At 61.9% G+C, this 115343-nt stretch carries 101 protein-coding genes and 1 tRNA gene (1 of these 102 running past the window's edge); 25 read left to right on the forward strand and 77 right to left on the reverse strand.

Going from position 1 to position 115343, the window contains the following annotated elements; translation table 11 throughout:
• The 3 genes from AB4Z19_RS24700 to AB4Z19_RS24710 all read left to right on the forward strand — a co-directional run.
• On the forward strand, positions 1–395 hold a 395-nt coding region (locus AB4Z19_RS24700), incomplete at its 5' end, for a hypothetical protein (protein ID WP_442036337.1).
• Positions 396–404: 9 nt separating this feature from the next.
• Complete coding sequence (locus AB4Z19_RS24705; RefSeq protein WP_442028564.1) at positions 405–1757, forward strand: sensor histidine kinase; 1353 nt, start codon at positions 405–407, stop codon at positions 1755–1757.
• A gap of 62 nt (positions 1758–1819) precedes the next feature.
• The gene (locus AB4Z19_RS24710) at positions 1820–2587 is read left to right on the forward strand and encodes a LytR/AlgR family response regulator transcription factor (protein WP_442036339.1); all 768 of its coding nucleotides are present in this window, start codon (positions 1820–1822) and stop codon (positions 2585–2587) included.
• A gap of 150 nt (positions 2588–2737) precedes the next feature.
• Here AB4Z19_RS24710 and AB4Z19_RS24715 read toward each other — a convergent pair whose 3' ends face one another.
• The 3 genes from AB4Z19_RS24715 to AB4Z19_RS24725 form a co-directional block, all read right to left on the reverse strand.
• Positions 2738–3820 carry a porin gene (locus AB4Z19_RS24715; protein ID WP_442028562.1) on the reverse strand — a complete coding sequence of 361 codons (1083 nt, stop codon included), beginning with the start codon at positions 3818–3820 and terminating at the stop codon, positions 2738–2740.
• Between the two features lie 82 nt (positions 3821–3902).
• A complete protein-coding gene (locus AB4Z19_RS24720) occupies positions 3903–4391 on the reverse strand; it encodes a class I SAM-dependent methyltransferase (RefSeq protein WP_442036341.1) in 489 nt (162 codons plus the stop codon).
• The gene (locus AB4Z19_RS24725) at positions 4388–5329 is read right to left on the reverse strand and encodes a CysB family HTH-type transcriptional regulator (protein WP_442036343.1); all 942 of its coding nucleotides are present in this window, start codon (positions 5327–5329) and stop codon (positions 4388–4390) included. Before AB4Z19_RS24725 ends, AB4Z19_RS24720 begins: the two co-directional genes overlap by 4 nt.
• A 149-nt stretch (positions 5330–5478) precedes the next feature.
• On the opposite strand from AB4Z19_RS24725, the gene AB4Z19_RS24730 reads away from it, so the two are divergent.
• The 9 genes from AB4Z19_RS24730 to AB4Z19_RS24770 all read left to right on the forward strand — a co-directional run bounded on the left by AB4Z19_RS24730 (position 5479) and on the right by AB4Z19_RS24770 (position 15152).
• Positions 5479–7173, forward strand: a complete 1695-nt coding sequence (locus AB4Z19_RS24730; protein WP_442036345.1) for a nitrite/sulfite reductase — start codon at positions 5479–5481, stop codon at positions 7171–7173.
• On the forward strand, positions 7166–7714 hold the full coding sequence (locus AB4Z19_RS24735) for a DUF934 domain-containing protein (RefSeq protein WP_442025702.1): 549 nt from the start codon (positions 7166–7168) through the stop codon (positions 7712–7714). Before AB4Z19_RS24730 ends, AB4Z19_RS24735 begins: the two co-directional genes overlap by 8 nt.
• Before the next feature lie 2 nt (positions 7715–7716).
• Positions 7717–8430 (forward strand): phosphoadenylyl-sulfate reductase, encoded by a 714-nt coding sequence (locus tag AB4Z19_RS24740; protein ID WP_442025703.1) that lies wholly within the window; start codon positions 7717–7719, stop codon positions 8428–8430.
• Positions 8431–9357 (forward strand): sulfate adenylyltransferase subunit CysD, encoded by a 927-nt coding sequence (gene cysD / locus AB4Z19_RS24745; RefSeq protein WP_442036347.1) that lies wholly within the window; start codon positions 8431–8433, stop codon positions 9355–9357. It begins immediately after the preceding gene.
• Positions 9357–10664 (forward strand): sulfate adenylyltransferase subunit 1, encoded by a 1308-nt coding sequence (locus AB4Z19_RS24750; protein ID WP_442036349.1) that lies wholly within the window; start codon positions 9357–9359, stop codon positions 10662–10664. Before cysD ends, AB4Z19_RS24750 begins: the two co-directional genes overlap by 1 nt.
• Before the next feature lie 77 nt (positions 10665–10741).
• Positions 10742–11509, forward strand: a complete 768-nt coding sequence (cobA, locus tag AB4Z19_RS24755) for a uroporphyrinogen-III C-methyltransferase (RefSeq protein ID WP_442025706.1) — start codon at positions 10742–10744, stop codon at positions 11507–11509.
• A 47-nt stretch (positions 11510–11556) separates the two neighbouring features.
• Complete coding sequence (locus tag AB4Z19_RS24760) at positions 11557–13605, forward strand: M13 family metallopeptidase (RefSeq protein ID WP_442036351.1); 2049 nt, start codon at positions 11557–11559, stop codon at positions 13603–13605.
• Positions 13606–13665: 60 nt separating this feature from the next.
• Complete coding sequence (locus AB4Z19_RS24765; protein WP_442036353.1) at positions 13666–14424, forward strand: hypothetical protein; 759 nt, start codon at positions 13666–13668, stop codon at positions 14422–14424.
• Positions 14421–15152, forward strand: a complete 732-nt coding sequence (locus tag AB4Z19_RS24770; RefSeq protein WP_442029921.1) for a hypothetical protein — start codon at positions 14421–14423, stop codon at positions 15150–15152. Before AB4Z19_RS24765 ends, AB4Z19_RS24770 begins: the two co-directional genes overlap by 4 nt.
• Here the strand turns inward: AB4Z19_RS24770 and AB4Z19_RS24775 are convergent.
• From AB4Z19_RS24775 to lptF, 3 genes are read right to left on the reverse strand one after another with little or no spacing between them, the layout of a single operon-like run.
• Entirely contained in the window at positions 15122–15499 is a 378-nt protein-coding gene (locus AB4Z19_RS24775) for a sirohydrochlorin chelatase (RefSeq protein ID WP_442029922.1), read from the reverse strand. The two genes, AB4Z19_RS24770 and AB4Z19_RS24775, sit on opposite strands and share 31 nt — an antisense overlap.
• Before the next feature lies 1 nt (position 15500).
• A complete protein-coding gene (gene lptG, locus AB4Z19_RS24780) occupies positions 15501–16670 on the reverse strand; it encodes an LPS export ABC transporter permease LptG (protein ID WP_442036355.1) in 1170 nt (389 codons plus the stop codon).
• Entirely contained in the window at positions 16667–17788 is a 1122-nt protein-coding gene (gene lptF, locus AB4Z19_RS24785; protein ID WP_442036357.1) for an LPS export ABC transporter permease LptF, read from the reverse strand. Before lptF ends, lptG begins: the two co-directional genes overlap by 4 nt.
• A gap of 69 nt (positions 17789–17857) precedes the next feature.
• On the opposite strand from lptF, the gene AB4Z19_RS24790 reads away from it, so the two are divergent.
• Positions 17858–19354 carry a leucyl aminopeptidase gene (locus AB4Z19_RS24790; protein ID WP_442028397.1) on the forward strand — a complete coding sequence of 499 codons (1497 nt, stop codon included), beginning with the start codon at positions 17858–17860 and terminating at the stop codon, positions 19352–19354.
• A gap of 32 nt (positions 19355–19386) precedes the next feature.
• Here AB4Z19_RS24790 and AB4Z19_RS24795 read toward each other — a convergent pair whose 3' ends face one another.
• Entirely contained in the window at positions 19387–19866 is a 480-nt protein-coding gene (locus AB4Z19_RS24795) for a hypothetical protein (protein ID WP_442028399.1), read from the reverse strand.
• Positions 19867–19876: 10 nt separating this feature from the next.
• Complete coding sequence (locus AB4Z19_RS24800; protein ID WP_442036359.1) at positions 19877–20245, reverse strand: hypothetical protein; 369 nt, start codon at positions 20243–20245, stop codon at positions 19877–19879.
• A gap of 401 nt (positions 20246–20646) precedes the next feature.
• On the opposite strand from AB4Z19_RS24800, the gene xth reads away from it, so the two are divergent.
• The gene (gene xth / locus AB4Z19_RS24805) at positions 20647–21411 is read left to right on the forward strand and encodes an exodeoxyribonuclease III (RefSeq protein WP_442029213.1); all 765 of its coding nucleotides are present in this window, start codon (positions 20647–20649) and stop codon (positions 21409–21411) included.
• Here xth and AB4Z19_RS24810 read toward each other — a convergent pair.
• The 5 genes from AB4Z19_RS24810 to prpB all read right to left on the reverse strand — a co-directional run bounded on the left by AB4Z19_RS24810 (position 21381) and on the right by prpB (position 30604).
• On the reverse strand, positions 21381–24668 hold the full coding sequence (locus tag AB4Z19_RS24810) for an EAL domain-containing protein (protein ID WP_442036361.1): 3288 nt from the start codon (positions 24666–24668) through the stop codon (positions 21381–21383). The genes xth and AB4Z19_RS24810 overlap by 31 nt on opposite strands.
• Before the next feature lie 88 nt (positions 24669–24756).
• The gene (prpF, locus tag AB4Z19_RS24815; protein ID WP_442028351.1) at positions 24757–25947 is read right to left on the reverse strand and encodes a 2-methylaconitate cis-trans isomerase PrpF; all 1191 of its coding nucleotides are present in this window, start codon (positions 25945–25947) and stop codon (positions 24757–24759) included.
• Complete coding sequence (gene acnD / locus AB4Z19_RS24820) at positions 25947–28544, reverse strand: Fe/S-dependent 2-methylisocitrate dehydratase AcnD (RefSeq protein WP_442036363.1); 2598 nt, start codon at positions 28542–28544, stop codon at positions 25947–25949. Before acnD ends, prpF begins: the two co-directional genes overlap by 1 nt.
• Positions 28544–29692 carry a bifunctional 2-methylcitrate synthase/citrate synthase gene (prpC, locus tag AB4Z19_RS24825; RefSeq protein WP_442027637.1) on the reverse strand — a complete coding sequence of 383 codons (1149 nt, stop codon included), beginning with the start codon at positions 29690–29692 and terminating at the stop codon, positions 28544–28546. The genes acnD and prpC overlap by 1 nt, the downstream gene beginning before the upstream one ends.
• A gap of 24 nt (positions 29693–29716) precedes the next feature.
• Positions 29717–30604: a methylisocitrate lyase gene (gene prpB / locus AB4Z19_RS24830; RefSeq protein WP_442036365.1), complete on the reverse strand. Its 888-nt coding sequence runs from the start codon at positions 30602–30604 to the stop codon at positions 29717–29719.
• Between the two features lie 143 nt (positions 30605–30747).
• Here prpB and prpR point away from each other — a divergent pair, with 143 nt between their 5' ends.
• Genes prpR through AB4Z19_RS24850 form a run of 4 tightly spaced genes read left to right on the forward strand, consistent with a single transcriptional unit; the run spans position 30748 to position 34755 of the window.
• Complete coding sequence (gene prpR, locus AB4Z19_RS24835) at positions 30748–32433, forward strand: propionate catabolism operon regulatory protein PrpR (RefSeq protein WP_442036367.1); 1686 nt, start codon at positions 30748–30750, stop codon at positions 32431–32433.
• Positions 32434–32485: 52 nt separating this feature from the next.
• A complete protein-coding gene (locus tag AB4Z19_RS24840; protein WP_442036369.1) occupies positions 32486–32959 on the forward strand; it encodes a DUF6328 family protein in 474 nt (157 codons plus the stop codon).
• A gap of 54 nt (positions 32960–33013) precedes the next feature.
• On the forward strand, positions 33014–34048 hold the full coding sequence (locus tag AB4Z19_RS24845) for a sensor histidine kinase (RefSeq protein WP_442028165.1): 1035 nt from the start codon (positions 33014–33016) through the stop codon (positions 34046–34048).
• Entirely contained in the window at positions 34045–34755 is a 711-nt protein-coding gene (locus AB4Z19_RS24850) for a LytR/AlgR family response regulator transcription factor (protein WP_442028166.1), read from the forward strand. The genes AB4Z19_RS24845 and AB4Z19_RS24850 overlap by 4 nt, the downstream gene beginning before the upstream one ends.
• Before the next feature lie 20 nt (positions 34756–34775).
• Here the strand turns inward: AB4Z19_RS24850 and AB4Z19_RS24855 are convergent, their stop codons facing one another.
• The 3 genes from AB4Z19_RS24855 to clpS form a co-directional block, all read right to left on the reverse strand.
• Positions 34776–36566 carry a hypothetical protein gene (locus tag AB4Z19_RS24855; protein WP_442028167.1) on the reverse strand — a complete coding sequence of 597 codons (1791 nt, stop codon included), beginning with the start codon at positions 36564–36566 and terminating at the stop codon, positions 34776–34778.
• Between the two features lie 61 nt (positions 36567–36627).
• A complete protein-coding gene (gene clpA, locus AB4Z19_RS24860; RefSeq protein WP_442036371.1) occupies positions 36628–38928 on the reverse strand; it encodes an ATP-dependent Clp protease ATP-binding subunit ClpA in 2301 nt (766 codons plus the stop codon).
• On the reverse strand, positions 38925–39227 hold the full coding sequence (gene clpS, locus AB4Z19_RS24865) for an ATP-dependent Clp protease adapter ClpS (RefSeq protein WP_442027144.1): 303 nt from the start codon (positions 39225–39227) through the stop codon (positions 38925–38927). The genes clpA and clpS overlap by 4 nt, the downstream gene beginning before the upstream one ends.
• Before the next feature lie 322 nt (positions 39228–39549).
• Between clpS and cspE the strand changes: the two genes are divergently transcribed.
• Positions 39550–39753, forward strand: a complete 204-nt coding sequence (gene cspE / locus AB4Z19_RS24870; RefSeq protein WP_107141363.1) for a transcription antiterminator/RNA stability regulator CspE — start codon at positions 39550–39552, stop codon at positions 39751–39753.
• 72 nt (positions 39754–39825) lie between these two features.
• Positions 39826–40086 (forward strand): hypothetical protein, encoded by a 261-nt coding sequence (locus AB4Z19_RS24875; protein WP_442027135.1) that lies wholly within the window; start codon positions 39826–39828, stop codon positions 40084–40086.
• A gap of 54 nt (positions 40087–40140) precedes the next feature.
• On the opposite strand, the gene icd is transcribed toward AB4Z19_RS24875, so the two are convergent.
• The gene (gene icd / locus AB4Z19_RS24880) at positions 40141–41394 is read right to left on the reverse strand and encodes an NADP-dependent isocitrate dehydrogenase (RefSeq protein ID WP_442027137.1); all 1254 of its coding nucleotides are present in this window, start codon (positions 41392–41394) and stop codon (positions 40141–40143) included.
• A 105-nt stretch (positions 41395–41499) separates the two neighbouring features.
• On the opposite strand from icd, the gene AB4Z19_RS24885 reads away from it, so the two are divergent.
• The gene (locus tag AB4Z19_RS24885) at positions 41500–42063 is read left to right on the forward strand and encodes a pseudouridine synthase (protein ID WP_442027139.1); all 564 of its coding nucleotides are present in this window, start codon (positions 41500–41502) and stop codon (positions 42061–42063) included.
• 84 nt (positions 42064–42147) lie between these two features.
• Here the strand turns inward: AB4Z19_RS24885 and rpsT are convergent, their stop codons facing one another.
• Positions 42148–42414, reverse strand: coding sequence for a 30S ribosomal protein S20 (gene rpsT, locus AB4Z19_RS24890; protein WP_442027140.1), 267 nt, complete (start codon positions 42412–42414; stop codon positions 42148–42150).
• Positions 42415–42600: 186 nt separating this feature from the next.
• On the opposite strand from rpsT, the gene murJ reads away from it, so the two are divergent.
• Positions 42601–44148 carry a murein biosynthesis integral membrane protein MurJ gene (gene murJ, locus AB4Z19_RS24895; RefSeq protein WP_442036373.1) on the forward strand — a complete coding sequence of 516 codons (1548 nt, stop codon included), beginning with the start codon at positions 42601–42603 and terminating at the stop codon, positions 44146–44148.
• Here the strand turns inward: murJ and AB4Z19_RS24900 are convergent.
• The 44 genes from AB4Z19_RS24900 to abc-f all read right to left on the reverse strand — a co-directional run bounded on the left by AB4Z19_RS24900 (position 44129) and on the right by abc-f (position 96413).
• The gene (locus tag AB4Z19_RS24900; RefSeq protein ID WP_442036375.1) at positions 44129–44629 is read right to left on the reverse strand and encodes an FxDxF family PEP-CTERM protein; all 501 of its coding nucleotides are present in this window, start codon (positions 44627–44629) and stop codon (positions 44129–44131) included. The two genes, murJ and AB4Z19_RS24900, sit on opposite strands and share 20 nt — an antisense overlap.
• Before the next feature lie 128 nt (positions 44630–44757).
• A complete protein-coding gene (locus AB4Z19_RS24905) occupies positions 44758–45648 on the reverse strand; it encodes a type II secretion system protein (protein ID WP_442036377.1) in 891 nt (296 codons plus the stop codon).
• The gene (locus AB4Z19_RS24910) at positions 45614–45988 is read right to left on the reverse strand and encodes a type II secretion system protein (RefSeq protein ID WP_442036379.1); all 375 of its coding nucleotides are present in this window, start codon (positions 45986–45988) and stop codon (positions 45614–45616) included. Before AB4Z19_RS24910 ends, AB4Z19_RS24905 begins: the two co-directional genes overlap by 35 nt.
• Entirely contained in the window at positions 45982–46452 is a 471-nt protein-coding gene (locus tag AB4Z19_RS24915) for a type II secretion system protein (protein WP_442024336.1), read from the reverse strand. The genes AB4Z19_RS24910 and AB4Z19_RS24915 overlap by 7 nt, the downstream gene beginning before the upstream one ends.
• Before the next feature lie 4 nt (positions 46453–46456).
• Positions 46457–48472 carry a secretin N-terminal domain-containing protein gene (locus AB4Z19_RS24920; RefSeq protein WP_442024338.1) on the reverse strand — a complete coding sequence of 672 codons (2016 nt, stop codon included), beginning with the start codon at positions 48470–48472 and terminating at the stop codon, positions 46457–46459.
• Positions 48472–49119 (reverse strand): hypothetical protein, encoded by a 648-nt coding sequence (locus tag AB4Z19_RS24925; RefSeq protein ID WP_442024340.1) that lies wholly within the window; start codon positions 49117–49119, stop codon positions 48472–48474. Before AB4Z19_RS24925 ends, AB4Z19_RS24920 begins: the two co-directional genes overlap by 1 nt.
• Positions 49116–49664, reverse strand: coding sequence for a hypothetical protein (locus tag AB4Z19_RS24930; protein ID WP_442024342.1), 549 nt, complete (start codon positions 49662–49664; stop codon positions 49116–49118). The genes AB4Z19_RS24925 and AB4Z19_RS24930 overlap by 4 nt, the downstream gene beginning before the upstream one ends.
• A complete protein-coding gene (locus AB4Z19_RS24935) occupies positions 49661–50200 on the reverse strand; it encodes a PilN domain-containing protein (protein WP_442024344.1) in 540 nt (179 codons plus the stop codon). Before AB4Z19_RS24935 ends, AB4Z19_RS24930 begins: the two co-directional genes overlap by 4 nt.
• On the reverse strand, positions 50197–51021 hold the full coding sequence (locus AB4Z19_RS24940) for a hypothetical protein (protein WP_442024346.1): 825 nt from the start codon (positions 51019–51021) through the stop codon (positions 50197–50199). Before AB4Z19_RS24940 ends, AB4Z19_RS24935 begins: the two co-directional genes overlap by 4 nt.
• The gene (locus tag AB4Z19_RS24945; RefSeq protein ID WP_442024348.1) at positions 51014–52699 is read right to left on the reverse strand and encodes a GspE/PulE family protein; all 1686 of its coding nucleotides are present in this window, start codon (positions 52697–52699) and stop codon (positions 51014–51016) included. The genes AB4Z19_RS24940 and AB4Z19_RS24945 overlap by 8 nt, the downstream gene beginning before the upstream one ends.
• Positions 52696–53880 carry a type II secretion system F family protein gene (locus AB4Z19_RS24950; protein WP_442024350.1) on the reverse strand — a complete coding sequence of 395 codons (1185 nt, stop codon included), beginning with the start codon at positions 53878–53880 and terminating at the stop codon, positions 52696–52698. Before AB4Z19_RS24950 ends, AB4Z19_RS24945 begins: the two co-directional genes overlap by 4 nt.
• Before the next feature lie 15 nt (positions 53881–53895).
• On the reverse strand, positions 53896–54342 hold the full coding sequence (gspG, locus tag AB4Z19_RS24955) for a type II secretion system major pseudopilin GspG (RefSeq protein ID WP_442024352.1): 447 nt from the start codon (positions 54340–54342) through the stop codon (positions 53896–53898).
• A gap of 163 nt (positions 54343–54505) precedes the next feature.
• A complete protein-coding gene (locus AB4Z19_RS24960) occupies positions 54506–57691 on the reverse strand; it encodes a S8 family serine peptidase (protein WP_442036381.1) in 3186 nt (1061 codons plus the stop codon).
• Between the two features lie 39 nt (positions 57692–57730).
• Complete coding sequence (locus tag AB4Z19_RS24965; protein WP_442036383.1) at positions 57731–58402, reverse strand: NF038120 family PEP-CTERM protein; 672 nt, start codon at positions 58400–58402, stop codon at positions 57731–57733.
• Positions 58403–58716: 314 nt separating this feature from the next.
• The gene (locus AB4Z19_RS24970) at positions 58717–59139 is read right to left on the reverse strand and encodes a hypothetical protein (RefSeq protein WP_442030075.1); all 423 of its coding nucleotides are present in this window, start codon (positions 59137–59139) and stop codon (positions 58717–58719) included.
• A gap of 31 nt (positions 59140–59170) precedes the next feature.
• The gene (gene epsA, locus AB4Z19_RS24975; protein WP_442036385.1) at positions 59171–59941 is read right to left on the reverse strand and encodes an XrtB/PEP-CTERM-associated transcriptional regulator EpsA; all 771 of its coding nucleotides are present in this window, start codon (positions 59939–59941) and stop codon (positions 59171–59173) included.
• A 2-nt stretch (positions 59942–59943) separates the two neighbouring features.
• Positions 59944–60624, reverse strand: a complete 681-nt coding sequence (locus tag AB4Z19_RS24980) for a winged helix-turn-helix domain-containing protein (protein ID WP_442036387.1) — start codon at positions 60622–60624, stop codon at positions 59944–59946.
• A gap of 194 nt (positions 60625–60818) precedes the next feature.
• Positions 60819–61442 carry an NF038129 family PEP-CTERM protein gene (locus AB4Z19_RS24985; RefSeq protein ID WP_442036389.1) on the reverse strand — a complete coding sequence of 208 codons (624 nt, stop codon included), beginning with the start codon at positions 61440–61442 and terminating at the stop codon, positions 60819–60821.
• 11 nt (positions 61443–61453) lie between these two features.
• Positions 61454–64444, reverse strand: coding sequence for an ExeM/NucH family extracellular endonuclease (locus tag AB4Z19_RS24990; protein WP_442036390.1), 2991 nt, complete (start codon positions 64442–64444; stop codon positions 61454–61456).
• 193 nt (positions 64445–64637) lie between these two features.
• Positions 64638–65642: a TIGR03790 family protein gene (locus AB4Z19_RS24995; RefSeq protein ID WP_442036392.1), complete on the reverse strand. Its 1005-nt coding sequence runs from the start codon at positions 65640–65642 to the stop codon at positions 64638–64640.
• Positions 65639–67057, reverse strand: a complete 1419-nt coding sequence (locus tag AB4Z19_RS25000; protein WP_442036394.1) for a mannose-1-phosphate guanylyltransferase/mannose-6-phosphate isomerase — start codon at positions 67055–67057, stop codon at positions 65639–65641. Before AB4Z19_RS25000 ends, AB4Z19_RS24995 begins: the two co-directional genes overlap by 4 nt.
• Before the next feature lie 24 nt (positions 67058–67081).
• Positions 67082–68233, reverse strand: coding sequence for a sugar phosphate nucleotidyltransferase (locus AB4Z19_RS25005; RefSeq protein WP_442036396.1), 1152 nt, complete (start codon positions 68231–68233; stop codon positions 67082–67084).
• 15 nt (positions 68234–68248) lie between these two features.
• Complete coding sequence (gene galE, locus AB4Z19_RS25010; RefSeq protein ID WP_442027263.1) at positions 68249–69247, reverse strand: UDP-glucose 4-epimerase GalE; 999 nt, start codon at positions 69245–69247, stop codon at positions 68249–68251.
• Positions 69244–70491 carry a glycosyltransferase family 4 protein gene (locus AB4Z19_RS25015; protein WP_442027265.1) on the reverse strand — a complete coding sequence of 416 codons (1248 nt, stop codon included), beginning with the start codon at positions 70489–70491 and terminating at the stop codon, positions 69244–69246. The genes galE and AB4Z19_RS25015 overlap by 4 nt, the downstream gene beginning before the upstream one ends.
• Positions 70475–71785 carry a nucleotide sugar dehydrogenase gene (locus AB4Z19_RS25020; RefSeq protein WP_442027267.1) on the reverse strand — a complete coding sequence of 437 codons (1311 nt, stop codon included), beginning with the start codon at positions 71783–71785 and terminating at the stop codon, positions 70475–70477. The genes AB4Z19_RS25015 and AB4Z19_RS25020 overlap by 17 nt, the downstream gene beginning before the upstream one ends.
• Before the next feature lie 27 nt (positions 71786–71812).
• A complete protein-coding gene (locus AB4Z19_RS25025; RefSeq protein ID WP_442036398.1) occupies positions 71813–73777 on the reverse strand; it encodes an alginate lyase family protein in 1965 nt (654 codons plus the stop codon).
• On the reverse strand, positions 73774–74841 hold the full coding sequence (locus AB4Z19_RS25030) for a glycosyltransferase family 4 protein (protein WP_442023110.1): 1068 nt from the start codon (positions 74839–74841) through the stop codon (positions 73774–73776). Before AB4Z19_RS25030 ends, AB4Z19_RS25025 begins: the two co-directional genes overlap by 4 nt.
• Complete coding sequence (locus AB4Z19_RS25035; protein WP_442023109.1) at positions 74838–76175, reverse strand: phenylacetate--CoA ligase family protein; 1338 nt, start codon at positions 76173–76175, stop codon at positions 74838–74840. The genes AB4Z19_RS25030 and AB4Z19_RS25035 overlap by 4 nt, the downstream gene beginning before the upstream one ends.
• Entirely contained in the window at positions 76165–77394 is a 1230-nt protein-coding gene (locus AB4Z19_RS25040) for a glycosyltransferase (RefSeq protein WP_442023108.1), read from the reverse strand. The genes AB4Z19_RS25035 and AB4Z19_RS25040 overlap by 11 nt, the downstream gene beginning before the upstream one ends.
• Before the next feature lie 2 nt (positions 77395–77396).
• Complete coding sequence (locus tag AB4Z19_RS25045) at positions 77397–78374, reverse strand: glycosyltransferase (protein WP_442036400.1); 978 nt, start codon at positions 78372–78374, stop codon at positions 77397–77399.
• Positions 78371–79495, reverse strand: a complete 1125-nt coding sequence (locus tag AB4Z19_RS25050; RefSeq protein ID WP_442023106.1) for a glycosyltransferase — start codon at positions 79493–79495, stop codon at positions 78371–78373. Before AB4Z19_RS25050 ends, AB4Z19_RS25045 begins: the two co-directional genes overlap by 4 nt.
• Entirely contained in the window at positions 79492–81009 is a 1518-nt protein-coding gene (locus tag AB4Z19_RS25055) for a lipopolysaccharide biosynthesis protein (RefSeq protein ID WP_442023105.1), read from the reverse strand. Before AB4Z19_RS25055 ends, AB4Z19_RS25050 begins: the two co-directional genes overlap by 4 nt.
• 145 nt (positions 81010–81154) lie before the next feature.
• The gene (locus tag AB4Z19_RS25060; protein ID WP_442023104.1) at positions 81155–83530 is read right to left on the reverse strand and encodes a heparinase II/III domain-containing protein; all 2376 of its coding nucleotides are present in this window, start codon (positions 83528–83530) and stop codon (positions 81155–81157) included.
• Between the two features lie 169 nt (positions 83531–83699).
• Positions 83700–85280 (reverse strand): hypothetical protein, encoded by a 1581-nt coding sequence (locus AB4Z19_RS25065; RefSeq protein ID WP_442036402.1) that lies wholly within the window; start codon positions 85278–85280, stop codon positions 83700–83702.
• On the reverse strand, positions 85277–85963 hold the full coding sequence (gene epsI / locus AB4Z19_RS25070) for an exosortase-associated protein EpsI, B-type (RefSeq protein ID WP_442023102.1): 687 nt from the start codon (positions 85961–85963) through the stop codon (positions 85277–85279). Before epsI ends, AB4Z19_RS25065 begins: the two co-directional genes overlap by 4 nt.
• Positions 85960–86838 (reverse strand): exosortase B, encoded by an 879-nt coding sequence (xrtB, locus tag AB4Z19_RS25075; RefSeq protein WP_442036404.1) that lies wholly within the window; start codon positions 86836–86838, stop codon positions 85960–85962. Before xrtB ends, epsI begins: the two co-directional genes overlap by 4 nt.
• Positions 86839–86840: 2 nt before the next feature.
• Positions 86841–87713, reverse strand: a complete 873-nt coding sequence (gene epsG / locus AB4Z19_RS25080; protein WP_442023100.1) for a chain length determinant protein tyrosine kinase EpsG — start codon at positions 87711–87713, stop codon at positions 86841–86843.
• A gap of 13 nt (positions 87714–87726) precedes the next feature.
• Positions 87727–89136, reverse strand: a complete 1410-nt coding sequence (gene epsF, locus AB4Z19_RS25085) for a chain length determinant protein EpsF (RefSeq protein ID WP_442023099.1) — start codon at positions 89134–89136, stop codon at positions 87727–87729.
• Between the two features lie 16 nt (positions 89137–89152).
• Positions 89153–89944 (reverse strand): polysaccharide export protein EpsE, encoded by a 792-nt coding sequence (gene epsE, locus AB4Z19_RS25090; protein WP_442036406.1) that lies wholly within the window; start codon positions 89942–89944, stop codon positions 89153–89155.
• 36 nt (positions 89945–89980) lie between these two features.
• Positions 89981–90943 (reverse strand): EpsD family peptidyl-prolyl cis-trans isomerase, encoded by a 963-nt coding sequence (locus AB4Z19_RS25095; RefSeq protein ID WP_442036408.1) that lies wholly within the window; start codon positions 90941–90943, stop codon positions 89981–89983.
• Positions 90944–91042: 99 nt separating this feature from the next.
• Entirely contained in the window at positions 91043–92425 is a 1383-nt protein-coding gene (locus AB4Z19_RS25100) for an undecaprenyl-phosphate glucose phosphotransferase (RefSeq protein WP_442036410.1), read from the reverse strand.
• A 22-nt stretch (positions 92426–92447) separates the two neighbouring features.
• The gene (epsL, locus tag AB4Z19_RS25105; protein ID WP_442036412.1) at positions 92448–93647 is read right to left on the reverse strand and encodes an XrtB/PEP-CTERM-associated polysaccharide biosynthesis outer membrane protein EpsL; all 1200 of its coding nucleotides are present in this window, start codon (positions 93645–93647) and stop codon (positions 92448–92450) included.
• Between the two features lie 18 nt (positions 93648–93665).
• Complete coding sequence (locus tag AB4Z19_RS25110) at positions 93666–94394, reverse strand: CAAX prenyl protease-related protein (RefSeq protein ID WP_442028744.1); 729 nt, start codon at positions 94392–94394, stop codon at positions 93666–93668.
• 108 nt (positions 94395–94502) lie between these two features.
• Positions 94503–96413: a ribosomal protection-like ABC-F family protein gene (gene abc-f, locus AB4Z19_RS25115; protein ID WP_442036414.1), complete on the reverse strand. Its 1911-nt coding sequence runs from the start codon at positions 96411–96413 to the stop codon at positions 94503–94505.
• Positions 96414–96493: 80 nt separating this feature from the next.
• Between abc-f and AB4Z19_RS25120 the strand changes: the two genes are divergently transcribed.
• Positions 96494–96568, forward strand: a tRNA-Arg gene (locus AB4Z19_RS25120).
• 106 nt (positions 96569–96674) lie between these two features.
• Entirely contained in the window at positions 96675–96989 is a 315-nt protein-coding gene (locus tag AB4Z19_RS25125) for a hypothetical protein (protein WP_442036416.1), read from the forward strand.
• Positions 96990–97040: 51 nt separating this feature from the next.
• Here AB4Z19_RS25125 and AB4Z19_RS25130 read toward each other — a convergent pair whose 3' ends face one another.
• The gene (locus tag AB4Z19_RS25130) at positions 97041–97451 is read right to left on the reverse strand and encodes an SRPBCC family protein (RefSeq protein WP_442036418.1); all 411 of its coding nucleotides are present in this window, start codon (positions 97449–97451) and stop codon (positions 97041–97043) included.
• A gap of 8 nt (positions 97452–97459) precedes the next feature.
• The gene (locus tag AB4Z19_RS25135; protein ID WP_442030128.1) at positions 97460–98473 is read right to left on the reverse strand and encodes an aldo/keto reductase; all 1014 of its coding nucleotides are present in this window, start codon (positions 98471–98473) and stop codon (positions 97460–97462) included.
• Between the two features lie 104 nt (positions 98474–98577).
• On the opposite strand from AB4Z19_RS25135, the gene AB4Z19_RS25140 reads away from it, so the two are divergent.
• On the forward strand, positions 98578–99474 hold the full coding sequence (locus AB4Z19_RS25140) for a LysR substrate-binding domain-containing protein (RefSeq protein ID WP_442036420.1): 897 nt from the start codon (positions 98578–98580) through the stop codon (positions 99472–99474).
• A 96-nt stretch (positions 99475–99570) separates the two neighbouring features.
• Here AB4Z19_RS25140 and AB4Z19_RS25145 read toward each other — a convergent pair whose 3' ends face one another.
• The 13 genes from AB4Z19_RS25145 to ggt form a co-directional block, all read right to left on the reverse strand.
• Entirely contained in the window at positions 99571–99960 is a 390-nt protein-coding gene (locus tag AB4Z19_RS25145) for a PEP-CTERM sorting domain-containing protein (protein ID WP_442028208.1), read from the reverse strand.
• Positions 99961–100176: 216 nt separating this feature from the next.
• The gene (locus AB4Z19_RS25150; RefSeq protein WP_442028207.1) at positions 100177–100902 is read right to left on the reverse strand and encodes a PEP_CTERM-anchored TLD domain-containing protein; all 726 of its coding nucleotides are present in this window, start codon (positions 100900–100902) and stop codon (positions 100177–100179) included.
• Positions 100903–100959: 57 nt separating this feature from the next.
• Entirely contained in the window at positions 100960–101352 is a 393-nt protein-coding gene (locus tag AB4Z19_RS25155; protein WP_442028206.1) for a RidA family protein, read from the reverse strand.
• 10 nt (positions 101353–101362) lie between these two features.
• The gene (locus AB4Z19_RS25160; RefSeq protein ID WP_442028205.1) at positions 101363–102517 is read right to left on the reverse strand and encodes an acyl-CoA dehydrogenase family protein; all 1155 of its coding nucleotides are present in this window, start codon (positions 102515–102517) and stop codon (positions 101363–101365) included.
• On the reverse strand, positions 102518–103372 hold the full coding sequence (locus tag AB4Z19_RS25165; protein ID WP_442036422.1) for an enoyl-CoA hydratase family protein: 855 nt from the start codon (positions 103370–103372) through the stop codon (positions 102518–102520).
• The gene (locus tag AB4Z19_RS25170) at positions 103369–103845 is read right to left on the reverse strand and encodes a MarR family winged helix-turn-helix transcriptional regulator (protein WP_442024360.1); all 477 of its coding nucleotides are present in this window, start codon (positions 103843–103845) and stop codon (positions 103369–103371) included. Before AB4Z19_RS25170 ends, AB4Z19_RS25165 begins: the two co-directional genes overlap by 4 nt.
• A gap of 7 nt (positions 103846–103852) precedes the next feature.
• The gene (locus tag AB4Z19_RS25175; RefSeq protein WP_442024362.1) at positions 103853–104704 is read right to left on the reverse strand and encodes an SDR family NAD(P)-dependent oxidoreductase; all 852 of its coding nucleotides are present in this window, start codon (positions 104702–104704) and stop codon (positions 103853–103855) included.
• 3 nt (positions 104705–104707) lie between these two features.
• Positions 104708–107152 (reverse strand): bifunctional salicylyl-CoA 5-hydroxylase/oxidoreductase, encoded by a 2445-nt coding sequence (locus AB4Z19_RS25180; RefSeq protein WP_442036424.1) that lies wholly within the window; start codon positions 107150–107152, stop codon positions 104708–104710.
• Positions 107152–108774 (reverse strand): AMP-binding protein, encoded by a 1623-nt coding sequence (locus tag AB4Z19_RS25185; RefSeq protein WP_442036426.1) that lies wholly within the window; start codon positions 108772–108774, stop codon positions 107152–107154. The genes AB4Z19_RS25180 and AB4Z19_RS25185 overlap by 1 nt, the downstream gene beginning before the upstream one ends.
• A 104-nt stretch (positions 108775–108878) precedes the next feature.
• A complete protein-coding gene (locus AB4Z19_RS25190) occupies positions 108879–109589 on the reverse strand; it encodes a response regulator (protein WP_442024368.1) in 711 nt (236 codons plus the stop codon).
• Between the two features lie 45 nt (positions 109590–109634).
• The gene (locus tag AB4Z19_RS25195; protein WP_442036428.1) at positions 109635–113813 is read right to left on the reverse strand and encodes a two-component regulator propeller domain-containing protein; all 4179 of its coding nucleotides are present in this window, start codon (positions 113811–113813) and stop codon (positions 109635–109637) included.
• Positions 113814–113893: 80 nt separating this feature from the next.
• Complete coding sequence (locus AB4Z19_RS25200; RefSeq protein ID WP_442024372.1) at positions 113894–115063, reverse strand: patatin-like phospholipase family protein; 1170 nt, start codon at positions 115061–115063, stop codon at positions 113894–113896.
• A gap of 86 nt (positions 115064–115149) precedes the next feature.
• Positions 115150–115343, reverse strand: partial view of a gamma-glutamyltransferase gene (gene ggt, locus AB4Z19_RS25205; RefSeq protein WP_442036430.1) — the 3' end only. Its footprint extends 1576 nt past the window's final position; 194 of the gene's 1770 nt are visible here — the last part of the coding sequence; the start codon falls outside the window, past its right edge — the gene reads right to left on this strand; its stop codon occupies positions 115150–115152.

A 115343-nucleotide genomic window follows, 5' to 3' on the forward strand; every position in this document is an offset into this window, starting at 1 on the left:
ATTTTGTGCATTTTGTGCGAGCATTTGAAGCATATTATTTGAGCATCGCGCCATTCGGCGCGTTGGCCATCTTCAAACGCCCACACTTATCGACTGTTGATTTTTTAAAGATCGCTGCGTTTAGCGACAAATCGTTGTGTTTGTCAGCAGCAGAGAAGCGAGATTATGCGGTACAGCGTGCAACTCGTCAACCCCTTCGTTTTCAGCGTCTTGCGCTTCAAACTTCTCGCTTCGTTTCGCGCTGTTTGCTGCGTTGCGTTGCGAGGGACAGAACTATAGCAAACGAATCGCGCGTCCGCAAGGGCTTCCTTCCATTCCCCTTTTTCTGCATCCTGTCGCACTCCCATAGACAGGTTTGCGCCAGGTTATCTACACTTGCACCATACTTAAGATGAAAGCCATGAATGTTCCCTCAGCCAAAAGTGCAAGATACCGCGAAGACTGTCCTGGCCTGGTTGCATGCCGGCTTCGACAAGACCGCCAACTGGGTGACCCAGCTGTCGTGGTGGAAGTTCTTCCTGTTTGCCGCACTCTCGCTCATCGCCGCGTCCATCCTGCAGGAGGAGCTGTTCTCGCCGCGCCAGGAAGATGAAATGGTCATGAAGTCGCATAAGCGGCCGAAAGCAGGCGCGGACACCAATATCACCATCGACGACAGCGGCATCCACTTCAACCCGCGCGCCGGCAAGATCAAGAAAGAACAGCCTAAGGACGACGACTCCACCGATTCCAGCGAAGCCAGCGCTAGCGCCGAGGCCCCCGCCCCGGCAGAGCCGGCGGCCGAGCCAGCCGAGCCTGCAGTGCCAGCCCCACCAGCACCGCCCGCTCCAATGACAGGCAAAATGAGCAAAGGCAAAGGCTTGAAAGCCCCTGCCCCACCGGCCGCGCCGATGCCGGGCGAAGAAGTCCACATCGAACTGCCGCCTCAAATCGGCGAAGAGCTGTCCAATGCGCTCGAACAAGCCGTCGACAATGCCGCCGAAGAAAAAGTCTCCCGCTATCACAAGCAGGCATCGACCTGGTTCACCAGCTTCGTAACCCTGGCGCTGCTGGCTCTGTTCGCCACCAAGGCCCTGGTTGGCGGCAAAAAGAAAGCGGAAGCCGAAGCCCAGACCGCAACCGCCGCTGCCGAGCGCGAATCCATGCAGCGCCAGCTGAGCGAAGCCAAGATGCAGATGATGCAGGCCCAGGTGGAGCCGCACTTCCTGTTCAACACGCTGGCTTCGGTGGAACACCTGATCGAAACCGACCCGCCGCGCGCCTCCGCCATGCAGCGCAGCCTCATCAAATATCTGCGCGCGGTGCTGCCGCAAATGCGCGAATCCTCGCTGATGTCCAACCTCGGCCAGGAAGCGGACATGGTCGCCGCCTACCTCGCCCTGCTGAAAATGCGCATGGAAGAACGCCTCACCGTCGATTTCGACATCCCCGAAGGCCTGCGCACCGCTTGTTTCCCACCGATGATGCTGCAATCCACGGTGGAGAACGCCATCAAGCACGGTCTGGAAGCGAAGCCGGAAGGCGGCACGCTGAAAGTGCGCGGCGACATCGCCCACAACAAGCTGCGCGTCACTGTCACCGACGACGGCCTGGGCTTTGGCGCCAAGCCCAGCACCGGCACCGGCCTGGGCCTGACCAATATCCGCGAGCGCCTCAAGCTCCTGCACGGCGACAAGGCGTCGCTGAGCATTGAACCGAACTTCCCCAGCGGCGTCATCGCCATCATCGAAGTGCCATATGTACTGGCGAAGCAATAGCGATTGCACGGAAGTGCAAATCGTTGAATAATTGATACCTGTTTTTCAACCACTGAGAGACCATGCCAACTGCAATCATTGCTGACGACGAACGTTTAATGCGCGACCAACTGCGCATGCGCCTGGGCCAGGTTTGGCCTGAACTGGAAATCGTTGGCGAAGCCAAGAACGGAGACGAAGCCATCGAGCTGGTGGATGAGCTGAACCCGGACTTCACATTCCTCGACATCCGCATGCCCGGCAAGACCGGCATGGAGGCCGCTGCCGAAATCGGCAACAAGAGCCAGGTGGTGTTCGTGACTGCCTACGACGCTTACGCAGTTGAAGCGTTCGAACGCGGCGCCGTCGATTACGTGCTGAAGCCGCCTGAGCCGGAGCGCCTGAAGATTACGGTCGAGCGCTTGAAGTCACGTGCGGACAAGCCCGCCGCTTCCACCGATGCGAATGCCAATATCACGGCAATTCTGTCCCAGCTGACCGAGAAGATCGCCCAGCCAAAACAGAAATACCTGCAATGGATTCAGGCCAGCATCGGCCAGGACATCCGCATGATTCCGGTCGAAGAAATCCTGTTCTTCCGCTCGGATGAAAAGTACACCTGCGTGCAGACTGAAAAGTTCGAAGCCTTGATCCGCAAACCGGTGCGCGATCTGGCCGATGAACTCGACCCGTCGCTGTTCTGGCAAATCCACCGCGCCACGCTGGTGAACGTGAACGCCATCGAAGGCGTGACGCGTGACATCCGCGGCCGCCACCTGGTCATGATCAAGGGCCGTCCAGACAAGCTGGAAGTCAGCCGGAGTTTCCTGCACCTGTTCAAGCAGATGTAAAAACCCACGGCGTAACCCGAGTGCCAGCCACGATGTGGCTGGCACTTGTTTTTTGCCGTGGGTTCTTAAAAAAATGGCGGGCACGCGGCCCGCAAAAAAGATCATGAATCACCTCGAGAGTTGCGGGCCTTTCAGCCCGCGGTGCAGCAATTAGAACGTGTGCTTCACGCCCAGATTGAATGCCTTGTCGCCAGAACCCGGCTCGGTGTTGTTGCCAACGGTGTAGCCGGCGCCGTTCTTGTTCTTGATTTTCGCGTAGGTCAGGTATGCAGTGGTACGCTTGGACAGGCTGTGCAGGTAGCCCAGACCCCACTGATTTGCGTCCTGGTTGTTTTGCTTGTCGTTCTTCTTGATGTAAGAAGCGACGATGTTGCCCGAGCCAACTGGCACGGTGGTGCCGATCAGCCATTCGTCGGAGTCGTTCGACGAAATTGGCGCCACTTTGAAGCCGTAGGCGTTAGCGACTGGGATCGGAGCGGAGCCCGCGCCCTTGTCACGCTCGTAACCGAAGAAGGCCTTGGCAACGCCGAAGTCGTAGTTCACAGCCAGCAGGGTGTTCTTGGCGGTCGGCTTGTCAACGGCAGGGGTGGTGCCAACAGCAGCAACGTCGTTGTTCTTGTTGTTGTACACCAGGCGCGCGTTCAGCGGGCCGTTGGCGTAGTTCAGGCCCAGGCCGAACTGGCGGCCAGCGCTGTTGTCGCCGGACTGTTCGCCCAGAGCGTACATACCGTCAACGCTGAAACCTTCCATCGATGGGGAGTTATACACGATGGCGTTGGAGGTACGGGTGTTCACGCCGCCGGTTGGGAACAGGTTCTTGGCGGTACCAGCGTAGCCGGCGCCGAACGGGTCCATCACTTGGGACAGAGCGTTATACAGCATGGTGTACTGACGGCCCAGGGTTACGGAACCCAGGTCTTTGCTCTTCAGGCCAACATAAGCCTGGCGCTGAGCGAACACACCTGCGGTGTCTTGCTCACCGGTGTCGATCTTCACGCCGGATTCGATGACGAAGATTGCGGATGCGCCGCCACCCAGATCTTCAGTGCCGCGGAAGCCCAGACGGGATGCGGAGCCAACACCACTGGTCACCTTGTTGACGCTACCGTTCACGCCGCCACGCTCGGCAACGAAACCTGCATCAACGATACCGTAGATGGTTACGTTGGATTGAGCTTGGGCTTGTGCTGCCAAGCCGCCAATGATCAGTGCTGCCAGAGTCAGTTTTTTCACTTGTTGTCCTACTAGTTGAGGTTAATGACGGGGCGTATCTTGCATGCCAAACATTTCAAGATTATGACAAAGGAAAAATTGTTTATTTCAGACGACAGTTTAGCAACCAATAATATTTTAGGCGTTCTATCCTGATTTCGCGTACAAATGCAGCTAATTTCTTACGTAAATAGCTGTCTGCAGGGTAGTTTTTGACGACTTCGACACGTTGTTCGCCTGCAACACTGTGAAATTGATACGTGTTTCCCACAATATCCGTACGCGCCACAGGTGTGCTTTGACCATCGACATAATTGTCATCAAGCAGGATTAATAAGGCATCTTTGCCAACGCGCTGGCGCAATTGCTTCAAGAAGGACTCCTGGTCCTCGCGCTTGACGGCAGACCATTGGCCGGCGACGAACACCGCAGTGCAGCCCTCCGCCTCGCTCTCGGAGTGCACCGAAGCGGCGGAACCTTCGATGACAGGTGTCCAGGACGTGTCACCCAGCTGTAATACTTTATGGCCCCGCACCAGCTCGGCCACCTTCGCCTGCATCAATTGCAGGTCGGCATTTTTCTCGTTGTTCATAATTCGTAGTTGTCCTGCTCGCCCTTCATCGCCTGCTCGATGAGCTTGCGGTTCAGCGTCGGGGCCAGCAATTCGATAAATGTATATATATAGGAGCGCAGGTAAGCTCCCTGCTTCACCGCGACGCGCGAGACATTCATGCCGAACAGGTGTCCGGCCGGGATGGCGCGCAGGTTGCGGTCGCGTTCGGGGTCGAAAGCCATGCCGGCGATGATGCCGATACCCATGCCCAGTTCCACATAGGTCTTGATCACATCGGCGTCGATGGCTTCCAGCAGCACGTCCGGCTTCAAACCACGCAGGGAAAAGGCGTGGTCGATCTTGGAGCGGCCGGCGAAGGCGGCATCATACGTGATGACCGGGAAGGCGGCCACCTCTTCCAGGGTGATCGGCTTGGATTTCAGCAGCGGATGCTCCTGCGGCACCACCACCACGTGCTCCCACTGGTAGCACGGCAGGGTAATCAGGCCGTCGATCGCGGCAATCGACTCGGTGGCAATGGCCAGGTCGGCCTGGTCGCGCTGCACCATCTCCGCGATCTGGCGAGGATTTCCTTGCAGCAATGACAAACGCACTTTGGGATACTTCTGCATGAAGGCCTGCACCACTTTCGGGAGCGTATAGCGCGCCTGGGTATGGGTGGTGGCGATGGTAAAGCTGCCGGAATCCTGGGCCGCATACTCCTTGCCGATGCGTTTCAGGCTGTCGATCTCCTGCATGATCAGTTCCACCGACTGCAACACCAGCCGGCCCGGCTCGGTCAGGCCGCGGATACGCTTGCCGTGGCGGGTGAAGATGTCGACGCCCAGCTCTTCTTCCAGCTCGATAATGGCCTTGGAAACCCCCGGCTGAGAGGTGAACAGCGCCTTGGCGGCATCGGTCAGGTTGTAGTTCTGGCGGACGGCTTCTCGTACGAATCGCAGTTGATGAAGGTTCATTGTCAGTCTCTAAAGCTTTCCCAGCCCATATTTTACGCTGATGCTTATACCCAAACTGCATATAAGCAAATAAAGACTAAGTCGTTTGGAATAAAGCTCCAGTTTATTACCATTGAAGCTACTTTGGGCCATGCCTTACTGGGAAAGCTATGTATCAATACGATCAATACGACCATCTCATCGTGCGGGAACGCATTGCGCAGTACCGCGACCAGGTGCGCCGCCGCCTGAGCGATGAGCTGACCGAAGCCGAATTCCTGCCGCTGCGCTTGCAAAACGGCTTGTACATGCAGCGTCACGCCTACATGCTGCGTATCGCCGTTCCCTACGGCCTGCTGGCCTCCAAGCAAATGCGCATGTTTGCCCATATCGCCCGCAAGTACGACCGCGGCTATGGCCACTTCACCACCCGCCAGAACATCCAGTTCAACTGGGTCAACCTGGAAGACACGCCGGACATCCTGACCGACCTGGCTTCGGTGGAGATGCACGCCATCCAGACTTCCGGCAATTGCATCCGCAACGTGACCTCCGACGAACTGGCCGGCGTGGCGGCGGACGAAATCATCGATCCGCGCCCTTATGCTGAGGTGCTGCGCCAGTGGTCCACCTTCCACCCCGAGTTCATCGCCCTGCCGCGTAAATTCAAGGTTGCCATCAACGGCGCCGTGGAAGACCGCGCCGCGATTGCCGTGCACGATATCGGCCTCACCGTGGTGAAAAACGAAGCAGGCGAAATCGGCTTCAAGGTGATGGTTGGCGGCGGTCTGGGCCGCACGCCGATCATCGGCACCACCATCCGCGAATTCCTGCCGCGCGAGCACCTGCTGACTTATATTGAAGCGATCATGCGCGTGTATAACCTGCACGGCCGCCGCGACAACAAGTACAAGGCCCGCATCAAGATCCTGCTGAAAGCCATCGGCGCGGAAGAATTCGCGCGCCAGGTGGAAGCCGAGTGGGAAGACCTGAAAGGCACCGAACAGACCCTGACGCTGGAAGAAATGGAGCGCGTGATCGCCTACTTCCAGCCGCACGACTATGCCACCCTGCCGAACGTGAATCCGGCAGCCGGCCACGAAGACAACAAGGCCTTCGCCAACTGGCTGAAGCGCAATGTGAAGCCGCACAAGGTCGCCGGCTATGCCGCCGTGATCCTGTCGCTGAAGAAGACCGGCGTGCCGCCGGGCGACGCGACCGCCGAGCAGATGGATTTCATGGCCGACCTGTCCGACCGCTACAGCTTCGGCGAACTGCGCGTGACTCACGAACAGAACATCGTGCTGGCCGACGTTGAGCAGTCCAAGCTGTTCACGCTGTGGCAGGAAGTCAAAGCCAAAGGCCTGGCAACGCCGAATATCGGCCTGCTGACCGACATGATCTGCTGCCCTGGCGGCGACTTCTGCTCGCTGGCCAATGCCAAGTCGATCCCGATCGCCGCTTCCATCGCAGAGCGCTTCGACCACATCGACTTCCTGCACGATATCGGCGAGATCGAGCTGAATATCTCCGGCTGCATCAACGCCTGCGGCCACCACCACGTCGGCTCCATCGGCGTCCTGGGCGTGGATAAGGATGGCAGCGAATGGTATCAAGTGTCGATCGGCGGCGCGCAAGGCAATCACGCCGCGATCGGCAAGATCATTGGCCCGTCCTTCTCGGCCTTGCAAATGCCGGAAGTGATCGACCGCCTGCTGCAGGTCTATCTGCGCGAACGTACCTCGCCGGAAGAACACTTTGCTGACACCGTAACACGCATTGGCGTCGCCCCGTTCAAGGACTTTGTATACGCCACGCCGATTCATGAACAGGGCCGCCTGATTGGAGAAGATGAATATGCCTAAGCAGATTATCAAGGGCCGCGAAATCGTGGCGGACGACTGGATCGAGCTGCGCCTCGCCGAAGGTGAGGAAGCGGCGTCGGTCGCCGTCCCCGAGGGCAAAGTCATTGTTCCCCTGAGCGTGTGGAACGCCCAGCGCGAAGTCCTGGCCGCGCGCGCAGAAGTTGGCGTGTGGCTGGCACCGGACGACGATCCCTTCGCGCTGAAGGACGATCTGTCGAAATTTGCCGTTGTGGCAGTGGACTTCCCGAAATTCACCGATGGCCGCGGCTACTCCATCGCCTACAACCTGCGCGTACGCCTCGGCTACAAAGGCGAGCTGCGCGCGATTGGCGACGTGCTGCGCGACCAGCTGTTCTCCATGCACCGCGTGGGCTTCGACGCTTACGCCACCCGTCCGGACCGCAGCATCGAAGATGCGTTGAAAGGCCTGACCGTCTTCAGCGAAACCTACCAGGCTTCAGTGGACGTACGTAATCCCCTGTTCCGCCGCCATCTGCGCAGCGGTCCGGTGGAAACCACTGACGTCGGCTACGGGATCTGATCATGAGCGAGCTCGCCAACCGCGTCGCCGCGACGCGCGAAACGCTTGAGCGCATCGCGCGCGACTTCACGCCTGCTGTCTTCGCATCCAGCCTGGCTGCGGAGGACATGGTGCTGACGGATCTGATCTTGAAGAACAAGCTTGGCATCGGCATCTTCTCGCTGGAGACGGGCCGCCTGCACAAGGAAACGCTGGCGATGGTGGACCGCGTGAAGGAACACTACGATTACGACATCGCCCTGTTCCGCCCGCAGCCGGAAGCCGTCGACGCATACGTGTCGCAGAATGGTCTGAACGCCTTCTACGACAGCATCGAGCTGCGCAAGGAATGCTGCCGCATCCGCAAGGTGGAGCCGCTGGGCCGGGCGCTGAAGGACAAGAAATCCTGGGTAACCGGCCAGCGCCGCGCCCAGTCCAGCACCCGCGCCGAACTGGCGGTGCAGGAAGACGACGCAGCCCACGGCATGGTGAAGTTCAATCCGCTAGCCGATTGGTCAGAGGAAGAAGTGTGGGAATACCTGCGCGCCAATGGGGTGCCCTACAATGAATTACACGATCAGGGCTATCCATCGATCGGCTGCGAACCCTGCACCCGCGCCATCCAGCCGGGCGAGGATGTGCGCGCCGGACGCTGGTGGTGGGAGAACCCGGACTCCAAGGAATGCGGCCTGCACATGGTCGACGGCAAACTGATTCGCATCAAGAAGGTAAGCTAAATGAACGCACTAGTAGAACAACATGTAGTCAATTCGCGCCACCTGGACGCGCTGGAATCCGAAGCGATTCACATCTTGCGCGAAGTGGCTGCCGAGTGCTCCAATCCCGCCCTGCTCTTCTCGGGCGGTAAGGACTCCGTGGTGCTGCTGCGCCTTGCGGAGAAGGCTTTCCGTCCCGGCAAATTCCCCTTCCCGCTGGTGCACATCGACACCGGCCACAATTTCCCGGAAGTGATCGAGTTCCGCGACCGCCGCGTCGCCGAACTGGGCGAGCGCCTGATCGTGGGTTCGGTGGAAGACTCGATCAAGAAAGGCACCGTGCGCCTGCGCAATCCGCAGACCGACTCGCGCAATGCCGCGCAGGCCGTGACTCTGCTGGAAACCATCGCCGAACACGGCTTCGACGCCTGCATCGGCGGCGCGCGCCGCGATGAAGAGAAGGCTCGCGCCAAAGAACGCATCTTCTCCTTCCGCGACGAATTCGGCCAGTGGGACCCGAAGGCGCAGCGCCCGGAACTGTGGGACCTGTATAACACCCGCGTCCATCCGGGCGAGAACATGCGCGTGTTCCCGATCTCGAACTGGACCGAACTGGATGTGTGGCAGTACATCGCCCGCGAAAACCTGGCCCTGCCGTCGATCTACTTCGCGCACGAGCGCCAGGTGATCCCGCGTAACGGCTTGCTGGTGCCGCTGACTGACATCACACCGCCACGCGAAGGCGAAACGGTGGAGACGCAAGTCGTGCGCTTCCGTACCGTGGGCGATATCTCCTGCACCTGCCCTGTGTCTTCCGATGCAGCGGACGTGGACGCGATCATCGCCGAAACCGCAGTCACCCAGATCACTGAGCGCGGCGCGACCCGCATGGACGACCAGACGTCCGAAGCCTCGATGGAAAAACGCAAGAAGCAAGGATACTTCTGATGAACGCCCGTAACGAAAACCTGAGCGAACGCGGACTGCTTCGCTTCATCACCGCCGGTTCCGTCGACGACGGCAAAAGCACCCTGATCGGCCGCCTGCTGTTCGACAGCAAGGGCATCTTCGCCGACCAGCTGGCCGCCGTGTCGCGCGCCAAGCATAAGCGCACCGTGGGCGATACCATCGACCTGTCCCTGCTGACCGATGGCCTGGAAGCCGAGCGCGAACAGGGCATCACCATCGACGTGGCCTACCGCTACTTCGCAACGCCGAAGCGCAAGTTCATCATCGCCGATACGCCTGGCCACGAGCAGTACACCCGCAATATGGTGACTGGCGCGTCAACGGCCGACGCGGTGATCATTCTGATCGACGTGTCGAAAGTGAAGCTGCGCGAAGACGGTGGCGTGGACCTGCTGATCCAGACCAAGCGCCACTCCACCATCGCCCATCTGCTGCAGATCGAACACGTGGTCGTCGCCGTGAACAAGATGGACCTGGTGAACTACGACCAGGACGTGTACGACCGCATCGTCAAGGCTTACCGCGAGTTCGCCGCGACGCTGGGCATCAAGGACATCACCACCATTCCACTGTCCGCTCTGACCGGCGACAACGTGGTGGAAACGAGCGAAAAGATGGATTGGTACAAAGGCCCGACCCTGATCGAGCTGCTGGAAAACCTGTCCGTGTACGACGAATCGCACAATGACGCCTTCCGCTTCCCGGTGCAGCTGGTGGCCCGCCACAACGGCCACGAAGCCAACGACTTCCGCGGCTATATGGGCCGCATCGAAGCGGGCAGCGTATCGGTTGGCGACAAGCTGACGGTGCAGCCTTCGGGCCAGTCGGCCACTGTGAAAGACATCGTCACCTTCGACGGTTCGCTGACCACCGCATCCGCGGGCCAGTCGGTGACCATCGTGCTGAACGAATATGTGGACGTGTCGCGCGGCGATATGCTGGTATGCAGCAATCAGCCGGCTACCCTGCTGAAGCAGGTGAATGCCGATGTGTGCTGGCTGTCCGAAGAGCCGCTGGACCTGCGCCGCAAATACTGGCTGAAGCACGGCACCAAGCAGACCGCCGCCAAGATCACCAAAATCGATTCGATCCTTGACATCAACACGCAGCAGCGTCACGATGCAGAGGCGTTGAAGCTGAACGATGTGGCCCGTATCGGCATCACCGTGCAGCAGCCGCTGGCCGCCGATGCCTATGCAGACATCCGTGCCACCGGCGCCTTCATCCTGATCGACGAAGTCACGCACCAGACGGTTGCCGCAGGCATGATTCGCCTCGGCGAATAACACCACCGCAGCGCGATGTAGGGCGGATCATCCGATCCGCCGTGCTGCGCCAATGAATGCCAGGGAAAGCGAGCAGCATGCCAGCGTATGGAAAAGTTTATCTGATCGGGGCCGGTCCCGGAGCTCAGGATCTGATCACCATGCGCGGCGCACGCCTGCTGGCTGCCGCCGACGTCGTTCTCTACGATGCCCTCGTCACCCCGGAAATGCTGGAACTCTGTCCGCAGGCGGAAAAAATCTCGGTCGGCAAGCGCGCCGGGCAGCGCTCCGCCGCGCAGGAGTTCATCAACCAGCAATTGCTTGAATGCGCCGCGCGCGCCACGCTGGTGGTACGCCTCAAGGGGGGCGATCCCATGCTGTTCGGCCGCGCCGATGAAGAACTGCGCGCGCTGGAAGAACACGGCATCGAATGCGAAGTCGTACCAGGCATCACGACTGCCGTTGCTGCCGCTGCCGCCGCCAAGCAGCCGCTGACCAAGCGCGGCGTGGCCCGCAACGTCGCCTTCTTCACCTCTTCCACCGCGCCCGGCCATCCGGACGAAGTAGCCATTCCCTCCACCGACACGCTGGTGCAATACATGGGCGGCCGCGAAGCCATCGCCACCGCCCAGCGCCTGCTGGACCAGGGCCGTTCCGGCGACACGCCGGTGCTGGTACTGGAAAACGTCAGCCGCAGCGACCAGCGCATCGAACGCATCACGCTCGACCAGCTGGCGCATGGCCTGCACATGGCGCATGGCCCCGTGCTGGTAATGCTGGGCGACGCCATGGCCACGCGCCCCCACCAGCCAGCGGATGCCGATCACGGCAGCGATCTCCCCGCCCTGACCCGCAAACCGGTCTGACACCGGCGACAGTGTAAAATTGCCATCTCTTTATCGGGGAGATGACAATGCGATTTGCGGGACTGTTATTCCTGGCCCTGGCGGCCGGTCCAAGCCTTGCGCAGAACAGCGCTAATACGCCACTGACTGCCCTGCCCTATACGCCGGGACTTGACGTGGAAGCCATGGACCGCAGCGCCGATCCCTGCGCGGATTTCTACCAGTACGCCTGCGGCGGCTGGATGAAGAACAATCCGATCCCGGCTGACCAGAGCATCTGGAACGTCTACCGCAAACTGACCAACGACAACCAGCGCTACCTGTGGGGCATCCTGGACACGCTGGCGCAAGGCGGCGCCGAGCGTAATGCCGCTCAACAAAAGGCCGGCGACTACTTCGCCGCCTGCATGGATGAGAAAGCCGTCGACCAGCTGGGCGCCAAGCCGCTGAACGACTACTTCGCCCTCATCGATGGCATGCATGACAAGAAGGACTTGCCGCGCGTGCTGGGCCGCCTGCACATTGAAATCGCGAGCAGCATGCTGTTCGACTTCGGCTCCAACCAGGACTTCGCCGACTCCAACCAGGTGATCGCTTTCGCCAATGCGGCCGACCTCGGCCTGCCCGACCGCGACTACTACCTGAAGACGGACCAGAAATCGAAAGACATGCTGGCTAAGTACCGCGCCCACATCGCCCGCACGTTCGAGCTGCTGGGCGACTCCGCCGCGGCCGCCGGCGCGGCAGCCGACAAGGTGGTCAGCTTCGAACGCGTGCTGGCGCAAGCCTCGCTGTCGAAAGTGGACAAGCGCGATCCGTATAAGCTGTTCCACAAGGCGAAGCTGTCGGAGCTGCAGGCCATGACGCCAGCCTTCGCATGGAACGAGTATCTCGACGCGATCGGCGTGGCCGGCGTAAGCGAATTCAATGTGTCGGAGCCCATGTTCTATAAGGCGCTGAACGCTTCGCTGAAACGCATGCCGCTGGCCGACATCAAAACCTATCTGCGCTGGCACGTGGCGCGCGCCATGTCACCCTACCTGTCGAACGCCTTCGTCAACGAGAACTTCGGTTTCTACCAGAAGACCCTGCGCGGTGTGCCGGAGCTTCAGCCACGCTGGAAACGCTGCGTGCGCCTCGTTGACACCCAGCTGGGCGAAGCGCTGGGCCAGGAATTCGTCAGCCGCGCTTTCAGCCCGCAACTGAAGGAACAGACCCAGCACCTGACGCACCAGATCGAAGTCGCCATGAAGGAGGACATCGACTCGCTGAACTGGATGAGTGATGAAACCAAGCGCAAGGCACAGGAAAAGCTGGCCGCCGTCGCCAACAAGATCGGCTATCCGGACAAATGGCGCGACTACAGCAGCTATTCCGTGTCGCGCACCGATTTCGCCGGGAATCTGACGCGCGGCGTGGCGTTTGAAACGAAGCGCCAGCTGGCGAAGATCGGCAAGCCGCTCGATCGCAGCGAGTGGGGCATGACGCCGCCGACGGTCAACGCCTACTACAACCCGCAGATGAATGACATCAACTTCCCTGCGGGCGTGCTGCAGCCACCGCTTTACGACGCAAAAATGGACGCAGCGCCGAACTACGGCAACACCGGCGGCACCATCGGCCACGAACTGACCCACGGCTTCGACGATGAAGGCCGCCAGTTCGACGCCAAGGGCAATCTGAAAGACTGGTGGACCAAGAAGGACGCCAAGGCCTTCACCGACCGTGCCCAGTGCATCGTCGACCAGTACGCGCAGTACACCATCGTCGACGACATCAAGATCAACAGCAAGCTGACCCTGGGTGAAGACGTGGCCGACCTCGGCGGCCTGATTCTGGCCTGGATGGCGTGGAAATCCGAGATCGCCAATGCGCCGCAACAGGCGCGCGATGGCCTGTCGCCGGAACAGCGCTTCTTCGTTGGCTACGCGCAGTGGGCCTGCGAGAACGACCGTCCGGAGAACGCACGGGTGAACGCTCTGACCAATCCACACTCGCCGGGCCGCTATCGCGTCAATGGCCTGGTAGTGAATATGCCGGAGTTTGCGAAGGCCTTCTCCTGCAAGGCGGGGCAAGCGATGTACAGGGAGCCGGCCAAGATGTGCCGCGTATGGTGATGGGCGTGCGCCCGTGAATAAGCGGGTAAAATACCGGCCTCGTATTTTTAGAGGATGAAGATGAGCCAAGCACATGAAATTCTGGAGCGCGCCCGCAATGCGCGCCTGGCGGGCAAGTATGAGGACGCCCTGCGTGACCACCTGTGGTTCCACGAACATGCGCTGGACGAAGATCCATCGCTGGCGGGCGTGCGTCTGTCCTTCGCGCTACGCGACTGGATTTACCTGGCCGAGCAATTCCCGCTGGCGCGCCGCGCCCTGCAAGCCATCCGCGACCGCGACACCCAGCGCCTGCTCAACGGCGGCGCGACGCTGCAGCGCTTCATGGACATCAACGCCATCAACAGCGCGCTGGGCGAGGATCGTGCAACCCATGAGCTGTTCTCGCAGATCGACGCACAGATTCCGGAGCTGGCAAGGCAATGCGCCGAGCTGGCCATGCCGTCGCTGGTGGCCGTGGAAGATTTCGCCCTCGCCCGCCGCTATCTGCCGGCGCCGCTGGAACGCATTGCCGGACTGGCGCAACGCCTGAACGATTTCGCGCAGGAGATGGCCTCGCGCGGCAGCACCTCGTCTGCCCCGGCCCTGCTGTCCTATGTGCTGAACTACACCAAGGAAGTTCGCCTGATTACCGAAGTCCTGCGCCGCAGCGGCGAGGATGAATTGGTCGAGCAAGTCGCCAGCGCCGCGCTGGAACAGCTGAAGTCCGACGCCCTGCGCGACGCCGTGCAGCGCGAGTTCGAAACTCCCGGCGCGACGATCGCCGCCATGGTGGCCCACGCCAAGGCCGGCGAACAGCCGCCAGCCGGCAAGCAATGAGCGATCTATTCGCCGCCATTGGGCAAGTCCAGCGGGCTCGCGCAGGCGGCGAATTTGCTCTAGCCTTGTTGCTGCATCAAGCCATTCAGATTGCGCCACCGTCCGAAACTCCGGAGGAACGCAGCATTCGGCTATTCGCTCTCAGCGAGTGGGGTCTGCTGGCGGCCGCTTACGCGCCCGCGCGGCAGGCCTTGCAAGCGCTGCGCGACAAGGAAGCAGCACAACTTGCGTCCGACACCGAGCCGCGCATGCAGGTCATTGTAGAGATCAACCGGCACATCAGCGATCCGCAGCACACGCTTGCGCTGTTTCGCCAGCTGGACACGCAGCAGCCCGATATCGCCCGCCGCCTATTCCATGCTCTGGCCGACGTGTTGCTGGAATGTGAGGCCGTCGACATTCTGCAGCGTTACTTGCCCGAACCACAGGAAGGCATGCGCTATCGGGCGCAGTACCTGAATTCCATGGCCAATGAGCGCATCCCGCGGCGATGGGGTGAAGCGCAAGCCTTCGTCAACGATCTCCGCCTGCAATGCGGCGTGCTGGCACTGCTTGGCAAGACCGCTGAGGCGGACGCATTGAAGACCATGGCGGTTGCGCTGATTCAGAGCGACGAAGCGCGTCAGCTGGTGGAAACAGAGCTGGAAGAACCCGGTGAGATTGGTATGCTCATCGCCGAGTGGCAGGCCAGGCAGGATCAGACCGGGCCGAGCGATTTGAGGCAGTAGTCGGTCATTGCGCGCAGCACAGCGGGATCTTCGCCCACGGCATCCACAGCGCGCACCGAAACGCCGGGATGCGCCGCGCGCAGTTCGTCCAGCAGCAGCGGCAGGTCGCGCAGCACATGGCCGCCCTGGCCGAGGAAGACCGGCACCACGGTTACATCATCCACCCCTGTAGCGGCCAGCTCGGCCACCCGCTCCGGCAGGCGGGGCGACATCAATTCCAGGAAGGCCAGCGACACATCGGTGTCCGGCGTCTGCGCGCGCACCAGATTGCGCAGGCGCTCGAACGGCGCGGCCCAGCTGGCGGCACGCGCGCCGTGCGCGAACAGGATCAGTGCGCGCTTGCCCATCTCAGTGCCGCTCCACCCAATACAGCGCGCCCACTGCCAGCAGCAGGAACAGCAGGCTAGGCATCATGGCCGTGACGAAGGCCGGCACCGTTGACAGCAAGCCGATATGCGAGAACAGCGTATTCACCAGCAGGAAGCTGACGCCGATCATGATGCCGATGAAGATCTTCAGCGACACGCCACCGGAGCGCGTGTGCAGATAGGCGAAAGGCAGCGCCAGCGCCATCAGCACGAAGATTGCCAGCGGATCGATCAGCTTTTTCCAGAAAGCGATTTTGAAGCGCTCCGTGCCCTGCTTGTTCTCCTGAAGGTGGCGCGTATAGACGGCCAGTTCGTTGGCCGACATGCGTTCCGGGTCGGAGGATGCCACCGACAGGATCTTCGGCGTGATTTCCGAAATCAGGTCCTTGCTATCGTAATGCTTGATCTCAACCGCACTGGTCTCTTGCGCGAAATTGTTTTGCGCAGTTGCCTGGCCGCCGGAAGCCAGCAAGGCCGGATTGGTGAAGATGCTCTCGGTCACATCATTCAGGCGCCACACGTTATTGCCCTGGAAGACGCCGGATTTAGCCACGATCAGTGAACGCAGACGGAAGCTGTTATCGAACTCATAGAGTTTCACATCGCGCAGCTCGCCGTCCGGCCGCACTTCACGGGTATTGAAGAAGCGCGTGCCCAGCACCTCGCCCTTGGTGCCCTGGCTCTTGATGATGTCCTTGGTCCACAGGCCGGAACGGAATTCGGCCGACACCGTCGTGCCACGGCCAGTCAGCCGGATCTTCTCCGCCCACGGCGCGGCGCGCGGCGCGATCAGCTCGCCGAAGATGAAAGTGATCACCACCAGCACGATGCCGATCTTGAACAGCATGCCGGCCGCCATACGGGTGGACATGCTGGAGGCACGCATGATCGTGAATTCGGAGGTCGACGCAAACTGCGCCATCGTATAAATCGTACCGATCAGGGATGCCACCGGCATCACTTCATACACGTGCTGCGGAATCATGGCCAGCACGTACAGCGCAGCGTGCTGAAGGCCGTAGCCGTTCTTGCCGACCGTCGGCAGCTCGCCCGTCAGGTCCATGAAGGCCAGCAGGCCAAGGAAGGCGGCCAGCACGAAGGCCACTGCCTGGAAAATCGATACGGCGAAATAGCGTTGCAGGATCTTCATTTAGCAGCCACCTTGCCGCGCTTCAGGGACGCCAGCAAGGCGCGAGGATGATAACGGTGATTCACGTTGAGGCGCCATGCGAACAGGATCAGCACCACGACGATGGCGCCCAGGTGCAGCGGCCACCATGCCATGCCGAAGGAGAACTTGCCCTGCTTGACGCTGGCCTCGAACACCTTCACTGCATTGTTATAGGTGAAGAAGATCAGCAGCGCGATAATCAGATTGGTCGAACTGCCAGCGCGCGGATTGACGAAGCCGAGCGGAATCGCCAGCAGCATCAGCACCAGGCAGGTGATCGGCAGCGACAAGCGCCACAGCAGCTCGGCGCGCGCCGGATTGGTCGGAATCGCCATCAGTTGCAAGGTCGGCGTGGCCGGCGCTTCCAGTTCGGCGCCCAGCACCGGCGCTTGCTGCCCCACGCGCACGCTGTAGCGCTCGAACTCCATGGTCTGGAAGTCCGCCTGGCCCGGCGTGCCCTGATAGCGGCGGCCATTCTTCAGCACCAGATAGCGGTCGCCGTTTTCGGCTTGCGTGACCACGCCTTCGCTGGCCACGATCACGGCAGTGCCGCGTTCATCGACCGAGTTCACGAACACGTTCTGCACCACGGAAGACTGGCCGCTCACGGCTTCCACAAAGAAGATGCGGTTGCTGGACGCGGACTCGCGGAACTGGCCCGGCGCCACCTTCTGCAGGTCTTCGCGCTTGGCGAAGCGGTCCACGTATTCGGCGCTCTTCTGCTTGGCCCATGGCGTAGCGTAGAAAGCCAGGCCGCCGGTCATCAGGATAATCGGAAGGCCAAACACCAGCACCGGTTTGATGAAGCGCGTGAGGCTCAGGCCCGAGGCAAACCACACCACCATTTCCGAGTCCTTATAGGTCCGCGTGATCACCATCAGCACGGAAATAAAGCTGGTGAGAATGAGGATAGTTGGCAGATAATTCAGGGCTGCGAAGGCGATCAGCGCAAGCACATCACTGGACGCGACCTTGCCGCCTGCGGCCCGGCCGAGGATTGTGATCAGGGTCCACGTCAGGATGATGGTGAACAGCACCGTGAAGGTGGCCCCGGCGGAGCTAATGAGCTCCCGGCGGAGGGCGCGTTGAAAAATCATTCGACGTTTATAATTCGGTTAGCAAATCAAGTCACTGCGTAAAAAATACGCAAACCTACGGAGAATCAAATGGACTTTAGCATAAAAGCATTCGACACTAAGAACACCATCGCGTCGGCCAAGACCGGCTGTGTCGCAGTTGCCGTGTTCGAAAACAAGAAGCTCTCGCAAGCTGCCAAGTCCCTCGATAGCGCCGGCGAAATCACCGCTGCGCTGAAGTCCGGCGACATCACCGGCAAGGCCGGCACCACCCTGCTGCTGCGCGGCCTGAAAGGCGCCGCCGCCGAGCGCGTGCTGCTGGTAGGCCTGGGCAAGGAAGATGACGTCGGCGAGAAGGCCATCGGCTCCGCTATCGGCGCCACCATCAAGGCTTTCTCCACCCTGGGCAACGCGGACGCCATTATCGCACTGCCACTGGAAGAAGTGAAAGGCCGCGACGCAGCATGGGCCATCCGCGCCGTGGTGCTGGCTGGCCGCGACAGCTTCTACCGCAGCGACGCACAGAAGTCGAAGAAAGACCCGGCACCGGCCGGCGTGAAGAAGCTGGCCCTGGCAGTCGCCAGCAATGCCGCCAACAAACTGGCGCTGCAGCAGGCCGTCGCCATCGCCAACGGCATGGAGCTGACCAAGGATCTGGGCAATCTGTCCGCCAACGTCTGCACCCCGACCTACCTGGCGAACACCGCCAAGAAGCTGGCCAAGGACTACAAGTTCAATGTTGAAGTCCTGGACCGCAAGCAGATGGAAGCCCTGAAGATGGGCAGCCTGCTGTCCGTCACCAACGGCACCGAAGAGCCGCCGAAGTTCATCGTACTGAAGCACATGGGCGGCAAGGCCAAGGACGCGCCGATCGTCCTGGTGGGCAAAGGCATCACCTTCGATACCGGCGGCATCTCGATCAAGGCCGGTCCTGGCATGGACGAGATGAAATACGATATGTGCGGCGCCGGCTCCGTGCTGGGCACCTTCCGCGCCATCGGTGAACTGGGCCTGAAGGCCAACGTGATCGGCATCATCGCCGCCACCGAGAACATGCCTTCCGGCCGCGCCACCAAGCCGGGCGACATCGTGACCTCGATGAACGGCCTGACCATCGAGATTCTGAACACCGACGCCGAAGGCCGTCTGGTCCTGTGCGACGCCCTGACCTACGCCGAGCGCTTCAACCCGGCCGCCGTGGTGGATGTGGCGACCCTGACCGGCGCCTGCATCGTGGCTCTGGGCCATCACAACAGCGGCGTGTTCGCGCGTGACGACGAAGGCGGCAACAAGCTGGCCGAAGAACTGATGGCTTCCGGCCGCGCTACCGGCGACACCGCTTGGCGCCTGCCGATCGGCGAACAGTACAACGAGCAGCTGAAGTCGAACTTCGCCGACCTGGCGAACATCGGCTCCCCGGGCGGCGCATCCTGCACCGCGGCAGCCTTCCTGGAAAACTTCACCCGCAAGTACAACTGGGCGCACGTCGACATCGCCGGCACCGCCTGGAAATCGGGCGCAGCGAAAGGCGCCACCGGCCGTCCGGTACCGCTGCTGACCAACTTCCTGATCGGCCGCGCAGGCTGATAATAAAAAAGCCGGGCTAGCCCGGCTTTTTTTCAATATACGGTCGTCCCGGCTGGTGGCGCAGGCCTTGGCGCCTCGCCATGCTGCAGGACCATCGTCAGCGTATCAGGATAATCAAAGCCCGCGCCCGTATTCTTGTCCACGTACTGCCCTGCCCCAGCCGTCAGAATATAGTTCGCCCAGCGCGAGCTGTTCTGCTTGGGCGCGACCTGGTCGAAGGCCCACACGTCGGCCTGGCGGCAATCGACGATCAGCGGCTGGGTACTCTTGCGGATGGCCACGCGGCCCGGCGTGGTGACGAACCAGCGGCCCACATCATTACTGAGCATGCAGCCGATGCCGGAAACGGGCTGGTGATCCAGAATCGTCTGCACCAGGACGTACTGGTCGGTGGATTCGGTTAACGTGGCGCAGCCTGCGGCCGCCGTCCCGATCAGGGCAGCGGCGAGCAGGCTGGCAGTGCGGCGCGTGAACAGCGCCGCGCCGACCGGGCGGGTCAGCCGAGCAGGCATGCAGGCAGCATCAGAAGCCCGAGGAGGCTTTCTGTTTCTGCTTCAGGCCCTGGATGACACCCAGGATGTCTTCCATGCCGCTGTTGCCGTCCATCCCCTGGAAGGCATCCAGAACTTCGTTCAGGACCTGGACACGCATTGCGGCATCATCCCCCGCCATGGCTTGCGGACGCTGCAAGCTCGAACGAGCAGCAGTCGCGACGCCGCCGTCTTTGGCAGCCGACTTGCGGCCACTTGGCGTTTTGCCATGTTCCAACGCCGCTTGCCAGATCAACCAACGGCGTTGCGTTTCATAAACCAGATACTCTTCTGGCTTGTCTTCGCGGCGACGGACAATTTGTCCTTCCTTTTGCGCCCATGCTTCGAATGCAGATCGCATGTTTTTCCTTTAGTTGTGCAGTGCCGAATTAATTTCCATATAGTACCACTTATTGATGTAGAACAACACTTATCCTACAAAAAATACAACGGTACGGAAAATTCGAGATCAACCAAGATAAGTATAGTGCCAATCCGGTTGCCGATAATCTGATTTTAGTACCATTCTGATAACTCTGAGGCACTATTGGAAATTATTTTTCAGGCTGTTACATTTTGAGACAGAAAAGCGTTGCGGAAAACCGAATTTCGGGACTTTCGGTATCCTGCAAGCATAATTTGCAAGCAGAAAACCAACAGACGGTCGTATCAAAATTGAAGCTAGTGGTTCCTCACGCCAACCAGATACTACCTGTTCAGGTAAGATCACGCCCACGCGATTGAAATTAGGAAAAATCTGGTATGAAATTAGCCACCTGGAACGTCAATTCCCTGAACGTCCGCCTGCCCCACGTGCTGAAATGGCTGGGTGAAAACCCGGTCGACGTGCTGTGCATTCAGGAAACCAAACTGACGGACGACAAATTCCCGCAAAAGGAAATTGAAGAGGCCGGCTACCAGGTCGTGTTCAGCGGACAGAAGACTTATAACGGCGTTGCCATTCTGTCCAAACTGCCGATGACGGACATCGTCAAGAACAACCCGAAGTACCCGGACGAGCAGCAGCGCATCCTGGCCGCGACCATCGACGGCATCCGCATCGTCTGCGCCTATGTGCCGAACGGCCAGGCGGTGGACAGCGACAAGTACACCTACAAGATGGGCTGGCTGCAATCCTTCCGCGAATGGCTGGCCGAGGAGCTGGCGCGCAATGAACATCTGGCGGTGCTGGGCGACTACAACATCGCCCCGGAAGACCGCGACGTGCACGACCCGGCCGCATGGGAAGGCATGGTGCATGTGTCGCCGAAAGAACGCGCAGCGCTGCAGGAGCTGCTGGGCATCGGCCTGCACGATTCCTTCCGCCTGTTCGAACAGCCGGAAAAGAGCTTCAGCTGGTGGGATTACCGCATGCTGGGCTTCCAGAAGAACAAAGGCCTGCGCATCGATCACGTGCTGCTGTCTGCGCCGCTGGTCAAGCGCTGCTCCGCCTGTGTGGTGGACCGCGTGCCGCGCAAATGGCAGCAGCCTTCCGATCACGCTCCGGTGATCGCGACCCTCGACTGACCGGCCGCGCGCTCCAGCATCAACTGGGCGCGCACACCCAGTACGGGCTTGCTGAACAAATAGCCTTGCGCATATTGGCAGCCCTGCTTGCGCAGCAACTCGTACTGCTCTTCCGTTTCCACACCTTCCGCCACAATCGACAGCTGCAGGCTGTCCGATAATGCCGTAATCGCCGCGACGATCGCGCGGTCTTCGGCACTCTCTTCCAGATCCTTGATGAAGGCGCGGTCGATCTTGATCTTCCGTACCGGGAAGCGCTTCAGATAAGCCAGCGAAGAATAGCCCGTACCGAAATCGTCAATCGACAGGCGGATGCCCATCGCATTGATCTGCCCCAGCACGTCCATGGTGTGTTCGCCGTGCTGCATCAGGGCCGTTTCCGTGATCTCGAATTCGATCAGCGCCGGATCGATGCCCGTTTCGTCGAGAATCCGGCGGATCGAGTCGACCAGGCCTTTGTGCATGAACTGGCGCGGCGACAGGTTGATCGCCAGCGGCACCGGCTGCAATCCCATGCGCTGCCATTCCATGCTTTGTTCGCAGGCGCGGCGCAGCACCCATTCGCCGACCGGCACGATCAGGCCATTCTCTTCGATGATGGAAATGAACTGGTCCGGCATCACCAGCCCGGACGCGGGACGGCGCCAGCGCAGCAGCACTTCCAGCGTAGCCAGGCGGCGCGTGGCGATGTCCATGATCGGCTGGTAGTGCAGCTCGAACTGGCCCAGCGCCAGCGCGCTGCGCAAGCTGCTTTCCATTTCGAAGTGCTGGGCCGCCGCCAGATTCATGGTCTGGGTGAAGTATTGATAATTGTTGCGGCCCGACGCCTTGGCGTGATACATGGCCGCATCGGCATTGCGCATCAGGGTCGCCACGTCTTCGCCATCGTCCGGATACATGCAGATGCCGATCGACGGTGAAATGTGCAGCATGCGTCCTTCCAGCGGGAACGGCGCGGCCAGCGAATCGATGATCTTCTGCGCCACGTGGCTCGATTCGTCGGCGTTGCGGATACCTGGCAGCAGCACTACAAATTCGTCGCCGCCAAGACGGGCTACGGTATCGCTGGCGCGCACCGCGCCGCACAGGCGGTTGGCCACTTCCTTCAGCAGCTGGTCGCCCGTCATATGGCCCAGCGAGTCGTTGATGGTCTTGAAGCGATCCAGGTCGATAAACATGACGGCCAGGCCGCGCTCCGAGCGCTGGGCGGCCAGCATGGCGCGGTCCAGACGATCAGCCAGCAGCGCGCGGTTCGGCAAGCCAGTCAGACTGTCGTGGTAGGCCATGTGATGGACGCGCGCCTCGGCCTGGCGTCGCTCCACAATCTCGGCCTGCAATTGCGTGTTGGCGCCCGCCAGTTCGGCGGTACGTTCCAGCACGCGCACTTCCAGCTCGTCACGCGCACGGCGCACGGCGTCGGCGGCTTCGCGGCGCGCGGTCACATCGTCCACCATCCAGACCGAACGGCCCTTGGGCTGGCGCGGGTCGAAAGGACGGCCGGACAGGCGTGCCCAGAAAGTGCTGCCGTCCTTGCGCACCAGCTGATATTCGTAGGAGCTGACGCGGCCAGCAAGGAAGTCTTCCGCCGTTTCCTTGCGGGCGGTATTCCAGTCGTCCAGATTTGGATAGAAGGACTGCACGCTGACACCCATCATGCCGCCCGGCGGATAACCGAACAGCTCTTCCATCTTGGCGTTGCAGCGCAGATTGCGGCCGTTCTCGCAGACCGAGATGCCCAGCACGGCGGAATCGAGAATCGCCTGGTTTTCCAGCAGCGCATTACGCAGCGATTCCTCGTCGCGCTTTTGCTCGGTGCGGTCTTCGATAATCCAGATCGTGCCTTGCGATGGCTCCTCGGGATTCACCACGTACCCAATCAGCTGCGCCCAGAAGGTGCTGCCATCCTTGCGGCACATGGTCACTTCGGTGCGAAATGGCTTGGCGGCGCTGAGCAGAGGCGAAGCCAATGCGCCCACATGGTTGTAGGTTTCGTCGTCCGGATACAGGCTGCGACCGGGGATGCCCAGGCCTTCCTCGCCATCGTAGCGGAACATGTCGCGGAAGCCCTTGTTGTAGCGGGTGATCAGGCGGTTCTTGGTGAACAGGATGGTGACCGAGGCATTGGTCATAATGGCTTCGACCTCCATCTTGGTCTGGCGCGACAAGGTCACGTCTTCCAGAATCCAGATGGTGCCGCCGTCATTGTGTTCCGTATCGACGGCCTTGGCGCGCACACTGCACCACACCGGGCTGCCGTTCTTGTGCCGGAACTCGCTCTCCTTCGATTCGAATAACTCGCCCGCGCCCAGCAGCGGCGTGGCGCGGTTGCCGAATTCGCGGTAGGCGTCCTGCGACATGAACATTTCGCCGGCGTTGCGGCCGACGATTTCCGCGCGCGTGTAACCGAACATGCCCGCCATCAGCGGATTACAGCTCAACATCACGCCGTTCTTGGTGAACAGGATGCCGACCGAGGCGTTATCCAGAATCGCCTTCTGCTCCAGCAGCAGCTTGCGCGTGGCTTCCGTCGCTGCGCGCTGCTCGCTGATGTCTTCCAAGATCCACACCGTGCCTTCGCGTGTGTCGGTTGGATCAATGGCGCGTCCGTGCGTGCGGCACCAGAACAGGCTTCCGTCGCGCCGGCGCAGGGGCAGCTCCAGCGAGTGCGCCATGCCCTGCTTCAGAATCGGCCGGCCTTCAACGCGGCGGCGCTCGCCCTCTTCCGGCGACGGATAAACGATGATGCTGGGCGCGCCTTCCATCTCGTCGCGCTCGTAGCCGAACATCTCCGCCGCGCGCATATTGCACTCGACGATCACACCGCCCTTGCTGAAGATGATGCCGACCGCTGCGTTTTCGAGAATGGCCTGCTGCTCCAGCATGGCCTTGCGCAGCGCGCGCTGGTCACGCTGCGAGCTGCTGATGTCGTTGAAAATGATGGTGGCGCCGCCGCTTTCCATCCCTACCGGGAAGGGCTTCACCCTCAGCTGGACGGCAATGTAGGCGCCGTTGGCATCGGCCAGGCAGCTGTCCCAGGATTCGTTGTGCACCGATTGCAGCTGCCCCGCCGCTTCGGCGCGCACATGGGGCGCAAAGAATTCCTTGATATTGCGGCCACGAGAATCGGTTTGCAGGAGCGCGTCCAGCTCCGGATTCGCGGCAATGACAATCCCTTCCGCGTCGCAGCCGCAAGCGGGCATGCCGATTAATTGCAGTGCATCGGCGACAACATCCAGGTTGGCTGAGACTCGGTTCATGTATGCCGGATCATAGCCTACAACCTTGATTCAACAAAGAAAAAGCCCGGCGAGGCCGGGCTCTAATACAACAAAAACGCTTCTGCGATCAGAAGGAATCGCCAGGAACGCGTACCCAGCCTTCCATCAGTATGCGGGCGCTGCGGCTCATGATGGCCTTGGTCACGCTCCACTCGCCATTCACTTGCTGCGCTGCCGCACCGACGCGCAGCGTGCCGGACGGATGGCCGAAACGCACCGCCTCACGTTCACCGCCACCGGCAGCCAGATTGACCAGCGTGCCCGGAATGGCAGCCGCCGTGCCGATTGCCACCGCGGCCGTGCCCATCATGGCGTGGTGCAGTTTGCCCATCGAGAGCGCACGCACCAGCAGGTCGATGTCGCCGGCCTGCACCTGTTTGCCGCTGGATGCGGTGTAACCTGCCGGCGCTGCGACAAAAGCGACTTTCGGTGTGTGCTGGCGCGTGGCCGCTTCCGATACGTCCTTGATCAGTCCCATACGCACGGCACCGTGCGCGCGGATGGTTTCGAACATGGCCAGCGCTTTCGGATCGCTGTTGATGGCGTCCTGCAGTTCCGTGCCCTTGTAGCCGATCGCTTCCGCTTCCACGAAGATGGTCGGAATGCCGGCGTTGATCATGGTCGCGCGCAGCGTACCGACGCCCGGAACTTCCAGATCATCGATCAGGTGCCCGGTCGGGAACATGGAACCACCGCCTCCCTCTTCGTCCGCAGCCGGGTCCATGAATTCCAGCTGCACTTCGGCGGCCGGGAAGGTCACGCCATCCAGCTCGAAGTCGCCGGTCTCCTGCACTTCACCGTTCGTGACCGGCACGTGGGCGATGATGGTCTTGCTGATGTTAGCCTGCCAGATGCGCACCACGGCCACGCCGTTTTGCGGCACGCGGCTGGCGTCCACCATGCCGGAGCTGATCGCGAACGGGCCGACCGCTGCGGACAAGTTGCCGCAGTTGCCGCTCCAGTCCACGAAGGCGCTGTCAATCGATACCTGGCCGAACAGGTAGTCCACATCATGATCGGGACGGGTGGATGGCGACACGATCACCGTCTTGCTGGTGCTCGACGTGGCGCCGCCCATGCCGTCGATCTGCTTGGCGTACGGGTCCGGGCTGCCGATCACGCGCAGCAGCAAGGCATCGCGTGCCTTGCCTGGAACACGAGCGGCTTCCGGCAGGTCCTGCAGCCGGAAGAACACGCCCTTGCTGGTGCCGCCACGGATATAGGTGGCGGGGACTTTGATTTGCGGTACGTGGCTCATTAAGCTGCCTTTGCGGATTCGAGGAAGTCCTGAGCGAAGCGCTGCAGCACGCCGCCTGCTTCGTAGATCGACACGTCTTCCGACGAATCGAGACGGCAGGTCACCGGCACTTCAACACGTTCGCCATTCTTGCGATGGATGACCAGGGTCAGCGTGGCGCGTGGCGCGCGCTCGCCGATCACATCGAACGATTCGGTGCCGTCGATGCCCAGCGTCAGGCGGTTGGTGCCCGGCTTGAACTCCAGCGGCAGCACGCCCATGCCCACCAGGTTGGTGCGGTGGATGCGTTCGAAGCCTTCGGCCACGATCGCTTCCACACCAGCCAGGCGCACGCCTTTTGCGGCCCAGTCACGCGACGAACCCTGGCCGTAGTCGGCGCCGGCGATCACGATCAGCGGCTGCTTGCGGTCCATATAAGTTTCGATGGCTTCCCACATGCGTGTGACTTTGCCTTCCGGCTCGATACGGGCCAGGGAACCGGCCTTCACATTGCCATCCGCATCGCGCACCATTTCGTTCTTCAGGGTCGGATTCGCGAAGGTGGCGCGCTGCGCGGTCAGGTGGTCGCCGCGGTGCGTGGCGTAAGAGTTGAAGTCCTCTTCCGGCAAGCCCATTTTGTGCAGGTATTCGCCCGCCGCCGAATTCATCATGATCGCGTTGGATGGCGACAGGTGGTCGGTGGTGATGTTATCGCCCAGCACAGCCAGCGGGCGCATGCCCTTCAGCGAGCGCTCGCCAGCCAGCGCGCCTTCCCAGTACGGCGGACGACGGATGTAGGTCGACTGCGGACGCCAGTCGTACAGCGGCTCGGCGCGTTCGGCAGCTTCTTCGCTGCGCGCAAACATCGGGATGTAGACCTTGCGGAAGTGGTCCGGCTTCACGGAGGTAGCGATGATCGCATCGATTTCCTCGTCCGTCGGCCACAGGTCTTTCAACGTGATGGCCTTGCCGTTGGCATCGTGGCCCAGCACATCCTTCTCGATGTCGAAGCGGATGGTGCCGGCAATGGCGTAGGCCACCACCAGCGGCGGCGAAGCCAGGAAAGCCTGCTTGGCGTACGGGTGGATACGGCCGTCGAAGTTGCGATTGCCCGACAGGACGGCGGTCGCGTACAGATCGCGGTCCACGACTTCCTTCTGGATCACCGGGTCCAGCGCGCCGGACATGCCGTTGCAGGAGGTGCAGGCGTAAGCGACCACGCCGAAGCCCAGCTGCTCCAGTTCCGGCAGCAGGCCCGCTTCTTCCAGGTACAGCGTCACGGCTTTCGAGCCCGGCGCCAGCGAAGACTTGACCCACGGCTTGCGCAGCAGGCCGGCCTGGTTTGCGTTGCGCGCCAGCAGGCCGGCAGCGATCATATTGCGCGGATTGTTGGTGTTGGTGCAGCTGGTGATGGCGGCAATGATCACCGCGCCATCCGGCATCTTGCCAGGCTCGTTCTCTACCACGCCAGCGATGCCGCGCGCCGCCAGGTCGGTCGTCGCCACGCGCTTGTGCGGGTTGGACGGGCCGGCGATATTGCGCACCACGGTGGACAGGTCGAACTTCAGCACGCGCTCGTATTCGGCGTTCTTCAGCGAATCCGACCACAGGCCGGTGTGCCTGGCGTAGTGTTCCACCAGCTTGACCAGATCGTCGTCGCGGCCGGTCAGCTTCAGGTACTTGATGGTCTGCTCGTCGATGGAGAACATCGCGGCCGTGGCGCCGAATTCAGGCGCCATGTTCGAGATGGTGGCGCGGTCGCCCAGCGTCAGCGCGGTGGCGCCTTCGCCGTAGAACTCCAGATAAGCCGACACGACTTTTTCCTTGCGCAGGAATTCGGTCAGCGCCAGCACCGTGTCGGTGGCGGTGATGCCTGGCTGTGGTTTGCCGGTCAGCTCAACGCCGACGATGTCCGGCAGGCGCATCCAGGATGCGCGGCCCAGCATCACGGTTTCGGCTTCCAGGCCGCCCACGCCGATGGCGATCACGCCCAGTGCGTCCACCATCGGGGTGTGGGAGTCAGTGCCAACCAGCGTGTCCGGATAGGCCACGTTGTCGCTCACCTGGATCACCGGCGACATGCGCTCCAGATTGATCTGGTGCAGGATGCCGTTACCCGGCGGGATCACGTCCACGTTCTGGAAGGCTTTCTTGGTCCAGTCGATGAAGTGGAAGCGGTCTTCGTTACGGCGGTCTTCAATGGCGCGGTTCTTTTCGAACGCGTCCGGATCGAAGCCGCCGCATTCGACGGCCAGCGAGTGGTCAACCACCAGCTGGGTCGGCACAACAGGATTCACCAGCGACGGATCACCGCCCTGGTCGGCGATGGCGTCGCGCAGGCCGGCCAGGTCCACCAGCGCGGTCTGGCCCAGAATGTCGTGGCAAACCACGCGGGCCGGGAACCACGGGAAGTCCAGGTCCCGTTTGCGTTCGATCAGCTGTTCCAGGGACGCGTTCAGCGTGGATGGGTCGCAGCGGCGCACCAGGTTCTCTGCCAGCACACGCGAGGTGTAAGGCAGCTTGTCGTAAGCGCCTGGCTTGATCGCATCGACGGCTTCACGCGCGTCGAAGTAATCGAGCTGGGTGCCCGGCAGCTTTTTGCGGAATGTGGAGTTCATTATTTGCGGTCCTTGATCGGTACGAATTGCAGGTCCTCAGGGCCTACGTAGTTTGCGCTTGGGCGAATGATCTTGTTGTCGATGCGCTGCTCGATGATGTGCGCGGACCAGCCGGAGGTACGGGAGATCACGAACAATGGCGTGAACATGGCGGTCGGCACGCCCATCATGTGGTACGACACGGCGGAGAACCAGTCCAGGTTCGGGAACATCTTCTTGATCTCCCACATCACGGATTCCAGGCGCTCGGCGATGTCGAACATCTTGGTGGAACCGGCTTCTTCGGACAGCTGGCGCGCCACGTCCTTGATCACCACGTTACGCGGGTCGGAGATGGTGTACACAGGGTGTCCAAATCCGATCACCACTTCCTTGTTTTCCACGCGCTTGCGGATGTCGGCTTCGGCTTCGTCCGGGTTCTCGTAGCGCTTCTGGATTTCGAAGGCGAATTCGTTGGCGCCGCCGTGTTTCGGGCCGCGCAGCGCGCCGATAGCGCCGGTCACTGCGGAGTAGATGTCGGAGCCGGTACCAGCGATCACGCGGCTGGTGAAGGTGGAAGCGTTGAACTCGTGTTCCGCGTACAGGATCAGCGAGGTGTGCATCGCACGCACCCAGCTTTCGCTTGGCTTCTCGCCGTGCAGCAGGTGCAGGAAGTGGCCGCCGATGGAGTCGTCGTCGGTTTCCACTTCGATGCGCTTGCCATTGTGGCTGAAGTGGTACCAGTACAACAGCATGGAGCCGAAGGATGCCATCAGGCGGTCGGCGATGTCGCGTGCGCCGGCGATGTTGTGGTCATCCTTTTCCGGCAGGGTGCAGCCCAGCACTGAGCAGCCGGTACGCATCACGTCCATCGGGTGAGCGGATGCTGGCAGCGCTTCTAGTGCCGACTTCACGGATTGCGGCAGGCCGCGCAGCGCTTTCAGCTTGGTCTTGTAGCCCTTCAGTTCGGCTGCGGTTGGCAGCTTGCCGTGTACCAGCAGGAAGGCGATTTCTTCGAATTCGCAGACGTTGGCCACGTCCAGGATGTCGTAGCCGCGGTAGTGCAGGTCGTTACCCGTTTTGCCCACGGAGCACAGCGCGGTGTTACCCGCTGCAACGCCGGACAGGGCGACGGATTTTTTTGGCTTGAAGGTTGGTGCGTCGGTCATTTCAAATCTCCTCGGATTACTTGATTATTTTTTCTGTGCTGCGAACAGTGCATCCAGCTTCTGCTCGAAATCGTGATAGTTGATGCGTTCATACAGTTCGGCACGGGTCTGCATGGTGTCGACCACATTCTGCTGCGTACCGTCGCGGCGAATCGCGCCGTACACGTTTTCAGCCGCCTTGTTCATGGCACGGAAAGCGGACAGCGGATACAGCACCAGGCCCACATCAGCGGACTTCAGTTCTTCAACGGTGAACAGCGGGGTCGAGCCGAACTCGGTGATGTTGGCCAGGATCGGCACCTTCACCGCCTTGGCGAACTGCTTGTACATGTCCAGCGTGATCATCGCCTCAGGGAAGATCATGTCGGCGCCCGCTTCAACGCAGGCCACGGCGCGTTCGATGGCGGCATCGAGGCCTTCCACGGCCAGCGCATCGGTGCGGGCCATGATCACGAAGTTTTCATCGGTACGCGCGTCAACGGCGGCCTTGATACGGTCCACCATTTCGCCCTGCGACACGATTTCCTTGCCCGGACGGTGACCGCAGCGCTTCGCGCCAACCTGGTCTTCGATGTGCATGGCGGCGGCGCCGAACTTGATCATGGACTTCACAGTGCGCGCCACGTTGAAGGCGGAGGCGCCAAAGCCGGTATCGACGTCGACCAGCAGCGGCAGGTCGCACACGTCGGTGATGCGGCGCACGTCGGTCAGCACGTCGTCCAGGTTCGAGATGCCGAGATCCGGCAGGCCCAGGGAACCGGCTGCCACGCCGCCGCCGGACAGGTAAATCGCGCGGAAGCCGGCGCGCTTTGCCAGCAGAGCGTGGTTGGCGTTGATCGCGCCCACCACCTGCAGCGGGGATTCTTCTTTGACGGCCTGGCGGAAGGCGGCGCCTGCGGAATATTGGCTCATGATGTCCTTTCAGCGGTTTAGTTTGCGCACTTATCTGCAAGTGCCGTGCCAGCTACCCACCTCCAGCAAAATCAAGGACTTGCAACATTTCGCTCATAGTGCGACGTTTCACATTGAAACAATGAAACAGCTATAATTGAAACATGCGACATTCCACGCCACTGCCCTTCGATCCCGCCGACAAGCCAGTCATCTGGACCGTGGCCGTTTCACGGCTGTCCGAACTGTTCCGCGACATCACGCCGGAATACGACGCGCTGGCCACCATCGAGCCGATCAACCTCGGTTTCGATGAAGCGGCGCGCCACATCCGCGAACGCCTCGCCACGGAACGTTGCGACGCGGTGATCGCGGCCGGCTCCAACGCGGCTTATCTGAAAGGCCGTTTGTCGGTGCCGCTGGTGATAGCACGGGCCAGCGGTTTCGACTTCATGCAGGCGCTGGCGCGGGCGCGCAAGGTGTCATCGCGCATTGGCGTGATCACCTACCAGGACGAACTGCCTGCGCTGGCCGAATTCGCCGCCACCTTCGGCGTCGACATCGAACGCCGCACCTATACTGCCGAAGAAGATGCACGCGCCCAGATCAACGACCTGAAGGCGTCAGGCATCAAAGCCATCGTCGGCGGCGGACGCATCACCGACCTCGCGGAAGAAGCCGGACTGACGGGCGTCTTTGTGTACTCCTCCACCTCGATCCGCCAGGCCTTTGACGACGCGCTGGAAATCGCCCGCCTGGCGCAACTGGAATCGAATCGCGGCCATCGTACCGTGGTGGCCGACACGCTGCGCGCCAAGCACGGGCTGGCCGACCTGCGCGGCGAATCGGAGGCGATGGAGCGCGTGCGGCAAGCCGTGGTGCTGTACGCGAAGTCGCCGGCCACGGTGCTGATTCAGGGCGAAACGGGCGCGGGCAAGGAGCTGGTGGCGCAGGCCATCCACCGCGAAAGTCCGCGTGCGCTGGGCGTGAACCGTCCCTTTGTCGCGGTGAATTGCGGCGCGATTGCGGAATCGCTGCTGGAGTCCGAATTGTTCGGCCACGAAGAAGGGGCCTTCACCGGCGCGCGTCGCGGCGGTCACGCAGGCTTGTTCGAAGCGGCCAATCGCGGCACGCTCTTCCTCGACGAAATCGGCGAGATGCCGCTGGCCCTGCAAACGCGCTTGCTGCGCGTACTGGAAGAGCGCGAAGTCGTGCGCGTGGGTGGCACCCGTCCTATTCCCGTCAACGTGCGCATCATCAGCGCCACGCACTGTGATCTCGAACAGCGCGTGCGCGAAGGCCGCTTCCGTGCGGACCTGTTCTATCGCCTCGCTGTGCTGCGTTTGACATTACCGTCACTGCGCGAGCGGCCGACCGACATTCTGCCGCTGGTTGAATGGTCGCTGCGCAATGCGCTGGCAGCGCTGGGCGCACGGCCGCATCCAAATCTCAGTGCGGAGATTGCGGCCTGCGCGCCGCTGTTCATGCGCTACGATTGGCCGGGCAATGTGCGCGAATTGCGCAATATGACGGAGCGGCTGGCGTTGTTCCTTGCCGCCGAACCGCTGCAAGCGCTGACGCCGAGCTTCGTGATATCGGTTGCTCCCGAGCTGGCCACCAGCCCCACCGCAGGTCAGGCCGCGGCGCTGCCGTGGCCCGGAGCAGACGCGGCGCCCGCCACGACACCTGGCGCTCCACGGGCCGCTGCGCCAGGTGGTGGTCGGCAGCGTGCCGAGTCGGCGTCGGAAGTCCTTGCACGCTTTGGCGGACGGCGCGACGCGGCAGCCGACTATCTCGGCATCAGCCGCACCACGCTGTGGCGGCGCCTGCGCGAAGAGACAGGCGGCTGAGCGGCCAGCATCTGCGCGCCACCCCGTCAGACGCGTCGCTACAATGGGCTGCATGGAACCCGCAGCCGAAAGGGAATCGCTGAAAGACCAGATGAGCCGCGTTATCGAAGAGGCCCGTATGGTGCTGCCTGGTATTCAGGCCTTGTTCGGCTTTCAGACGATTGCCGTATTCAACAACCGCTTCGAGCGCCTGCCCATGCACGTGCAGGACTGCCATCTCGGCGCGCTGGCCTTTGTGGTGATTGCCATGGCGCTGGTCATGCTGCCCGCCGCTTATCACCGGCTCACCCAGCCGGGCATCGTGTCGCGCCATACCATCGAGGTTTCATCGATCTCGATCTGCTGCGCGCTCGCGCCGCTGGCGGCGGGTGTTTCGCTGGACGTCTACGTCGTTCTGCAGATGGTGACCAGCCAGGAGGGGTTCAGCGTTGCCGGCGGCGCTGCGTCCTTTGTGCTGCTGATTGGCTTATGGTTCATCTACCCATTCATATCGCGCAGGCGCCACGCCACTCATCACAGCATTTAACCGTTCGTCATAGCCCTTGATTACAGCGGGAGCGGAATGCGCTATGCTCCCCTTATGGAAAATGCAACTCGCCCGCTGCTCGCGCGCCTGAACTGGTACTGGATACTCCAGGTGCTGGGATGGACTTTCGTCACCTTGTTCGTGGTGCTCGCTAACGCCCCTTATCTCGACAAACCCGGCACGCTTGTTTTGTGCGTCTACGAAGGCGTCGCCGGCCTGCTGTTGACGGACATCTGGCACCGCTTCGTCAAATCGCGCCGCTGGAACGCCCGCCGCGCGGACTGGCGCACGGTGTGGATTGGTGTCGCGCTGCTGGGTCCCGCGCAACTCGTGAACACGGGCGTGGCCAGCTACGTCTTCGTGCACAAGGCCGACAGCTTCAAGTGGGTGCCAATGCTGCTGCTGTTCTGGGGCGGCATCATGCTGGCCTGGAACGTGTGCTACATGACCGCGATCACGCTGCGCCGCGCCAACCGTTTTGAGTCGGAAGCGCTGCGCCTCGATGTGCTGGCCAAGGAGGCCGAGTTGCGCGCCCTGCAATCGCAGGTGAATCCGCATTTCTTCTTCAATAGTCTGAACAGCGTGCGCGCCCTGATTTTCGAAAGCCCGGAATCGGCCGCACAAATGATCGACCAGTTGGCGACGCTGATGCGCTATACGTTGCAAGCCAGTTACGCGGAAACCGTACCGCTCAAGATGGAGCTGGAAGCCGTGCTGTCCTACCTCGCCATCGAGAAGATCCGCTTCGAGGAAAGATTGAGCGTGACGCTGGACATCGAAGCCGGTATGGAAGACGTGACTATTCCGCCGATGTCCCTGCAGACCCTGGTGGAAAACGCCGTCAAATATGGCGTGGAGCTGAGTTCCACCGGCAGCGAGATTCGCATCAGCGCCCGTCGCGAGTCAGGCTGTGCGCGGATTGAAGTGGCAAACCTGGGCGCCATACTACCCTTCGCAAACTCGACGCGCGTGGGGCTGACCAATGCCCGCAAACGCCTCGCGCTGGCGAAAGGCGAGTCGGCCAGTCTGGATCTGACCGAGAACAGTGGCTGGGTACGCGCCACCCTGCAATTTCCGGTGGCCGCATGATTCGTACCCTGATCGTGGACGACGAGCGCCTGGCACGCTCCGAGCTGCGCCGCCTGCTGGCTGCGCACCCTGAAGTGGAGATTGTCGGCGAAGCGGCGAACGCGGAAGACGCGGTTCAGCAGATCACCGCACTGCAACCGGACTTGCTGCTACTCGATGTGCAAATGCCCGGCGGCAGCGGCTTCGATCTACTGCAGGCGCTGGACGCCGCGCCTGACGTGATTTTTACCACCGCGTTCGATCAATACGCCCTGCGCGCTTTCGAGGTCAATGCGCTCGATTATTTGCAGAAGCCGATCCAGGCGCATCGCCTGGCCAGCGCGCTGCAGCGCGCCGTGCAGCGTTTGGGCGGGCCCGCCGCGCCGCAACTGGCATCGCGCCCGCAAAAGCTGTTCATCAAGGATGGCGACCATTGCTGGTTCGTGGGACTGGATCAGATTCGGCTGTTCGAATCGGAAGGCAATTACACGCGTGTGCACTTCAGTGCCCATCAGCCGCTGATGCTGCGCTCCCTGAACCAGCTGGAGCAGCGGCTCGACCCGGCGCGCTTCTTTCGCGCCAGCCGCCGTCACATCGTCAATCTGGATTACGTCACGCAGATGGCGCCATCCGAAAGCGGCGGCCTGTCGCTGACGCTGGAGGATGGCCACAGCGTCGATGTGTCGCGCCGCCGCGCGGTGCTGCTGAAGGAGCTGGCGGCGCGGTGACTGCGGATCAATGATCCGCCCTACGTCTGGCGCGGAGCGATTTCCAGCGTGGGGCGCGGGTTTGGGCTGTCTTTGCTCAGGTCCACCGGCTGCGGCAAGCTGGCGGTGGCCGCCAGCGCATTCCACCACGCGTCGCCATCGATGCGCTGGCCATTGGAGAGTCCATACGACACCGTCTGCTGCAACGCTGCGTCCTGCCACATGCTCGCATAGCCGGCCTTCCATGCCTGCGCCATCTGATCCAGCTTTGGCTGCAGCACGGCGGCGGCAACGCGCATGCGCACCTGCTGGTGATTGAGCCAGCCGTCACCATCGAGGAAGCGGTCGATGATGGCTTGCGCCGCATCTGCGCCGCTCTGGCTCATCGAAGCAATCGCTTCAGCAGGCATGTTCAGATTCAGCCCGCCCTCCCTGGCCGTATGACGAATCTGCACCACGCGGTCCCGGAAGCCCGGCGTGCGCTTCAGCGCTTCGTGGCGCCAGGTGCGGATCGTCAGCAGCAGCGCACTGAAGAACGACGACGGCGATGGAAAACCAGCGCTGTTCTGGATGCTCACGTAAGGCGGCGTCCAGCCTTCGTTATTATTTTGCGGCAGATACACGCGGTCGCGGCCTGGCGCATCGTCGGCCAGTGTGGACTGCAGCGTGACGCCAAACGTCGGGCGTTCAGGAAGCAGGCTGTCGAAGAAATGGATGGGGAAATTGCTGGTCAAGCCGCCATCGCTCATCCACAGCGGCTTGACGCTGACATCGTCTTCGCCTTCCGTATAACGCAGGCGGTACAGCGGCACGGCCTGCATCAGGATGGGGAAGCTGAGACTCAGACGGGCGCCCACCAGCACCGGCAGTTCGTCCGCAGGTGGCAGGAAGTGCAGATCGCGTTCTGGCGTATCGAAGAGAGGATCGGCTTCGCGCAGCATCGCCAGCGTGCGAGGGCGCGAAGGATGGCGCCACAGCGTCGATTCCACCATTGCGTCGACAATCGCAGCGGGGAATAGCTTATACCATTCCGATGCGCGGAACAGCAGGTCGCCGCTGCTGTGCGGCAGGCGATGGCAACCCAGCTCGCTCAGTCCCGTCGTAATGAAGGCCAGCTCGATCGGTGGCGATACCTTGCCCAGCATGCCGAAAGTCAGCGGCGTGTTATCGGGCTGCCCTGCAATCTCCTGCACCAGGCCATGCAGCCATTCCGTCAGCGCAGGCGCTTTGCTGCCAGAGGCACGCATGCCCGCGCAAATGCCGCAGCGGTTGCGCTGCAGGCCCCGCCATCCGGTGACCAGAAAATTCAGACTCGCGCCAAGCAGCGCCACCAGCAGCAGCGTCACGCCAAAGCCGACCCACTGCAGGCCGTTTGCGGGCAGCGAATCTGCGGCCCAACGCCAGCCCGCGAGAAAGGCCATCGCAATCCATGCGCCGACCGGAAAGTGCTGCACCATGCCGGACAGGATGGCGGCCACGCGTGTGAAGCCGCCCTGCCGGTTCAGGCCCTCTTCGAGGACCAGAAAGTGCGGACGCAAATCCGCGCAGGGCTGAAACAATGAAAACAGTTTGGATTTTCCATCAGCAGCGGTAGCGGACAATTCCTCCGGTAGCTGGTGCAGTCGCTCGAAGCCGGCCTCGCCGCCACCCACGTTGCGGCGATACTGGGCCGCCGCTGCCGCCACCGCTGCCACCGCACCAACACTGGTGCCGCCGATGCTGCGCAAGTTGAAGCGGCCCGCAAGGCCGGTGATGAAGCGGGGATAGACGACGCCGGAAGTGACGCCCCCCTCCATGACGATATCGCATTCTGGCTTGCTGTTCTCGGCCACAGACATCCTTTCAGGGCATAAAAAAACCGCTCCCGTAGGAGCGGCGTTTTGACGCGAAGCCTTATTCGACTTCGACGGTTTCCGGTGGCGGCGTTGGCGCCGCATCCGGTTCCGGGAATTCCAGCTTGATCTGCTCGTCGTCGTCCAGATCCACGATGACCTTGCCGCCGGTGACCAGGCGGCCGAACAGCAGTTCGTCGGCCAGGGCCTTGCGGATCATGTCCTGGATCAGGCGCGACATCGGACGTGCGCCCATCAGAGGATCGAAGCCCTTCTTCGCCAGGAACTTGCGCAGTTTCTCGCTGAAGATCGCTTCCACCTTCTTCTCGTGCAGCTGCTCTTCCAGCTGCATCAGGAACTTGTCCACCACGCGCAGGATGATGTCTTCGTCCAGCGCGCGGAAGCTGATGATCGAGTCCAGACGGTTACGGAACTCCGGCGTGAACATACGCTTGATGTCCGCCATCTCGTCGCCCGCTTCCTTGCTGTCGGTGAAGCCGATCGAACGCTTCTGCAGGCTTTCCGCACCCGCGTTGGTGGTCATGATGATGATCACGTTGCGGAAGTCAGCCTTGCGGCCGTTGTTGTCGGTCAGCGTGCCATGGTCCATCACCTGCAGCAGGATATTGAAGATATCCGGATGCGCTTTTTCGATCTCGTCCAGCAGCAGCACGGAGTGCGGCTTCTTGGTGATCGCCTCGGTCAGCAGACCGCCCTGGTCGAAGCCTACATAGCCCGGCGGCGCGCCAATCAGGCGGCTTACGGCGTGGCGTTCCATGTACTCGGACATGTCGAAGCGGATCAGTTCGATGCCGAGGATGAAGGCCAGCTGCTTCGCCACTTCGGTCTTGCCGACGCCGGTCGGACCGGAGAACAGGAAGGAGCCGATTGGCTTGTCCTGCTTGCCCAGGCCTGCACGCGACATCTTGATGGCCGATGCCAGCGCTTCGATCGCAGGGTCCTGGCCGAACACCACGTTGCGCAGGTCGCGGTCGATGGTCTGCAGCTTGCTGCGGTCGTCCTGGTTGACGGTCTGCGGCGGAATACGCGCGATCTTGGAGATGATTTCCTCGATCTCGGTCTTGCCGATGGTTTTCTTCTGCTTGGACTTCGGCAGGATGCGCTGGGCGGCGCCAGCTTCGTCGATCACGTCGATGGCCTTGTCCGGCAGATGGCGGTCATTGATGAAGCGCGCTGCCAGCTCTGCCGCGGTGGACAGGGCGGACGACGAATACTTCACGCCATGGTGCTCTTCGAAACGCGACTTCAGGCCGCGCAGAATCTGCACGGTCTGTTCCACGGTCGGCTCGTTCACGTCGACCTTCTGGAAGCGGCGGCTCAGCGCATGGTCTTTCTCGAACACGCCACGGAATTCCGTGAAGGTGGTCGCGCCGATGCACTTCAGCTGGCCGTTGGCCAGGGCCGGTTTCAGCAGGTTGGACGCGTCCAGCGTACCGCCCGACGCCGAACCGGCGCCGATGATGGTGTGGATCTCGTCGATGAACAGGATGCCGTTCGGATTATCTTTCAGCTGCTTCAGCACTGCCTTCAGGCGCTGCTCGAAGTCGCCGCGGTATTTGGTACCGGCCAGCAGCGCGCCCATGTCCAGCGAATACACGACAGCATTCGACAGCACTTCCGGCACATCGCCCTGGGTGATGCGCCATGCCAGGCCTTCCGCGATGGCGGTCTTGCCCACGCCGGCTTCGCCCACCAGCAGCGGGTTGTTTTTGCGGCGGCGGCACAGGACCTGGATCACGCGATCCACTTCGTCTTCGCGGCCGATCAGCGGGTCGATCTTGCCTTCGGCGGCGGACTTGTTCAGGTTCTGGGTGAACTGGTCCAGCGGCGATTCTTTCTGGCTACCTTCGCTCGGTGCGCCCTCTTCCACGCCCTCGGAGGCCTTGGTCGAGTCGACTTGCTGGTCCTTGCGAACGCCGTGGGAAATGAAGTTCACCACGTCCAGGCGGGTGACGCCCTGCTGGTGCAGGTAGTAAACAGCGTGCGAATCCTTTTCGCCAAAGATGGCGACCAGCACGTTCGCGCCCGTAACCTCTTTTTTACCGTTCGAGGCAGACTGTACGTGCATGATGGCGCGCTGGATCACGCGCTGGAATCCGAGCGTTGGCTGGGTATCCACCTCGCCAGTGCCGGGCACGGTCGGGGTGTTATCGCCGATAAAGTTGGTCAGAGTCTTGCGCAGGTCCTCAATATTGACCGCGCAGGCACGCAGCACTTCAGCGGCCGACGGATTGTCCAACAGCGCCAGCAGCAGGTGTTCCACCGTAATGAATTCGTGCCGTGCCTGCCGGGCCTCGACAAACGCCATGTGCAAACTTACTTCCAATTCCTGCGCAATCATACTTCCTCCATCACACATTGCAGGGGATGCCCCGCCTTGCGTGCATGCGTTAAAACAAACTCCACTTTGGTTGAAGCTATATCTTTAGAGAAAACGCCGCACACACCTTTGCCATAGCGATGGACACTCAGCATAATTTGCGTGGCCGTTTCACGGTCCTTATTGAAATACTCCTGGATGATCGCCACCACAAATTCCATGGGGGTGTAGTCGTCATTCAGCAACGCCACCTGGTACATTGGGGGCGGTTTTAGCGCTTGGCGCTCCAGGACGGTTTCTGTGTCTTGCTTGGTTGCCATACGCTTATATTCTAATGCTTTCAGGGTAGATGCAACGCCCATTTAGCAGCGCGTTTCCGTTTCTACTCATCTTACGCGCTTTCGGGTTTTGACGCAGATGGTGTCTTGCTCGCCAAAATCAAGAGTTGCGAAAATAGCTGTTGCAAAAATCTTACGATGTGCTAGTGAAACCGCTTGACATTAAAAATTGTTACGCCAACAATGCGATATCGACTTTGTGCAGAAATGTACACGTTGGTAAGAAGTGAGTTGTCGAGGAGGGGGCAGGAAGCTTCTTGCTTTTATGGCTCGTGTGATTCGTTTTTAATTGAAAGTTTTTTTTATGGCAACTGGTACCGTTAAGTGGTTCAATGACTCCAAGGGTTTCGGCTTCATCACTCCTGATGATGGCGGCGAGGATTTGTTCGCACACTTTTCCGCGATCAACATGAACGGCTTCAAGACCCTGAAAGAAGGTCAGAAAGTGCAGTTCGAAGTCACGCAAGGCCCTAAAGGCAAGCAAGCTTCCAACATCCAGGCTTCCTGATCTCAGCCTCGGACTCAAAAAGCCCCGCCCTGCGGGGTTTTTTTTCGTCCGCAGCGGGAACCGGAGCGCACCATGCCACACGACCCGCTTGAACGCCCCTCCTCGCCTCCCGAGGACAGCATCGAACAGCTTTCCTGCCAGCCCCAGCTCCAGCTGCGGCAGCGCATGGACGAAGGCTTCGCCGCCCAACGCGAACGCCATGATGCGCTCGCAGTTCAACACCAGACACTTGCAACGCGCCTCGAAAGGCTTGAGCCCGCTTTCCGATGGCAGATCGGATTGCTGATGTCGGTTCTGGTGGCAGTCCTGGGCGTCATAGCCAGGCAGATGTAAAAAGCCCCGCGTCCTTGCGGAGCGCGGGGCTGGCGGCGCGCTAAGCGCGGCTCATTACATATTCTCGATCATCACCTGGCCAAAGCCCGAGCACGACACCTGGGTGGCGCCTTCCATCAGGCGCGCGAAGTCGTAGGTGACCTTCTTCGAGGTGATGGACTTCTCCATGGAAGAAATGATCAGATCAGCCGCCTCGGTCCAGCCCATATGGCGCAGCATCATTTCCGCGGACAGGATCAGCGAACCCGGGTTCACGTAATCCTTGCCGGCATACTTCGGCGCGGTGCCGTGAGTGGCTTCGAACATGGCCACGGAATCGGACATATTGGCGCCCGGCGCAATGCCGATACCGCCCACCTGGGCCGCCAGTGCGTCGGAGATATAGTCGCCGTTCAGGTTCAGGGTGGCGATCACGGAGTATTCCGCCGGACGCAGCAGGATCTGCTGCAGGAAGGCGTCCGCGATCGAATCCTTGATGGTGATCTCGCGGCCGGTCTTCGGATTCTTGAACTTGCACCATGGGCCGCCGTCGATCAGCTCGGCGCCGAATTCCTTCTGTGCCAGCGCGTAAGCCCAGTCACGGAAGCCGCCTTCGGTGTACTTCATGATATTGCCCTTGTGGACAATGGTCACCGACGGCTTGTCGTTGTCGATCGCGTACTGGATCGCCTTGCGCACCAGGCGCTCGGTGCCTTCGCGCGAAACCGGCTTCACGCCGATGCCCGAAGTTTCAGGGAAGCGGATCTTCTTCACGCCCATTTCCTTGACCAGGAAATCGATCACTTTCTTGGCGCCATCGGAGCCTTCGGCCCACTCGATACCCGCGTAGATGTCTTCCGAGTTCTCGCGGAAAATGACCATATCGGTCTTCTCCGGCTCGCGTACCGGCGAAGGCACGCCCTTGAAGTAGCGCACCGGACGCAGACAGACATACAGGTCCAGCTCCTGGCGCAGGGCCACGTTCAGGGAACGAATGCCGCCGCCGACCGGAGTGGTCAGAGGACCTTTGATGGAGACCACATAATCCTTCAGTACCTGCAGCGTCTCTTCCGGCAGCCACACATCCGGGCCGTACACGGTAGTCGACTTCTCGCCCGCGAAGATTTCCATCCAGCTGATCTTGCGCTTGCCGCCGTAAGCCTTGGCCACGGCTGCATCCACCACCTTGATCATCACCGGCGTGATGTCAACACCAGTACCGTCACCTTCCAGGTAAGGAATAATCGGGGCATCCGGCACATTCAGGGTGAAGTCGGCGTTGACGGTGATCTTCTGGCCGTCGGCGGGTACTTTGATATGTTGGTACATCGTGTTCTCCGGGTTGGGGTTCTTCGCCTCAAGTCTTCTATAAAACATAAGACACTAGCTTGCCACATTATGCACGAGTATTTTGGTTGGCGCTACAATCGCGCCATGCCACTCATATTATTCAATAAACCATTCAACGTGTTGTGCCAGTTCTCCCCATCCGGCGAGAAGGAAACCCTGGCGAACTACATCGATATCCCGAAGATTTACCCCGCAGGCCGCCTCGACTATGACAGCGAAGGCCTGATGCTGCTCACCGATGACGGCAAGCTCCAGCACAGGATTGCCCACCCGGACCGCAAGGAAGCCAAGACCTATTTAGTGCAGGTGGACGGCATTCCCACGCCGGAAGCATTAGCCAGACTGCAAGCCCCACTGGACCTGGGCGACTTCACCACCCTGCCCTGCAAGGCGGTGCGCATCGCCGATCCGGAATGGCTGTGGCCGCGCAATCCGCCGATCCGCGTGCGCGCCGACAAGCCGACCACCTGGCTGGCGATCACTTTGCAGGAAGGCAAGAATCGCCAGGTGCGGCGCATGACGGCCGCCGTCGGCCTGCCGACCCTGCGCCTGGTGCGCGCCTCCATCGGCGGCATCTCGCTGTCCAGCCATCCCTTGCTGCCGGGCGAATGGCGCGAAGTGTCCCCGGACGACCTGAAACCAAATTGATCAAAGCGAAAAACCCGCTATGGCGCAACGCCATGCGGGTTATTCGGTACACCAGTTTGGCAGCTATCGCTGCCGCACACGAACTTAGGCGGACAGTGCCTTCAGGGCAGCTGCCAGACGGCTCTTGTGACGAGCAGCCTTGTTCTTGTGGATGATTTTCTTGTCAGCGATCGAGTCGATGGTCGACACGGAGGACTGGAAGATTTGGGTAGCAGCGGCTTTGTCGCCAGCCTGGATTGCCTTACGCACAGCCTTGATAGCGGTGCGCAGAGTGGAACGCTGCGAAGAGTTGTGAGCGTTTGCCTTAACAGCTTGACGAGCACGTTTGCGTGCTTGTGCGGTATTTGCCATGAGAAATCCTAATTCGTTGTCAAAGTTCGTTCGCAAACAATAGTTTGCCAAACCGGTGTTTTCAGAGCCGGCGGAACCTCTTGCCTGCCTTACTGAATTCTGTACAGCCTTAAATTATAGCGGGAATTTGCCGCCAGGGCAATTCCAAATGTCGAGTCGTTGCAGGTTTCGCTATAATCGCAGCCCATGAATCTGCTAAAGACCCTCGCCGCCATCTCCAGCATGACGATGCTGTCCCGTATCACCGGCCTGCTGCGCGACACGCTGTTCGCCCGCGCTTATGGCGCCGGCGCCTATACGGATGCGTTCAACGTTGCATTCCGCATTCCGAACCTGCTGCGGCGGCTGTTTGCCGAGGGCGCGTTCTCGCAAGCCTTCGTGCCTATTTTAGCCGAATATAAAAATGTTAAAGGCCAGGAGGCGGCCAAGACCCTGGTCGACCACGTCGCCAACTCCCTGGTATGGGCAACGGTGATCGTCAGCGCCATCGGCGTGATTGGCGCGCCGGTCTTTGTGTTCCTGATCGCGTCCGGCCTGTCCAAGGGCACGGCCTTCGATGATGCGGTGTGGATGACGCGCATTATGTTCCCGTACATTGCCTGCATGTCCTTCGTGGCGCTGGCGGGCGGCGTGCTGAATACCTGGCGCGAGTTCAAGATTCCTGCCTTTACGCCCGTGCTGCTGAATATCGCGCTGATCGCAGGCATCCTGTTCCTGGCGCCTTTCATGGAGCAGCCGGTGTACGCGCAGGCGATCGCCGTGATGGTGGGCGGCATTTTGCAGGTGGCAATCCAGTTCCCGGCCCTGGTGCGCGTGGGCATGCTGCCCAAGCTGTCCTGGAATCCGGCATGGGGGCTGAGCGATCCGGGCGTGCGCCGCGTGCTGAAGAAAATGGGACCGGCCGTGTTTGCCGTGTCGGCGGCGCAGATCAGCCTGATGATCAATACCACCATCGCGTCGTATCTGCCAGAGGGCAGCATCTCCTGGCTGACTTATGCCGACCGCCTGATGGAATTCCCTAACGCCCTGCTGGGCGTGGCGCTCGGCACTATCCTGCTGCCAAGCCTGTCGAAAGCCAATGTGGAAGGCGACCATGCGGAATACTCGTCCCTGCTGGACTGGGGCTTGCGCCTGACCTTCCTGCTGGTGCTGCCTGCCGCCGTTGGCATGGCGGTGATCGCCCTGCCGCTGATCGCCACCCTCTTCCACTACGGCCAGTTCAGCGATGAAGCGGCCCGCATGTCGGCCCAGCCGCTGATGGCGTATGCCGCCGGGCTGACCGGCATCATCCTGGTGAAGACGCTGGCGCCGGCCTTCTACGCCCAGCAGAACATCCGTACGCCGGTGCGCATTGCGATTGGCGTGCTGATTGCGACGCAGCTGATGAACGCGATCTTTGTCCCCTTCATCAAGGTGGCAGGACTGGCGCTGTCGATTGGCCTGGGCGCCACGCTGAATGCGATCTTCCTCTATCGCGGCCTGCGCAAACGCGACATCTACAAGCCCGCGCCGGGCTGGCCGAAGTTCTTTATGAAGCTGCTGTTCGCGGTAGCGGTGATGGGCTTGGTCGCCTGGCTCGGCGCGTCCCAATTTGACTGGATCGCCATGCGCGCACATCCCTTTTTACGCGCTGGCGCCTTGGTATTAGTGATTGCCGTAAGTGGCTTAGTCTATTTCAGTATTCTGTTTATGCTTGGCTTCCGCCTGCGCGATTTTAAGCGCCGCGCGAAGTAGATTTACGACGGCGGGCCACTGCGCCCACCAGGCCCAGACCGGCCAGCAGCATGCCATAGGTTGCTGGTTCCGGTACAGGCGACACCGTCACTTCACCGCTATAGGTTGCACCCGAGAATGCGGTGCCATGCAGCTCCAGCGTGAACGGGGACGCGCCGGTATATTCCACACCAAAGAAGCGATACTTGCCGAACGAGTAGGCAGAACCGGTCTGGCCGTTCAGGTTGGTCAGAGCGCCGTCGAAGCTGACGTTCTGGCCGCTCAGGGTCAGTACGAAATCATAAGTACCCGGATTCAGACCGGTGAACGTAATCACGTCCATACCGCCCGACAGGATGCCGTCACTGCCGCTGGTGACGCCGATAAAGTGGTTATCGGTATCCAGGACTGGCGTGGTGGTGATTGCCACACTCTGGTCAGCAGCAAATGCACCAAACGAAGCAGCGGCCAGCATGCCCGCGATTGCGAGTTTCAGTTTCATGATGCCATTCCTTTATGAGAGAGTTGTCGTCGCTGGTCGGTACTCTTCTTTTAAGGATGAGTTAACAATATCATTTTTTTATTTTTTTAAACTCGCGCACGATTGCCGAGTTAACAATTTCAGACACTTTAGCGTCCGGACTCGGATTTGCCCTCTTCGGGCTCCGACGGTGGCGGGGTTGGCTCGGCCTTTTCGGGCGGCGGTTCCTGCTGCTGCGGCTCTTGCGGCGGCGTTTCCGGCTGCGCGGCAGGCTCCTGCTGCTCAGGCTTGGGCGGCTGCGAGGTCATCGGCGAGGCCGGCACCAGCGGTGGCGTGCCAGGCTGCTGCGGAGGCGGCGGCACGACAGGCCCCGGTTTGCCGGCAGCCGTTGCCGGCAGTTGCGCCGTTTCGACCGTGAACTTCCAGTCCGACACGCTGGCCTTGCCCTCGAAGGACACGAAGCGCTGCGGGAAATTGCCGATCTTGATCGGCTGCGCGGTGGAGAGGCTGTAGATGCCGATGATGCCGCCCTCCGACGCATTCAGCGCGCTGCTGGCCGGCGGAGCACCAAGTGGCGACGCCCCCGCGCCAGGCGTGCCGTTCTGCGTGCCAAAAGCGCCTGCTTGCATACCCGGCGCTGCGCCCGGCGCTCCTGGCGTACCGGGGGCGCCCGGCGTACCCGGCTTGTTGATCCCGGCGCGAATCAGTCCCCACTCCGCTTTGCCCGTCATGGGATCGATATAGATGCGGCGCAGATGGCGGCGCACTTGCGGGAAACGCGGGTCCTTCAGCAGCTCCTTGAGCGATGGCGGATAGGTCGGCTGGCCCGGCGGCGTCGCCGCGGCGTAACTGGCCAGTGCATCGCTATACTCGGCGCCGATGCGCAGCAACTCCTCCTCCGCCTGCACGCGCTGGATCGCCACGCCAAGGCGCAGCGTGGCCGCCGACACCAGGCCGATGATGGCAACCAGGATCACCACACTCAGGTAGGTGAACCCGCCTTGCCTACCACTCCGAATAAGGCTTGCCGCTGCGGTCATTGCCGGGGGCTCCGCTCTTCACATCGGACACACCGCCCTTGGTCACATCTTCAGGCGGCACAATCACCCAGCTATCCGACTTTTCCGTGATGGGATCAAGCGGCACCGAGCGCAGGTATTTTTTCTCGACCAGTTGCTCCAGGCTGTCCGGATAGCGGCCCGTGTCGCCGTAATACTGGTCGATTACGGCGCGCATATTGCGCAGGTTATCGCCGAGGATGGTTTCCTTGGCCTTGTCCACGCTGGGGAAATAGCGCGGTACTGCCAGCGTAAGCAGCAGCGCAATGATGCCCAGCACCACCAGCAGTTCGATCAGCGTGAAGCCTTTTTTTCTTACCATTTGCGGTACGGGATGCCGTTCAGGCCCACCGCCTCCGATGTCGAAAATACGTCATACACATCCTCGCCTTCGCGCGGATCTTCCGCCTCGCTGGCGTAGCTGCGCTTGCCCCAGGTCTGGGCATCGGTCAAGTTCGTATCGCTGTTAAAGGGATCGCGCGGCACGCGGCGCAGGAAGAAGATCTTGGCGCGCTTGGCGCTCTTCTGATCCGGCACGCCTTCCACCAGCGTCTCCAGACTCTTCGGATAGCCATTGCCCACAATGCTCTTGGCAATGCGTCCTTCGTCGTATGCGACCTTGTAAGCGTCGATGGCTTTGCGGATCTCGTGCAGGTCGCGGCGCAAGTCCTGCTCATTGCGGCGCTGGACCACGGTCTGCCCAACCGGGATCGCGAGCGTCGCCAGCAGGCCGAGAATGGCCAGCGTTACCAGCAGTTCGATCAGCGTAAAGCCGCGTGCGTGCATCGGCTTACTGCTGCTGGTTCTGCGCAGGCTGCACCTGCTGCGTGGACGCCGGCGGCTGCACCACGGACGGTGTTTGCGGCGGCGGTGGCGGCGGCTGCGTCACGCTGGTCGCAGGACCCGGCTGCGTGTTCGACAACGGCACACCGCTCGGCGCCGACAAGTCCGGCGCACCCTGGATTTGCTGCGGCACAGCGCCCGCTGCCGGAGCTGCCGGCGCCGGTGCCGGCGTTGCACCCTGACGCGGCGGCAGCGTCACCAAGGCGCGCGGCGCCACATCAGGCTTGCGGCGGAAGTTCGCGTCCGTACCAGCAGAGAATTCAGCGGCCGAAATTTCAGGACGCTGCAGATTGCGCACCAGATGCGGCGTAATCGACAAAACGATTTCCGTCTTCTGGTTATCGTCCGTCTGCACGCCAAACAGGCGGCCGACGATCGGCAGATCGCCCAGGCCCGGCACGCGGTTGGCCGACATGCGCTCTTCGTTGTTGATCAGACCAGCCAGCACTTGGTTCTCGCCATCCTTCAGCTGCAGGAAGGTCGACGCCTGGCGCGTGCCGATCTGGTAAGCCGTGGTGCCAGTCTTGGTTTCGACCTTGTTGACGATGTTGCTGACCTCCAGCGAAATGCGGATGCCCACTTCATTGTTCAGGTAGATGGTCGGTTCGGCATTCAGCGTCAGGCCAACGTCGACGTAGCTGACGGATTCGGACGCGAAGCCCGCAGTACCGGGCGACACGGTGGTGGTAATCACCGGCACCTTGTCGCCGATCAGCACCTTGGCCTTTTCCTTGTTGCGCACACGGATGCGCGGACTGGCCAGCAGATTGGAATCGCCATCGGTGCGGTTTGCCTTCACCGTTGCGCTCAGGGCGCTGATGCCAAGCGTGCGGCGGTTCAGATTATCCAGGTCATACAAAGTCAGCGAGTCGCCACCGGAAATCGACAGCGGCGTCAGCGTGGCGCTGGTCGGAATGTTCACGCCCAGGTCCATCAGGCGGCCACGCTTGATCTCGAGGATCTCCACATCCAGCATCACCTCTGGCTCGGGCTGGTCCTGGGTCGCGATGATCTTTTCCGCGAGGCGGATCGCGTCGGCGCTGTCGCGGATGATCACGAGGTTCAGTTTTTCGTCCGCCACCACGTCGCGCGATTTCAGGATGGTCTTCAGCGTATTGGTGACTGCCTTCGCATCCGCGTTCGCGAGATAGAAGGTGCGCACTACGGTTTCCTGGTATTCCTTCAATTTGGCCGCGGTGTTCGGATAAATCAGGATGGTGTTCGCATCCATCGCCTGCTGTTCCAGCTGGTTGGTCATCAGCAGATAGTAGATCGCCGATTCCACGGTGCTGTTCTTCAGCATGATGGTGGTGCGGGTATCGGTCTTCACATCCTTGTCGAACACGAAGTTCAGGCCCGAGCGGCGCGCGATGATGTCAAACACCTGCTTCAGCGGCGCTTCGCGGAACTCGATGGTGATCGGCTGCTTGTAGGCTTTGGACAGGCCATTGTCCGCAGTCGCTTGCGGTGCCTTGTCATTGATCTCGCGCAGCAGCGCACGCGCTTGCGCGTGGTCCGGCTTCTCGGACAGCACAGCGTTGACCTTGATCCTGGCGGTGTCGAAGTCCTTTTGTTCAATCGCCAGCGAGGCGCCAGCCAGCAGCTTGTCGTAGCGGTTTGCCGCTTCCAGCGCGCGCAAACCGGCGCGGGCACGCTCGTTCTGCGGATTCAGCGCCAGCACGCGTTGAAGTTCCTGCGCCGCGAGATCGTACTTGCCTTCGTTGGTGTAGCGGTCCGCCTGCTCGATATAGCGCACCGTGGCTTTATCGCGCGCCCGCAGATAGGTGGCGCGGTATTGCGCATTGCCTGGATCGGCTTTGATCGCTTCCTGGTACTTCAGCAAACCCGCTTCGATCTGGTCGCTCTCAACCAGATTATTAGCATCGCGGTAGGCCATCTGACCCGCACAGCCGCTCAACGCCAGCACCAGCGCCGACAGCGTCAGTATTTTCTGACTTGGCATCACTCGATTACTCCAATATTTAGCTGCTGCACCTGGTTCATGGGCAGGTAGGTCATGGTCATGGTTGGCGGTGCGATGTTGTCGACCCGGTACATGCCATCGATAACAGTGCTTTTTCGCACCACATAGGTTTGGTCGGCGCCGCGCGAGAGGTAGACCTCCCACTGGCCATCAGCAACCGCCTTGCCGATTACCGCGAACGGCAGCGGCGGGGCAGTCGGCGGTGGCGGCGGCGGTGCCTGCACTGGCGGCGGCGGTGGCGGTGGTGGCGGATTCCAGGTCTGGCCGCCAAACACACCATCAGCGCTCTTGAACGAACCGTCGCCCGCTTCGCCGATCAACTGCGCACGCGGGATGAGCGGCAGAATGGCAACCGGCTGCTTGTCGGCGCCGCCCGTCGCGCGCGCCAGGGTTGGCGCAGAAGCCGGTCCAGCTGGGGACGCCGCCGCAGCGGACGCGCCGGCGCCCGCAGTGGCCGCGGTGGCTGCAGCGCCCTGCCCTGATGCAGCCGATGTCGGCCCGGTGTGCTTGGCCGGCGCGCGGTCCGCAGATTCGACAACGCTGCTGGACGGCGTCTTGTCGCCGAACAGCACGAGTCCCGCAGCAACCAGCAGGGCCGCGCCCATCGCGATATGGCGCGGCTTCATGGCTGCACTCCCGTGTCTTTCAGATACAGCGTAAAGCGCAGGCGCGCTTCCACCACAGGATCGGTGATGGTATCGCGACGGAAGTTGACTTCATCCAGCGAGGCAAACGGCATGGCAGCCAGCGCCTGCATGCTGAATTGCCAGATATTCGCGTATGGCCCGCGCACCGGCAGATTGATCTGATAGGTACTGACCCGGCTCGCCTTGTCGTAGCCGAATTTGTACTCGCCCTGGTCCAGCGACAAGTTGGTTTTGGCGGCGATGCCGAACAGAGTCCTGATCTGCTGCTCCGCATAGCGCTTCTCACCCAGCGCTTCGTAAAAGGCGGCCAGGTTTTCATTGGCATTGCGCGGCGGCGCTGCCTCCACCAATTGCGCTGGCGCCGCCGGCAGCGTGGCAGGAGCAGCCTGCAAGGCCGAACGCGCGAACAGCGCCCAGGCCATGCCGGCCGCACCGACGATCAGCAGCGCGGCAGCCACGCAGGCCGCCGCGCCGGCGCGCTGCGTCAACAGCTGCAATCGCAGCAGGAAAGCGGATGCGTTCATCGTGCCCTCCACTGCGCTTCGATCTGGAAGCGGATCGGCCGGTTCGGATCGCCCGCATTGATTTCGTGGCGCACCAGTCCAGCGCCGGTAAAGAACTCTTCCTGCTTCAGCTGCTCAATGTAGGCCACCATGTCGTCCGCATTGCGTGCCTCGGCGGTGATCTTGAGGATCTGCTTGCGCGCATCCGGTTCCAGCGCCACCAGCGCAATGGCCGGAGGCGTGGCCGACGCGACGGCGTCCTGCAGCGCGCGCCATGGCAGGTTCAGTTGCAGCACGGCGGTGTTGACGGCATTAGCCTGCGCTTCCGGGATCGCCGTTTCAGGCAGCCGCGCAGGCGCGCTGGCAATCGCCTTCTTGCGGGCCGCGCTCAGTTGCTGCTCGCGTGCTTCGCGCTCTTTTGCGTTTTGCAGTGAGAGCGCAGCGGCAGCAACGCACAGCAGCAAGCCCACCGCGCCAGCCACCATCACGGCCGGATGGGTGCGATACAAAGTGCGGCGCCAGCCCGGAGCGGCGAAATCGATCTGCATTGGCTTCATGCCGCACCTCCGGCGCAGGCCAGCAGGCTGGCGTTGGACAAGCCTTCGCTCCGCCCTGCGCCCAGCTGCATGGTGGTGACGTGTCCATCCTGCGTAGCCGGTTTCGCCAGCGCTGCGGGCACCGCACCAGCCAGCTGGATCAGCTGCGGCGTTTGCATATCGAACAGCAGCGCCTCACGCTGCGCCATCTGCGTCAGCCAGTAATGATCGGCGCCATGCGGCACCGGCACCGTGCGCACGGCGCGTAATTTTCGCTCTTCAATGGCAGCCAGCATCATCACACTGCCATGCATCACGCCGAACCAGGCATTCGGCTTGAGCGACTTGTGCCAGCGGTTCCACACGCTGATGAAATGCGGCACGATGCCGGTCACCGCCAGACGGCGCTCGGCGGCCACTTTCTCCAGCAGCGCCTTCAGCGCGCGCGGCATGGCGGCGGCAAAGAAAGGCTGGTCGGCATCCCAGTCGGCAGTAACATGCCAGGCGGCAGGCGTCTCACCGAACAAAGCATGGAAGCGCAGCATGGCCGCCGCTTCCAGGTCGGCCACACGCGCGGCTTGTGCGGGCGGATTGACTTGCCACAGGCGGGTCAATTCGTCGCCCAGCACGAAGCTGACCGGCCAGCCGCCCACGTCCTGCGCGGACAACAGCTCCCGCAACGCAGCGCCCAGCGATTCCAGCGCAGCAGCGCCGGAACCGGATGCGAAGCTTTGCTCGGCCAGCACTTCCGGTGCGGCTTTGCTCCAGCGCGAAACGCGCAACAGGCTGACGGCACCGGGCTCGATGCCGATGCAAAGGGACTGCCCGAGTTTTCTACGCATGAAGGGTCACCCTCTTGATCTCGGACAGCGTGGTTCCCCCGCGGCGCACCAGCTCCAGCGCGGCCTGCCGCAAGCTGCGTGTGCCGCTGGCGTAGGCCGCGGCCTTGATCTGGCGGATCGGGCGCTTCTCCACGATCAGTTCGCGGATCTCGTCGTTCAGCACCAGGATTTCCGCAATCGAGCGGCGTCCCTTGTAGCCGGTGCCGCGGCAATCGCCACAGCCCTTGCCTTCCTTGAATTCGTAATCGAAAACATCGGCGCGCGTCATGTTCACGCTGGCCAGTTCTTCGTCGCTCGGCGTGTACTCCGCGGCGCAGTGCGGGCAGTTGATGCGCACCAGGCGCTGCGCCCAGATTCCGTTCAGCGCCGACACGAAGGCATAGGGGTCGATGCCCATGTGCGTAAAGCGGCCGAACACGTCGAACACATTATTGGCGTGGACCGTGGTCAGCACCAAGTGGCCCGTCAGCGCGGACTGCACGGCGATTTCGGCGGTTTCACGGTCACGGATTTCGCCCACCATGATCTTGTCCGGGTCGTGACGCAGAATCGAGCGCAGGCCTTTGGCAAAGGTCAGGCCCTTTTTCTCATTGACCGGAATCTGCAGTATGCCCGGCAGCTGATATTCCACCGGGTCCTCAATCGTGATGATTTTTTCGCGGCCGTTATGAATCTCGGTCAGCGCCGCATACAGCGTGGTGGTTTTGCCGGAACCCGTGGGACCGGTCACCAGCAGCATGCCATAGGCTTCTTCGGCCAGGGTGCGCAGCGTGGCCAGCGACGGCGCATCGAAGCCCAGTGCTTCCAGGGTCAGCGCGCCGTAGGATTCGATCATGGCGCGCTTGTCCAGAATACGGATCACCGCATCCTCGCCGTGAATCGACGGCATGATGGACACGCGCAGGTCGATCTCGCGGTTGTTCGATTCGACGCGGAAGCTGCCGTCCTGCGGCACGCGGCGCTCGGCGATGTCCAGTTCCGCCAGCACCTTCAGGCGCGAGATAATCTGTTCCGCGATATCGACGCCGTTGACGGCCGTGGCGTGATCCAGCACGCCGTCCACACGGTATTTGACCGCCAGGCCGCCGGACGTGCTTTCAAGGTGAATATCGGAGGCCCCTGCTTTCAGCGCGTCGTACAGCGTGGAGTTCACCAGGCGCACCGCCGGGCTGGCGGCTTCGGACACCGAGGCAAACGACAGCACGGCTGCCGTCTTGCCATCGCGGCGGGAATTATCACCATCCGTCAGCAGCGTATCGACAGCACGCGCCGACTCCTCCTGCTTGGACAAATAGGCCTGGATATCCGATTGCAGCGCAAGCCGCATCTGCAGCGGCGCCTGCGGCGAGCAGCGCGACAGCGTGGACAGCCAGGTCTGCAAATCGATATCAAACGGGTCGGCAATCACCCCAAGCACCACGCCGTCATGCGCGCGCAGCAGCACGCAATGGCGCGCCATGGCTTGCGACAGCGGCAGCAAATCGAAAGCCGGCTCGAAAGCCAGCATTTCCACCGTTTCCAGCACGGCCAACCCGAAAGGCTGGGCCAGCGCACGCACGGCGACGCGCGGCTCGATGCCGGAAATGGCTTCCAGTTCTTCCACCAGGCTGCGCTTGGTCTGCGCGCGCTGGCTCCGGGCGCGGGACAGCAGTGCCGCGTCGATAGCCGGAATGGTCATGACATCTCTCCGGCAAGATCAAAAATAGGCATGTACAGCAGCACCACGATGGCGCCGACCACCAGGCCGATACAGGCCATCAGCAGCGGTTCGAAGGTGCGGGTAAAACGGTCGATCCAGCGGCTGATTTCGCCGTCGTAGAAAGCAGCGGATTGCGTCAGCATCGGCCCCATATCGCCAGTGCGCTCGCCCACGCGCAGCATGCGCAGCGAGATCGGCGTGGTCAGGCCGTTGGCATCAAAGGCGGTGGACAGCGGCAAGCCGGATTCGATCATGCCGCGTGCGCCTTGCAGGCCCTGGCGCACATTGGCCGACACCATGCCTTGCACGGTGTCGATGGCATTCAGAATGGTGATCCCGCCCTCGCTCAGCATGCCCATGGTCAGGTAGAGCCGCGACAGCTCGTAAATGCGCACGCGTTCGCCAATACCCGGCAAGCGCGCAACCAGCCGCATCAAGCTGCCGCTGGCCAGCATGCGGCGCACGGCAAACACAATGGCGCCCAGCACCGAGAACACACCGGCCAGCAGCGGCGCCGTGTGCGCAGCGGCGAACTGGCCCCAGGTCAGCATCACTTGCGACATCCACGGCAGATTGCCGCCCGCGCCCTGATACACCTCGGCGAAGCGCGGCACCACATAACCGATCAGGAACATGGAGACGCCGCCGCCCACCAGCAGCAGGATGCATGGGTAAATGGCGGCGCTGACGATCTTGCCGCGCACCAGATCGATGCGCTGCTGGTAGTCGATGTAGCGCGCCAGAGAGCGCGGCAGATCGCTGGTACCCTCCGCCGCTTTCACGATGCCCACATACAGCGGCGGGAACAACTGCGGCTGCTCCGCCAGCACGGTGGAAAAGCGCTGGCCTTCACGCAGGCCACCCAGCAGGCGTTCCAGCACGCTGCGCGTGGCGGGAGCGGCTTCCTTTTCCAGCAAGGCTTCCAGCGCTTCAACGATGCCGAGTCCCGCGTTCAGCAGCGCCAGCAGCTCCTGGCTGAACAGCACCAGCGACAACGCCTTGGCCTTGCCTGCGCGCAGGCCACCACGCTTGGGCGTAATCGCGCTGACGAATAATCCGCGCGCCTCCACCTGGCGGCGTGCGTCGGCCTCGTCGCGGCCATCGACCACGATGTGGCCGATCACCATTTCCGGCGACAGGGTGCGGACGTCAAACTGCATGACTGAAAAGGAAGCTTATGGGGCGCTGGTGATGTCGGCGTTTTCGCCTTCGCCGCCCGGCTGGCCGTCTTTGCCCAGCGAGACGATTTCGTACTCGGCTTTGGCGCCCGGCGCTTTGTAAATGTAAGCGTGGCCCCATGGATCGGGAGGCACGCCCTTCTTCAGGTAAGGTCCGTTCCACTTGGCGCCTGCGGTCGGCGGCGCCGTCAGCAGCGCGGCCAGACCTTCTTCGGTGGTGGGATAGCGCCCCACATCCAGGCGGTAGGTATCCAGCGATTTTTCGAAGGCTTCGATCTGGGCCTTGGCGATGGTGACCTCGGATTTGCCCAGTTGCGAGAAATATTTAGGACCGACGTAGGCGGCCAGCAGGCCGATGATGACGATCACCACCAGCAATTCCAGCAGCGTGAAACCGGTGGCGCGGCGTACCGCGTGATGACTGTGAAACTTTGCTGCTTGCATCCGAACGACTCCTTGTAGTGCTGCGCGGCAGGAACGCGCTAGCGTATCACGCAGTTTAAGTAATTAACAACGTTTTCGGCAAGGACTGTGACCGATTCCAAACACCCAAATAAAAACAGCCGCACAGGCTGCAAAACCTGTGCGGCTGTTGAGACAGATGTTATCAGTCTTGCAGCTTGGCTTGCGCACGATCCTGTTCTGCGGTCGGCACGGTAGCGGTGCCGGTGTCCACGCGCAGGACGGTGGTCGCCTGGTTCACGCCATTCTGATCCAGGAACTGTGCGCCACCGAGGTAGGTCTGGTTGTTGTCCAGGCCGGACCAGCTCACGCCAACGGTCATGTTGTTACCTGCGGTGACCTTGCTTGGCAGGCCCCAGGTCAGCTTGGCGCCAACGTCGGCCGAGGTCACGATCCAGGAGTTCAGCTTGTGCACCATGTTGTTGGTGTCCGGACCGTCGTAGGCATCAACGCAGACCAGGTAGTTACCAGCAGCCGGCGATGCGATCTGCACGGACTCGTTGCTGCCACCGTTGCCGGAATACAGGAACGCACCGCTTGGGGTTACTACTGCCAGATCGTTGTCATCATCCGGAGAACCGGTGTCACGCTGGCTCAAAGCGAAGCGCGCCACAATGGTACCTGCCGGAACAGACACGTTGTACACCTTCACGCCCTGCGAATCCACACCGGCTTTGCAGGCGGTCTGGAAGTTCGCCGACGACAGCGGCTTGGCGACCAGGGTTACGGCGTCACCAACGGTGGCCGCCTTCAGGCCGCCCTTGATGGCGCTCATGGTGCCGGTGTAGCCGGTCTTGACTGCGAACAGGCGATTGCCGGCTACGCGGTCAGCCGTCAGGTTGTCCTGAGCGGTGATGGCCTTGCCTGCACGTGCCTGTACCGGAATGCGCACATTGTGGTTGTTGCCATCACTCCAGAGCAGGCTACCGAACTGCCACACGTTCTGAGCTGCGCCAGCGGCGCTCAGCTTGACGGTGAAGGTGCCGGTCTGGCCCGGCGCCAGGTTCAGCTGGCTAGGGGTGACGACGGTAGTGAAGCCCGGCACATTGGCTTGTGCGTTGTAGGTAGCCGAAGCGCCGCCCACATTCTTCACACTACGCCTTACCGTTACCGAACCCTGAACCGAGGATACGGTGATCGATGGCAGGTTCAGGTTGTAGGTTTCGTCCAGCGTGCCATACAGGTTGCAGTCGGATGCCGGCGTAACGGCAGCCTTGTTCACCTTGCACTGGTAAGCAACCCAGTCTGGCTTGCCGGCGTCGTACACCAGGCCCGGATCGACCGCCTTGTTCGGATCAACGTGACCAGCGCCCTGTGCCCATGGCAGCAGGCCATTCTGCTGGCCTGGCAGATTGTCGTTCAGGGTGGTATAGCCGGTGGTCATCAGTGCCGATTTGATGGCGGCTGGCGACCAGTCAGGGTGCGCCTGGCGCAGCAGCAGTGCCAGACCGGCCACGTGCGGGCTGGACATGGAAGTGCCCTGGTAGGAGGCATAGGAAGCCGAAGGTACCAGCGTTCCTGCCGCTACTGCGTTGTGCTCGGCAGGGGTCAATGCCGGGGTCACGCTCGCAATCACGTCCACGCCTGGTGCAGTCAGGTCCGGCTTCAGGATGTTGCTGTCGCCCATGTTCGGGCCACGCGAGGAGAAGTTCGCCATGATCGGCGCCGGCTGGATGCCTGCGTAGAACTTGCTGATCGCTGCGTTCGCGGCGGCGCCTTGTGCTACGGCATAGGATTTGATGGCTGCGCCGTCGGTTGCAGTCACGTGCACGGTCGGCACCGAGTGGATTTCCGCCACCAGGCCAGCACCGTTATCGGCCATCACCATGCCGACGCCACCGGCGTTCAGCACGGCCAGGCTCTTGTCCACGCGGGCGTTGGTACCGCGGGTGCAGATCACGACCTTACCGGCGACCTTGGCCGGGTCCAGCAGTACCTGGCCCGGGGCCGGGCTGGAGCTGAAGCACAGGCTGGCGTTACCGCCGCCAACACCGGCGTCCTCTGCGCGGATCAGCGGGCTGGAAGCCAGCGGCACGTTGTTCATCGAAGCGCCGGTGTATTTGGCACCGTTGCCCAGATTCACGTCGCCCGAGAGCGCGCGGTCGTGGGTCGAAGCTGCGACGGTCGTCAGCCACGGGCTGATGTGGGCAACAGCGTTGGCTGGACCGCTATTACCGGCAGAAGCGGCAACAAAGACGCCTGCCAGCGAAGCGCGGTAGAAGGCTTGCTCAACCGCGTCGTTGACCGAAGTCTGTGAGCCGCTGATGGAGAAGTTGATGACGTTCACGCCATCCTTCACAGCATCGTCGATCGCCTTGACGGAGTCGGAGTTGTAGCAGGTGTTGGTGGCGTTGGAGCCGTCGTCCGCAGACGGGTCATCAAAGGTCCAGCATACCTTGTACGCTGCCACGCGGGCGCGCGGGGCGATGCCGGAGGCGGCGCCCATATCGAGACCGGAGATCGAGACTGGCACATTGCTGTTACCAGCCGAAGTGGAAGCGGTGTGGTCGCCGTGGCCGCCATGGCCGGTCGACACGCCGTTGCTGCCGATGTTCGAATCACGCGGCGAATAGAATTCGCTCCAGTTCTTCTTGGCGCCGTTGCCCGAAGCCAGGAAGCCGGCGTTGTAGAACTTCGCGCCGACCAGCTTGTTATTGCAATGGGTCGCCGGGTCGAAGCCCTCGCCCGCCACGCAACCACCGGTAAAGCTCGCCGGAGCGGAGCCGTACACCTGGGTCCCCGAAGGATCGAAGGTCGGTACCTGGTTGTTGTCTACGCGGTCAGCGAAAGCTGGGTTTTCCGGCCAGATACCGCCGTCAACCACGCCGATCACCAGGTTTTCGCCCTTGGTCAGGGTACCGCCGGCAAACTGCGACCACAGGCCGCCAGGTGCGGTCAGTCCCAGGAAGCGCGGGGTGGAGATGGTGTCCATATGGCGCACGGCGTCGGCCTGCACGTCGGCCACCGCCGGATTGGCTTTCAGCGACAGCACTTCCGCGTCGGTCAGCATGGCGGCAAAGCCGTTCAGCACCACGTCGTATTGCGCCAGCACGGTCGGATTGCCAACGGATGCCAGCACATCGATCTGACGGGAACCAAGATAGTTCACGTAGTTGCGCACTTTTTCAGCGCGGTAGTCAAAGGTTTCGCCTGGTGCAGGCTTGGTCGCATCCAGGCCGCTGATGCCGCCGGTGTAGGTTGCGGCAGGCTGGTCTTGCAGCTGCACGATGTATGGACGGCGCTGTTCGTCAGCGGAGGCAGCCAGCGACAGGCTGGTCAACACGGCCAGAACGGCCAGCGATACTGGACGCAAGTTCAGATTCAGTTTCATGTGGTTTCCCCGAATTAGGTTAGCAAGATTGGCGCAGGCTTAAACTGCGCGGCGACGGCGAATTGCGCCGAGGCCAGCCAAACCCAGTCCGAACAAACCAATGCTGACTGGTTCAGGGACGGTGACGATGTCGTCCACCGCAAAGTTTGCAATGCCGCCACCGCGGGAGCAGTTGCCGGAAGCGTCGCAGGTGTAGGCGTAGAGCAGGACGTTGGTGAAGGTGTCCGTGATCGAGCTCAGGTTGTAGTTCGCAAAGCTGAATGCACCGTTTGTTGGGCCGTAGAGCGGAATCTGGTATGAGCCGCCGACGAAATTGAAATCGTTATCGAGACCCTGCACCAGCAGAATGGCGGAAATGTTGGCAAAGGTCTGGCCAGCGCCAACCAGGCTGGCTGCCATGCTACCCAGTTTGAAGGCCGCGCCGCTCTTCAGGCCGAAGACCATGAAGCCGTCATCCACGCTAGCGAAATATTTGCTGTTATTGTTGCCCGGGCAAACGATCGGGCTGGTGCAAGAACCTAAATCGCTACCATCGACGATCGCGCCGGCAAGGCCGCCAGGGCTGCCGCTGAAAGTCTGGTACCAATACGCGCCGTCCTCGTTATAGCTGTTGTCGAACATGAGGTTCGGGTCGGAATTATTGAAATTGAGTACACCTGCCTGTGCCATGCTGCCAGCAGCCAGCGCTGCCGCACAAATGAGGTGCTTCACGATCTTGCTTGCACTTGGTGCTTTATAAGAAATTTTAGCCACGGAATCCCCTGGATAGTTGAACTCGTTAAATCGAGCAGCCCCACCTTTTGGATGAAGTTGCTGCCTACCAACTTACCTGCCGGCCACTCCCATTACCGACGGTCGAGTTGTCTAAGCATTAACCGTGCCTATGAAATATTTTCAAAAAAATCAGTAAGTTGTTACCACATCACTTTTGCAATGTAATCAAACTGTAAAGAAAACCGACAATTTTATGACTGAAATATGACAAATAGCGCAGGCAGACGCCTGCGTTTAAGAGGAAAAACGACTTAATCGACGCGGCCGCCGGGGCCGGTGGGGAGGATGCGGCAGTAGCCATTCACACAGCCGACCGCAGGTTCAGGAAGGTATTCGCAGGTGCCCGCCACGCCTTCGGCGGCGGCTTTTTGATTGGCGATCTTGCGCAAGGCAGTGAAACGTTCCGCCAACTGCTTCGCCTCGGGCAAATTTGCACCGGACATGGCCAGCCAGGCGGACGGGCCGCCGCACATGCGCTCGCCGACCGGCAGCGCGTGGCAGTCGGCAGCCGCCTTGCAGGTGGATGAAGCTTCCAGCGCGCGCAGCTTTTGCATCAGGCTCTCGGCGCTTTCATCTTTAGACGGCATCGTGGCAGGTCCGTTGGCGCACGCCGTAATCGCCAGGCCCAGCAAGGCTCCGGCGGCAGTCAGTGCGAGGATGAGTGGAAGTCGCATGAGCCCATCATCGGCCTGCGGCGGCGTGCCGTCAAGCGTGCGGATGTGTAGCGTCGAGCAGGCGCAACGCCGTGCCGCGCGCAACGGCCTGCGTGCGGTTGCGGACGCCAAGCGTTTTGTAGATGCGCTGTAAGTGGTTCTTCACGGTCAGTCCGCTGATACCAAGGATCTGTCCGACTTCATCATTGCTTTTACCTTCGCGTACCCAGTGCAGGATTTCCATTTCACGCCGGCTGACAGGACGGGCATTCTCCCCCCGCGCAGGCGCCGCACCACTCCCCTGTCCGATCCTCAGCATGGCCAGGTGCAGTTGCGGCAGCAGCAATTCCAGGAAGTAGGCGTGGCGCGCGTGCGGGCGTTGCGGCATGCCGAACAAGGCAAAGAAGGTCGCGCCACCCGCCAGTTTTTCCGTGCCGTGCAGGAGGACGTTATCCAGTCCCTGTGCGCGCAACTCAGGCTCGAACATCGCCAGCGCCGCCGGCTGTGCGCCGGCTTCCAGCGAGACCGGCAAAGTCGCCTCATTGCGGCAATGGCGCGCCATGCGCACCGCAAGTCCGTGGCAAGGATGCGCCAGCAGCTGCATCGCGTCCCGGCCCAGTACATTGCTGTGCAGGCACTCGACATGGTCCAGCTGATCGTCGGCGCCGAATTGCAGGCACACCAGGATGCGGTGCGGCAGCACGGCTTGCAGCGGCCCTTGCGTCCACAGGAAGCAACTGCGCGCGTCCCGCACATGCAGCGAAGCTTCAATGGCGGTCAGCAGATATTCCTGCTCGACCCGGGTCGGGATGACAGTTTCCATGGTCAACGGAACCGGTAGCCGCTGCCGCGAACTGTTTCGATATGATCGTGATGTCCGCTCGGCTGCAGCGCACTGCGCAAGCGGCCCACGTGGGCATCGACTGTGCGCTCGTCGAGATAGGTCGCATGGCCCCAGACATGATCCAGCAGCTGCGCGCGGGAATGAACGCGGCCCGGATGATGCATCAGGAAATTCAACAGGCGGAATTCAATACGGCCAAGACTGATCTGGCAGCTGCCTGCCGTGACTCGCAGGGTCGCCGGATCGAGGCGCAGGCCTGCCATTTGAACCGCCTCCGCTTCAGTCGAGCGGTGATGGCGGCGCAGCAGCGCATGCAGCCGGGCGATGGTTTCGCGCGGACCGAAGGGCTTGCTGATGAAATCGTCGGCGCCCGCTTCGAGGGCCAGTACCTTGTCCTGCTCCGTGCTGCGCGCACTTAACATGATGATGGGCAGGTCGCGGCTGCGCTGCGAGGCACGCAGAGTCCGGATCAGGGACAACCCGGACTGGCCCGGCAAATCCCACTCCAGCATCAGCACATCGGGCAGCATGCACGCCAGCTGCGGCAAGGCGCTCTCGGCATCGGGCACGGCGCGCGCCTCGAAGCCCGCCTGGCCGAGGTTCAGCGCCAGTAGTTGCTGGGCGCCGGGATCGCTGTCGATGATGAGAATATGAATGGACATAGCTGCATCTGCGCAGTGAGTTGGCGCAAATATGCCCGATATTGCAATGTTCGCACTAATACAATTTTGTTTAAGTATTAATATCGAATCCAAATAAATGGCCGGTATCGCTCTGCCCGCCACAAAAGAAAAAGCACCTGAACCGCTTTCGCAGCTCAGGTGCCCTTGAGCGCCTGTGGCGCAGATGCGTCAGATCAGGCGCGCTTGCGGCGTACGAAGCCCAGCATGCCCAGACCCAGCATCGCCATCGCGATGGACGATGGTTCCGGCACGGCAGCGGAAGGCGCGTCCGTAACGGATGCGCTGTCGTCCAGCACATTGCCCACCACGCCAGCTGCGGCGTTCGGGTCGATCTTGGTCCAGTCCAGGGTCAGCAGCACCGTATCAGCCAGACTGCCAACCGGGTTGCCCAACGAGTCCATGGCCTGCACCGAGAAGCGCGAAGTTGCAGTGTCGATGGCATCGCCGGCGAAAGTCAGGTTGAAGCTGAACATGCCGCCAAAGGTCGCCGCATACAGCAAGTCGTTCAAGCCCGCCGTGTTGACGAACTTGAAGTCGTTGCCGATCTGGGTCACGTCGCCCATTGGCGAGAACTGGCTCATATCGAAGCCGTTCAGCTGGCTCATGGTGGCGGTCGCCACGGGTTCGCCCATCCCGGCGCCGTTGAACTGGAAGTCCAGGTAGCCATCGGTGCCAAAGGAAGCGGTGTTGACCTTGACGGTCAGCATCACGTCCGCCATGGCGGCGTTAGCACTCAGTACCAGGCTCAGGGCCAGGGCCGCGCGGCCCAGCAGTTGTTTGAAAGTCGTTGCGAACATGTTTTATTCCCTTAGAAGTTACCGCTGAAAACTTTGAGCGTATAGCTGATGGCGCCCAGCGATGGATCGTTGAATTGCAGTGGAACGGTCACAGTGCCGCCGGCGGATACCAGGCCGTTAGGCACGGTGATCACAGGGTTGCCGTTGTCGGTGCCGGTCGCATTCGCCAGGGTCACGCCTGGGGTCAGGGACTGGAACTCCAGCTGCAGTGGGCCGGCCACGGCTGCGTCGCCATTGTTCGTCAGCTGCACGCTGCTGGTTGCTTTCTTGGTGATGCGGTTGAACACATAGCCGGTGGTGACAGTCTTCAGCTGGCCGGTCACGTCGGTGTACGGCGCTTGCAGGTCCAGGCTCACTACCACAGGATCGTGGTCGGAAGCGCGGTAAGGCAGCGGGGTGTACAAGTCTTGCGGCTTGCCATCCAGGTTGTAGTCGATCACGGTCGGCTCGTCTGCGTTCAGGTGCCATTCCGCGGCGCCCACCACTTGCGACTTCAGTGCGCCACTGGCCAGTGCGTGGTCCAGATAGCCGCTGGTGCCGTCGAAGATGAAGGAGTGCGGGATTTCAACCGGACGCACGAAGCGCTCCAGTTGGTTCTCGAAGCCCTGGTTGGTGATGATGGCGATTGGATCTTCCATGCCGTAGGCGTTGAAGTCACCGATCAGCAGTACATCAGGATCGCTGGCAGCGGCCACCACTTGCGGCACGAAGCTGCTTACCAAGCGGGTAGCCTGCTGCATACGGGTGGCGTTCCAGCAGCTCTGGTAGTCGCCGTTATCCGCATCCGCACCGCTGCCGCTTGGGCAGGAGCCCTTGGACTTCAGGTGATTCACCACCAGGGAGAACTTGGCGCCGTTGGCAGCCTGGAAGGTCTGCGCCATTGGCGGACGGTTGTTGATCGCGTCAGCATCGGACATCGAGCTGCCCACCAGGGTCAGCTTGGATGGCTTGTAGATCATCGCCACGCGGATCGCGTCAGTGCCTGTTGCAGCCGGCTTCGGTACTACCTGATAGACCGGTGCGCCGATGGCCACGTTCAGGCTGTCGACCAGATACTGCACGGTGGTGTCGCCGTTGTTCTGGATTTCCATCAGGCCGTAGACGTCGGCGTCGATGGCCTTCAGTTCAGCCACGATCTTGTCGCGCTGGCGGGTGAACTCGGCGAGGCTGTCCGCGCCGCGGCAGTTGCTCTTCGAGTTGGATGCGCCCAGCTGGCAGCCCTGGCCGGTCTGGCCAAACACGTTGTTACCGTTGGTGAAGGTGGTGAAGAAGTTCAGCACGTTGGCGCTTGCCACTTTCACATTACCCTGTGGCAGAACCGGTGCGCCTTCACGTGGGTTATCACGCGAGAACATTGGTGCTTCGGTCGGCTGGATCTTGAATGCGGCACCGCCGCCGCCGATCGCGCCGTAGTCCACCACGCCGGTCAGACCCTGGATCGAATCGCCCACACGCACGGTGTTGTCCTGACCGATGTAAGGAATCACGGTCGGGGTGACGAAGATGCCGTCATCCAGCACGATGGTGTCGGCTTCGTTGGCAGCATTCAGCGCAGTCGCTTGTGCGCTGCGTGCCGGGAAGCGGTTGGTCGGCTGTTCGTGACGGCTGGAGCCCAGCGTCAGTTCGCCGCGCGTGCCCAGGAATTCGGACTGGTTCACCACCAGCGGATTCACGAAGTGCACCAGCATCCCTTCCAGCGCCGGCAGGTTGGCGCCCTGCAGGGTGATGTTGGTCGCTGCCACGCTGTTACCGCTGCTCAGGCTAACGATAGTGGTCGCGTCTTTCAGTTCGGTGTAGGAACGGTTTGCGCCGCTTGGGGTGAACTCGCTCACGGTGGCGGTGATGCGCACCTGGTCGCCCACGTTCACGCTGCTTGGGGTGCTGCCCATGTAGACGAAGACCGCGTCGGACGTGCTCGGATCGTTGTCGCCGTTCTTATCCTGCAGGAAGAAGCCGGTGCCCACTTTGGCAGTCACGATACCTTCGGTGGTCTGCACGGTATTGGCGAACGGGCTGGTTGCGCCGGAGCCCTGGATCTGCGGGATGCTCTGGGTGACGCCAGCCAGCGGCGACACGGTCACATTGACGGTGCAGCTGCTGTTCTGCGACTGGTTATTCGCCCACTGCACGGTGACTGGATAGCTGCCCGGTGCCACGGCCGAGGAGAAGCTCACATTGGCGCTGGCAGTGCCGCCTTCAGCGCCGGCCGCGGTGAAGTTGGTCAGAGTCACGCCTGGCACGGTTGCGGAAGTAATGGCCGCGCCATTCACGATGCCGTCTTCATCAGTCGCGCTCAGCGGAATATTCATCGCGAAGCCCTGCGCCACGCCCATCGACGCCGGGCAAGTGGTCACGATCGGCTTGACGACCGGTGCGCCGCACACGTTCAGCGGCGCGCTGGTGTTGCGCGGAGCCGGGCTGCCGATGGTGAAGTCGGCGGCGTTGTTGTCGCTGTCGTCGCAACCGTTGTTGTTGCGGATTGCGCCGGTCGTGTTGGACGCAGCCGCGGCTGCGCCGGTACCTTCAAAGCCGGTGGTCGAAGTGCCGCCCCATCCGACCAGGTCAACCACCGCGCCACCGGAAGGATTGGTCACTGCAGGCAGCTTGGCGGTAGTGTTGGTCAGCGCAACTTTGCCTGAACCAGCACCCATAGCAATGCCAGTGCCTGGCAGACTGAAATCCGGGCTGATCGCGACGCTACCGCCGCTGCCATCCGAGGCACGGACCAGGTAATACTGGCCGGCCTGCAAGGTGATGTTAGGAAGGCTGCCGACCGTCCAGCTAGTACCGGCGGCAGACGCATACTGCACAGCCCAGCCATTCAGCGTGACCGCGCTGCTGCTGCGGTTGAACAGCTCAATGAAATCGGACTTGATGGTCGCGCCGCTGTTGCCGCCGCCGCCATACACCTGGCTGATCACGATATCGGAGGACGCCGAAGCGCTAAAGCTGGCCAGCAGGCCAGCCAGCACCGTCAGGCGCAGTGACTGTTTTTTGTTCATGTTGACCCCGGAAATATTTACAGAAAGGAATTTTTTGTTGTTTTCCGTATATTATCGGGATGTTATGACTACTTAATGACAGTTCATTAGTCCGATCGGACTAATCCTTCGCAAACTTGCGCGGTACGCAGGGCAACCTCGCGGCCCAGTCCGACGGCGGGCGCCGCTGGCGAGGGCATCACAATCGCATCGCTTAGTGCGGATATGGCGCGGCGAGCGGTTCGCCGATGAAGACGCCTTGCGCCGGCCAGGCGACGCTGCGCCAGTAGGCTTCGATGGCGCTGGTGCCGCGCAGGTAAGCGCGCAGGAGGATTTCGGGATGGGGGAATTTCTGCCAGTGGTTGCAGGGTTCGGCCACGGTGCCGTAGCTGGCCGTGGCGCCGGCTTCCAGCCAGCGCAGGCTGCTCATTTGATGATCCGCCAGCAGATCACCGCCAAACGAGGTCAGATGATCAGCCAACGCGCCGGGCAGGAACTTGAGCGTTTCGAGCTTGTCGACCCGCGCCATCCCTGTTTCGTAAATCATCACATCGCTGGCGTTTTCCAGCGTGTCCTGTTTCAGGCTGTGGATCGTCAGCTTGCGCTGGGCCACGATGCCGTCGCGCGGGAAGAAATGGGCGCGGCTGTTGCGTGCCACTTCGCTCGTGGTCAGATAGTAGGCGCCGGCACGAGGCGTGCTGAAACCCGCCGCCATACCGCGCGAAATCACGGACTTTGCCAGATCGACGGAAGTTGTTGGCAGCAGCATTGCCAGCCGCAAGCCATTGGCCGATGGCGGCGCGCCGGGCGGCAGATTAAATAAGGGATTGCGTTTGCCCGGCCCGCAAGGCTTGGCGCACTGGCCGGCATCGAAGCCCAAAGTGTAGGCCGAGGTGATGCCGTTGCACTCGACGGCATACGGAGCGGTCCAGACCATCAATACGGCCTGCACGCCGGATGGCATGTGCGCATCGATCTCGGACTTCAGGTGGGAAAATTCGGCGGCATCCAGCTTGCGCGGACTGCCAGGGATACGAACGTGAATCACGTTGGCGGCGGGCACACCGCGCTGCTTGCGGTATTCCTCGCCGATCGTCACGCTGTTCGGCTCCTCGTCATTGATCACGAGGGCCAGCTGGGACGGCGCAAGCTGCGCGTGCGCTGCACCGGCAAAAGTCAGCGCAGTCAACAACGCAGCATTGCGCAGTGTCCGGATCACGTGCGGGAGTAGACGTCCTCGAAGCGCACGATATCGTCCTCGCCCAGGTAAGAGCCCGACTGCACCTCGATCAGATGCAGCGGCACCTTGCCAGGATTCTCCAGGCGGTGGTTCATGCCGATCGGGATGTAGGTGGACTCGTTCTCTGTCAGCAGCTTCACGGAATCGCCGCAGGTCACGCGCGCGGTGCCGCTCACCACCACCCAGTGCTCAGCGCGATGGTGGTGCATCTGCAGCGACAGCTTGCCGCCCGGGTTCACGGTAATGCGCTTGACCTGGAAGCGCTCGCCCATGTCGATGCCTTCGTAGCAGCCCCAAGGACGATATACCTTGGTGTGATAAATGTGCTCGGTGCGGTCCTTGTCCTTCAAGTGATCGACCACCTGCTTGACGCGCTGCACCTGGTCGCGATGCGCCACCAGCACGGCGTCGGCGGTTTCGACCACGACCACATCCTTCACGCCCACCAGAGCCACGATGCGGCCTTCGGCGCGCACCAGCGAGTTCTGAACGTTATCCAGGTACACGTCGCCACGGGTCACGTTGCCCGCTTCGTCCTTCGGCTGCACCTCGTGCAGTGCGGACCAGGAACCCACGTCGCTCCAGCCAATGGAAGCCGGCACCACAACGGCATGCCTGGTATGCTCCATCACGGCGTAGTCGATGGAATCGGATGGGCAGGCGGTGAACGCCGTCTCGTCGAGGCGGCAGAAATCCAGGTCGCGGTAGCCCTTGGTCACCGCTTCGGCGGACGACTTGGCGATTTCAGGCGCGTACTGGTCCAGCTCCTTCAGGAAGGCGTCGGCGCGGAACAGGAACATGCCGCTGTTCCAGGAGAAGTTGCCGGCAGCGATAAAGCCCTGCGCGGTTTCGCGGTCCGGCTTCTCGACGAACTTCGCCACCTTGTAGCACTTCTCGCCGTTGGCCAGCGAATCGCCGCTCTGGATATAGCCATAGCCGGTTTCCGGGCCGGTCGGCACGATGCCGAAGGTCGCCAGCGCGCCCTCTTTCACCAGGCCAGACGCACGCTGGATAGCGGCGTGGAAGGCTTCCACATCGGTGATCACGTGATCGGCCGGCAGGACCAGCATCACGGCTTCCGGATCGATGGCTTTCAAATAGTTTGCGGCGGCAGCCACGGCAGGCGCGGTATTGCGGCCCACCGGCTCCAGCAGGATGCCCAGCGGATTGACCTTGATTTCGCGCAGCTGCTCGGCCACCAGGAAACGGTGCTCGTTGCCGCAAACGATCAGGGGCTGCATCATCTCCGCACGGCCAGCCGTGCGGAGGGCCGTGTCCTGCAGCATGGTCTTCTCGGAGACCAGGGGCAGCAATTGCTTCGGCAAAGCCGCGCGCGACAGGGGCCACAGGCGGGTGCCGGCGCCGCCGGACAGGATAACGGGATAAATTTTCATGCTTTTATTATGTTCTAAAATGAACTAAGTTATTGAATTTGCTTCGGTTTCCATGCGTCGGCGGCTGGCGCGGCGGTCCCTTGCGTTGGACCATTCGCCCAATTCATATTGTGAAATATGCTTCATTTCGCCAATTCGGTCGACACTATAATCCTTAAATACGATTAATTCGTCCAGCGTAACGTCTGGTAACACACGAGTATATTCGAACAAGACGCTGCGGACTACCTTGGCACCGGCGCAAATATGGCTGCCGTGGCCGATCCAGGTTGGTCCTATGATAGTAGCACCGGCATCGACTTTCGAGCCCGAACCGATATATACCGGCCCGATGATGCGCGTGCCGTCGTCCCAGTCGATGCTGGTGTTCAGGCCCACCCACAGGCCATCGGCCACCTGCACGCCCGGCACGTTCATATTGGTCACCTCGCCCATCAGCACACCCTGCAGCACTTCCCAGTAATCCTTCACGCTGCCGATATCGATCCAGTTGAACTTGCGGGTCTGGCTGTAGAAGGCCATGCCTTTCGACGCCAGCAGCGGGAACAGCTCCGAGCCGATGTCGAACACGCGGCCGGATGGAATCATGTCGATCACTTCCGGCTCGAACAGATAGATGCCGGTGCTGGCGCAGTTGGATTTGGCCGCCGCGCGCGATGGCTTTTCCTGGAATTCGCTGATGCGGCCATCTTCATCGCTGACCACCACGCCGTAGCTGCTCACCTTCTCCCACGGTACTTCGTGCGTGATGACGGTAGCGAGCGCGCCTTTGCGGCGATGCTCGTGCAAGGCCGATTTCAGATCGAGGTCGATCATGGCGTCGCCGCACAGCACCAGCGTCGTCTCGTCGAAGAAACCGCCGAATTCCTGGATTTTCTTGATACCGCCGGCCGAACCCAGAGGCTCCGGCACGACTTCCCCGTCATCGTTGGTATAGCCTTCGAAGGAATAGCCGATCTGCACGCCGAACTGGTGTCCCTCGCCGAAATACTCCTCGATTTTCTCGTGCAGGTAGCTGACGTTGACCATGATGTCCGTCACACCGTACTTGGCCAGATGCTCCACCAGATAAGCCATCACCGGCTTGCCGAGGATGGGAATCATCGGTTTTGGCAATTCATAAGTCAAAGGGCGTACCCGCGTTCCTTTGCCGGCCGCCAGAATCATCGCTTTCATAATCGTTCCTTTCGGCTATTTGGATGAGGACTGCCAGCGCCAGGCATCCTGGCACATGCGCGCCACATCGTATTGAGCCTTCCAGCCAAGCTCACGCTCGGCGAGGCCAGTATCTGCATAACATTCGGCGATGTCTCCGGGTCGCCTTGCGACAATCTTGTAGGGGACCGGCTTGCCGCTGGCCGTTTCGAAGGCGCGCACCATCTCCAGCACACTGCTGCCGCGCCCTGTTCCCAGGTTGTAGGTATGTAAGCCTGGCGTGGCCGCCAGTTTGTCCAGTGCTTTGACGTGGCCCACCGCCAGATCGACCACGTGGATGTAATCGCGCACGCCGGTGCCGTCCGGCGTCGGCCAGTCGCTGCCGAATACGTTCAGATGATCGCGCCGCCCTTCCGCCACCTGGGCGATATAAGGCAGCAGATTGTTCGGGATGCCGCTCGGCGCTTCGCCAATCAGGCCGCTGGCATGCGCTCCGATCGGATTGAAGTAGCGCAGCAGCGCAATGCGCCAGCTGGCGTCGGCCTGCGCGGTATCGCGCAGGATTTCTTCGATCATCAGCTTGCTGTGGCCATAAGGATTGGTGGCCTGCAGCGGGAAGTCTTCCGTGATCGGCACGCGCGCCGGATCGCCGTACACCGTGGCGGAAGAGCTGAACACCAGCGTCTTCACGCCTGCCGCCGCCATGGTTTCGAACAGCACCACGCTGCCGCCGACATTGTTGTCGTAGTAGCGCAAGGGCTGCTCGGTCGATTCACCCACTGCCTTCAGGCCCGCGAAGTGCACCACCGCGTCGAACTTGTGCACGCTGAACAGTGCCTCCATCGCCTGGCGATTGCGGATATCCGCTTGCTGGAAGGAGAATTCGCGGCCGGTGATGCGGGCCACTCGATGGCGCACCGAGATGTCGGCATTGGTCAGGTTATCGACCACCACCACGTCATGGCCGGCCTGCATCAGCTCAACGACCGTGTGAGAGCCGATATAACCCATGCCGCCAGTAACGAGGATGTTCATTCCGCTTCCTTATTGCTCAATTGGCGCAGCGCACTGGGACGCGGGGCCGTATCCGAATACAGGCGCTCGTACGCTGCCAGCAGCTTGGGCGCTTCGTACTTCCATTCCAGCTCGTTGACCACGCGGTTGCGGCCGTACTCGCCCATGCGCGCGCGGCGCTCGGGATCGTCCAGCAGCTCGGCGATCTTTTTCGCCATGTCCACCGGATCGTTCTTTTTCGCATACAGCGAGGCATCCTGGGCCGACACACGGCCTTCCACCAGATCGAATTGCACGATGGGCTTGGCCAGCGCCATGTACTCCATGATCTTGTTCATGGTGGATTTGTCGTTCATGTCGTTGGCCACGTCCGGATTCACGCAGACATCGGCCGTGTTCAGCATTTCCAGCAGCTGCTGGTCGGGCACGCGGCCAGTGAAGGTGACGTAGTCCGCCACGCCCAGTTCCTGCGCCAGCGCCTGCATCTGCTCCAGCGACGTACCGCCGCCGACCAGACCGAATTGCACATCGGTGCGGCCCATGTCGTGCACCATGTGGCGTACGGATGCCAGCAGCAGGTCGATGCCCTCCTGCGCGCCCATCACGCCGACATAGCCGACCAGGTATTTGCGGCCCTTCTTCAGCGCCTCCACCGGCGGCAGCACGCGCAGGCGGTCCAGCTTGGGTCCGGAGCGCACCACGTAGACCTTGTCCGGGTCCATGCCGCCGCGTTCGATGGCGATCTTCTTGTACGAATCGTTGGTGGCGATCGACACGTCGGCCGTGTTGAACGACCAGCGCTCGAACAGCACCATCAGCTTGTAGAAGAAATCGCGCCGCCCGAATTTGGCTTCATACAGTTCCGGATTGATGTCGTGGTGATCGAACAGGAACCTCTTGCCCATGGTGAGCTTGAAGAAGCCGCCGATCAGGAACAGCAGGTCGGGTGGATTGCAGGCATGGATGATGTCGAAACCGCGCTGGAACAGCACCTTCAGCGCCAGGCGGAAGGTGTGGAACAGCGCCAGTGAATACTCGATCGCATAGCCCTTGGCGCCCTCCGCTTCAAGCGGCAGCTTGTAGCGGTAGATATGGATGCCTTCCAGTTCTTCGTAGCGCTTCTCGTAGCCCTTCCCAGTCGGACAAATGATGGACACCTCGTAACCGTGCGCCCGCAGCGTGGTCGCCTCCTGCCACACGCGCCGGTCGAACGGCGACGGCAGGTTCTCGACCAGGATCAGGACACGCTTACCAGCAGATGCCATCGTAAGCCCCTCCGCTATGTTCCTTGCTGATGCGGACCAGGTCCACCAGGTTCTGGCCTGGTTTCAGCATATTCGGCACATCCTTGAATTCGGCAGCGCCGTTTCCAATCACGATGGTGTCGGCGAAATCAAGCACGCCCGCCATCGAGGTCATCATCAGCTTGGAGATGTGGGGAATCATGTTCAGGATGTAGTCCTGGTTGGCGCCGGTCAGCGCGGCCAGGTTCACATTGCGGTCGTACAGGCGCAGCTCATAGCCTTTGCCGATCAGTTGCTCGATCACGTCGACCAGCGGCGACTCGCGCAAGTCGTCGGTGCCGGCCTTGAAGGAGAAGCCCAGAATGCCGACCTTCTTGCTGCCCTTGTCCATCACCATCTTCAGGCCCTTCTCGACCTGCTTGGTGTTGGACGGCAGGATGGAATTCAGCAGCGGCAGTTCCAGGTCCAGCGCGCGAGCCTTGTAGGTCAGCGCGCGCACGTCCTTCGGCAGGCAGGAGCCGCCGAACGCGAAGCCCGGCTTCATGTAGTAGGAGGAAAGATTCAGCTTGGTGTCTTGGCAGAAGATCTCCATCACTTCATGGCCGTCGATGCCGACCGCCTTGCAGATATTGCCGATCTCGTTGGCGAAAGCCACCTTCAGCGCGTGCCAGGTGTTGTCGGTGTACTTGACCATTTCAGCCGTTTCCACGCTGGTGCGGACCACCGGCGCATCCATTTTTTCGTACAGCTTGAGCAGCATTTCGCCGGCGCGTTCATCGGTCTCGCCGATCACGGTCTTGGGCGGATGGTGATAGTCATGCACCGCCGTGCCTTCGCGCAGGAATTCCGGGTTGTTGCAGACGCCGAAGTCCTCGCCCGCTTTTTTACCGGACGATTCTTCCAGCGCCGGAATCACTACCGAACGCATGGAGCCTGGCAGCATGGTGCTGCGCGCGACCACGACGTGGAAGCCCTTCTTGTCCTTGATCGCGGCGCCGATTTGCTCGCATACCTTGCGCACTGCGCTCAGGTCGAGATTGCCGTTCAGCTGCGACGGCGTGCCAACGCAGATCAGCGACATATCGGTGTTCATGACGGCATGGCGCACGTCGTCGGTCGCATGCAGGCGGCCGTCCTTCACCGTGGCAGCGATCATCTCGCCGATGTCTTTTTCGATGATGGGCGTCTGGCCCTGGTTGATCAGATCAACCTTGGTGCGGTTGGGATCAACGCCGATCACTTCGTGGCCATCCGTTGCGAGGCAACCTGCCGAAACAGCGCCTACATAGCCCATGCCAAAGATACTGATTTTCAAGATGCTGCTCCTTTGATGTTGGACGGGCTAGTGGCCCGCCGCCAAAACAATCTCGGTCACGATCTCGGTGGTGCCGCGGATTTTGCCGCGCCACACTGCCGTCGTGATGCCAGCTTTTTCGTCGAACTTTCGCGAGATCCAGCCCGCGACAGGAGTCGTGCTGCAATGCAATAATTTCGGACCTTCGCCGAAACTGCATGTCATGTTCAAGCTCCGCGTTCTCGTCGTTGCAAGCACACTGTCAGGTGTCGTCTCGACCTGGCATTTCTCCCCGAAATGCCAGTGCAAAGCCACCTCATGCTCGCCAATGCATTCTAAGATATCTTTGACAACTACCCCGTTCCGATTGGAATCGAACGCAATCATGCGGCGGTGCAGCACAGGATCACCCAGACGGCAATATCCGTCTTGTTTTCCTTCGAACAATTGATGTTCCCCATCGACCCGATGGGCGACCAGTTCTGCATGGGCTTTTTTCAGCCACATGAAGTTGCCGCCGATCTCGGATTGGTCCTGCCCATCAACCTGAACCGTGTTGTGTGCCGCAGTGCCGCGGAAGTAGTCGCGCCACGCTTTTTGGGTGTGGTAGGCGTAGGTGCCAGGGTCGATCAGCAACTCTTCGCCACCGGCCGACAAAGTGAAAGACAGCGCATCGGCATGGCCATGCGCGGCAATGGACAGGTAACCCAGCGGCGCGCAATCGGCGACGATGCGCACTTCCTGTGGCGTGCCAAAGGCTCTGCCCAGCAGGTAGTAGCCGCCTTCCGGAAAGGCCATTACCGGCCGTTCCGGTTCCGCCGGCGTCAGCGTGCGCCAGCGCGACTCGCCTTCTGCGCCGAATAGCCAACGGTTCTTGTCGTCCAGCGCTCCCGCCTTCGCCTTCAGATCCGCGCGGCTGAACAGAATGGCGCAACTGGCCAGCAGCGAGCGGTAAGGATTCCAGTCCGGTTCGTAGCTGATGCGGACCATCTGCGCATCGTCGGCATCGCCGGTCATCGGCACATTGCCGCCGACGTCCATCAGCGCGGCCACGAATTCGGCCATGCGTTCCAGGCGCTGCAAATAGGCTGGCGAAAAGCTCTCGCCGTTGGCGGCGCCAATGTGCTGGCAGAGCAGCATCATGTCCATTACTTCGTGCTGGTAGTAGATGGCCTGCTCTTTGTTCACGCCATCGGATGCGTTCTGCTTCAGCGCTTCAATTTCCAGCCCGCGCCGCGCAACCGCGTGCCAGCGTTTGCTCTCGGGCCAGCACGGCCACTGCAAGCTGGCGACGTAAAGCCCCATGTACTCGCCAAACAGGTGATTGTTGGCGGACGAGTGGCGCGAGAAGTAGCCGCGGATGAAGTGGCAGTGCTGGTAGATGTTGTCCAGCCAGCGGCGTTGGAAGTCCGGGTGCTTGCCCACTTCGTCGCCCAGCAGTTGCCAGGCGAAAGCCCAGTTCAGCAAGCGCACAGCCAGTTCCAGAGAGCTGGTCCAGTGCACGCCTATCGGATACGGGCATTGTTCGAACCATGACAGCAGCAGCGTGCGCGCACCTTCCGCGTAGCGGCGGTCGCCCGTTGCCCGCCAGGCTGCGGCCAGCGTCACCAGTTCCAGATGGCGGCTCGGCTCCCACAGGTATTTAATGTCGCCTACCACATGCTCACTGCGGTAGTCGATGGCTTTACCCAGCCTCATTGGCGCCACGGTGCCGGTTTTCGGATCGCGGTTCCATTGCGGCGGGAAGCCGAGCTGGCGCCCGCGCATGGCAAATACATTCCAGCGGCCTGCCAGCACTTCGTCCGCTGCGCTGACCAGCGCAGCGCGGTCCGCCAATTCGGGCCTTGCGACGAAGGCAGCGCCCAGCCGCACCAGCGCAGGCGCCGGTGGATCGAGCGCGAGGCCGACGCCGAATTTACTGGCCTTCTTCTGCACCAGCTGCCGCACGCGCCACGCAATCTCGGGTGCGCCCATCAGCTTGAGTCGATTGATTTTCCAGGCCAGTGAAGTCATAAAGGCGCAAATCCCAGTTCCTGATAGAGCTTTTCAACACGCGGCAGCACGGCCTGGCTGGAGAACGTCGTCTCCACCTTGCGCCGCGCCGCAGCGCCCATGCGCTGCGCCAACGCTTCGTCTTGCAGCAGCTGTTCCAGCCGTGCAGCCAGGCCGTCCACATCGCCCGGCTGGACGAGGAAGCCTTCCACGCCATCGGACACCGCTTCCGGAATGCCGCCCACCGGCGTCGCCAGAACCGGCAGCCCGGCGGCCATCGCCTCCAAAACACTCATCGGCAAACCTTCGTTGTAGGACGGCAGCGCGTACAGCATGGCCGCCGCCAGCTGCTGTTCCTTGCGTTCGCCATTGACCCAGCCCAGCAAGTTCAGATGATCGGCCATGCCCAGTTGCGCGGCGCGCGTGCGGACAGCATCCAGCTCGCCATCCCCTCCCAGTCGCAGCTCGACCGCGGGTGCGGCGGGCAGCACCCGCGCGGCGGCTTCCAGCAAGTCATAGCTGCCTTTGCGCTTACCCAGGCGGCCCAGCGAGAGCACGGCGCCGCGCTGGCGCTCAGTCCACGCCGAGGCCGATGGCAGCAGCACCGGGTTGTAGATCGCTTCCACATGCGGATTGGACGAGACGCCCTGCACCCAGCGCTTCCACGCATCCGACAGCACCACGACGCGCTCGCAGCGATTGAAGATGGCGCGCACGATACGCTTGCGCAGTGGCCCGCATTCGTCGCCGTAGAACTGAGCAAACTCCGCGCCGTGCAAGTGCAGGATGGACGGAATGCCAAATGCAAACGCCAGCGCGAAAAAGCCGGACTTGCGCCAGAAGCTGGCGCGCGAGGCGACATGCACATGCAGCAGGCCAACCTGGCCGCGCAACAGCATGCCGAGGAAGGTCGCGTAGGCATTGACCATCGCGCGCAGCTTGCGCAGCTTGCCGCCGTCGCAGTGCGTGGCGATGTAGCGAATGCCATAGCGTTGCAGCAGGCCCGCTTGCTGATAGACGCGCACGACGGAGGCGATACCACCCATCGTATCCAGGCCGGTGCCGAGCATGACGATCTTCTTCATGCGGCCCGCCATTCGTTGATCACCCAACGGAATTTTCCGGCCGAGGTGTTCGGCAGGTCGTCTTTCATCACTATGGTCACGCGTACGGTCGCGTCGACCAGATGATGGATGTTGTGCAGCAGTTTGTCGCGATCCGCAGCATTGAAATTCTTGTCCGGCACGATGCGCAGCTCCCAGTGGCCGGGGCCAACCTGCGCCACCTGCGATTTGCGGATGTTCTCCACGCCCTTGAACGCGAATGTCAGCACGGACGGGCTGACCGGATTGCCGTCGCCGCCCGTGATCTCGTCCTCCAGCTTGCCGGTGACCGACTCGATCATCGGGAAGTTGCGCCCACAGGCGCAGCGCCCGTGCTTCCAGCGCGTGCGATCACTCAGGCGATAACGTACCAGCGGCATGGCGAGGTTATGGAAGGTGGTGCCGACGATGTGGCCGTAGCCATCGGTCGGGCGGCCCGTATCGTCCACGATTTCGACCCAGGAGTAATCCGGGTTGATGTGCATTTCGCCATGTTCGCACTGTGTGGCGAAGGCGACCCGTTCGGCCATGCCGTACATGTCCATCACCTTGCCCGCCAGGTGTTCGTTGATCAGCGCCTGCTGGTGCGGATACAGCGGTTCGGATGCGCTGAACAGGAAAGGCACTTTGAGCTGCCTGCCGCGGCGCTGGAGATGCTGCGCCAGCGTGTAAGCGGTGGACGGATAGGCCTGCATCATCGCCGGGCCGAAGCTTTCGATCTTGTCGATGATGGGATCGATGCAGGCGTCCGTCAGGTGGCGCGAGGACAGCAGGAGCTGGCGATTAAAACGGTTCACGAACCAGAACGGCGGGTTTTGCTGGTCGAGGTTGACCACCATATCGCCGCGCAGCGTCGCGCGCGGCATGCCGTCGTGGTAGCCGCCCCAGGTCCAGTGGCGCTTGATGAAGGCCTGCTCCATCTGCACGGACTGCATGCTGCGGATCACCACCAGCGGCGTTCCCGTGGTACCGCTGGTCTTGCCCAGGGCCTCCCACAGACGCTTGCTGCCGGCATTCGGATACATGCCCTCCGCGTTATCGAGCAGCGTACGCTTTTCCACGATGGGGAAGAATTCGCGCAGCGCTTGCGGCGCTTCGTCCACCGAGAAGCTGCGAGGAATGTGGCGATAGTAGGGCAGCTTGTTGATCGCCGTTTGCAGCGTACGGTGCAGCCACTCCTTGCGCATGGCGGACAGCGACTGGTCATCCATGGTTTCGTGGCGATTCAAGCGGTCCACCAGTTTGCGGCTCAGGACATTGTCGCGCACCAGCGCGCGTCCGCCGTACAGCAATTCTTTTCTCAGGTCAGACAGCATGGCCTTCCCCTTCCAGCACAGCGTGATAGCGGCGCGCCACAGCTTCACCCAGCACACGGTAGCTGCGCACCGCCTCAATAAATTCAGGACCTGCCGCGGCGCGGCGGCGCGCGGCCTCCGGATCGCGCAGGATGGCAAGCAATCCTTCCGCCATCGCTTCGGCCGTGCTGGCGGACAGCCAACCCGCGTCGCTGGCCGACAGCACGGCCGCCTGGTCCGGCGTATCGTTGCCCACGCAGGGCATGCCCAGCGCGAGATATTCCAGTAGCTTGGTCGGCGAGCTGACGTCGTACAGCGCGCCGCGCGGGATGTACGACACCGCCGCCTGCGCGCCCAGCAGATACTGCCAGGCCTCGCTGGCATGCAGCCAGCCTGTCACTTGCACCGCGTCGCCGATGCCGCGCTGTTTCGCGGTATTCAACCACAGGGTGATGTCTTCGGGACGCGGCGAGGAGCCAATCAGCAGCAGACAGGCATCGGGGATCTGGCGCCGCACCAGCACCAGTGCTTCAATGACTTTATCCAGGCAGCGTGCGCGGTCCAGCGTGCCGAGGTAGGCGATCACCGGGCGGCCTTCCCAGCCAGACCACTGGCGCGGCGCCAGGCCGCCGGCCGCGACGTTTTCCATGTCCACGCCCATCGGTACGGCGCACAGGCGCGAAGGCGGCACACCGCGACTGGCCATCAATGCGGCCATCGCTTCGCTTTGCACGAAGACGTGATCGGCACGCGGCAGCACTACGCGGTACAGCAGCCATTGTTCGATCAGACCTTTCGCCAGCACCAGCCTGGGACGCAAGCCGCCGCGGCGCGCGAGATCGGTGCGTGCGCGTTCGATACGGCCTTCGCTCATCAAATAGGAAACCCAGTAGGACATCGGAATGCGTTTGATGCGCGCGACCATCAGCGCGAGCAGGCCAATGCTGACCATGTCGCGCACCTGAATCAGATCGCAGTTGCTGCGATTTGCGCCGAGCAGCGCGCGCAGGCACAGTACAGCAAAGGACAGTTCAGCTTTCAGGCGTCCACCGGATTGCGATCGGCGCTGCGAGGCGAAACCGCCCTGCCCGTCCGCGTCGAGCGGTGCCGCGCTGCCTTTTCCGACCAGGTGGCATTCGACGCCGTAGCGCGGCAGGTATTTGCCGAACAACGTGGCCACATCGGCCCGGAATGTCGGCAGCGGCTCCGGTACGAGCTGCAGTATGCGCAAGCGTTTCATATTCAAGCCAATAAAAACTGTTCAATTTCCGCGCCCGGATCGCCACGCTGCTCCAGCTTGCGGCCGGCCTGGCGGATGCGTTCGGACAGCGTCGCGCGCAGCGACGGTTCATTTAGTGCGGAGGCCAGCGCCGTGCGCATGGCGCCGACATCGTTGTGCGGCACGAAGCCGGGATAGTCGGCGCCGAGGTATTCTTCAATCGACTCATGGCGCGTCGCCACCAGCGGTTTGCCGTTGCGGAGCACGCGCAGCAGCACGCTTTGCCCGCAGGCTTCACCCTGGCTGCGCAGCGGCATGGCAACCACCGAACTGCGCGCCAGCAGGTCTTCGAATTCAGCTTCGGGCAGATCGCGGTGAATCCTGATGCGATCGCTCGCCGGCGCCGCAATGCTGTTGCGCGCCGAGGCGACAATCACCAGCGGCGCAGCCAGCGGCTCGGCGGCTTGCAGCAGCAGATCGTAATCGCGGTTCGAAAAGCCGCCGGCAAAAATGCTGCCGTCCTCACCTTGCGCCTGCGCCTGGCCATCCAGCTCTTGGCGCCACAGGTGGAAGTGCACGCTCTCCGGCGGCATGCCCACCGCATCAATCAGATTGCGCGTTTCGCCGTGCGAGAAAGTGATGAAGCCAAGGCCGGGAAAGCGCAGCTTGCGCCAGGCGCCGTTCACGATATTGCGTGCCCGTTCGCCGTGGATGAAGCAACCCATCACCAGCAGGCGTTCAGGACGCGGCAACACCCCCGCCTTAATCAGCGCCAGCACCGGCAAGGCTTGCCAGCCAACGATCAGCACACGATCATTGCGCCCCCACAGTCCGCGCGCACGCAGCACGCGCGGCGACAGCATGGACAGCACAATCTCCTTCTTTCCGCGTATGCCTTCGCGCGGTTCCGGTCCGACGACGGTCACACGCGCTCCCCGCCCGGCGAGGTAGTCGATGATGTCGCGGTAGCCGCCCGCTTGCGAAAGGAGTACGTGAATCATGGCTTGCGCCCCTCTGCCACCACTTCGCGCAGAATTTGGAGGTACTGCTTGCTCACCACGTCGGCCGTGTGCTCGGATGCGTAGCGCAGCGCACCGCCGTCCTGCAGAGCAGCGTAGTATTCATCGTCTTCGTATAGGCGGCGAATGGTGGCGGTCAACGTTGGAATATCCTGCGGCATCATGCCGGTCCAGCCAGGGACGATGCTGAAGGTCGACTGGGGGCACAGCACCGGCGTGCGCGTGGACCAAGCGTCGCACAGGAAACCCCAGCCTGAATTGCTCTCGGTGTAGGCGAAGTAAGCGGATGACAGGCGCTCCAGCGCTTCCAGGCGCGTCACGCCCGTAATGTGCTCAATGCGGCTGCCGAAGCGCTTCTTCAGCTCCTCCACCACATGCAGATATGGTCCGCGGCCGATGACAACAAAACGTTCAACCGGCGTTTGCTCAAGAATCGCGGGCACCGTTTCGAGCCAGCGCGTGCAGTTCTTGTGGCGGATCAGCGAACCGATGTAAATCATCTCATCGCGATTGCGCTGTTTGGCCGGACGCCATTCCGGCGGCCGCTGTGCACAGTGCGCTGCGTAGTAAGCACGCCGGCCGCGCAGGCCAATGCGCGCCAGCGCCGGCAGATCGGCCGGGTCGTTGCTCATGACGGCATCGACCTGCCCGCACACCTGCCACCAGCGCATGCGCCCTGCGATGCGGCCCAGTGCCGGGACGCCGCCGTAATAGCGGCGCCGCACCAGCAAACTCGGATCGGCCGATTCCACGCGCAGCAGCACCGGCACCTTGTAGCGTTCGCGCAGGCGCGACAGCAGCGGCAAGGTATGAAAGGAATTCACCAGCAGCACATCAGGTTCGAAATCATCCGCCAGCTTTTCGACGGAAGACAGATAGTCCTCCGGCCGCTGCGACAAGGAAACCAGATCAGGGAAGACGCGATGAATTTCCACGCCATTGAAATTTTCGAAGTCGACACCTTGCTCGGTGCTTTTCAGCGCAGACACGCGCGAGGTAATCACGCGCACCGCGGAACCATGCGCCACCAATGGCGGCAAGGCGTAAGCCACTTCGTCAAACACCGGATTCAAGCCGGGATAAATTGCGAGGATTCTCATCATGCTTCAGACAACAGCTGGCGGCCCAAGGCCCGGTTGATCAGATTGCGGTCCATCTTGTCGATGACGCCGGACAATAGCAGAGCTACAACGAATACGGCGCACAGCAGCAGACCTCCTGCGATGGCAGCGAGCACGCTTTGCCCCGGCACCAGCCACGCAACAAACATTGCCGCAACCAGCGCGGCGAGCGCCCTGCTCCACCAGCGCAAGCCCAACGGCCACAGGAAGCCTTGTGCGCGCATGCCCGCTACCACCATCGAGTTGATGACGATTTCATTGCCCAGCAAAGCCATGGCAACGAACCACACACCCAGATGTTCAAAGCCCACCAGGTACAGGATCGGCAGTACAAACAAGGAACACAACGCAGCGCGCGCCCACATGCCCATCAGGCCGATGGCATTGCAGACGACGTTCAGAATCAGGCGATGCAGGCGCAGCGCAAGCCACGCGCACAGCACGGCAAACAGCGCGTGGTATTCGGCGAAGCGTCCGCCGCTGGCCAGCCGCAGAACCAGATCGCCATACACCACGGCGACGGCCAGCACCGGCAGCAAGGTCAGCGCGCTGATCTTGAAAACAAAATGCGCCCAGCGCTGCAACTCCGCGTAATCGCCGTTGCCGGCGTAAGCGCCGATCATGCGCGAGCGCACCACGGAAAAGATCACCATGCCCGGCATGTAGTTGCGGATGATGTCCGTCAGGCGCAGCACAAAACCGACACCGGCCATCGCCTCCGGCGTTTGCACGCGCGCCAGCAGCAGAAGCAGGAAGGAAGGCGAATACAGATATTCCACAATGCCGCTGGCGTAGTTGTGCTGCGCGACCCTGCGCATCTGCGCAAAGCTGGCGCGCCGCCAGCCAGGTTGAGGAAGCGGCGGCAAAGCGCGCATCGCGTACAGCACGAAGCCGGCGGACAGCAGCAGCGTCGCGCTTGCGGCTGCCAGTTCGGCCAGCAGCAATCCTTGCGCGGTGCCGTGCGCATCGCCGCGGCCCATGGCCAGCAAGGCTGCCGCGACGATCGAACCTTTGAGCAGCGTCGCAATCTGCATGCAGCTTTGCATGGCCATCGCTTCCAGCGTGTTATCGCGCAGCACGCGCATGCCGCCTTCGACAACCAGCAGCGCGGCCAGAATGCCCGCCAGTTCGGGCGGGAAGCCCGTCGCGGCATGCAGCGCATCACGCCACAGCAGCATGCACGCCGCCACTGCCGACAACACAAGCAGGCGGCCGCACAGCACGCCGGACACCAGCCCGGCCAGCGCGCGGCGATTGCCGTGCAGGCGCACATCAGGAATGAAGCGCAGCAGAACCCAGTCAAGACCCAGCGTGGACAGGCCCAGCGCCAGTTCGATGAAGGCCATACCGATCACGTAGTAACCGAAATCGGCGGCCGGAAGTACCCTTGCGGACAGCCCCAGCACGGCTGCTGTCAGCAGTGCTGTGGGGACCTTGCCGGCCAGGAAAGCCACGATGTTGCGACGCGTTTGGCGTCCGGAATATGGCGCTGTCATGTCGGCATGCTCTCGCGAAAAATCTTGAATTTAGTATAACAATTTGACCAAATTCTCGCGTTCCGGATGCGTTCAATCGTGCGCAGGGTGAAAAAAAACGGCGGATCAAACGATCCGCCGTTTCGGCATGGCTGCAGGTGTTTGGTTACGGCAATGGCAGCGTGATGGTCTGGCTACCCACGGTCAGCGTACGGCTGCTGGAACCCGTGGTCAGGCTGACTGCAGGCTTCTTGCAGCCCACATCCAGCAACACCAGGAACTCAGCCTTGGTTGCCGAAGGACGCGTGAAAGCCGCGTGGTCTTCGAAGCCGGTCAGCGGCGCCGGCCCCGTACGCTTCACCAGCGTGGTGCCTGGCGTAATCGAACGCACGCACACCGACTGGTCGCCGTTGACGATGGTCGCGCTGCCGTCGGACTGCGGCGCGATCGTTACCGGCGCGTGGAAGTTCCACTCGAAGGAGTGCGCTGCCGGTGCGGTCAGGCTATCCATCACCACCGCCAGATTCTGGCTGCGCAGATACCATACCTTGCGGTTGGCCAGCGAGACGGCGCCTTCAAAGGCCGGCGTTGCATCGCCTTCCACATAGTCCATCGCAGCAGTGGTCGAGAAGCCGGTGATCTTGCCGTTGCGGCCCAGGTTGACCGTATTGCCGTCCGTCTTCTGACCAATGCCATTGTCGTAAGTGATGGCATTGTGCGACTTGGTGGCGCGGTACCAGCTGGTCCACAGCGGCGAGCCGTACCAGTCGTAGTAGCCCGCTTCCATCAGCAGACGCTTGCCGCCGCTGTTCAGCACGATGCTGTTCTGGTCACCGTGGCTGTGGTTGTACGAACCGTAGGGGCTGGACTTGAAGTACAGCGACGTACGCTTCGGATCAGCCATCGAACTGTGCATCGCGGCCCAGCCCACGCTCGGATACATGCCGGCATTCGGCGGAGGCGTTGCCGTGCTTGGCGTGGTGGCCGGCAGCGGCGACGGCGCCTGCAGCAGGGTCAGCGGATCTTCCACGCCCGACATGCTCTGGTAGTACCACTTCGCAACCGGCGTGTCGAAGCGCGAGGCAAAGGCCTTCAGCAGATAGGTGTTCGGTGAATCTTCGTGGCCGTCGCCGAACACATGGTTCGGCGAACCAGGCGGTACGAAGTGGGCCATGAAGCGCAGGAAGCCGTCCGACCATGGCTTGCGGTAGATCGACACGCCCAGCGCCTGGCTCAGCGGGTCCCAGATCTGCACGGAGAAGTCCGCGGCAGCCTGGCCATAAGCCGTACCATTAGCGTAGCCGCCTTCCGGACCGCTCCACGTATAAACCTGGTGCACGTAAGTCCGCACGGCGAAGTCGAACCACCCTTGCGCCTGCGGCACATCGCCCACGTTCAGCGCGGCGATCAGCGCCAGGAAGCCGAGCGTATTGCCGCCGTGGGCGTCATACGGGTACTGGTCCATGCGGCCATTGCTGCCGGCCAGGTCGTTGTAAATGTCGGTGGTGCGGGCGGTGATCGCAGCCTGCCACCGGGCGCGGCGGGTCGCATCGATATTTGTCCACAGCATATCCAGCGCCTTCGACAGCGACAGCGCGATGGCGCGCGTCGCCTGGTCCTGGGTGGCGTAGCTGGTCGGACCGCTATTGCTCAGGGCCGCCAGTTCGTCGCCACGCTTCAGCGCTTCATTCAGGTAAGCAGGCGCCGTTGCTTCGCCCAGCTTCAGGCGATACAGCAAGGCTGCAGCTTCCACTTGCCAGGAGGTCTTGTTGATGCGGTTGCGGATATCGTTGTTCTGCGCGCTCAGTGCGCTGGTCATGGTGCCCGAGTAAGGCAGCGGCCAGTCGGTATCTTTCACTGCCGTCATCGTCATGCGCGACTGTACGCTTTCGATCAGGCGCCGCACGGCGTCGCCGCGCTCGGTGATCATGGCCGCAGTCCATTTGCTGTATGGGACAAAATATTTCGACAGCATGCGGGTCCGGCCGTGGTTGATCACGTTGTCGCGCAGAGTGGCGCTGTCCGGCACCTGGAAGGTCATCGCTGTAGAGTCCAGCGAGAAGCTGCGCACGGTAGACCAGTTGGTGGCCACCGGTTCGGCCAGCGGCACGATGGCTGCTTCGACCGCCGCTTCAACCTGCGCGGTGTTGCGGCCCGCCGCGATGTTCTTTGAACGCGCGGCAGCGGCGGCATCCGCCATCGCCTGGGTGTAGGTGAACGGCGCCACTTTCCAGGTGTAGATGCCGGAAGCGGTGAAAGCGTGCGTCGGCAGCAGCCAGTTACGCGACACTACCGATTTGATTGGCGCGCCGCCCGCAGGCGGCTGAACGACGACCAGATACCACGTGCTGGAAGTGGCAGTGGGATAGCGCGACCACGAGAAGCCCGGCGGATTCTGTGGCTGCAGCTGCATCTTGTCCGGCGCTGGGCGCACGGCTTCGATATTGACTGAGGTTGCCCAGTCGGCATGGCTTGCCGACGCGAGGGTGGCCAGTGCGGAGAACACAGCCAATTGTAAAATGCCGGCTTTGAACGGTTTCATGTAATACTCTCCACGCAATTCATAATCAAATCAACAACTTGCGTTCAGAACAGCGTAAGCCTTGATTCGGGAAGGAACGGAAAGTGTACATCCATCGGCAGCAAAATTCATTTCCGTACGGCACTTTTTAACAAATGTCGCGCGAAAAATACACAGACGAAAAGAAATGTCAAGCCATTCTTGCAACAGGTGTTAACCGCTTGGCAGCAGCTTTCTTAGACTCGGTAAACCGGCATAACTGAACGACGGTTCCGAGGCATAGCATCAGCAGCAATTGCGCGGTCGGCTCATCCATGACTGCCCGGCTGTAAATCAGCATCATGAGGAACAGCAGCATGGCGGCCACACAGGTGTCGGCTATCGCGCGCTGGGCCGGCGTTCCCCTGCCCTGCCGCACATAGCGCCATGCGGCAAGCAGTCCAAACAGTAGCATGGAGCCATAAGCGGCAGCGCCCAATACGCCCAGGTCCCACAACAAGATTGCAAGTGCCGTGGCATCCAGGTGCAGCGGTGCGTAGCGCAATGCGACCTCGCCTGCGCCCATCAGACCGGCAGGCTTGATGGAGCCGGGACCATAGCCGACCAGGCGGCGCGGCATGGTCTCTTGCGGGTCGTGCGCCCAGATCGCGATCGATGCGCCGCGGCTGATTTCGCCGGTGCGGTAGTTGACGTTATTCGGATCGAAGAAGTAGCCACCGCCCTTATCCAGCTTGTCCGCCACGGAGCGGCCGGAGTCGACCTTCTTGCCCCAGTACAGGGCGTCGTACACGATATAGGTCGTGCCGACGAAGACACCCACCAGCAGGCCGAAGCCAATGAAGGCGAACACGCTTTTCAGAATGCGCTTGCGCAGCACCCAGCCCAGCACCAGCGGCAGCCAGATGAAGGCCGCCTTCACTTCACCCAGCATGATGATGGCCAGACCGACAAACATCATGCCCAGCATGGCGCGCCGCGACAGCAGCCCCGCCTGCCAGCGCGCCGCCGCATAACCCATGGTCAACACGGTGAAGAACACCATCACGGCGCTGTTGCCGCCGGCGCCGGGCGTACCACCGAAGGTGCCGACGATGGCGTCAAAAGTGGTGGCGCTGGCGACGACGAAGTGCTGATACAGCACGACCGGCACCTGCAGCAGCACGACGATGGAGAATAGCTTCCAGATGCGCTCAAGCTGCGCTTCCTTCCACGCGAACCAGTACAGCGCGAACAGCACGGAGAACATCGGCAGCGTGGACTTGATGGCGGACGCCATCTGCGCCTTTGGAATACGGTTGAATACGATACTGACAGCAAAGCAGACGATGAACAGCACGGCCGCCACCGGCACCGAGGAACCATCGCCCGGCATGGTGCGCACGCCGCGCTGGCGTTTCGTCACCAGGTCCAGCAGCGCGCGGAAGAAGAACAGGATGGCCAGGCCGAAAGCCAGCCAGGTCGCAGCCTTGAAGCCGGCGAAATAGAGCGCCGAGCCCTGTATCAGGAACGTCAGAACGAACAGGCACAGGAACATGCCGTACAGCGGCAGCACGAACAGCAGCAGCACCGACAGCACGGCCGCGCCGATAATGGCGACCAGCGCCGGCGAATCGAGGCCGCCCACCATGCCGACAAAGGCCGCCAGCAACAGGAAAGGCAGCAGCAGCACCAGCGGGATACTGCGGTCCGGCGCGCGGCGCAGCGGTGCAGCGCTACGCGCACCACCGGCGGCGCCCGCCATGGCCGGCTTGCGGAAAAACGGCAGCTTCATGCGTCAAACACTCCAATCAAGCGCACACGCGAGGCCTCGTCCATCGATTGCAGCAGCGATTTGATGAACGACTCCTGCAGCGAATAGGCAACCGCGGTATCCGCGCCGATGCTGGACACGCGTACCAGCATCCCATCCGGCACCTTGCCGGTCAGGCCGTAGCGCAGTTCCTGCAAGCGCTGCTGCATGCCGGGCAGCGTTGCCTTCCTGCCGACCGTGATCCAGTAGGTGATCGGCTCATTGCGCGCGCCAGCCACCGCGTACAGGCGCTTCACAGGCAGCGCACCAAATGCGGTGGGAATGCTGCCGGTTTTGGCGCCGCTGACATCGAAGCCCTGCGCGGTGTAGCACACCTCGGGTTTGTGCACACCCATATTGTCGCCCTGGTCGCCGCCGTAAGCGATGGACAGCATGATGCGCTGCCCTGCGCCATTGATATAAGTGCGCGCCAGCGTCTGGTTATAGATCTTGTCCAGCTTGGCCTGCGTGGCCGGATCGACCTGCAGGGGAATAATGGACGTGTCTTCGCGCCAGTCGCCGAAAGACTGCGGCACCATCTGGGCCAGGCTGAAGCGGCCCTGCGCGTCCGCCATCTTCACCGATGGCGTCACGACCTTGGTCACCGCCGCCGACGACACCATCAAGGCGCCGAGGGTCAGACTGACCATCATCGACTTTTTCATGAATTGCGCCATTTGACGAACCACTGAAGGAAGGAGTCAACGCTGATAATCAGTACCAGCGCAGTAATGAACAGCACCATGCCCGCGAAGCCATGCAGGAAGCCCTGCCCCGCTTCATCACCCATGTAGTAGGTCACCAGCGACAGCGTGATGACGCGGATCACGTTCGCGGTGAACGAGATCGGAATAATCAGCATGGCCAGCGCGATATTGCGGAAGGTCGAGGAATGGCGCACCACGTTCAGGTAGAACAGACCCAGCGCTTCCAGCGTGAGCAGGGTCTGCAAGCCGGCGCAGGCATCGGCCACCAGCAGCTGGTACTGGCCAACCTGCAGAATCACACCGCTGCGCGCGATCGGATAACCCATGGCGAACAGCACATGTTCAGTGGCCCAGGACACCGCCATCTTCATCGGCATGGTCAGCATGCTCACCAGCGGACCCGGTAGCGGCACCATGAACAGCATGAAGAAGAAAGCGAACCACTGCACGCGCATGGCGCCGCGTCCGCATTTCAGCATCAGCACGGCGGCCAGCAGAATCACGAAGGACAGGATTTCGAAGGCGATGATCTGCTGCGAACGGCCCAGGATATACAGCAGCAGGCCGATGCCGGCCGCAATCCAGCCGGCGCTCTGCGGCTGGCCTTCGGTGCGGGCCATCATGTCCGGCCACTGGCGATACATCAGCCACAGCGACAGGCCGAGAATGATCGGCCCATGCGCCTGCTCTTCGGTCGACCACAGGCCGCTGAACAGCGTATAGAAAGTGGGCACGAACAGCACCAGCATGCCCAGCACGACGGGCCACCACTCAGGCAGCACTGCCTTCAGGGATGTCAGGCTGTTGGGATGGGCGTCCAGAGTGCTTTGCATGATCAGAAGTCGACCAGGACCGAGCCCACCACTTCGCAACCTGCCTGGGCCGCCTGCTCGCCCAGGGCGGCCACATCGTACAGCGAAGTCTTATTCTTGCGCACCACCACCAGCACGCCATGCGCGCGCGCCATCACTGGCAGCGCATCGGACGCCGTGGCCAGATCCGCGCAGTCGTACAGCACGATATCGTGCATCGCTTCCAGCTGCGTATTCAGGCCGCCGAAAGCGTGGCGCGCCAGCAGCTCGGCCGGATTAGGCGGCTCGGTGCCCGCCGACAGCACGGACAGCGAAACGAAACCATCGATCGGCGCCACCGAATCCATGCTGGCGCGGCCGGCCAGCATGTCGGACAAGCCCAGGCGCCCTTGCAGATCGAAGATGGTGTGCTGGCTGGGGTGGCGCAGATTGGCATCCACCAGCAGCGTGTTCTCGCCCAGTTGCGAGAACACCACCGCCAGGTTGGCGGCGAACAGGCTGGCGCCATCGCCCGGACCGGCGCCGACAATCGCCAGCGCCTTGCGGCCGCGCGCGAACCAGCGCATCATCAGCTGGCTGCGGACGGCGCGCAGCATTTCCACCTGGCGGCTGAAGGGTTGAAAGGCCGCCACCAGCTTGGGCGAATACTGATTCTCGCCCACCTGCACATAGGGATAGTCGAACTGGCGCGCCAGCACCTGCTGGATATCGGCTTCGTCCACCAGGCCCAGACGGCGGGCCGCCTCGCCGAAGCGGATGCCCTCCTCCCGCTGCAAGGCCAGCACATTCTCGGCATTTTCCGGCGTGATCTTGCCGGACTCCAGCAGCAGTGCACCGATGCTGGCCTGGCGCGCATTGTGGCCCAAACCAGAGTTGATGGGGTAAGGATGATTCATGGCAGACTCCATTTCAGTTCATGCTCAGCTGGCGGCGCGGCGGATTCAGGCGCAGCGGACCAAAGCGGCGCGGCTTGGGCGGATTCCAGTCGATGGCGCCCAGCACGGGGATCTGCACCACTTCCGACAGGTCGGTGGCGGAACGCACGCGGCGGTCGAACATCTCGGCCAGCATCGCCAGGCCAATGCCCAGCATGCTGCCCAGGAATAGCGACAGCACGGTGTTCAGGATGATCTTCGGACCAGCCGGTTCAATCGGCGGCACGGCCGGATTCAGCACCGACACGTCGGACTGATCGGACTGGCCTTCGATACGGGTCTGAGAGAAGCGCATCGACGCGTTGTCGAAGGCGTGCTGGGCGCTTTCGACATCCTTGTTCATCACATTCATCTCGTCGCGATAGCGGTTCAGCTCCAGCACCTTGGATTTCTGCTCCGCCAGCGCTGCGCGCAGGGCCGCTTCGCGCTGGGCGAAGATGCCGGCGTTATTGCTGACGGAAGCCGAGGTGATGGCGGTGTTCTCACGCAGCGCGCGGCGCAGGCGTTCCGCTTCCGCGCGAGCGCTTTGCACCTGCGGATGGTTCTGGCCCAGGCGCTGGTTCAATTCGGCCAGCTTGCTGTCGGCGGTGGCCAGCTGCAGCTTCAGGTTCTGCACCACCGGGCTGCCCGCCACGTCAGGCGATTCGCCGCCCTGGCCGCGCGCCATGGCCTGGCGCGAGGCCGCTTCCATCGACTGCGATTGCGCCATCACCAGCTGGGTGGACAGGTCGTTCAGGCGCTGGTTCTCCACGTCCAGGCGATTGTCCAGGCTGACGATGCCGTGGTCCTGCTGATACTTGGAGAGCTTGGCCTGAGCCGCCTCCAGGTTATCGCGCAGTACCTTGAGCTGGTTGTCGAAGTAATGGGTCGCCTTGCGCATCGGATCGACGCGCAGCTGCACCGTGGCCTTCATGTATTCGTCGGCGAAGGCATTGGCCACCGCCGCCACGAATTGCGGATCGGAACCCTTGAAGGTCACGTCCACCACCGAGCTTTCTTTCGACGGCACGATTTCGAGCTTCTTCTGCAGCAGCTCGGCCAGCCAGTCGCGCACGGTGCCGTGGCCATCCGTCGATTCCTGGAATTGCTGGATGACGGCGGGGCTATCGGCCAGCTTCAGCTGGTCCACCACGCGCAGCGCCACGTTCTTGCTGCTGATGATGTCGATCTGGGTGGCCATATAGCCTGGCAACAGGTTGCCCGGCAATGTCAGCCCGGTCAGCGGGTCGATGCCCTTGAAGTTCATCACCAGCGAGCTGGTGGCTTTATAGGTCTTGGGCAGCAGGAAGCTGACAACGAGGGTGGCGCACACCGTCACGAGCAAGGTCAGCAGCACGATGCGCTTGCGGGCGCGGAGGATCAGCAGAAACTGGGCAAAATTCATAATAGTCCCCTGCCGGTCAGAACCAGCTCTCCTTGATGTATATGACGTCGTCGGTTTGCACCAGGTCGTCGGCTTTCGCATCGACCACGTGCATGGAACCGTCGCCGTTGCGGCGCTTGATGCGGGTGCCGCGCTCGGTGCCGCGCGGGGTCAGTCCACCGCCCACCGCCAGCGCCTGTGCCACGGTCATCTGGCGTTCCAGGCGGAAGGAGCCGGGACGCTGCACTTCGCCATAGATGTAGAAGTGCGGGCTGCGTTCCGCGTAGATCACATCGCCCGGCGCCAGTTCCATGTCTTTATCCATGGCGCCGTTGCGCACGATGTCGACCACGTCGACCACCGTCTTGGTGACCTGTCCGTTACGATTGCGCACCAGGGTCACGGTGTCGCCGCCGTCGGCATTGAAGCCGCCCGCCTGCGCCAGCATGTCCATCACGCCGCGCTTGCCGCCTTCCAGCGGATAGCGGCCCGGACGATTCACCATCCCCAGCACCGACACCTGCGCGCTGGCCACTTGCGACACGATCAGGTTGACCTGCGCCTTGCGCACATAGCCGCCCTTCTCCAGCAAGCCGCCGATTTTCTTTTCCGCTTCCGGCACCGTCAGGCCACCGACTTCGACCTGGCCCAGCAGCGGGAAAGTCATGCGGCCGGAATCGCTGATGCGCGTTTCGATCGCCATATCGGGATTGCCATACACGGAAGCCTTCACCACGTCGCCAGGGCCCAGCGTGACATCCGCTGCCTGCGCGATGCCGAAGGACAGTCCGAGCAGGACTGCCATCACCCACATCATCAGTCTTTTCATCGTCATTCTCCTTCTTTGCACATTGAGGACGCCGCCTTACTTCAGGCCGGCGACGCCGCGTTCGTTCATTTCCGTCTTGCCACTATCAACGGGCGTGGCATCGGCGGACTGGGCCGGTAAGGCAGCTGCAGCCGCAGGCGTCGTTGCCGGCGCTGCTCCGGTGCCACCGGATTGATTCATGTAAGCGATCTTGGCCGTCGAGCGCAGGCGCTTGATTTCGGCTTCGGCCGCTTCCTTGTTCTTCTTCGCGTACAGGAATTGCTCAATCTGCGGCGTGGCCGTTTCCAGATTCACCGGCGCCGGGTGCACGTCCGCAATCGAGATCAGCATGCTGCGCTCGCCTTCGCGGATGATGAACATCTGCCCCCTTGGCATGGCCGCCAGCTTGGCCGACAGTTCCGGCGGCAAGTCCGAGCTGGTGCGGCTGATCTGGGCGCGTGCGTACTTGACCTTGTGCGCATCCAGCCAGGTCGACACATCGTCCAGCGACTTGGACGCATCCATTGCCGCTTTCAGCTCATCGCTGACATCGCGCGTGGCCACCACCAGCTCGCGCATATCGAATTGCTTGCGGTTGGTAAAGAACTGCGGGTTCTGGCTGAAGTAGGCTTCCACTTCCGGCTTGCTGGGCTTGGTCAGCGTACCGACACGCTTCTGCATATAGGCTTGCGCCAGGATCAGCGACTTGGCGCGTTCAATGGCTTGCACCACTTTCGGATCGCGATCGATTTTTTCCTTGGCCGCTTCGCTGTCCAGCAGCTGGCGGTCGATCAGGGCTTCCAGCACTTGCTTGCGGGTCGCTTCCTGGTTGGCCGTGGCTGGTGCATTGTTGCGTGCCAGTTCGTCGTTCAGTTGCAGTACGGTGATCTCTTCGCCGTTGACGCTGGCCAGCGCCTGGCCAGGCTTCTTCTCGGCCTTGTTACCACATGCGACCAGAGCGGCGGCGGTGAGGACGGCCAGTCCGGCGCTCAAGAGTCGCTGGTTGAGTTGAGTGTTCAAAGTAGTCCTCCCGATTGTTGCAAATAGACAAAATAGCAACTTTATGCTGCAATTGTAATGGGCGTATTGCCGCGCACGATTGACTTGAGATGAAAAAAGTCAATGTGCGTTTTGCCGAGCTAAAACAACTTTTACGGTGCGCAAAATAATCCAGAGGTCCAGCCACAAGGACCAGTTACGCAGGTAGTCGAGGTCGTAGCGGATGCGCGCTTCCATCTTGTCGAGCGTCTCCGTTTCGCCACGCAAGCCATTGACCTGGGCCCAGCCCGTGATGCCGGGCTTGGCCTTGTGGCGCAGCATGTAGCCCTTGATCAGCTTGCGGTATTGCTCGTTGTGCGCGACCGCATGCGGACGCGGCCCAACGATACTCATCGTGCCTTGCAGCACGTTGATGAACTGCGGCAGCTCATCCAGCGAGGTGCGCCGCAGGAAGGCGCCGATGCGGGTCAGGCGCGAATCGTTGACTTTTGCCTGCACCACTTTTGCCCCGTCTTCCGTCACCTTCATCGAGCGGAACTTGTAGACGATGATCTGTTCCCCATACAGGCCGTAGCGGCGCTGGCGGAAGATCACCGGCCCCGGTGAACTGGCCAGCACGGCCAGTGCAATCACCAGCATGATCGGCGTCAAGAGGATCAGGATGATGGTGGCCAGGATGAAATCGCTGGCACGCTTGAGCCAGCTGTTGAAGCCGGTGAACGGCGTTTCGCAAATCGCCACCACCGGCATGCCGCCCACATTGTCGAAGCGGGCTTGCATCAGGTCGAACACATAGATATCGGGCAGGAAGTAGACCGATGCCGTGGTGTCCTGCAAATCGTCCAGCAGCTTGCGGATGCGCGGCTGTGCCGAGATCGGCTGGCTGATGAAGATCATCTTGATATTGTTCTCGCGCACATAGGCCGCGACATCGTCCATCTTGCCCAGCACCGGGTAATTCAATTCGCCGGCCATGCGCTCCACCCCGCGGTCGTCGAAGAAGCCACGCACGCTGAGGAACAGATTGGGATAACGGTCGATGGTGCGGGCAAACTTCGCGCCCACATCGTTGGCGCCGACAATCAGCACCGAACGCACTTCGCTGGCCTTGGCCGGATCGACACTGACCTTGCGCGCAGCCAGGTGGCTGAACAGCAGCGCAAATGGCGTGGCAAAGAACCAGCTCAGCACCACCGAGGTTTCGTAGTGATACGCCAGCCCGCTGGCATTGCCGAGGAAAACCAGGATGATGGCCGTGACAATCCAGCCCATGAAAATATCGCGCGAGTAGGCCAGGATACGGCCGGAGCGCCACATGCGGTACGGGTCCACCTGCTGATAGACCGATGAAGAGATAAAGAACGCCAGCACCATCAGCACCAGCGAATAACCAGTAAACGGTTCGCCATACAGCACCGAAGTGAAGTACAGCGTGCCCATGATGATCAGCGGGTCAAGCACGCGCTGAAAAAAGGCGACGATGGGTAAATCATTGACAGTCATTGGTGTTCCCGTACTGCGAGTTTTAAAACTGTGCCGTAGCGCTGACCGTGAAGCCATTGGCCTTGTAGCTTCCCGTGCCGGCCAGCGGCGAACCGCTGCGCTTTTCGTGGAAGCCGCTCACGTTCAGCTGGATCTGGCGGACCGGCGTGTATTGCAGGCCCACCGTGGTGCTGCGTGTAGTGTCGCTGGCGTCGCCATTGAAGATGACGCCACCCAGCGGCTCGAAGCGGCGCGTCTCGCGCCGGAATGCCGCGTTAGCCTGGATCTTGGACGTCGCATCCCAGGTACCGGAAATGCTGCCGCCCTTGTTCAAGCTATTGCTGATCAGAGTCGATTCCACTGCCGAAAATTCCCGCCATGCGTCGCCCTGGAACTTCAGCTTGACGCGCGGTTTCCAGGTCAGCGTGACGCGGCCGTTGGCACCGCTCTTGTCGCGATCGGTGAAAGTGTCGTGCTTGCGCTTGGCGTAACCCGCCAGCACCTGCAGCTGCGTGATCTCGCTGTAGAGCCAGTTCACGTTCAGCTTCAGCTCATCCTGGGTATAGCCTTCGTCCAGGAAGGCCGTGCCGAGACGGCGGTCGTTCAGGTAATTGCCTTTCAGACGGCGCGCCACCAGACCGACCTTGCTGCCGCTGGGCGCCAGGTAATCGATGCCCGCTTCGGTCAAATCCTCCGTGCGGTCATTGATGCTCTGGGCCGGCAGCTCGTAGGTGTATTTGTTGCGCTGGAAGCCCGCGCGCGCGCGCCAGCTGGGATGGAATTTCCAGCCACCGTTGATGTACTCGCGGTACTGCGTACGCAGGTTGCGGTCATCGCTGTGGAAGTCGTTGAACGGGGTCAGCGTCTGAGAGTAAGCCCCGCCCAGATTGCCGTCCAGATGATTGCCGAGGACCCAGGCCAGATCGGCGTTGAAGTCCTTGCCGTTGTAATTGAGCTGGTCGTAGTGGTCGAACGTGACGCGCGAAATTTTCGCCTGTCCCGTCAGTTTCTGGCGTCCGATCGGACGGTCGACCAGGAAGCCCGCAATGGCTTGCGTGGCGCGGTCCGAGCGCTGGAAGGTGTCCGGCGTGTCGTCGGGCACGCGCAGCAGGTTGTCGTCGTAGGTGTAAGCCACCGAAGCAAACGGTTTGATGGTATCGCTGATATCGGCGCGCGCCATGCCGCAAGCGAGCAGCGCAACAGCCAAAGGCAGCAGACGGAGTTGGGACAGAGGTTTGTGCATGAAAGACCCTTCTTGTTTTTACCAGTATGTCCAGCTGCCTGTCGCGAGAATCCAGACGCCGAGCAGGCAGTTCGTGACGGCGTGGGCCAGCGTGGGGGCCCATAAGGTGCCGCTGCGCATATAGAGCAGGGTGTAGGCTGCGCCAGCCACCATTCCGGCCAGCCACAGGTTGTGTTCGACGCCGAATAGTAGCACCGTGATAAGGAAAGACTTAACCTTCACAGATGAAGGGTGTACGGCGAGGAAACGATTGTCTTCCAGCCAGCGCAGCAGGAAGGAGCGCCAGAACAGCTCTTCCATCACAGGCACGATCAGGGCCGCACCGCCGATGCGCAAAGCGACCAGCAGCCAGTCGATATGGCCTGCTTCGTTGGTGGGATCGAATCCGGTGGAGCTGCCGATCTGCATCCAGTCGGCGTTCAGGCTGATCCACAGCGCCAGCACCAGCACGCCGGTGACGATGGAGATCACCGCCATGCCGGGCGACAGGCGGGCCTGGCTCAGTTCAGTGTAGTGACGGCGGCAGGCCAGCAGCGCCAGCAGAACCCCGCCGATCTTGATGGCATACAGCCAGCGCAGCTGGTCGGCTGCGAAGCCGGACCGCTCCAGCACGTCCTGCACCCCGATGAAGCCCAGATAGATGGCGAAGGGCAGTACCCGCGGCAGGACTGCGCCTGCTGCGATGTCGCCGCCAGGGCCTGCCGTGGCGGCCCGTGCAATCGGTGGTTCCGGGTGCTGGACTGACATTGTTAATCTGCTCCTTTGACAAGGTTTTGCAGATATTACAATGTCCTGCTGAGCTGGCGCGCACGAAAGTGCGAACCGGAAATTTGAAGAAAAAGGTGTTGACCCAGATCAAATACTACTGCGCGACTCGATCTCTTCCCAGCGTTCGAGCGCGGCCATCAGTTCTTCTTCGATTTCGCCGATGCGCTGGTTCAGGCGCTTGGCTTCCGCCGGCGTCTTCTTGTAAAAGTCCGGATCGGATAGCGTCACGTTGAGCGCGCTCTGCTCGTCTTCCAGCTTGGCGATCAGTTTCGGCAACTCTTCCAGCTCGCGTTGTTCCTTGAAGCTGAGCTTTTTGGGCTTGGCCGCAGGTGCCGGTGCCGGCGCAGCTGCCGGCGCGGCCGCGCTGGCCTTCTTCGGCACAGGCGCAGCAGCAGCTTGCGTGGCGTCGCGCACGCGCTCCCAGTCGCTGTAGCCGCCCACATATTCCTTCCACTTACCCTGCCCTTCAGCCACGATCACCTGCGTCACCACATTGTCGAGGAACATGCGGTCGTGGCTGACCAGGAAGACCGTGCCGTTGTAGTCTTCCAGCAGTTCTTCCAGCAGTTCCAGCGTATCGATATCGAGGTCGTTGGTGGGCTCGTCCAGCACCAGTGCGTTGGCGGGCTTGGCGAACAGGCGCGCCAGCAGCAGGCGGTTGCGCTCGCCACCGGACAGGGTCCGCACCGGCGAACGGGCGCGCTCAGGCTCGAACAGGAAGTCGCCCAGATAGCTCATCACGTGCTTCTTCTGGCCGTTGATCTCGACCCAGTCGGAACCCGGCGAAATCGTATCGGCCAGGCTGGCTTCTTCGTTCAGCTGCGCCCGCATCTGGTCGAAGTACGCCACCTGCAGTTTGGTGCCCTGCTTGATGGTGCCGGCGTCCGGCTGTTCTTCGCCGAGGATCAGCTTGAGCAGCGTGGTCTTGCCCGCGCCGTTGGCGCCGATCAGGCCAATCTTATCGCCGCGCATGATGATGCTGCTGAAGTCCTTGACGATCACCTTGTCGCCAAAGGCTTTGTCGACGTTTTCCAGCTCCGCGACGATCTTGCCGGAGCGCTCGCCGGACGCCACTTCCAGGCGCACCTGTCCCTGCTGGTCGCGGCGTACGGCGCGCTGCTCGCGCAGGCGCTCCAGGCGGCGCACACGGCCCTCGTTGCGGGTGCGGCGCGCTTCCACGCCTTTACGAATCCACACTTCTTCCTGGGCCAGGAATTTGTCGAACTTGGCGTTCTCCACTTCCTCGATCGCCAGCTGTTCCTGCTTGCGGGTCTGGTAGGCGCTGAAGTTGCCGGGATAGGACAGCAAGGTGCCGCGGTCCAGCTCGATGATGCGCGTAGCGACGTTGTCCAGGAAGGAGCGGTCGTGGGTAATGAACAGGATGCTGCCCTTGAAATCGCGCAGCAGGCCTTCCAGCCACATGATGGAGGTGAAGTCCAGGTGGTTGGTCGGTTCGTCCAGCAGCAGCACGTCGGGCGCCGCGACCAGGGCGCGCGCCAGCGCCACGCGCTTTTTCATACCGCCGGACAGCGTGTTCATCTTCGCTTCCTTGCCCAGATTCAGGCGGTCCAGCGTTTGCTCGACTTTGTTCTTCAGGTTCCAGGCATCGGCGGCATCCAGTTTCAGCTGGATGTCGTGCATGCGCTCCATTACGGCATCATCGTCGCCGTGGCCCAGCTGGGCGGTCAGCTCTTCATAGTCCTTTGCCAGCTGCGGCAGCTCGCCCAGGCCGGCGGCAACGGCGTCATACACCGGCATCTCCGGATCGAACTGCGGCTCCTGCTCCACGTAGGCGATTTTCAGCCCCTGCTGCATGACCAGCAGGCCGTCGTCCAGCTTCTGGCGGCCGGCGATAATCTTCAGCAGCGAAGACTTGCCCGTGCCGTTGCGGCCAATCAGGCCGACGCGCTCGCCGGTTTCGAGTGCAAACTCTGCGTGGTCAAGAAGCGCATGGTGGCCAAATGCCAGCTGCGCGGAAGAGAGGGAGACGACTGCCATGACGGGGAGGAAATGAGTGCGATAAACGCGCATTGTAACAATTGCAGCGCCGTCAGCTATAATTGCGCTCGCTTTGCGTCCTCCCCGTAGCACAATGGATAGTGCACATGCCTCCTAAGCGTGGGATACTGGTTCGATTCCAGTCGGGGGGACCAGCGACCTCCTTCCGGGAACTTTTCCCACCGACCTCTGTCCCATCTCAATAACTTTTGTCCCCGCTTGAGCCAGATTGGCAGTAATTCATGCTGCGGAGGCCCAATCATGGACATCGAAACTCGCCTGGCAAAAGTCGAGGTGGAAGTGGGAACCGACAAAGAAGCAATTGAAAAACTGACCCGCGCGATTGACGACTTGCGGGCCAGCGTGGAGCGCGGCTTTTCCGAGCAACGAACCGCGATGGAGCGAGGCTTCGCCGAACAGCGTGCTGCCCTAACCGAACTTCGCCTCGATACAGACCATAAAATTGCAGAACTCCGCCGGGAGACGAACCTCAATTTCCGCTGGCTTTATGGCCTGAACATCACGAACTTAACCTTCACCATTGGAATCATTGCGCGCATGGCCGGCATTGTCTAAGTTCTTAACCGGAGAAGCCCGCACCGGGCGGGCTTCGCATTTCTCCTGTCGCTATCGGCCAAAGGCCGTAGCCAGCGCTCTCAAGCCATCTTCGTAAATGCCGCGGAAGAGGCGCGAGGCTTCTTCGTCGCTGACGCCGGCTGGCGTGAACTGGCCGGACCATTCGACGCGGGCGTTGTCCCCGTTCTCCACCACGCGCAGTGTCGAGCGGTAGCCGACGACCGGGAACGGCGCCGACAGAATCGCGTAGCTGTAGCTGCGTCCGGCGTCGTCGAAGGACAGCAGGCGCTCGACGATGGCGTCACCGCTTGGATTTGCCAGCGTGCGGACCCGCCCTCCTTCGCTCAACTCACTTTTCGGAATATATGGCAGCCAGTCCGGCAGCGAATCGAAGCCGCCGATCAGTTGCCATACACGTTCCGCAGAGGCAGGGATCTCAATGTGTGCAGATGCTGTAGCCATGGCGCACCTCAAACTGGCAGTGGAGCATTGGCGGCGACCAGGCCCTGCTCGCGCAGTTCGCACCAGAACGCCGCAGGAATCTTCTCCGCCAGCGCCGCGCGGTCTTCCTGGATGCGCTCGGGACGGCTGGCGCCAGGAATCACCGAAGCCACCAGCGGATTGGCCAGCACGAACTGCAAGGCCGCCGCCTTCACGCTGATGCCATGGCGCGCAGCCAGTGTCTTGATGCGCTCAACCTTGGCCAGGATTTCCGGCGAGGCCTTCTGATATTCGAAGGTCGCGCCGCCGGCCAGAACGCCCGAGCTGTAAGGACCGCCGACTACCAGTTCCGCATTATTCGCCTTCAGCGCAGGCATCAGGCGTTGCAGCGCGCGCTCATGGTCCAGCATGGTATAGCGTCCGGCCAGCAGGAAGCCATCCGCCTGCACTTCCTGCAGATCCAGCAGCAATTCGATCGGCTCGACGCGGTTCACACCGAGACCCCAGGCCTTGATCACGCCCTGCTCGCGCAACTGCTGCAGCACGCGGAAGGCGCCGGTGCGGGCTTCTTCAAATTTGGCCAGCCATTCATCGCCGTAGAAGTCCTGCGCCACATCGTGGACATAGACGATGTCCAGATGATCGGTATTCATACGTTTCAGACTGTCTTCAATCGAGCGCAGGGTGGCCGTCGCGGTGTAGTCGTTGACAATCTTGTTCGGACGGCCATGCACGAACAGGCCGCCTTTCTCGCCCAGGTCGCGCGCCTTGGCGTCTTCCACTTCATCCAGAATCAGGCGGCCCACTTTGGTGGACAGCACATAATCGCTGCGCTTATGCTTTGCCAGCGCTTTGCCGAGGCGGATTTCAGCCAGGCCCGCGCCATAGAACGGCGCCGTATCGAAGTAGCGTACGCCCTGCTCCCACGCCGCGTCGACAGTGGCTTCCGCTTCTTCCTCCGGAATATTGCGGAACATATTGCCCAGAGGCGCAGTGCCAAAGCCAAGTGGATTGTCGCCGATCAGTTTATCTTTGATGCTCATGTTACGAACTCCTAAATGGGTTAGTTGGTAGAGCCCAGTCTAGTCAGTCGACTTAAGTCTGTCTAAGACGGAATGTGCGACACTTGAGTCCTCGGAGGTCTGAAATGCTTGATATACGCCAACTACATTACTTCGTCGTCGTCGCTGAAGAGGAAAACGTCGGCCGCGCTGCGGAAAAATTGCACATCTCACAATCCCCGCTGAGCCGGCAGATTGCTCAGCTCGAAGAAAAGCTAGGACTCACGCTTTTCGAGCGAGCACAACAGCGTATCAGGCTCACGCGCGACGGCCATACTTTTCTCGCCGAAACCAAGGCTTTTCTAACGCATGCCAACCGCCTCGAATCCATGGCCAAGCGCCTGGGGCGCGGCGACGAAGGCGGCCTGTGCATCGGCTATCTGGAAAACGCCATGCATTCGGGCGTGCTGCCGAATTCCCTGCGCGAGCTGCGCAAGACGCGTCCCGCCGTGCACGTAGCGCTTTACAACTACCACTCGGCGGATCAACTGGAAGGCCTGCGCCAGCGCAGCCTGGACATCGCCCTGGTCTGTGAGCCGCCTGCGCCGGATGATCCCGATCTCGACTTCGCGCAAGTGCTGAACGATCCGATGCTGCTGGCGATTCCGGAAGGCCATCCGCTGGCGACGGCGCTGAATCTGACGCCGGCCGATCTCGGCGCCGAAAAGTGGATTGGGGTGCTGCACAAGGAAAGCACGCTGGGCCACGACAACTTCGTGGCAGCCTGCGCGCGCGCCGGCTTCACACCGCAAATCAAGATGGAGGCCACCGAGCCGCTGGCCGCGCTGGGCCTGGTCGCCGCGGGCCTCGGGCTGACGATGATCCAGCACAGCCTGCGCTACCAGGCGCCGAAAGGCGTGGTGCTGCGCGACCTGTCCTGGTTCACCTACCGCACGCCGCTGTGGGCAGCCTGGCACAAGGTCAACCTGCGCCCGCTGGTCGAGATCTTCCGCAAGACGCTGCTGGAGACCAGCGCCACCTGATCGCTGCGTAAGAAGAGTTTTGCCGCCGGCCGGCTGAGGGCCAATTCAGCCTGGGCCTGCGCGCGGGTCCGCTACTACAACGTGGTCCTGCAACGACTAACTACGACGGCGCACGATGGCGCCAATCAGGCCCAAACCTGCCAGCAGCATGCCGTAGGTTGCAAGCTCAGGAACCGGTGAGGTGACGCCTTCACCGCGGCCAAAGATGGTCGCGTTGGAGAAATCGGGATTATTGTTATTCCCCTTCTCCACAGTCCAGTTCATTTGCCAGGTGCCCGAGAGCGTCTGGCCTGCGGCGACCATCCGGTTATCGAACAACCAGGCGCCGCCCTGGTCACCGGCATGCAATGCAAAGACCAGATCCGCTACCGCTGTCGTCGAGCCGGTATTGGTCACGGTCCAGGCGCCGCTATTGCTGGTCCCGGTCAGGGTAAAGCTCAGCGGTCCGGTACGGCTGAAGGGAGCGTTGCCATCCTTCTTGCCCAACAGGGACCATGCGTCGGTTCCAAAGGAATCGAAGGCCGTGCCGAAACCGCTGGTGTCGCCGTTTTGACCGGCTTGCGGATTCCAGCCTGCTTAATACACGAAGGCATTGGCGGCAGTCCCGTTCAGTGTCGCATCGTTGGCTGACGCCGTACCCGTGTCGGCATAGGCACTACCGGCCAACAAGCATGCGGCAGCAATGTCGCCACGCTGACGAGGTCAGGCGGCAGTAAGGGCGTTCCGTTTGCGGATGACACCAAACAGTGCCAGACCTGGCAGCAGCATCATCCACGCGGCAGGTTCGGGAACCAGGGACACGGTGAACACTTCCATGTCGCCAAAGGTGATATTGGGCTTCACGTAATCGCGTCCGTCGAGCAGGCTGGAATTGAAGTTGCTGCGCTCAGGATCGATGTAGGAGTACATGATCGAATAGCCGCCATTGGTCAGATCCCAGGGCACATACAAATCATGCCCGGCGCCGAACACCGGGCCGGATTTCGCGTCGTTGAAGGTCTGGAAGGAGCCCACCGTATCGAGCGCATACGTCTTGGGCGTCTGGCGATGGAACTCGCGCGAAGTCAGGTTGAAAATAAAGCCTGTACGCTGGGACTGGTCTGCGGTGATGTGGAAGCCGTCGGTGGAAGACCAGCTTTGCGGGTTGTAGCCGCCCACCAGCCAGCTCTGACCAAGCTCGTTGGTCGCTTCCATGACGGTGAAGGTCGCGCCTTTGCCATCGGCCGCGGCGTGGAAATCGGCCGCGGTCTGTCCTTCGCGTTTCTTGTAGACGCGCTCCAGCTCGATAGGCCCCTTACCCAGCCATCTTGCAAGCTGGGCTTTGTCCGCATCCGACAGGAGCGGCGTAAAAGCGTGGACGGATGCGCTGCTAAACAGCAGGAACGCCGCGAGAGCTGCTCCTGCAAGGCGCGTGGTGTGCTGGGCCATGGTGGCACCTCCCGGCGTCTGATTTCGAACACCGAGGAATATAGCACTTTAGAAAAATTAGGCTGGCACGACTGCAGTTACTTCGATTTCCACCCTGGCCCGCGGCTCTAGCAAGCCCGCCACTTCCACCGCTGTCATAGCAGGATAGTGATTACCTATCAGCTCGCGGTACACCTGCCCGATAGCTTTATAGGCTCCCATGTATTCATGCTTGTCGACCACATACCAGGTCATGCGGGCAATATGTTCCGGCCCTCCACCCGCTTCCGCCAGCACCGCAATGGCGTTGATCAGTGCCTGGCGCACCTGGCCAGCAAAATCGTCGGTCTGGAACTGGCAGTCGGCATCCCAGCCCACCATGCCGCTGACGAACACCATGCGGCCGGCCGCGGCGATGCCGTTGGAATAGCCACGCGGTCTGGCCCAGCCAGGCGGTTGAAGAATCTGCATCGTTGCTCCTTTATGCGTCGCGCAGCAATTCGCGCGCGATAATCAATTGTTGGACTTCGGTGGCGCCTTCGTAAATACGGAGCGCGCGGATTTCGCGGTACAGGCGTTCCACCGGCTGTTCGCTGACCACACCCAGGCCGCCGAACATTTGCAAGGCGGCGTCAATCACCTGCTGCGCCGTTTCCGTGGCGGTCATCTTGGCCATTGCCGCTTCCTTCGTTACCTTGCCGCCCTGATCGCGCTGCCAGGCGGCGCGGTAAGTAAGCAGCGCCGACGCATCGATGCCGGTCGCCATTTGCGCCAGCTTCGCTTGCGTGAGCTGGAAGTCGGCCAGCGTCTGACCGAACATCTTGCGGCTTCTGGCGCGCTCCATCGCTTCGTCCATCGCGCGGCGTGCGAAGCCCAGCGCGGCGGCGGCAACCGAGGTGCGGAAGACGTCCAGCGTGGCCATCGCGACCTTGAAGCCCTGCCCCGCATCACCCAGACGTTTGGTCACCGGCACGCGCACATTGTTGAAGCGCAGGCGGGCCAGCGGGTGCGGCGCGATCACGTCGATGCGTTCCGCGATGTCGAAGCCCGGCATGTCGGCATCGACAGTGAATGCGCTGATGCCGCGCGCGCCGGGCTGTTCGCCGGTGCGCGCGAAGACGACATAGAAATCGGCGATACCGCCATTGGAAATCCAGGTCTTCTCGCCATTCAGCACATAATGGTCGCCTTGCAGCTCCGCCGCGCACTGCATGGCGGCGACGTCGGAACCGGCTTCCGGCTCCGACAACGCGAATGCCGCGATAGCTTCGCCGCTGGCCACGCGCGGCAGGTAATCGCGCTTGTTCTCCTCGCTGCCGAACAGACTGATGGCGCCGGAACCCAGGCCCTGCATGGCGAAGGCAAAGTCGGCCAGGCCATTGTGGCGCGCCAGCGTTTCGCGGATCAGGCAGATGCTGCGCGTGTCGATCACCGCGCCTGCGCCGGACGGCCCGGCCACCGCGTGGCGCAGCCAGCCTGCCGTACCCAGCGCGCGCACCAGATCGCGGCACTGCGCGTCCACATCGTGACCATGCGCGTCGCGCACATTGGCTGCTGCCCACGCGTCAAGCTCATGCTCCAGCGCTGCGTGACGCTGATCGAAGAAGGGCCAGTTCAGATAGGATTTGTCAGCCATTTAGTCGCCCTCGAAAACCGGCTTCTGCTTCGCCACGAATGCGTGGTAAGCGCGGTGGAAGTCATTGGTGGCCATGCAGATGGCCTGCGCCTGCGCCTCAGCTTCAATGGCTTCGTCTACGCCCATATTCCATTCCTGCTGCAGCATTTTCTTGGTCATGCCGTGCGCAAAGGTCGGTCCATCGGCCAGGCCTTGTGCGAACTCCTGGGCGGCGCGCAGCAGCGCGTCCGGCGCGTGCAGGCTGTTGAAGAAGCCCCAGCGTTCGCCTTCGATGCCGGACATGGAACGGCCGGTGTACAGCAGCTCCGCCGCCCTGCCCTGGCCGATCACGCGCGGCAGCAGCGCGCAGGCGCCCATATCGCAGCCCGCCAGGCCCACACGCGTGAACAGGAAGGCCGTCTTGCTGCGCTCCGTACCGAGGCGGATGTCGGAACCCAGCGCCAGCATGGAACCGGCACCGGCGCATACGCCGTCGATCGCGGCAATCACCGGCTGCGGACAGGCGCGCATGGCTTTGACGACATCGCCGGTCATGCGCGTGAAGGCCAGCAGGCCAGGCATATCCAGCTTGGTCAGCGGACCGATGATTTCGTGGACGTCGCCGCCGGAGCAGAAGTTCTCGCCGGCGCCGGTGATGACGATGGCTTTTACATCGTCCGCATAGGCCAGGGCGCGGAACAGTTCACGCAGTTCGGCGTAGGAGTCGAAGGTGAGCGGGTTCTTGCGCTCGGGACGGTCCAGCGTCAGCGTGGCGACACCGCCTTTGACTTCGAACAGGAAATGGCGCGGCTGGTAGCCGGCCAACTGGCTGCGATTGCCAGGCAAGTCCTGCGGCTGGCCTTGAAGGTATTTCATGGTTTGTCCTTGTTGAGATGGCCCTTCATCTGCGACAGCAGATCGATCAAGCGGGCCTTGTCGTCGTTGGTGAGGTCCTGCAGCAGTTCGGCGATCCAGCGCTCATGCACTTCCGCCATTTCGACGAAGGCGCGGCGGCCTTCCGGCGTGAGCATGACGCTGAAGGCGCGGCCATCCTTGGGGTCCGCCACGCGCGCCACCAGGCCTTCCTGCTCCAGCTGGTCGGTGATGCCGGTGACGTTGCCGCCGGTGACCATCATGCGCTTGCTCAGTTCTCCCATTCGCAGACCTTCCGGATGGCGTTCCAGTTGCGCCATCAGGTCGAAACGCGGCAGCGTGATGCCGAACTGCGCGCGCAGCCGGGTGCGGATTTCGTTTTCGATGCGGGTGGTGCAGGACAGCATACGTAACCAGAGTTTGAGCGACTGGTGATGGTCGCTTGTCAGACGGCTGGCCAGGTCGAAATCGGGCATGGGCTCCTCACATGACTTCACCGCCGGCGACGGCGATGGATTGTCCGTTCATCGCGGCGGCCGCGGGTTGGCAGAGCCAGGCGACTGCATTCGCGACTTCTTCCGGCTGTACCAGCTTTTGCTGCGGGTTTCCGGCGGCGAGTTCCGCGCGCGCCTGTTCTTCGCTGCGGCCGGTCTTTTGCATGATGTTCGCGACGGCGCCGGCTACGATGTCGGTTTCCGTGAAGCCGGGGCAGACCGCGTTGACCGTGATGTTCTTTGTCGCCAGCTCCAGCGCCAGCGCGCGCGTGAGGCCGATCAGGCCGTGCTTGGCCGCGACGTAGGCGCTGACGTATTTGTAGCCTTTTAGTCCGGCGGTGCTGGCGATGTTGATGATGCGCCCCCAGCCTTGTTCCAGCATCTGCGGCAGGACTGCTTGCGTGCAGTGGAAGGCGCCGGTGAGGTTCACGTTCAGCATTTGCTGCCAGTGTTCGGCGGTGGTTTTCGCAAAAGGCGCGGAGTGCGCCTGGCCTGCGTTGTTGATCAGGATGTGAATCGGGCCGCCCTGCTGAGCCGCCCGCGCAATCGCGTCACGCACGGATGCTTCATCGGTGACGTCAATCTGCTGCACGAAGACGCGCGCGCCAGCGGGCGACGCGGTGGCGGCAGCCGGCCCCGTCGATGCGCGGTCCGCGTTCGCGTTCACGCTGGCGTGCGCTGCGGGGATGGCTGCGAGGGCGGCGGCGGTGCGTTCGAGGGTGGCGAGGTCGCGGCCGGCGATGGTGACGGTGGCGCCCTGCTCCAGCAGCGCGCGGGCGCAGGCGGCGCCGATGCCGCGGCCGCCGCCGGTGATGAATGCGTGTTTTCCTGCAAGCGTCATGCCTCAGCCCTCCAGCAGCTTGGCCGCAACTTGCTGCGGCGTGAGTCCAGCACTGGCGGCGGCAAGCTGGCGTTCGCGCTCCAGATTGCGTTCGAGCTGCTGCTTGCCCGCCAGGTACTGCTTGGGCCACCACACATCGCGATACCCCAGCTTCGCGGCTTCGGCCAAAGTCCACGAAGGATTGGCGAGATGCGGACGGCCAACCGCGCACAAATCCGCGCGTCCGGCAGCAATGATGCCGTTGACGTGATCGGCCTCGAAAATGGAACCAACGGCAATCGCGCCAATGCCCGCCTCATTGCGTACGCGGTCCGCGAACGGCGTCTGGAACATGCGGCCGAATACCGGTTTTTCCAGCTTGCTGACCTGGCCGGACGAGCAATCGATCATGTCCGCCCCAGCCGCCTTGAACAGCTGCGCAATGCGCACCGCATCATCCGGCGTAATACCGCCTTCGACCCAGTCATGGGCCGAAATGCGCACGCTCATCGGCTTATCCGCCGGCCACACGGCGCGCATGGCCGCGAACACGCGCAACGGGAAGCGGCAGCGGTTCTCAATACTGCCGCCGTATTCGTCGCCACGCTGATTGGTCAGCGGCGAGATGAATGAAGAAAGCAGATAGCCATGCGCACAGTGCAGCTCGAGCCAGTCGAAGCCCGCTTCATCGGCGGCCCTGGTGGCGCGGACAAAGTCGGCCTGGATGCGGTTCATATCGTCCAGCGTGGCTGTGCGGGCGACCTGCGAGATGCCAGGCAGGTATTGGTGCTGCGAGGCAGAGAGCAGTGGCCAGTTGCCTTTGTCGAGCGGCAGATCAATGCCGTCCCACATGGCGCGCGTGGAGCCCTTGGCGCCGGCGTGGCCAAGCTGGATGCCGATGGCGGCGTCGGTATTCGCATGTACAAAGTCCACGATGCGCTTCCAGGCCATGGTGTGTGCAGGGGCATACATGCCGGGGCAGAATGGCGTGATGCGCGCGTCAGCCGACACGCAAGTCATCTCGGCCATCACCAGCGCCGCGCCGCCCATGGCGCGGGCGCCCAGGTGAGCCAGGTGGAAGTCGCCGACGCAGCCGTCCACCGCGCTGTATTGCGCCATCGGGGAGACAATGATGCGGTTCTTCAGCACCAGGCCGCGCACGCGGTATGGCGTGAACATGGGCGGGACCGGCGCAACGCGAGACGCAGCGCCGGTTATGGGGGCGGCGATCGCGATGCGCTGGCCGGCTCTGGCGACAGGCATAGCGGCTGGCGGAGGCAGGCCTGCCTGGGCGTAGGCGCGTTCGGCCAGCCAGGATTCGTAACGGGCCACATAGCCCGCGTCGCGCACGCGCAGGTTTTCGTGTGAAAGGCGCTGGCTACGGGTCAGCATGGAATACGCAAACTGCGGCGCTTCCATCGCGGTGTAGCGCTTGACGTTCTCGAACCACTCCATCGAGTTGCGCGCCGCGCTCTGGATCTTGATCACTTCCACCGCACGCACCGACTCATACTCTTTCAGGGCAGCGCTCACGTCGCCGCCATGCGCAGCAAAGCAGCGCGTGAGTTCAATCGCGTCCTCCAGTGCCAGCTTGGTTCCTGAACCGATCGAGAAGTGCGCGCTGTGCGCCGCATCGCCCATCAGCACTACCGGCACTTTGCCATGCCAGTGCACCCACTGCTGGCAGACGATGCGCGGGAACTTGATCCACACGTTCGAGCCGCGCAGGTGGGCGGCGTTGGACATCAGCTTATGTCCCTCCAGCCGGTCCGCAAACAGCTTCTCGCAGAAGGCCATGGCCTGTTCCTGCGACATGTCTTCCAGTCCCGCCGCACGCCATACGCTTTCCGGCGCTTCGACGATGAAGGTGGAGGTATTGCCATCGTACTGGTAGATGTGTGCCTGGAACCAGCCGTGCGGCGTTTCCTGAAAATCGAAGGTAAAGGCGTCGAATTTCTTGGTGGTGCCCAGCCACACGAAGCGGCACTGGCGCGCTTCGATCATGGGCTGGTAAGTCGATTCGTAACGGGCCCGCACACGGCTGTTCAGGCCATCGGACGCAATCACCAGATCGGCGTTGTAGCGCGCGGCCAGCTCCTGGTCGTCCGTTACATCGCACTCGAAGACCAGCTCCACGCCCAACTCCTCGCAGCGCTGCTGCAGAATATTGAGCAGGCGCTTGCGGCCAATGCCGCAGAAGCCATGGCCGCCGGAGGTGACTTTCTGGCCTTTGAAGAAGACGTCGATATCGTCCCAGTGATTGAAGGATTGCAAAATCTCGCGTGCCGTCTTCTCATCCGCGTTCACCAGATTACCCAGCGTCTGGTCGGAGAACACCACGCCCCAGCCGAAGGTGTCGTAGGGACGATTGCGCTCAACCACCACGATGCGATTGGACGGATTCTGCTTTTTCATCAGCAGGCCAAAATACAGCCCTGCCGGGCCGCCGCCGATACATACGATATTCATTACGCTCCTCGCAGCTTGAAGCGCTGCAGCTTTCCGGTTTCAGTGCGTGGCAAGGCGCTCAGGAATTGAATTGAGCGCGGATATTTGTAGGGAGCGATTTGCTCTTTGACGAAATCCTGCAGGGCCGTCGCCATTTCAGGCGTGCCTTCGTAGCCGGGCTTCAGCACGATATGGGCTTCCACGATCTGGCCGCGTTCATCGTCCGGCTTGCCGACCACGCCGCATTCGGCCACGGCGGGATGGCGCAGCAGCGCGTCTTCCACTTCAGGGCCGGCGATGTTGTAGCCGGCGGAGATGATCATGTCATCGGTGCGCGAGCGGTAGATGAAGTAGCCGTCGGCGTCCACCTCGTAAGCGTCGCCGGTAAGATTCCAACCATTCAGCACATAGTCCAGCTGGCGCCGGTCATCGAGGTAGCGGCAGCCCGTGGGGCCTTTCACGGCAAGGCGTCCGATCACGCCGGGGCCGACGGGCTTGCCCGCCCGGTCCAGAATGCAGGCGCGGTAGCCGGGAATCGGCTTGCCCGTGGCGCCGGGGCGGACATTGTCGCCCGATGCGGAGATAAAGATGTGCAGCATCTCGGTCGCGCCGATGCCGTCGATCATGCGCAGACCCGTCGCCTGTTGCCAGCCTTCGCGCGTGGCTACCGGCAGCGCTTCACCTGCGGACACGCTCTTCTTCAGGCTGGACAAATCGTACTTCGGCACCAGGGCCGTCATCTGCCGGTAGAAGGTCGGCGCGGTAAAGCACACCGTGGCTTTGTACCGCTCGATCGCTTGCAGCAGGCCCTCCGGCGTCAGCTTTTCCAGCAGCACGGCAGCCGCGCCTACGCGCAGCGGGAACAGCAGCAAGCCACCGAGGCCGAAAGTAAAGGCCAGCGGCGGTGTGCCGATGAACAGGTCGTCCGGTTCCGACTTCAGGATGTGCGGCGGGAAGCAGTCGCAGATGGCCAGCACATCACGGTGGAAGTGCATGGTGCCTTTGGGGATGCCGGTGGTGCCGGAGGTGAAGCTGATCAGACAGATATCTTCAGCCGAGGTATCGCAAGCCTCGAAGGATGCTGCTTGCGCTTCCATCATGGCTTCCAGCGACGCAGCGCCATGATCGCCGTTGAAGTAGACGATTTTCTCAGGGCGCGAAGGCGCCACTTCGATTTCCTCGTGCAGAGAAGCCGCGCACAGCACGGCGTTCACCCTGGCGCGGTCCATGATCACGCCCAGTTCACGGGCGCGCAGCAAGGGCATGGTGGGCACGGCGATCAGGCCCGCCTTCAGCACCGCCAGCACGGCGGCGGCCATCATCGGATGATTGGCGCCGCGCAGCAGCACGCGGTTGCCCGGTACAAGTCCCATGGGACCGCGCAGCACATGGGCGATGCGGTCCACTTTTTCCTTCAGCTGGGCGTACGTCCAGCATTCGGATTCGCCGTGCAGCGCAATGCGCTCGCCTTTGCCCTGTTCCACTGCGCGGTCCAGGATCTCTGCCACGCAATTCAAACGGGACGGATACTGCAGTTCCGGCAGGTCGAAGACCAGGTCTGGCCATTGGTCCTGCGGCGGAAGGTGCTGGAGCGCGAACTGATCGAGATGCGCGCTCGGTTCAATTGCAGTTGCTTTGTTCATGGTCGCCCTGGTCGTTGGTCGGTCGATTCAGCCTGCACCAAACTACTTTAAACCTAAACTATATTATTGGCAAGCCGCCTGCGCGGCAGGCGCCGCGCGGCGGGTCAGGCGGATTGGCGGACCAGGGAGCTTTGGTGAATGACCGCGCGGATGACGTCGGCCAGCGCGGCTTGTACGGTATCGATGCTCAATTGCGTGGTATCGGCCAGCTTCAGGGTCGCGGCGGCGCCATTCAGGCCCAAGGTGACGCAGCCAGCGTGCAGGCGCTCGATGCGGATATGGGCTTCGGCCTGCTCGCCACTTGCCAGCAAAGCCTGCAGCTCGTTGCCGGCGGCGGTCAGCTGATTCTGGAAGCCGGCCAGGTAGACCAGCAGACGGTCGGCGCTGATGCCCAGGCGGATCTGGGTGGCGCTGGGTTCTTCGGCACGGTGTTCATAACCTTGCGCCGCCTGATCGAGGAAGGCCGACAGGTGGATGCGCACCTGGTCGGACTGGAAGGGTTTGACGATGTAGCCAGCGGCGCCAGCCAGCGTGGCTTGCTGCACGGTTTCCTTGTCGGTGGCCGAAGATACCAGCACAAAAGGCAGGCTGCTCAACTCACGATGGCTCTTGATACGCTGCAGCAGCTCCATGCCGGACAGGCGCGGCATGCGCAGATCGCAGAAGCAGATCGCTGGACGCAGGCCTTCCTCCAGCTGCTCCCACGCATCGGCGCCATCTTCAGCTTCCACAATGTCGAACTTGCCGCAGCCGTCGATCAGGTGCATCAGCACCATGCGCGACACGACATCATCATCTACAACCAACACTTTCATTCAAATCTCCACGTTGTGCAGCGCACAGACGACATTATGCATTGTTCAATGCCGGGGCGGCGCCACGACGTGATCCAGCAGGACGCGCAAGCGCGGCAGCTTGGCGTGAATCGCAGGCCACAGCGCGCGGTCCGCCGCCTTTTCCAGCTCGCTGCACAAGGTATGCAGCTCGCCTTCGGCCAGATAAGCCGCACTGCCCTTCATGCCATGGAACAGGCGTCCCGCCGCATCGGCATCGGCAGCGGCCAGCGCCGCATCCAGTTCCCGCAGACGCTCCGGCAAGTCGGCGATGAAGGCATCGCGCAGGCGCAGCTTGAGCGCATCGGCGGCGTGGCTGCCCGGTGGCAGCGTTGCAGTCTCCGGGATGTCCACCACACCGAACATCGCATCCAGTTCCGCAATCGAAGGACGCGCTTCCTTATGCGGCATCGGCGGCAAGGCAATGCCGCGCTGCAGCTGGCGTTCGATGGCGCGGCTTAGCTGGAAGTGCAGCGCCCCTTCGTCGATCGGCTTGGTCAGGAAATCGTCCATGCCCGAAGCCAGATAGCGGCTGCGGTCTTCTTCGCTGGCGTTGGCAGTCAGCGCGATAATCATCAGTTCCTGATCCAGCACCGGCGCTTCGTGCGGGCCGCCGGAGCGAATCAGGCGTGTGGCCGTCGGGCCGTCCATTTCCGGCATGCGGCCGTCCATCAGGATCAGGTCATAGCGGGCCTGGGAGCAGGCCGCAACGGCCAGCGCGCCATTGCCGGCGATGTCCGCCTTGTGTCCCAGCTCCTCCAGCATCATGCGGATGATGATCTGGTTGGTCGGGAAGTCTTCCGCGCACAGCACGCGCAGCTGATGGGAGTGCGGCTTGCGCGGCACATGCGGTACCAGCGGCGGCGCCACGCCGGTAAGCAGGGGAATGGTGAAGCTGAAGGTACTGCCCACGCCGGGCGTGGAATCGGCCAGAATCTCGCCGCCCATCAGTTCCACCAGCTGGCGGCAGATCGCCAGGCCCAGGCCCGTACCGCCGTAGCGGCGCGTGGTGGTGGTATCGCCCTGCTCGAACTGTTCGAACAGGCGTGGCAGCTCGTCCGGCGGAATGCCGATGCCGGTATCGGTCACGGTAAAGCGGATCAGATTCCAGCGCGGCTTGGTGGCGCCATCGTCCACGCGCTGCACGCGCAAATTCACCTCGCCCTGCTCCGTGAACTTGAAGGCGTTACCGACCAGGTTGACCAGCACCTGGCGCAGGCGGGTCGGATCGCCCACCACGAAAGGCGGCAAGTCGCTGTCGAATTCGACGTGAAAGCCCACCACCGCTGCGGTAGTCTGCTCGGCGAACAGACTCACCACGTTTTCCACCGCCGCGGCCAGCGCAAAATCGATATGCTCGATGGCCAGCTTGCCTGCTTCGATCTTGGAAAAGTCCAGCAGGTCATTGATGATGGTCAACAGCGACTGCGCGTTGGCCTGGCCGCGTTCGATCTGGTCGCGCGTGCGCTCCTTCAGCATGGCGTCGCGCAGGGCAAAGCCCAGCATGCCGATCACACCGGCCAACGGGGTGCGCATCTCGTGGCTCATATTGGCCAGGAATTCGGACTTCTGGCGCGTGGCTTCTTCCGCGCGCTGCTTGGCCTGGCGCAGATTCTTGTCGCGCTGTTCCAGCTCGCGCTTCTGTTCCTGCAGCAGCTTGTTCTTCAGTTCCACTTCCGCCGTGCGCAGGCTGACCTGCTGCTCCAGGCGCGCCCGCGCGCGGCTCAGCACACGTACGCGAGCCTGATAAATGCCGTAGCTGACGCCCGCCAGCACCAGGCCGAAAATGCTGCGGAACCACCAGGTTTTCCAGAACGGCGGCTCGATGGTGATGCGTACCGTTGCCGCGTTGTCGTTCCAGATGCCGTCCTTGTTGGCTGCCTTCACGCGGAACACATAGGTGCCGGGATCGAGATTGGTGTAGGTGGCGAAGCGCTTGCCCGCGTCGGTCACCACCCAATCCTTGTCGAAGCCCTGCAACTGATAGGCGAAGCGGTTGCGCTGGGGCGCCGCGTAGTGCAGCGCCGCGAATTCGAGGGCGAACACGGAATCCTGCTCGCGTAGCGACAAGGCATTGGTGTACTCGATGGCCGAGCTCAGGATCTTGCCATAAGGGCCGCCCTGCCCCGGACGAACCGACTTGTTGAAGATCTGGAAGTCGGTGATGGCCACCGTCGGCGCCACGCTGTTCTCGCGCACTTCTTCCGGATCGAAAGCCGTAATGCCATTGAAACCGCCGAAATACATGGTGCCGTCGGCCGCACGCGCCGCCGCGCCATCGAAGTAGGCGCCTTCGATGGTGCCATCGGCGCCGGAGTAATTACGGGCCTGGCCGTTGCGCATGTCCAGCCGCGATATGCCGGTATTGGTCGACAGCCAGAGATAATCACCCTTGCCGGGCAGGATGGCGGCAATCGCATCGTCCGCCAGGCCATCCTTGCGCAGGTAGCGGCGGAAATGCACGCTACCGTCGCCACGCCGCTCCATGCGGTTCAGGCCCGCCGCCGTGCCGACCCATAGCGTGCCTTCCGCATCTTCCAGCAGATAGTGCACCTCGTTGTGGCTCAGGCTCGACGGATCATTCGCGCTGTGACGGTAGTGCGTGAATCGTCCCGTCTTGCGGTCCAGCAGATCGAGGCCGTTGAACGTGCCCACCCACAGATTGCCGTGGCGGTCCTCCAGCACCGGGCGCGCCACGTCGTCGGCCATGCTGTTGCTGTCTGCCGGATCGTGGCGGTAAGTCAGCACGCCGCCGCTGGCGAGATCCATGCGATGCAGGCCGGCCTTGGTCGACACCCACAGCATGCCCTGGCTGTCGCCATACAGATAACGCACGGTGTCGTTTTCCGGGTCACCGTGGGTCAGCATCAAGGGGCCGAAACGGCGTGCCTTCGTGTCGAAGCGGCGCACGCCATTGCGGCCGCCCACCCACAGCGCGCCTTCCGGATCTTTCGGGTCGCGCCACAATGCCATCACATTGTGTTCGAAGTTGGGCGCATCGCTGGGCGCAAAGCTGTACAGCACCGTTTCGCCGGTCAGCGTGTCGTAGTAATTCAGGCCATCGCTGTTGCCGACCCAGATCTTGCCGTGGCCGGCATCGAGAATGGCGCGCGTCTTATTGTCGGTCAGCGAACGCGGACGGCCGGGATCTTTCACCAGGCGCGAGAAACCGCCGCTGCCCAGGTCCACGCGGCTCACGCCATTGAACCAGGTGCCGACCCACAGCGTGCCCACGCGGTCGCGGAACAGGGAGTAGACATAATTGTCCGCCAGTCCGTGCGGATCGCCCTGCTGGTGGCGGTACTGCACGAAGCGCTCTTCCACCGGACGCCAGCGGAACAGGCCATCGTTTTGCGTACCGATCCACACGATGCCGTCGACATCCTGATAGATGCGTTTGATCTGGCCTTCCGGCAGTCCCTGCGCTACGCCGAGGCGGCGGCGCTTGGGCACGGCGCCATCCAGCGTCCACTGCTCGATGCCGTTTTGCGTGCCGACCCACAGCATCTGGTCCTTATCGAGGAACAGCGACTGCGCGGCCTGGCGTGCCGGCGTGCCGCCCTGCAGGCGAAAATGCTGGAAGCTGCCGGCGCCGGGCGACAGCATGTCGACGCCACCTGAAGTGGCGATCCACAGCCGGCCTTCGCGGTCGCGCGCCAGGCCATTGATCTGGTCATGCGCCAGGCTGCCGGGACGTCCTGCTTCGTTATGCCAGATGGTGAAGCGGCCGGTGGCGGGATCAAAATGCTGCAAGCCGTCTGCAGTGCCGATCCACAGGCCGTCCATGCCATCGTCGATGATGGCGCGGATGTGGAGATTGCCGCTGCCGCGTTTTTCAGGTTCCTGCGGCAGATGATGCGAGAAGCTTTGCGTGACGGGATCGAACAGATCGAGGCCGCCATCCGTGCCAACCCACATACGCCCCTTGGGATCGATGTGCAGCACGCCCACCCAGTTTTCGGCCAGGCTGCGGCGGTCGGAAACGATATTGCGGTAGACCGTGACGCGGTAGCCGTCGTAGCGGGAAAGGCCCGCCTGGCTGCCGAACCACATGAAGCCCTGCTTGTCCTGCGCGATCGCCAGCACGGATTCCTGGGCCAGGCCGTCTTCCACATTCAGCTGCTCGAAACGAAAAGTGCGCGGCGGCGCCGCCACTGCGCAGAGAGCGACGCTGCCCGCCAGCCCAAGGGCGGCAAGGTGCTTCAACAATGGTTTCAAACGGCTACGGACTGGCAAATCGGTACTCGGACACGCAAAAAATATGCAATTTTACTATCCCTCGCCGCTCACCTATCAAAAAACGCCAACACGTCGGCGCGGCGAGCCTGGGTATCGCGCTGGCCAAGGCGGATCAACTCCGTTGTATAGCTGGATTCAAAAAGCAGATAGGAAGCCAGTGCCGCACCACGCGCTTCGGTCGCGCCGATGCCGGACAACATGGTGCGGATCGGCGCCGGCAGGCTGGCGATATGGCGCGCGGCGATATCGTCCAGGCGTTCGGACGGCGCGATGACCAGCAGCTCCACGGGACGCAGCGGCGTATTGGCCAGCAGGTCCGGCGGCAGCACGGACAGCGTATGGTTGACGCGGTTCAGGCGTTCGATATCCACCGCCAAACCATCCAGGAAGATGGAAGACATGGCATGGCCCGCAATCTGCGCCAGGCTTGGGTAGCGCGGCGTTTCGGTGGCCTGGCGCGCAGGCTCGGTCAGGCGTCCCGCACCGACCACCAGCACCTTGGCCGAACCGAGGTGGATGGCGGGCGAGATCGGCGCCAGCTGGCGCATCGAACCGTCGCCGCAATATTCCAGATGGCCGCCCAGATACAGCGGCACAGCCGGGAAGATGAAGGGAATCGCGGACGATGCCAGCAGGTGCTCGACGCCGATCTGGTCCTGCATGGCCACGCGCTGCATGCGAATCCAGGGTGCGATTTCAGCAGCCGTCTGGTAAAAGGTGATGTGCTGTCCACCGGTGTACGAAGACGCAGTAACCGCCAGCGCGTGCAGCAAACCTTCCTGCAAGTTGGCGTCAAGCCGCGGAAGGTCCAGCATGCGGTGCAGCAGATTGACCAGCGGCGTGTTATCCAGCAGGGACTGCGGTGGTGCCGCGCGCCATTTGCGCAGCAGCCAGCCGAAGGACAGCAGCGACAGCCAGCGCGCGCCGGAGCGCAGCACGCCCAGCGAGTCGGCGCGATAGACTTGTTCGACTTCGATATTGGTCCAGACGTCCAGCAGCTTTTGCACGCCTTCGCCGAAATTGTCGGCGCGGCAGGCCAGTGCGGTGGCGTTGATCGCGCCCGCCGATGTGCCGCAAATGACCTGGAATGGATTACGCGCGGGCGGCCAGCCCTCTTCCCACAGAATCTCCGAAATGGCTTGCAGCACCCCGACCTGGTAGGCCGCTCGGGCGCCGCCGCCCGTCAGGATCAATCCTGTTTTCTTTTTTTGTCCCATGCGAAGAGATTAGCACGAAGCCCGCGCGCGCCGGAAGCACCACGGCCGGCGCAGGGCGGGTCATTGACCCGCCGCACAACGCCGCATCAATCGCCCTTGACGATGCCTTCGCGGCGCGGGTCTGCGCCACCGAACCAGTATTCGCGGCCGTCTTTGCGCATGCGCTGCAAGCCTTGCAGGCCGGAGTTCTGCTCATTCTGGCGCACATCGTGGCCGCGTGCTTTCAGCTCGTCGATGGTGGCTTGCGGGAAGCGCCCTGCCTCCAGTTCGGTCGGACCGT

The organism is Pseudoduganella sp. RAF19 (assembly GCF_052114165.1).
Taxonomy (GTDB): Bacteria; Pseudomonadota; Gammaproteobacteria; order Burkholderiales; family Burkholderiaceae_D; genus Rugamonas.

Bases quoted from the DNA above. Each gene is read 5' to 3' on its own strand.
- AB4Z19_RS24705 (WP_442028564.1), top strand. From the start codon at position 405: ATGTTCCCTCAGCCAAAAGTGCAAGATACCGCGAAGACTGTCCTGGCC.
- AB4Z19_RS24710 (WP_442036339.1), top strand. From the start codon at position 1,820: ATGCCAACTGCAATCATTGCTGACGACGAACGTTTAATGCGCGACCAA.
- AB4Z19_RS24720 (WP_442036341.1), bottom strand. From the start codon at position 4,391: ATGAACAACGAGAAAAATGCCGACCTGCAATTGATGCAGGCGAAGGTG.
- AB4Z19_RS24725 (WP_442036343.1), bottom strand. From the start codon at position 5,329: ATGAACCTTCATCAACTGCGATTCGTACGAGAAGCCGTCCGCCAGAAC.
- AB4Z19_RS24730 (WP_442036345.1), top strand. From the start codon at position 5,479: ATGTATCAATACGATCAATACGACCATCTCATCGTGCGGGAACGCATT.
- AB4Z19_RS24735 (WP_442025702.1), top strand. From the start codon at position 7,166: ATGCCTAAGCAGATTATCAAGGGCCGCGAAATCGTGGCGGACGACTGG.
- AB4Z19_RS24740 (WP_442025703.1), top strand. From the start codon at position 7,717: ATGAGCGAGCTCGCCAACCGCGTCGCCGCGACGCGCGAAACGCTTGAG.
- cysD (WP_442036347.1), top strand. From the start codon at position 8,431: ATGAACGCACTAGTAGAACAACATGTAGTCAATTCGCGCCACCTGGAC.
- AB4Z19_RS24750 (WP_442036349.1), top strand. From the start codon at position 9,357: ATGAACGCCCGTAACGAAAACCTGAGCGAACGCGGACTGCTTCGCTTC.
- cobA (WP_442025706.1), top strand. From the start codon at position 10,742: ATGCCAGCGTATGGAAAAGTTTATCTGATCGGGGCCGGTCCCGGAGCT.
- AB4Z19_RS24760 (WP_442036351.1), top strand. From the start codon at position 11,557: ATGCGATTTGCGGGACTGTTATTCCTGGCCCTGGCGGCCGGTCCAAGC.
- AB4Z19_RS24765 (WP_442036353.1), top strand. From the start codon at position 13,666: ATGAGCCAAGCACATGAAATTCTGGAGCGCGCCCGCAATGCGCGCCTG.
- AB4Z19_RS24770 (WP_442029921.1), top strand. From the start codon at position 14,421: ATGAGCGATCTATTCGCCGCCATTGGGCAAGTCCAGCGGGCTCGCGCA.
- AB4Z19_RS24775 (WP_442029922.1), bottom strand. From the start codon at position 15,499: ATGGGCAAGCGCGCACTGATCCTGTTCGCGCACGGCGCGCGTGCCGCC.
- lptG (WP_442036355.1), bottom strand. From the start codon at position 16,670: ATGAAGATCCTGCAACGCTATTTCGCCGTATCGATTTTCCAGGCAGTG.
- lptF (WP_442036357.1), bottom strand. From the start codon at position 17,788: ATGATTTTTCAACGCGCCCTCCGCCGGGAGCTCATTAGCTCCGCCGGG.
- AB4Z19_RS24790 (WP_442028397.1), top strand. From the start codon at position 17,858: ATGGACTTTAGCATAAAAGCATTCGACACTAAGAACACCATCGCGTCG.
- AB4Z19_RS24795 (WP_442028399.1), bottom strand. From the start codon at position 19,866: ATGCCTGCTCGGCTGACCCGCCCGGTCGGCGCGGCGCTGTTCACGCGC.
- AB4Z19_RS24800 (WP_442036359.1), bottom strand. From the start codon at position 20,245: ATGCGATCTGCATTCGAAGCATGGGCGCAAAAGGAAGGACAAATTGTC.
- xth (WP_442029213.1), top strand. From the start codon at position 20,647: ATGAAATTAGCCACCTGGAACGTCAATTCCCTGAACGTCCGCCTGCCC.
- AB4Z19_RS24810 (WP_442036361.1), bottom strand. From the start codon at position 24,668: ATGAACCGAGTCTCAGCCAACCTGGATGTTGTCGCCGATGCACTGCAA.
- prpF (WP_442028351.1), bottom strand. From the start codon at position 25,947: ATGAGCCACGTACCGCAAATCAAAGTCCCCGCCACCTATATCCGTGGC.
- acnD (WP_442036363.1), bottom strand. From the start codon at position 28,544: ATGAACTCCACATTCCGCAAAAAGCTGCCGGGCACCCAGCTCGATTAC.
- prpC (WP_442027637.1), bottom strand. From the start codon at position 29,692: ATGACCGACGCACCAACCTTCAAGCCAAAAAAATCCGTCGCCCTGTCC.
- prpB (WP_442036365.1), bottom strand. From the start codon at position 30,604: ATGAGCCAATATTCCGCAGGCGCCGCCTTCCGCCAGGCCGTCAAAGAA.
- prpR (WP_442036367.1), top strand. From the start codon at position 30,748: ATGCGACATTCCACGCCACTGCCCTTCGATCCCGCCGACAAGCCAGTC.
- AB4Z19_RS24840 (WP_442036369.1), top strand. From the start codon at position 32,486: ATGGAACCCGCAGCCGAAAGGGAATCGCTGAAAGACCAGATGAGCCGC.
- AB4Z19_RS24845 (WP_442028165.1), top strand. From the start codon at position 33,014: ATGGAAAATGCAACTCGCCCGCTGCTCGCGCGCCTGAACTGGTACTGG.
- AB4Z19_RS24850 (WP_442028166.1), top strand. From the start codon at position 34,045: ATGATTCGTACCCTGATCGTGGACGACGAGCGCCTGGCACGCTCCGAG.
- clpA (WP_442036371.1), bottom strand. From the start codon at position 38,928: ATGATTGCGCAGGAATTGGAAGTAAGTTTGCACATGGCGTTTGTCGAG.
- clpS (WP_442027144.1), bottom strand. From the start codon at position 39,227: ATGGCAACCAAGCAAGACACAGAAACCGTCCTGGAGCGCCAAGCGCTA.
- cspE (WP_107141363.1), top strand. From the start codon at position 39,550: ATGGCAACTGGTACCGTTAAGTGGTTCAATGACTCCAAGGGTTTCGGC.
- AB4Z19_RS24875 (WP_442027135.1), top strand. From the start codon at position 39,826: ATGCCACACGACCCGCTTGAACGCCCCTCCTCGCCTCCCGAGGACAGC.
- icd (WP_442027137.1), bottom strand. From the start codon at position 41,394: ATGTACCAACATATCAAAGTACCCGCCGACGGCCAGAAGATCACCGTC.
- AB4Z19_RS24885 (WP_442027139.1), top strand. From the start codon at position 41,500: ATGCCACTCATATTATTCAATAAACCATTCAACGTGTTGTGCCAGTTC.
- rpsT (WP_442027140.1), bottom strand. From the start codon at position 42,414: ATGGCAAATACCGCACAAGCACGCAAACGTGCTCGTCAAGCTGTTAAG.
- murJ (WP_442036373.1), top strand. From the start codon at position 42,601: ATGAATCTGCTAAAGACCCTCGCCGCCATCTCCAGCATGACGATGCTG.
- AB4Z19_RS24900 (WP_442036375.1), bottom strand. From the start codon at position 44,629: ATGAAACTGAAACTCGCAATCGCGGGCATGCTGGCCGCTGCTTCGTTT.
- AB4Z19_RS24905 (WP_442036377.1), bottom strand. From the start codon at position 45,648: ATGACCGCAGCGGCAAGCCTTATTCGGAGTGGTAGGCAAGGCGGGTTC.
- AB4Z19_RS24910 (WP_442036379.1), bottom strand. From the start codon at position 45,988: ATGGTAAGAAAAAAAGGCTTCACGCTGATCGAACTGCTGGTGGTGCTG.
- AB4Z19_RS24915 (WP_442024336.1), bottom strand. From the start codon at position 46,452: ATGCACGCACGCGGCTTTACGCTGATCGAACTGCTGGTAACGCTGGCC.
- AB4Z19_RS24920 (WP_442024338.1), bottom strand. From the start codon at position 48,472: ATGCCAAGTCAGAAAATACTGACGCTGTCGGCGCTGGTGCTGGCGTTG.
- AB4Z19_RS24925 (WP_442024340.1), bottom strand. From the start codon at position 49,119: ATGAAGCCGCGCCATATCGCGATGGGCGCGGCCCTGCTGGTTGCTGCG.
- AB4Z19_RS24930 (WP_442024342.1), bottom strand. From the start codon at position 49,664: ATGAACGCATCCGCTTTCCTGCTGCGATTGCAGCTGTTGACGCAGCGC.
- AB4Z19_RS24935 (WP_442024344.1), bottom strand. From the start codon at position 50,200: ATGAAGCCAATGCAGATCGATTTCGCCGCTCCGGGCTGGCGCCGCACT.
- AB4Z19_RS24940 (WP_442024346.1), bottom strand. From the start codon at position 51,021: ATGCGTAGAAAACTCGGGCAGTCCCTTTGCATCGGCATCGAGCCCGGT.
- AB4Z19_RS24945 (WP_442024348.1), bottom strand. From the start codon at position 52,699: ATGACCATTCCGGCTATCGACGCGGCACTGCTGTCCCGCGCCCGGAGC.
- AB4Z19_RS24950 (WP_442024350.1), bottom strand. From the start codon at position 53,880: ATGCAGTTTGACGTCCGCACCCTGTCGCCGGAAATGGTGATCGGCCAC.
- gspG (WP_442024352.1), bottom strand. From the start codon at position 54,342: ATGCAAGCAGCAAAGTTTCACAGTCATCACGCGGTACGCCGCGCCACC.
- AB4Z19_RS24960 (WP_442036381.1), bottom strand. From the start codon at position 57,691: ATGAAACTGAATCTGAACTTGCGTCCAGTATCGCTGGCCGTTCTGGCC.
- AB4Z19_RS24970 (WP_442030075.1), bottom strand. From the start codon at position 59,139: ATGCGACTTCCACTCATCCTCGCACTGACTGCCGCCGGAGCCTTGCTG.
- epsA (WP_442036385.1), bottom strand. From the start codon at position 59,941: ATGGAAACTGTCATCCCGACCCGGGTCGAGCAGGAATATCTGCTGACC.
- AB4Z19_RS24980 (WP_442036387.1), bottom strand. From the start codon at position 60,624: ATGTCCATTCATATTCTCATCATCGACAGCGATCCCGGCGCCCAGCAA.
- AB4Z19_RS24985 (WP_442036389.1), bottom strand. From the start codon at position 61,442: ATGTTCGCAACGACTTTCAAACAACTGCTGGGCCGCGCGGCCCTGGCC.
- AB4Z19_RS24990 (WP_442036390.1), bottom strand. From the start codon at position 64,444: ATGAACAAAAAACAGTCACTGCGCCTGACGGTGCTGGCTGGCCTGCTG.
- AB4Z19_RS25000 (WP_442036394.1), bottom strand. From the start codon at position 67,057: ATGAAAATTTATCCCGTTATCCTGTCCGGCGGCGCCGGCACCCGCCTG.
- AB4Z19_RS25005 (WP_442036396.1), bottom strand. From the start codon at position 68,233: ATGAAAGCGATGATTCTGGCGGCCGGCAAAGGAACGCGGGTACGCCCT.
- galE (WP_442027263.1), bottom strand. From the start codon at position 69,247: ATGAACATCCTCGTTACTGGCGGCATGGGTTATATCGGCTCTCACACG.
- AB4Z19_RS25015 (WP_442027265.1), bottom strand. From the start codon at position 70,491: ATGGCATCTGCTGGTAAGCGTGTCCTGATCCTGGTCGAGAACCTGCCG.
- AB4Z19_RS25025 (WP_442036398.1), bottom strand. From the start codon at position 73,777: ATGACTTCACTGGCCTGGAAAATCAATCGACTCAAGCTGATGGGCGCA.
- AB4Z19_RS25030 (WP_442023110.1), bottom strand. From the start codon at position 74,841: ATGAAGAAGATCGTCATGCTCGGCACCGGCCTGGATACGATGGGTGGT.
- AB4Z19_RS25035 (WP_442023109.1), bottom strand. From the start codon at position 76,175: ATGCTGTCTGACCTGAGAAAAGAATTGCTGTACGGCGGACGCGCGCTG.
- AB4Z19_RS25040 (WP_442023108.1), bottom strand. From the start codon at position 77,394: ATGAAACGCTTGCGCATACTGCAGCTCGTACCGGAGCCGCTGCCGACA.
- AB4Z19_RS25045 (WP_442036400.1), bottom strand. From the start codon at position 78,374: ATGATTCACGTACTCCTTTCGCAAGCGGGCGGCTACCGCGACATCATC.
- AB4Z19_RS25050 (WP_442023106.1), bottom strand. From the start codon at position 79,495: ATGATGAGAATCCTCGCAATTTATCCCGGCTTGAATCCGGTGTTTGAC.
- AB4Z19_RS25055 (WP_442023105.1), bottom strand. From the start codon at position 81,009: ATGACAGCGCCATATTCCGGACGCCAAACGCGTCGCAACATCGTGGCT.
- AB4Z19_RS25060 (WP_442023104.1), bottom strand. From the start codon at position 83,530: ATGAAACCGTTCAAAGCCGGCATTTTACAATTGGCTGTGTTCTCCGCA.
- AB4Z19_RS25065 (WP_442036402.1), bottom strand. From the start codon at position 85,280: ATGAAGCTGCCGTTTTTCCGCAAGCCGGCCATGGCGGGCGCCGCCGGT.
- epsI (WP_442023102.1), bottom strand. From the start codon at position 85,963: ATGAAAAAGTCGATGATGGTCAGTCTGACCCTCGGCGCCTTGATGGTG.
- xrtB (WP_442036404.1), bottom strand. From the start codon at position 86,838: ATGCAAAGCACTCTGGACGCCCATCCCAACAGCCTGACATCCCTGAAG.
- epsG (WP_442023100.1), bottom strand. From the start codon at position 87,713: ATGAATCATCCTTACCCCATCAACTCTGGTTTGGGCCACAATGCGCGC.
- epsF (WP_442023099.1), bottom strand. From the start codon at position 89,136: ATGAATTTTGCCCAGTTTCTGCTGATCCTCCGCGCCCGCAAGCGCATC.
- epsE (WP_442036406.1), bottom strand. From the start codon at position 89,944: ATGAAAAGACTGATGATGTGGGTGATGGCAGTCCTGCTCGGACTGTCC.
- AB4Z19_RS25100 (WP_442036410.1), bottom strand. From the start codon at position 92,425: ATGACTGTCAATGATTTACCCATCGTCGCCTTTTTTCAGCGCGTGCTT.
- epsL (WP_442036412.1), bottom strand. From the start codon at position 93,647: ATGCACAAACCTCTGTCCCAACTCCGTCTGCTGCCTTTGGCTGTTGCG.
- AB4Z19_RS25110 (WP_442028744.1), bottom strand. From the start codon at position 94,394: ATGTCAGTCCAGCACCCGGAACCACCGATTGCACGGGCCGCCACGGCA.
- abc-f (WP_442036414.1), bottom strand. From the start codon at position 96,413: ATGGCAGTCGTCTCCCTCTCTTCCGCGCAGCTGGCATTTGGCCACCAT.
- AB4Z19_RS25125 (WP_442036416.1), top strand. From the start codon at position 96,675: ATGGACATCGAAACTCGCCTGGCAAAAGTCGAGGTGGAAGTGGGAACC.
- AB4Z19_RS25130 (WP_442036418.1), bottom strand. From the start codon at position 97,451: ATGGCTACAGCATCTGCACACATTGAGATCCCTGCCTCTGCGGAACGT.
- AB4Z19_RS25135 (WP_442030128.1), bottom strand. From the start codon at position 98,473: ATGAGCATCAAAGATAAACTGATCGGCGACAATCCACTTGGCTTTGGC.
- AB4Z19_RS25140 (WP_442036420.1), top strand. From the start codon at position 98,578: ATGCTTGATATACGCCAACTACATTACTTCGTCGTCGTCGCTGAAGAG.
- AB4Z19_RS25150 (WP_442028207.1), bottom strand. From the start codon at position 100,902: ATGGCCCAGCACACCACGCGCCTTGCAGGAGCAGCTCTCGCGGCGTTC.
- AB4Z19_RS25155 (WP_442028206.1), bottom strand. From the start codon at position 101,352: ATGCAGATTCTTCAACCGCCTGGCTGGGCCAGACCGCGTGGCTATTCC.
- AB4Z19_RS25160 (WP_442028205.1), bottom strand. From the start codon at position 102,517: ATGGCTGACAAATCCTATCTGAACTGGCCCTTCTTCGATCAGCGTCAC.
- AB4Z19_RS25165 (WP_442036422.1), bottom strand. From the start codon at position 103,372: ATGAAATACCTTCAAGGCCAGCCGCAGGACTTGCCTGGCAATCGCAGC.
- AB4Z19_RS25170 (WP_442024360.1), bottom strand. From the start codon at position 103,845: ATGCCCGATTTCGACCTGGCCAGCCGTCTGACAAGCGACCATCACCAG.
- AB4Z19_RS25175 (WP_442024362.1), bottom strand. From the start codon at position 104,704: ATGACGCTTGCAGGAAAACACGCATTCATCACCGGCGGCGGCCGCGGC.
- AB4Z19_RS25180 (WP_442036424.1), bottom strand. From the start codon at position 107,152: ATGAATATCGTATGTATCGGCGGCGGCCCGGCAGGGCTGTATTTTGGC.
- AB4Z19_RS25185 (WP_442036426.1), bottom strand. From the start codon at position 108,774: ATGAACAAAGCAACTGCAATTGAACCGAGCGCGCATCTCGATCAGTTC.
- AB4Z19_RS25190 (WP_442024368.1), bottom strand. From the start codon at position 109,589: ATGAAAGTGTTGGTTGTAGATGATGATGTCGTGTCGCGCATGGTGCTG.
- AB4Z19_RS25200 (WP_442024372.1), bottom strand. From the start codon at position 115,063: ATGGGACAAAAAAAGAAAACAGGATTGATCCTGACGGGCGGCGGCGCC.